Here is a 111,347-nt window from a genome sequence, read left to right on the forward strand (position 1 = left end):
CGGTGCGCGAGGTGAACGCGAGCACCATGGCGCCGACCGCCGCGGTGATCAGCAGCGCCGACGTCAGCTCGAACGGGAACAGGTAGTCGGTGAACAGCGCCTCGCCGAGGTTGGCGACGTTGCCGCCGTTCTGCGTGTTCTGCGCGGCCAGGCCGACCGGCTGCACGTCGGTCAGCGCGCGGGCGACCGAGGCGACCACGATGCCGGCGAAGCCGACGCCGATGACCGCCGCGGCGAGCCGCTGGCCGCGCAGCACCTCGACCACCGAGTCGGAGCTGTCCCGGCCGACCAGCATCAGCACGAACAGGAACAGCATCATGATCGCGCCGGTGTAGACGATGATCTGCACGAAGCCGAGGAACGGCGCCTGCTGGACCATGTAGAGCACGCCCAGGCTGAGCATGGTGAGCACCAGCCACAGCGCGGAGTGCACGGCGTTGCGCGCGAACAGCATGCCCAGCGCGCCGGCGAGGGCGAGCGGGCCGAGGATCCAGAACGCGACCGCCTCACCGGTGGTGACGGCGTCGACCACGCGCTGGACCTCGTCGGGCTGCTGCGCCAGGAGCATGAGGCTCACTTCAACGCCTCCTCGGGGCCCGTCTCGACGAGCGAGCCTTCCGGCACACCGGCCTTGCGCGCGAGCGTGGGGCCGTTGACGTAGTAGTCCTGCTCGTTCTCGCCGAGCCGCATGGGGTGCGGCGGCTGCTCCATGCCGGCGAGCAGCGGCGCGAGCAGGTCCTCCTTGGTGAAGATCAGCTTCTGCCGGTTGTCGTCGGCCAGCTCGTACTCGTTGGTCATGGTGAGCGACCGCGTCGGGCACGCCTCGATGCACAGGCCGCAGCCGATGCACCGCAGGTAGTTGATCTGGTAGTCCTTGCCGTAGCGCTCACCGGGCGAGTAGCGCTCGTCCTCGGTGTTGTCGCCACCCTCGACGAAGATCGCGTCCGCCGGGCAGGCCCACGCGCACAGCTCGCAGCCCACGCACTTCTCCAGCCCGTCCGGGTGCCGGTTGAGCTGGTGGCGGCCGTGGAACCGCGGCGCGGTGACCTTCTTGACCTCGGGGTACTCCTCGGTGACGACCTTCTTGAACATCGTGCCGAAGGTGACGCCGAAGCCCTTGACGGGATCAAACACGCCCATCGCTGGCCTCCTTGTGTGAAGCTGCGGGTACCGCTGCCGGTTCCTGCGTCTGGTTCTCGGCGCCGGGCAGCTCGGCCACCTGCACCTGGCGGCGCGGCGGCGCCTTGGGCACCTTCAGGTCGAGCGGCGGCACCGGGAAGCCGCCGCCGGTGACCGGCACGGCGTCGGGGTCGTGCGGTTCCCGCTTGTCCGGCAGCAGGAACGCGATCAGCAGCACCACCGCGAGGAACGCGCCGATCACGATCAGCGCCGTGCTGGTGTCCAGACCGCCCGCGGTCTCCCACTCCTGGCGCAGGTAGCGGGCGAACGCCACCGCGACGAACCAGACCAGCGCGATCGGGACCAGGAACTTCCAGCCCAGCCGCATGAACTGGTCGTAGCGCAGGCGGGGCAGCGTGCCGCGCAGCCAGATGAACAGGAACAGGAAGGCCAGCGTCTTGAGCACGAACCAGAGCAGGCCGAACCAGCCGCTGTTGAGCAGGTGGTCGTCGCCGACGAACGGGAACCGCCAGCCGCCCAGGAACAGGGTGGTGGCCAGCGCCGAGACGGTCACCATGTTGACGTACTCGGCGAGGAAGAACAGCGCGAACTTCAGCGAGCTGTACTCGGTGTGGAAGCCGCCGACCAGCTCCGACTCGGCCTCGGGGAGGTCGAACGGCGCGCGGTTGGTCTCGCCGACCATCGAGCAGACGTAGATCAGGAAGCTGACCGGCAGCAGGTAGAAGTACCAGCCGCTGGTCTGCGCGTCGACGATGTCGGACGTGGACAGCGAGTGCGAGTGCATGACGACCGCGACGATCGACAGGCCCATCGCGATCTCGTAGGAGATCACCTGCGCGGCCGAGCGCAGCGCGCCCAGCAGCGGGTAGGGCGAGCCGGACGCCCAGCCCGACAGCACGATGCCGTACACGCCGAGCGAAGAGCAGGCCAGCACCACCAGCACGCCGACCGGCAGGTCGACCAGCTGCAGCGCGGTGCGCTCGCCGAAGATCGAGACCTCACCGCCGATCGGGATGACCGAGAAGGCGACGAACGCGGGGATCGTGGAGATCACCGGCGCCAGGAAGAACACCCACTTGTCGGCCAGGACCGGGCGGATGTCCTCCTTGAACGCGAGCTTGAGACCGTCGGCGAGCGACTGCAGCCACCCGCCGGGGCCGACCCGGTTCGGACCCGGGCGCTGCTGCATCCGGGCCACCACCTTGCGCTCCCAGTTGATCATGAACAGCGTCATGACCACCAGGAACGCGAAGATGGCGACGACCTTGACGATGATCAGCCAGAGCGGATCATCGGCCAGGAGTTCTGCGGTGCTCATGCCATGCCTCCGCTAGAGACGGCCACCACTGAGCCGTGGCCGGCGACGAGGTTGCGCCGCACGGTGACCGCGCCCGAGTTGCCGGGCAGCCACACGACGCCGTCGGGCAGGTCGGCCGCCTCGACCGGCAGCACCACCTCGCCCCGATCGGTGGAGACGGTGATCTCGCCACCGAGTTCGACACCCAGGTGCGCGGCGGTGGCGGCGGACAGCTTGGCCACCACCGGGCGCGCGGTGCCCGCCAGGTTCGGCTCGTCGTCCTGCAACGAGCCGTTGTCCAACAGCCTGCGCCACGTCGCCAGCACGGCCTGGCCTGCCTTCGGCTGCGTGAGCAGCGGCGCCGGGACGGTGGGCGCGGACGCCGACACCGTCGCCGAACCCAGCCTGGCCAGGTCGGCCGCCGCGGCGGCCGGGGTCTGGGTGAACAGGTCCGCGTCCATCTCCACGGCCAGCGTGTCGAGCACCCGGCCGTCCGGCAGCGCGCCGGTGCCCTCCAGCGTGGTGACGAAGGGCCGCGGGCGACCCTCCCAGTTCAGGTAGCTGCCCGCCTTCTCCACCGCGGGCGCGACCGGGAGCACCACGTCGGCGTGCGCGGTGACCGCGCTGTGCCGCAGCTCCAGGCTGACCACGAAACCGGTGAAGTCCAGGGCACGCTCGGCCAGCGCCGGGTCCGGCAGGTCGAACGGGTCGACACCGCCGACCACCAGCGCGTCCAGCGCACCGCTCGCGGCGGCGGTGAGGATGCCCGTGGTGTCGCGACCCGCCTGCGCGGGCAGCGCGCCGGCCTCCAGGCCCCACGCCCGCTCGACCTCGGCCCGTGCCGCGTCGTCGCTCACCAGGCGACCGCCCGGCAGCAACGTCGGCAGCAGACCGGCCTCCAGCGCACCCCGTTCACCGGCGCGGCGCGGGATCCAGGCGACCTTGGCGCCGGTCCGCTCGGCCAGCGCGGCGACCGCGGAGAACAGGCCCGGCACCTCGGCGGCGCGTTCGCCGACCAGGATCACAGAACCCGGCTTCGCCAGCTCCTCGACCACGTCGGCCGCGTGCTCGGGCAGCGCGTTGAGCGCCGACGGCTCCTGGCCGGGCACGCACGCGAGCAGCACGCCGTTCGTCTTCTCCACCGCGGGCGTCGTGAACTGGCCCAGGTGGTAGACCTTCGTCCGGTTCTTGCGGGCCGCCTTGCGCAGCCGCAGGAACACGATCGGCGACTCCTCCTCCGGCTCGAACGCGACCAGCAGCGCGGCGGGCGCGGACTCGATGCCCGCGTACGTCACGCCGCCGTTGTCCGGGTTCGTGCCGAGGATGGCGCTGGTCAGGAACTCCAGCTCCTCCGCCGAGTGGGCGCGGGCGCGGAAGTCGACGTCGTTGGTGCGCAGCGCGATCCGGGCGAACTTCGAGTACGCGTAGGCGTCTTCGACGGTGAGCCGGCCACCGGCCAGCACGCCGACGCCCTTGCCGTCCCGCGCCTTCGCCAGGCCCTCGGCGGCGTACTGCAGCGCCTCGGTCCAGGACGACTCGCGCAGCTCGCCACTGGCCTTGTCGCGCACCAGCGGGCGGCGGATCCGGTCACCGGCGGTCGCGTAGGTGAACGCGAAGCGGCCCTTGTCGCAGGTCCACTCCTCGTTGACCTGCGCGTCGTCGCCCGCCAGCCGGCGCTGCACCTTGCCGCGCCGCCAGTCGGTGCGGGTGGCGCAGCCCGACGAGCAGTGCTCGCACACGCCGGGCGTGGACACCAGGTCGAACGGCCGGGCGCGGAACCGGTACGCGGCGCTGGTCAGCGCGCCCACCGGGCAGATCTGGATGGTGTTGCCGGAGAAGTACGACTGGAACGGCTTCTCCTGCGCCACGCCGATCTGCTGCTGCGAACCGCGTTCCAGCAGCTCGATGAACGGGTCGCCGGCGATCTGCGCGGAGAACCGGGTGCAACGCTGGCACAGCACGCACCGCTCGCGGTCCAGCAGCACCTGCGTCGAGATCGGGATCGGCTTCGGGAACGTCCGCTTGTGCTCGTGGAACCGGGAGTCCGCGCGGCCGTGCGCCAGGGCCTGGTTCTGCAGCGGGCACTCGCCGCCCTTGTCGCAGATCGGGCAGTCCAGCGGGTGGTTGATGAGCAGCAGCTCCATCACGCCCTGCTGCGCCTTGTCCGCCACCGGCGAGGTCAGCTGGGTCTTGACGACCATGCCGTCGGCGACCGTCATGGTGCAGGAGGCCTGCGGCTTCGGCATCGGCCGGCCGCCCATCTCCACCTCGACCAGGCACTGCCGGCAGGCGCCCGCGGGCTCCAGCAGCGGGTGGTCGCAGAAGCGCGGCACGACGATGCCCAGCCGTTCCGCGGTGCGGATCAGCAGCTCGCCCTTGGGCGCGACGACCTCCATGCCGTCGATGACGAGCTTCACGTGACCCTCGGGGACCACGAGCTCGGCTTTCTGTTCCGGCGCGATCGTCATGCGCTAGCTCCAGCCAGGACCTGTGAGTTCTGGTCGCACAGAGCCAGGAACTCGTGCTTGAAGTACTTGATGCCGCTGGTGATCGGGCTGACCGCGCCGTCACCGAGGGCGCAGAACGAGCGGCCCAGGATGTTGTCGCAGACGTCCAGCAGCGTGTCGATGTCGGACGCCGTGCCCTCGCCGCGCACCATCCGCTGCAGGATCTGCACGAGCCAGTAGGTGCCTTCACGGCACGGCGTGCACTTGCCGCACGACTCGTGCTTGTAGAACTCGGTCCACTTCATGACCGCCCACGGCACGGACACCGTCTCGTTGAAGATCTGCAGCGCGGTGGTGCCCAGCATCGAACCGGCCTCGGCCGCGCCCTCGAAGTCCAGCGGCACGTCCAGGTGGTCGGCGGTGAACAGCGGGGTGGACGAGCCGCCCGGCGTCCAGAACTTCAGCGGGATGCCGTCCTTCATGCCGCCCGCCAGGTCCAGCAGCTCGCGCAGCGTGATGCCCATCGGGGCCTCGTACTGGCCGGGCCGCTCGACGTGGCCGGACAGCGAGAAGATCTTCGGGCCCGGCGAGCGCTCGCGGCCCATGGTGCGGAACCAGTCCGCGCCGCCGTTGACGATGTAGGGCACGCTGGCGATCGTCTCGACGTTGTTCACCACGGTCGGCGAGGCGTACAGGCCCGCGGTCGCCGGGAACGGCGGCTTGAGCCGGGGCTGGCCGCGCTTGCCCTCCAGCGAGTCCAGCAGCGCCGTCTCCTCGCCGCAGATGTAGGCGCCCGCGCCCGCGTGCACGACCACGTCGAGGTCGAAGCCCGAGCCGAGGATGTCCTTGCCCAGGTAGCCCGCCTCGTACGCCTCGCGCACGGCCGCGTGCAGCCGGCGGATCACGTGCAGCACCTCACCGCGCACGTAGATCGCGGCGAAGTTCGCCCGGATCGCGTACGAGGTGATGACGATGCCCTCGATCAGCGAGTGCGGGTCCGCCATCATCAGCGGGATGTCCTTGCAGGTGCCCGGCTCGCCCTCGTCGGCGTTGATGACGAGGTAGTGCGGCTTGCCGTCGTTCTGCGGGATGAAGCCCCACTTCATGCCCGTGGGGAAACCCGCGCCGCCGCGACCGCGCAGCCCGGAGTCCTTGCACTGCTGGATCAGCTGGTCCGGGTGGGCCTTGAGCGCCTTGCGCAGCGCCGTGTACCCCTCCAGCTGCTCGTAGGTCTTCAGCGTCCACGAGCGCGGTGACAGCCAGCGCTTGGTGAGGACGGGAGTCAAGGTGTCGACCATGTCAGCTCCCCTACCTACTTCTTCTCCGGCAGCGGCGGGAACTCCGCGTTGTCCGGCATGGCCGGCGCGGTCCAGCCGCGTTCCGCGGCGATCTTGGCCCCGCGCACCGTCTCCGGCGCGGCCGACGGGCCGTCCAGGTCCGCGTCCCGGCCTTCGAAGAACCCGGCCAGCTGCAGCTCGGCCTGGCGGAAGTCGGTCAGCGGCGCGCCCCGCGTCGGGTGGGGCTTCTCCCCCGCCTGCAGGGACTTCACCAGGTCCAGCGCGCCGTCGGGCGTCTGGTTGTCGAAGTACTCGTAGTCGACCTGCAGCACCGGGCCGAGGTCGCAGGCCGCCAGGCACTCGGCGTGCTCCAGCGTGATCGAGCCCGGCGTGCCCGGCTCGCCCGCGGTCTCCTCGTGGCCGACGCCCAGGTGGTCCTTGAGCTTGGCGTAAATCGCGTCACCGCCGAGCGCCGCGCACAGCGTGTTCGTGCACACGCTCACCAGGTGCTCGCCGCACGGGCGGCGCTTGTACATGGTGTAGAACGTCGCGACCGCACTGACCTCGGCGTTGGTCAGGTCGAGCTGGTCGGCGCAGAACGTGATGCCCGCCTGGCTGACGTAGCCCTCGACCGACTGCACCAGGTGCAGCATCGGCAGCAGCGCCGACCTGGCCTGCGGGTAGCGCGCGATGATCGCCTGCGCCCGGTCCACCGTCGACTGGTCGAACACGCTCGTGTCGGCCGTGTTCTCGACGACCAGCCGCTGCGTCTCGGCGGGGTCCAGCGCGGACGCCTCGTAGACCTCTTCGGAAGTGCTCATCGGTCACAACCACCCATCACCGGGTCGATAGAGGCCACCGACGCGATGACGTCGGCGACCATGCCGCCCTCGCACATCGCGGGCATCGACTGGAGGTTCACGAAGCTGGGTTCGCGCACGTGCACGCGCATCGGCCGGGTGCCGCCGTCGGAGACGATGTGGTAGCCCAGCTCGCCGCGCGGCGACTCGATCGGCACGTACACCTGGCCCGGCGGCACCGCGAAGCCCTCGGTCACCAGCTTGAAGTGGTGGATCAGGGACTCCATGGACTGGCCCATGATCTTGCGGACGTGCTCCAGGGAGTTGCCCATGCCGTCCGCGCCGATGGTCAGCTGCGCGGGCCACGCGATCTTGGCGTCCTCCACCATGACCGGGCCGGGCGTGAGGTTGTCCACGGCCTGCCGCACGATCTTGAGCGACTGGTGGATCTCCTCCAGCCGCAGCAGGTAGCGGGCGTAGGAGTCGGCGGCGTTCGACGTGGGCACGTCGAACTCGTAGTTCTCGTAACCGCTGTAGGGCTCGACCTTGCGCAGGTCCCACGGCAGGCCCGCGGAACGCAGGATCGGGCCGGTGATGCCCAGCGCGAGGCACGCGTCCACCGGCAGGTAGCCGACGCCCGCGAGCCGGTTGCGCCAGATCGGCTGGCCGGACAGGAGCTTGTCGTAGTCCGGCAGCCGGGAGTCCATCACCTTGATGAAGTCCTTGATCTTCTGCTCGGCGCCCTGGGGCAGGTCCTGCGCCAGGCCGCCGGGCCGGATGAACGCGTGGTTCATCCGCAGACCGGTCAGGAACTCCAGCAGGTGCAGGACCTCTTCGCGCTCGCGGAAGCCCGCGGTCATGCCGGTCAGCGCGCCCAGCTCCATGCCGCCGGTGGCCAGCGCCACCAGGTGCGAGCTGATCCGGTTGAGCTCCATGAGGAGCACGCGGATCGTCTGCGCGCGCTGCGGCACGGTGACGCCGAGCAGCTTCTCGACCGCCATGCAGTACGCGGCCTCGTTGTGCAGCGGGGCCAGGTAGTCCATGCGCGTCACGAACGTGACGCCCTGGGTCCAGTTGCGGTACTCGACGTTCTTCTCGATGCCGGTGTGCAGGTAGCCGATGACGCTGCGGGCCTGGGTGACCGTCTCGCCCTCCAGCTCCAGCACCAGGCGCAGCACGCCGTGCGTGGAGGGGTGCTGCGGGCCCAGGTTCATGACGATGCGCTCGTCGCCCGCGGCCTCGGCCAGCACCTCGTCCCAGTCGCCGCCGGTCACCGTGTAGACGGTGCCCTCGGTCGTCTCGCGCGAACCCGCGTACGCGTCGGGGTTCGACGTGGTCCGGGTGGCGTCGTGGGAGTCGCTGTCGCGGCCCGGGGCGCTGGTGTCGGTGCCCGTGGTCACGTCGGAAATACGCTCGGTCATGAGTAGGACCGCCTCTGGTCTGGCGGGGGGATCTCCGCGCCCTTGTACTCCACCGGGATGCCGCCGAGCGGGTAGTCCTTGCGCTGCGGGTGGCCGTCCCAGTCGTCCGGCATGAGGATCCGGGTGAGCCCCGGGTGGCCGTCGTAGACGATGCCGAACATGTCCCAGGCCTCGCGCTCCTGCCAGTCCGCGGTCGGGTAGACCGAGACGATGCTGGGGATGTGCGCGTCGTCCACGTCGACCGCGACCTCCAGCCGGATGCGCCGGCGATAGGTCATCGACGTCAGGTGGTAGACCGAGTGCAGCCGCTGCGGCGCGTCCGGGCCGTAGTCCACACCGGACACCGAGCTGCACAGCTCGAAGCGCAGCGCCGGGTCGTCGCGCAGGATGCGCGCCACGTCGACCAGCCGCTCGCGGCGCAGGAAGAACGTGATCTCGCCGCGGTCCACGGTGATCTGCTGGACGGTGTCGGCGGGCAGGCCGCGCTCGCGGATCGCGGCCAGCAGCTCGTCGGCGACCTCGTCGAACCAGCCGCCGTAGGGCCGCTCGGACGGCGCGGCGACGTGGGCGGGCAGCCGCAGGCCGCCGAAGCCGGAGGTGTCGCCGGTGCCGGAGATGCCGAACATGCCCTGCCGCGCCTTGCCCGCGACGACGCCGCCGCGCGCGAGGTACTCCTCGTGCTCGGCCTCGTTCATGCTCGCCGAACTCAGCGCCTCGCCGTTGTCGGGAGTGCCGGCACCGGGGGTCTTCTCGACCTCTTTGTTCTCGTCAGCCATCCCGCTCACTTCTTCGCAAAGCGCTGGGAGGACGGGATCAGGTCCGTGGTGCGGCCCGACTCGGCCAGCGCCGCGGCCCGGGTCACACCCAGCGGCTCGTCCATGATCTTCGCGTGGATCTTGAGGATCGCGTCGATCAGCATCTCCGGCCGCGGCGGGCAGCCCGGCAGGTACATGTCGACCGGCACGACGTGGTCCACGCCCTGCACGACCGCGTAGTTGTTGAACATGCCACCGCTGGAGGCGCACACGCCCATGGCGAGCACCCAGCGCGGTTCGGGCATCTGGTCGTAGATCTGCCGCAGCACCGGCGCCATCTTGTTGGTCACCCGGCCCGCGACGATCATCAGGTCCGCCTGGCGCGGCGAGGCGCGGAAGACCTCCATGCCGAACCGCGCGAGGTCGTAGCGCGGGCCGCCGGTGGTCATCATCTCGATCGCGCAGCAGGCCAAGCCGAAGGTGGCGGGCCACAGCGAGGACTTGCGGGTCCAGTTGACCAGCTTCTCCACGCTGGCGAGCAGGATGCCGTTCGGGAGCTTCTCTTCGAGACCCACTTCGATCTTCCCCCTCAGTTCCAGTCGAGGCCGCCGCGACGCCACACGTAGGCGTACGCGAAGCCGACCGTCGCGACGAACAGTGCGATCTCCACCAGGCCGAACAGGCCGAGGCGGTCCGCGGAGACCGCGAACGGGTAGAGGAACACCATTTCGATGTCGAACAGGATGAACAGCATCGCCGTCAGGTAGTAGGCGACCGGCATGCGGCCACCGCCCACCACGGGCTGCGGGGACGGCTCGATGCCGCACTCGTACGCGTCGAGCTTCGCGCGGTTGTATCGACGGGGACCGATGTACGGCGCGGCCGTCACCGAGAACAGCGCGAAGGCCCCGGCGAGGACGAACATCAATACGAGGGGGAGGTAAGGGTCCAGCACTCTCCGTCGTCCTTTCCTCGCGTCGCGGTGGTGGTGCACCGCCGACCGTTGCGCACCCTAAAGGGTGTTCTTGCGGCCTCCGGAGGTTAGGCGCGCCTAACAATCCGCAGGTCGCTTGTGAAACACTTCACAAGGCATCTCAGCCGGTTGTGAACTGATTCACAAGACCTGAGGGTCAGTGTAGAACGTCACACAGAGGCGTGACAGGCACCCCTACCATAGGCCCTGACCTGCACTTTCTCGGTGCAGATCAACAGTCGGGCAACCCATCCGTGAACGGGACCACACCGGAAACGAAACAGCACCGCCCCGGAGGACGGTGCTGCGTCGGTCAGCGGAGGGCGGTTAGGCCGTTGGGGCGAGTTTCGTGGCGGCGGTGATGATGCGGTCGAACGAGTCGCCGTCCTTGGGGTCGTAAAGGCCTGCCAGCAGCTTCAGGACCAGCTTCATCAGGGTCTTGCGTGGCAGCCCGTACTTGGTCGCGGTGCGCATGATCGTCGGGTTGCCGATGAGCTTGCTGAAGACGTTGCCGAGCCGGTAGTAGCTGCCCAGGGCCTGTTCGATGCGCACCGGGTAGCCGTGCAGCGCGCGTTCCCGGCTCGCGCCCTGGCGGGCCAGGGCCTGCACGACGGACTCGGCCGCGATCCGGGCCGACTCCATGGCGTAACCGATGCCCTCGCCGTTGAACGGGTTGACCATGCCGCCCGCGTCGCCGACCAGCAGCAGGCCGTCGCGGTAGTGGGGCTTGCGGTTCAGGCCCATCGGCAGGGCCGCGCCGCCGATCTTGCCGGTGGCGTTCTCCTCGCGGAAACCCCACTCTTCGGGGGTGCCGTCCAGCCAGCTCTTGAGCAGCGCGCGGTAGTCGGTGGTGCCGTAGGCCTTGGAGGTGCTCAGGATGCCGAGGCCGACGTTCACGGTTCCGTCGCCCATGCCGAAGATCCAGCCGTAGCCGGGCAGCAGCACGTCGTTGGCGCGGTCCCACAGCTCCAGGTGCGACTCCAGGTAGTCGTCCTTGGTGCGGGGGCTGGCGTAGTAGCGGCGGACCGCGACGCCCATCGGCTTGGCGTCGTCCTTCTGGATGCCGACGCTGAGGGCGAGGCGGGCGCTGACGCCGTCGCAGGCCAGCACGAGCGGTGCGCGGTAGGTGACCGGGGTCTTGTCCGGGCCCTGCTTGGCCTCGACGCCGACCACGCGGCCCTTCTCCACCAGCGCGCCCGTGACGGTGGTCTGCTGGTGCATCCGGGCGCCCGCCGCGACCGCGGTGTTGGCCAGCATCTCGTCGAAGTCCTGCCGCGGGCGCACCAGGCCGTAGGGCGGGAACGTGGCCAGCTCGGGCCAGTCGAGCTCCAGCGTGACGCCGCCACCGACCACGCGCAGGCCGCGGTTGTGCAGCCAGCCGGCTTCCTCGCGGGTGTCGATGCCCAGGTCGATCAGCTGCTTGACGCCGCGCGGGGTCAGGCCGTCGCCGCACACCTTCTCGCGGGGGAAGGTGCTCTTCTCCAGCAGCACCACGTCCAGGCCCGCGCGTGCCAGGTAGGTGGCGGCGGTGGAGCCCGCGGGCCCCGCACCGACCACGATCACCTCGGCGTCCTCGCCTGCCTTGCGGCGGCTGGGAGTTGTCATCCCCGCTCCTTGTGCCCGTGTTCACAAAGTCCGGCGCGAGTCTACTTGCGCGTTCCTGAGGAGTTTTCGGGCTTGAGGGGTTTCGGCGGGGCTTCCGGGGCTTTGAGGGCCGGCGCTACGCGGGCTTGGTGCCGCGGTGCAGCGCGACCATGCCGCCGGTGAGGTTCATCCAGGCGACGTCCTCCCAGCCCGCGCGGGCCACGATCTCGCCGAGGGCGCGCTGGTCGGGCCAGGTGCGCATGGACTCGGCGAGGTAGGAGTACGCCTCCGGGTTGGAGGACACGAACCGGGCGATCACCGGCAGGATCCGCAGCAGGTACCGCATGTAGACGAAGCGGAACGGGCGGAAGGTGGGCGTGGAGACCTCGCACACCACCAGCCGTCCGCCGGGCTTGACCACGCGGGCCATCTCGCGCAGGGCGGCCTCGGTGTCGTTGAAGTTGCGGATGCCGAAGGAGACCGTGACGGCGTCGAACGAGTTGTCCGCGAACGGCAGGCGCAGGGCGTCGGCGGCGACCTTCGGCACCGGCCGGTGCGCGCCGCCGAGGAGCATGCCGAGCGAGAAGTCGGCCGCCACGCACCACGCGCCCGACGCCGCGTACTCGACCGTGGAGACCGCCGTGCCCGCGGCGAGGTCGAGCACCTTCTCGCCGGGCTTGGCGTCCAGCACCCGCCTGCTCCACTCCCGCCAGCGCCGGTCGAACCCGAGGGTCATCACGGAGTTCGTCCGGTCGTAGCCCTTGGCCACGCCGTCGAACATCTCGGCGACCTCGCGGGGGTTCTTGTCCAGACCTGCACGCGCCATGCCGGAAGCCTAAGTGACGCCCCCACCCCCCGGCACTCCGTCCCGCCTCCGCGAGAGTCCAACGCTCAGCTCGCGCGTGTCCTACACCCAGAACGCGCGTGTCCTACGTTCAGGCACCCCGAGTTGAACGCTCAGGACGGGCGGGCGGTGTTCTGAGCGTTGAATTCGGGTGTTCTGAACGTAGGACACGCGTGACGTGAACGTAGGACACGCGTGGGCTGGGGGTTGGATTCTCGCGGGGTCAGGTGGCGCGGAGGGCGGTCAGCATGCCGGTGACGGCGGCGTGCCAGGGGTACTGCTCGGCGCGGGCGCGGGCCGCTGAGCGGCGGGTCGGTTCCGGGTGGTCCAGCAAGGTGGTGACGGCGCCGGCGAAGGCCGGGGCGTGGTCGGGGACGGCGGCGCCGCAGCCGGGGCGGACGATCTCGCGCAGGGCAGACGAGGCGGAGACCACCACGGGGGTGCCGGAGGCCAGGGCCTCCAGTGCCGCCAGGCCGAAGGTCTCGTGCGGGCCGGGAGCCAGCGAGACGTCGGCGGTGGCCAGGAGGTCGGCCACGTCGGTGCGCTGGTTGACGAAGCCCAGGAACGTGACGGGCAGCCCGGCCGCACGGCGTTCCAACGCCTCACGCCGTGGCCCGTCGCCCGCGATCACCAGCCGGACGTTGTGCCCGGCGGCGTGCAGCTCGGCCGCCGTGTCGACGCTGCGCTCCACGTGCTTCTCCGGTGACAACCGCCCGCAGTGCACGAGCAGCGCGTCGGCGCCCCGCGCCAGGTCCGCCCGCAACGACGGGTCGTGCCGGGTCGGCGTGAACGTGCTCAGGTCCACGCCCAGCGGCACGCGGGCCACGTTGCGCGCCCCGATCCGGTCGAACTCCTCCCGCGCGAACTCCGTCGTGCACACCACCGTGTCGTAGGACGCCGCCATCCGCGCGTTCGCCCAGTCCGCGCCGCGCCGGGCCAGCGCCGGCGGCAGCAGGAACTGCTCCAGCAGCCGGTCCAGCCGCTCGTGCGAGATCACCACGCTGGGCACGCCGCGCTCCGCCGCCCACCGACCCATCCCGCGCAGCGTGAGCCGGTCCGACACCTCCAGCCGGTCGGGCGCGAGGTGGTCCAGCAACGCCCGCACGCGCCACGGGTCCACCGCCCGGTACCCGCCCGTGCCGGGGATGCGCGGCGCGGGCAGCGTGATGCGCCGCACCCCCGGCGACAGCTGCTCGTCCCCGTGCGCGTGACCGGGGACGACGAGGGTGACCTCATGCCCGTTGGCCGCGTAACCGCCGCCGAGGTGGTGCAGCGCCGTGCGCAGGCCACCCGAACGCGGGCCGTAGAAGTTGGCCAGCTGCACGATCCTCATGCGGCGCGCCGCTCCGGCACGTCCAGCACGGCCGCGTAGTGGCCGAGCAACTCGTCGCACACCGCCGACCACGTGCGCCCGCGCACCCAACGCCGCGCCGCCTGCCCGAACTGGCGACGGCGCAGCGGGTCGCCCAGCTCCACCACGGCCCGCCTGAGCTGCGCGTCGTCCGAGAACAGGTACCCGGTGTTGGGTTGCACGAGGTCACGCGGCCCGCCCGCGTCCGGCGCGACCACCGGCACACCGCTGGCCAACGACTCCTGCACGGCCTGGCAGAACGTCTCGTGCGGCCCCGTGTGCACGAACACGTCCAAGCTCGCGTAGGCCGTCGCCAAATCCGTGCCGCTCTTGAACCCGAGGAACGCCGCACCGGGCAGGTCCCGCCGCAGCTGCGCCTCCTCCGGCCCCTCGCCCACGACGACCAGCCGCACCCCGGGCAGGTCGGCGAGAGCACCCAGCCGGTCGACCCGCTTCTCCGGCGACAACCGGCCGACGTACCCGACGAGCAACTCGCCGTTCGGCGCGAGCGACGCGCGCAACGCGTCGTCCCGCCGGGAGGGGTGGAACAGCTCGACGTCCACGCCCCGCCCCCACCGGTGCACGCGCGGCACGCCGTGCTCCTGGAGCGCTTCGACCGCCCACGTCGACGGCGCGAGCGTGCGGTCGGCCTGGGCGTGCAGCCGGCGCGTCCACCGCCAGGCGGCGCGGGCGGTGAGGCCGAGCCCGTAGTGACCGGCGAACCCGGCGATGTCGGTCTGGTAGACCGCGACCGTCGGGATGCCCAACCGACGCGCCGCCGACAGGCCCCGTGCGCCCATCACGAACGGGCTCGCCAGGTGCACGACGTCCGGCCGGAAGTCGGCCAACGCGGTCAGCACCTTCCGCGTGGGCACGCCGACGGGCAGCGAGGAGAACCGCGGCAGGTCCACCGCCGGGACGCGCACGACCGGTGTGCCGAGGTGGTGGTCCTCGCCGGCGCCGGGCGCCACGACCAGCGCCTGGTGGCCGTGCGCCGTCAGGTGTTCCAGGACCCTCAGAACGGAGTTGGTGACCCCGTTGACCTGGGGCAGGAAGCTCTCGGTAACGATCGCTACGCGCACGCCGATCACCATGCGGTGCGAAGGACACGGCGGCGTGACACCTCTGCGAACGCCCGCCGAACTCCTCGCGTCGCGGTTGACGTTGGCCCTGGGTTCACCTGGAGTACGCGGCGCGGTCACTCTGTGCGGTGACACTAGGTCGGCATGACCGTCTTGTCGTCCCGACCCGCGCAGCCCGTCGATCCCGGCCTGGTGTCGATCGCGCTGGAGATAGCGGGCCGACTCGCCAACGACGCGTCCGACGTGATCATGGCGACGGCCGGTCGCGGTGCGCGACCCGATGACGAGGCCTCGCCGTTCGACTGGGTCACCGACACCGACCGGACGTTGGAGCGGCACACCCGGCGGGTGCTGACGGCCGAGTTCCCGGACATCCCGGTGTTCTGCGAGGACACCGACATCGACGTGGCGAGCGACGCGGAGTTCCGCTGGGTCGTCGACCCGGTCGACGGGACCGCGAACTACGTCGCCGGCGTGCCGTGGTGCGCGTACAGCCTGGCGCTGGTCGACCGGTGGGGGCCGGTCGTCGGCGTGGTCGCGGACCCCTACCGGGCCCAGATCTACGCCGCCGCGCGGGGCCGTGGCATGCGGGCGAACGGCACGCCGGTGCGGCTGGGTGACCAGGCGGTGAGCTCGATCGTGTGCACGGAGATGACCCGCACCGGACCGTGGCCGGGCATGGGCGAGTTCATCTCCCGCGCCGCGGTGGCCGGCACGGGCGTGCGGGTGCTGGGCTCGAAGGCGCTGGCCGTGGCCCAAGTGGCCCTCGGTCACGCCGCCGCGGCCGTGCTCGACAGCTACCACGAGTGGGACGTGGCCGGCGCGGTGGCCCTGGCGGTCGAATCGGGTGCCGCCGTGCTGGACCGAAGAGGCGAAGACGCCGCGCTGCCGGTGGACGGCCTGCTCGTCGCCATGCCGGAGGTGGCGGAGGAAGTCCTGGCCTGGTGGCAGTCCTCGACCTCCCGTTAGGTCGGTTGGCGGGTTTCGCGCTGCTCTGGGGGCTCTCGGCTAACTACCGCCCAGGTGTGGCAGTTGTTGTTCCAGGACTTCCAGGTCCGTGCGGACCGCGTCGAGGGTCGTCTGGTTCAGCAGGCGCAGGGCCGCTCGGCCCACCTCGTCCTCGAACGACGTGAAGTCGCGGACCGCGGCGGCGAGGCGGTCGGTCACCGGGTGGTGTCGGTCGGCGTCCAAGGCGCGGCCCAGGTCGGCCAGGCGGCGGACGTCCGGCAGTTCGGCGGCGAACCGGTCGGCGATGCGCTCCAGCCACTCGCGCGCCGGTGACGCGGGCACGGTGGCGACGGCCGCGTGCACCCGGCGCACGGCCAGTTCGCAGCGGCCCACCATCGCCGACCAGCGGTCGTTCAGTGGAGGCGGAGGCGGAGGGAGAGGCATCGGCATGGGCGGGAGTGGTGCGATCGCCGGGCGGCGTCGGCGGACGGCACCGACGACCAGGCCGATCAAGGTGCCGGGGATGCCGCCCATCACCACGCCGACCATGCCGGACGCGATGAAGGTCGCGGCCCACATCGGGTCGCCGTCGTCGTCCGAGGACGGCAGCGCCAAGCCGAACAAGATCAGGGTCGTCATCAGCGCCGTGCCGATGAGCAGCCCCCACAGCGCCGACCGTCCCATGGCACCCAATATGCCAGGTCAGGCGTCGTAATCCACGGTAACCGCAGGTGTCGTGGCGAACGACTGGCACGTCAGCACGAACCCGGCCTCCACCTCGCGCGGCTCCAGCGCGTAGTTCCGCCGCATCTCCACCTCACCGGAGGTGACCAGCGCACGGCACGTGCCGCACACCCCGCCCTTGCACGCGAACGGCAGGTCGGCGCGCACCCGTTGGGCCGCGTCGAGGATCGGCACGTCCGCCGGCAGCGGCACCTCCGTGCTCCGGCCGTCCAGGACCACGGTCGCGGTGGCCGCCGCGACGGAGGACTCCGCACGGCGCGGTGGGGGCGGCGGCTCGTCCACGTAGAACAGCTCGTGGTGCACGGCAGCAGGATCGACGCCCAGGGACGCCAGCACGTCCTCCGCGTCACGCACCATCCCGTACGGCCCGCACAGCCACCACGCGTCCACGTCCGCCCACGGCACGACGGTCGAGAACAACGCCCGCAGCTTCGCCGCGTCCAGCCGCCCGGTGAACAGCTCGACGTCCCGCGGCTCCCGCGACAGCACGTGCACGAGCTGGAACCGCGCCGGGTACCGGTCCTTCAGGTCGGCCAGCTCCTCGGCGAACATCACCGTGTCCGCACGCCGGTTCCCGTACAGCATCGTCACCCGCGCCCCGCCGGCCAGCACGGACGCGGCGATCGACAGCGCGGGCGTGATGCCCGACCCGGCGACCACCAGGCCGTGGTGCGACCCGGCGGACGGCGTGAAGTTGCCCAGCGGCGGCAGCACCTCCAGCACGTCACCGCGCTGCACCCGGTCCACCAGCCACGTGGAGAACAGCCCGCCGTCCACCCGCCGCACCCCGATCCGCAGCGGGCCGCCGGCGGGCGCGCAGATCGAGTACGATCGCCGCTCGTCGCCGTTGCGCAGGGTCAGGTACTGCCCCGGCGCGAACGCGAAGTCCGCGGCCAGCGACGGCGGCACCTCGAACGTCACCGCTGCGGCGTCCGAGCACAGGCGCTCGACCGACGCGACGGTCAGCTTGTGGAACACCGGCCGCGCCATCAGATCTCCTTCACGTGCTCGAACGGCTCGGCGCAGTCCGCGCACCGGCGCAACGCCTTGCACGCCGTCGACCCGAACCGCGACACCTCCGACGTGCGCGGCGACCCGCACCGCGGGCACGGCACCCGCTGCGACGGCGGGGTCAGGTTCAACGGCACGGGACCGACCGCGCGCGGACCCAGCCGGGACGGCGGCGCGATGCCCGCCTCGCGCAGCTTGCGCAACCCGTCCTCGCTGATCCAGTCGGTGGTCCACGCGGGCGACAGCGACAGCCGCACGTCCACCTCCGCGTACCCGGCCGCGTGCAGCGATCGCCGCAGGTCGGCGGCCATCTCGTCGAGCGCCGGGCACCCCGAGTAGGTGGGTGTGATCGTCACCGACACCCGCCCGTCGGACTCGGTCACGTCCCGCAGCACGCCGAGGTCGGCCAGCGTCAGCACCGGCAGTTCGGGGTCGCGGACGCGCGCGGCGACTTCCAGGGCGCTGGTCACCACGTCGCCCCCGGCAACGACCGGTGCAGGTGCTGCATCTCCGCCAGCAGGTAGCCGAACGCCTCGGTGTGCACGCCGTCGCGCCCCGCCAGCCCGTTCACGCGCGCCGCGGGCACGTCCGCGGGCCTGGTCAGCCCGGCCGCCGCCAGCACCGCGTCCAGCACACCGTCCACTTCGGACCGCAGCTCGGCCGGGTCGACCGCGACACCGGCCAGCCGCAGCTCCACGGCGTGCGCGGTGAACAGCTCGGCCAGGAACGGCCACACCCGCTCCAGCCCCGCCTGCACCCGCCGGTGCGACTCCTCGGTGCCGTCACCGAGCCGCACGACCCACTGCGCCGCGTGGTCGCGGTGGTAGGCCAGCTCCTTCAGGCCCTTCGCCGCCACCGCCGCCAGCACCGGGTCGGCGCTCGCCCGCAGCCGCGAGTACTGCGCGAGCTTCCACGACGAGAACACCAGCAGGCGGGCCATGGTGGTGCCGAAGTCACCGCCCGCGAACGGGCCGCACTCGATCTCCGCCAGGTGCACGTTGCGGAAGTCGCGCTCGTCGCGCAGGTAGGCCAACGCGTCCTCGTCCCGGCCCGCGCCCTCGACCTCGCCGGCGCGGGTCAGCAGCATCCGGGCCTGGCCGAGCAGGTCGAGCGCGATGTTGGCCAGCGCGACGTCCTCCTCCAGCTCCGGCGCGCGGGAACACCACTCGGCCAGCCGCTGCGACATGACCAGTGCGTCGTCGCCGAGCATCAGGCAGTACGCGGTCAGGTCGGCGCGGTCGACGTCGGGCACCTCGCGGTCCACCCCGGCCAGCGCCTCGGAGAACCCGGTGCCGAACGCCCAGTGCGCGTCCTCGTGCCCGTCGATCAGGGCTTCGTAAGCGTTGTCGAAGCTCATAGGTGCGGCACGTCCTCGGGGATCTCGTAGAACGTCGGGTGCCGGTAGACCTTGTCCCCGCTGGGCTCGAAGAACGGGTCCTTCTCGTCCGGCGACGACGCGGTGATCGCCGCTGCGGGCACCACCCAGATCGACACGCCCTCGTTGCGCCGGGTGTAGACGTCACGCGCGTTGCGGACGGCCATCTCGGCGTCCGGCGCGTGCAGCGACCCGACGTGCACGTGGTTCAACCCGCGCTTGCCGCGCACGAACACTTCCCACAGGGGCCACGACGCACTCATGCCACACCCTCCCGAGCCACGTGCTTCGCAGCGTGCGCCGCGGCGGCAGCACGCACCCACTCGCCGTCCTCGTGCGCCTTGCGCCGGTGCGCGACGCGCTGCGCGTTCGTCGGCCCGTTTCCGCCGACGACCTGCCAGAACTCGTCCCAGTCCGGCCGGCCGAAGTCGTGGTGCCCGCGCTCGGGGTTCCACTTCAGCTCCGGGTCGGGCAGCGTCACGCCCAGCTTCTCCGCCTGCGGCACGGTCATGTCCACGAACTTCTGCCGCAGCTCGTCGTTGGTGTTGCGCTTGATCCGCCACTTCATCGACTGCTCGGTGTTGGACGACTCGGCGTCCGGCGGGCCGAACATCATCAGCGACGGCCACCACCAGCGGTTCACCGACTCCTGCACCATGGCGCGCTGGGCGTCGGTGCCGGACATCATCGTCAGCAGCAGCTCGTAGCCCTGCCGCTGGTGGAAGGACTCCTCCTTGCAGATCCGAATCATCGCCCGCGCGTACGGCCCGTAGGACGTGCGGCACAGCGGCACCTGGTTGCAGATCGCGGCGCCGTCCACGAGCCAGCCGATCACGCCGACGTCGGCGTAGGACAGCGTCGGGTAGTTGAAGATCGAGGAGTACTTCTGCCTGCCCGAGATCAGCTTCTCGGTCAGCTCGCCCCGGTCCGCGCCCAGCGTCTCGGTCGCGGCGTACAGGTACAGCCCGTGCCCGGCCTCGTCCTGGACCTTGGCCAGCAGGATCGCCTTGCGGCGCAGCGACGGCGCGCGGCTGATCCAGTTGCCCTCGGGCTGCATGCCGATGATCTCGGAGTGCGCGTGCTGCGCGATCTGCCGGATCAACGTCTTCCGGTAGCCGTCGGGCATCCAGTCACGCGGCTCGACGCGCTGCTCGGCCGCGACGGTGCGCTCGAACTGAGCCTCCAGGTCCATGCCCCGATGTTACACCTGGAGACCGATTTACGGCAGAACTGTCACAACCCGCTGGACCTGCTCCTGCTGAGCCTGATCCTGCTGGGCAAGCCCTTCCGCACGAGCCACACCAGCGGCACCAGCACTGCCCACACGGCGAGCAGGAAGGTGCCGATCGGCAGCAACGCGAGCACGGCCGTGCGCCCGGCGACCCGGGCCACCTCCGGGTCGGCCGTGTCGTACTCGATGCGCACGAGCTGACCGGGCTCCAGCCCTTCCGGGTACAGCAGGCCCTGCGACGGGCTGTGCACGGCGCCGTCGGGCGTGGCGAAGCGCACCACCGTGCGCTGGAACGAGACGGACACCACCTCGGCGGTCGCCTTGCCCAGCCGCTCCTCGATCATCAGGTCGTCGCGCCAGCACGCCGCGAGCAGGATCACGCCGATCAGCGTCACCACCGCGCCGAACACCACCAACGACCGGCTGACCAGGAGCCGAGCCCTCGGGAGGGCACCTGTCCGCACTGCGTCGTCCGCCACAGCTGAGGAGTCTAGGACGGCCTCCGCTCCGGATCTCAGCGACGAGTCCATACCCTCGACGCCGTGACCTCAGCTCCTGCCTCGCGGACCCGTCAACGGCTGCGCGCGCACACCAGGCGCGTCATGGGCGACAACCTGCTGGGCAGGCTCCCCGCGCCGACCGGTGCGCTGAGCTGGGTGCGGGACGGGACGGGCCTGGTCGGGTGGGGTGAGGCGGCCCGGTTCGAGGTGTCGGGCCCGGACCGGTTCGCCGCCGCCGACCGCTGGTGGCGCGAGTTCACCGAGGACCTCGAAGTCGAGGACGAGGTCGGCGTGCCGGGCACGGGACCGGTGGCGTTCGTCAGCATGGCGTTCTCCGACCGGCCCGGCCGCTCGGTGCTCGTGGTGCCGGAGGTGGTGATGGGCCGGCGCAACGGGCACGCCTGGCTGACCACGATCGGCGACAGCGGCAAGCGCCGGGTCGAGCCGGTGCGCAAGCCGGCGGAGGTCCGCTACAGCGACGGGCAGGTGTCCGTCACCGGGTACCGGGAGGCGGTGCGCGCGGCGGTCGAGCGGATGCGCGACGGCGAGCTGGACAAGGTCGTGCTCGCACACGACCTGCTGGCGGTCGCGGACACCGACATCGACCACCGGTTCGTGCTCCAGGGCTTGGCCCGCCGGTACCCCGAGTGCTGGGTGTACGCCGTGGACGGCCTGATCGGCGCCACGCCCGAACTGCTGCTGCGCCGCAGCGGGTCCGTGGTCGACTCACGGGTGCTCGCGGGCACCACGTGGCCGCACGACGGGATGTCCGACGACGAGCTGGCCGCCGCACTGCTGTCGTCGGGCAAGAACCGCGACGAGCACGAGTACGCGGTGACGTCGCTGGTGGAGACCCTGCGGCCGTTCTGCGACACGATGTCGGTCGACGGGCCGTCGGTGCTGCGGCTGCCGAACGTCTCGCACCTGTCCAGCGACGTCATCGGCACGCTCAGCGGCACGCCGTCGTTGCTGGCGCTCGGCGAGGCCCTGCACCCCACGGCGGCCGTCGGCGGCACGCCCCGCGCGGACGCCATCGCCATGATCGAGGAACTGGAGGGCATGGACCGGGGCCGCTACGCCGGACCGGTCGGCTGGATCGACGGCAACGGCGACGGGGAGCTGGGCATCGCACTGCGCTGCGCCCAGGTCGACGGCCGCACCGCCCGCCTGTTCGCCGGCTGTGGACTGGTCGCCGAATCCGACCCGGACTCCGAGGTCCACGAGGCGCACGCCAAGATGCTGCCCTTTCGGGAAGCCCTCGAAGGCGCGTGACCTCTCCCCACGACCGTCACCACGTAACGCGGACGGTGATCGACCAGACATTGTCGGTGCTGCCGAGTACGTTCTGGTGATCACGTGTTCGATAAGGGGTGTGGATGACGTCGGCCAACGTTCCGGGGTGGCTGCTCACCGCAGTCGCCGATTTCGGTGAGGCGTGCAAGGCGAAACTGGCCGGACCGGGTGAACGCGAGGCCGCGATCCGCGCACCGATCGAGGCTCTGCTGAGAGTCACCGGCGAGCGATTCGGCCTGCGGGTGGTGCCGCACGACGAGGTACACGATGCCGAACGCCGGGTCCGGCCCGACTACGCGATCGGCGTCAACGGCGCGATCACCGGCTATGTCGAGGTCAAAGCGCCTGGCCATACCGTCGACCCGGCAACCTTCCGAGGTCATGACCTCGTCCAATGGGAACGCCAGCGGGACCTGCCGAACCTGATCTACACCAACGGCACGGAATGGCGGCGGTGGCACGACGGCGAACCGGTGGGCGAACCGGTGACGCTGACCGGCGGCCCGCTGGAGTCCGCCGGCAGCAAGCTCGCGGTGGGCAACGGTGACTTCGAACTGCTGCTGCGTGGGTTCCTGCAGTGGAGGCCCGCGCCGATCACCTCGATCCCCGCGCTGGTGAAGGCGATCCCGCCGCTGACCCGACTGTTGAAGAACGAGGTACTGGACCAGCTCGCCCTGGAGCGCGAGAAGATTCGCGGAGGCGCGCCGGAGCGACTTCAACCGTTCCACGGCCTGGCGACCGACTGGCGGCGACTGCTCTTCCCCCAGGCGCCGGACGACGATTTCGCGGATGGCTACGCACAGACCGTGACGTTCGCCCTCCTGCTCGCCCGGACAGAGGGCATCGACCTGCACGAGACGACCCTGCACGAGATCGGTCGCCGTCTGGGAGGTGAAGGCCACTCGCTGATGGGTCGGGCGTTGCAACTGCTCACCGATGTCGTGGCCGCCGATTTCAAGGTCACGCTGGATTTACTGGTCCGCTTGGTGGGCGTGGTCGACTGGGAGCGGATCCGCGAGCGCAAACTCGACAACTACCTGCACTTGTACGAGTACTTCCTTGAGGTGTACGACCCGGACGCACGGCAACGGTCTGGCTCCTACTACACGCCTCACCAGGTGGTGGAGGAGATGGTCCGCCTCACGGAGGACGTGCTGCGCACCCGCCTGGGCAAGACGAAAGGCTTCGCCGATCAAGGTGTGCGCACCGTCGACCCGGCGATGGGCACCGGGACCTACCTGCACACCATCGTGGAACGGGTCGCCGAGCAGGCGCGAGAGGCTGCCTCGGCGGACGGCCAGGGAGCAGTCCCCGGGGCTCAGCGCTACGCCGTCGAGTCGCTCGCGCGGCAGATCACCGGCTTCGAGATGCAGATGGGCCCGTACGCGGTAGCCGAACTGCGGCTGACCGACCTGCTGCGCAAGTACGGCACCCAACCGCCGGCGGACGGCCTGCCGTTGTTCGTCACCAACACCCTGGACGACCCCCACGCACAGGTCGAACAGCTCGGCGCCGGCCTAGGCACGATCTCCGAGTCACGCATCCAGGCGAACCTGGTCAAGGCCCACGTGCCGGTCACCGTGGTGATCGGCAACCCGCCCTACCGCGAGCGGGCGAAGGACGACGGTGGCTGGATCGAGAAGGGCGACGAGAGCGGATCGAAGAAGAGCGGCAAGAGGCCGAACGAACTGGACCGGTTCCGCGCGCCCGGCAACGGGCTGGCCGAGTACGTCCTCAAGAACCTCTACATCTACTTCTGGCGTTGGGCCACGTGGAAGGTGTTCGATGCGCACGGCCCCGAAAGTCCGGGGATCGTCTGCTTCATCACGACCAGTGGCTACCTGCGTGGTCCAGGATTCAAGGGGATGCGCGAATATTTGCGCCGCAACACTTCCGAGGGCTGGATCATCAACGTCAGCCCGGAGGGTCAACGCCCCGACGTGCCCACCCGAATCTTCCCCGGTGTGCAGCAGCCGCTCGCCATCGGCATTTTCGTCCGTGCCGTCGACAACGACACCAACACGCCCTCCCGCATCCGGTACACCACCATCTCCGGACGACGCCAGGACAAGTACCGCGCTCTGGCTGCGCTCGACCTTGACGGCGAGGGCTGGCGAGACGCCCGCACCGGGTGGCAGGAGGGGTTCACTCCCGCCGCCGAAGGCGCGTGGGACGACTGGCCCTCGATGGACGACCTGATGCCCTGGACCGCACCGGGCGTGAAGCCCAACCGGACCTGGGTCTACGCGCCGCACCCCAGCATCCTCGAAGCCCGCTGGCAACGCCTGGTCAACGAGAACGACCTGGAAACCAAACGCACCCTGTTCAAGGAAAGCGAGTCAGCGAGCCTCGACTTGAAGAAGCCACCTTTGCCAGGAACAGACACTTCCTCTCGCACCGAACCCTTCGCGCGAGAACGCGGAACACTGCCGACATCGGCCCGCGTGGGTTATAGATCCTTCGACAGGCAATGGATCATCCCCGACAACAGGCTGATCCATCGTCCATCACCACCGCTGTGGGCCGCTCGGGTACCAGGTCAGGTGTTCGTGATCGAACAGCATTCCAAAATCATCAGCACCGGGCCAGGACTGCTGTTCACCTCACTGATCCCGGACATGGACCACTTCAACAATCGGGGTGGGCGGGCGTTGCCCATGCTGCACCCGGACGGGTCGGGCAATCTGGCTCGCGGCTTGGCCAAGGGGTTGTCGGAGGTGCTTGACCTCGACACCCGCATCACGGTCGAAGACTTGGTGGCCTACATCGCGGCGGTGGTGGCGCACCCCGGCTTCACCACGCGGTTCGCCGACGAGCTGACCACGCCGGGCATCCGGGTGCCCATCACGCTGGAGCCGGACCTGTGGCGCGAGGCGGTGGAACTGGGCAAGCAGGTCGTCTGGCTACATACCTACGGCGAGGTGTTCGCCGATCCGGACCAAGGCCGTCCGCAGGGCAACGTCCGATACCCGGCCGGCGACGAGCGACAGCCGTTGTCGCTCAAGCCGATCACCGCCATGCCGACGACGCGCACGTATGACGAAGACCGGCAGGAGGGCGCGCTGGGTGACGGCGTGTGGGGACCGGTGCGACCGGAAGTCTGGAACTACGAGGTCGGCGGACGCCCGGTGGTGAAGTCCTGGTTCGACTACCGCAAGGCCACTCCGGGCGGCAAGAAGACCAGTCCGCTGGACGAGATGCACGTGGATCAGTGGCCCACGGAGTGGACACGGGAGTTCGTGGACCTGTTGACGGTGCTCACGCGGCTGACCGAACTGGAGCCCGCGCAGGACGACCTCCTCGATCGCATTCTGGCGGGCAGGCTCGCCTCCAGGACCTACCTCGGCGACATCGGCACCACCTGGCCCGCACCGAAGGAAACCCCACAGGGCAGGAAGGATCGCCTGCCCCACTACCCGGCCAGCCTGGACCACTTCGACAGCGAGTGAGACGGGGTGGCGTGGTCGACAGGCCACCCCACCCCGCTGTCGCTACCGGTTCTTCACACCCGCGAGGAAGCCCGACCACGCCGCCGAACCCACCCACAACGTCCCGCCGGCTGGGTTCTTGGAATCGCGGACACCGACACCGTGGTCGGCGGTGATGCGGCACTCCACGCACGCGTCGTTGGCGCCCGCGCTGCGGCTGCTCTTGAACCAACCGGTGTCACGCAGGGAATTCGACATGGCTAGTCCTCCTGTAGCTTCCGGCGGATCAACTTCATGGTATCGGCGTGATCACGGGCCAGTACCTGGAGTTTCCTGAAGGCGCGCAAGAGTTTCGCCGTGTCGCTCGCGTCATCGAAGTAGGTGGACGGCCCGTACACGGTCGGGGTGAACGCGACTGTGGGCGCGGTGCCGTCGAAGTCCAGCACGATCACCCCGGCGCTGGGCACCGGGTTGCTCAGGCCGCCTGACCGCAACACCTGCATGGTGATGTCCGGATACTGCTTGGCCAGGTAGAGGAGGTGTTCGAGCTGTTCCCGCTGGACGTCCGCACCACCCTCGCCGCAATCCAGTGCGACTTCGGTGAACACGAATTCCAGCTTCTTCGGTGGGTCCGTCTCCAAGCTCGTGATCTGCCTCTGGCGGCGGAAGATGTAGCGGCTCTCGATCTCGTCCTCTGACGGCTCCCAGAACACGCCGTCGCACGACGCGATCACCGCACGGATGTAACCGGGAGATTGGAGAAGGCCGGGCACCACTCCGGGCTCGTACCAGCAGATCGCCGTGGCGTCCGCTTCCATGTCGGCGAGCCGTTGGAACGAGCCGGGGAGCGTGTCGGTGTACGGCTGCACGTCCTTCGCGCTGCGCCGTAGCCGTTTGCGCGCCCGCGCCCCGAGTTCGAGGACGGTCTCGCGTTCGGCGCCGTGCACGTCGAGGAAGTCGAGGGCCTGCGCGAGCTGATCGGTGGTGAGCGTGGCGGTGCCGTCCTCGACCTTGCTGATCCGCGAATCGCTCACCCCGGTGATCGCGGCGACCTCGGCCTGGGAAGCGCTGCGCAGGGTGCGGTAACGCCTCAGCGACAGGCCGAGCTGCCGCCGCTCCAACGTCTGACGAGCACGCATGACCCCGGCCTCCGATGAGGATCTACCCGATCGAGCGAGTGCCTAAGGGGAACTTTCCCCCTAGCATCTCGCTCACACGGATAGTAACGGATGGCAACGGACAGTAAGACCGGGAGGTGCCCGTGATCAGTGCGAGCGGTACCGACGTCGAGGCGTGGGTGAAGGTCGATGACGATTGCGACATCGTCTGCGAGTTGGACGCGGAGGAAGGGGAGGCCCAGTTCAAGTTCGGCGGCAAGCGTTCCTTCGCCCTGGAGCTGATCTTCACCCAGCGGGGCCTGGAGAACCTGAGCCGGATGAGCACGGAAGCGTTGCGCAGGTTGCGCTCGGGCGAGGCTTGAAAGGTGGACGCACGCGGGGCCGCCCCCGGGTCGAGGGCGGCCCCGCGTGTGACGTTCGACTTGCTCAGTGCTGGTGACCCGCGAGCAGCTCCCGCGTCTCGTGGATCTTCTTGAACGACTTCGGCTCGGTCACGGTCGCCGCACGCGCCGTGAAACCCGCCGCGCCCGGTGCGACGGCCGGCTTGCCCGGCGTGAACAGCCAGGTCTGGAACAGCTCGTCCAGTTGCTTGCCGGACAGCTTCTCCGCGAACGCGATGAACTCGTCCGTCGACGCGTTGCCGTTGCGCTTGGCGGCGGGCCACTCCTGCAGCAGCCGGAAGAACACCTCGTCGCCGATCTCGCCGCGCAACGCGTGCACGGTCAGCGCACCCCGGTCGTAAACGGCGCCGTGGAACTGGTTGGCCGCGCCCGGGTTGCCGGGCAGCACCTGCCAGAACGGGCTGTCGGCCGGGTACAGGCCGTAGACGTAGTCCGAGTTCTCCTGGGCGGTGCCCTCGCCGACGTGCTCGGACCACAGCCACTCCGCGTAGCTCGCGAAGCCCTCGTTCAGCCAGATGTCCTGCCAGCCCTGCACCGATACGGAATCACCGAACCACTGGTGCGCGACCTCGTGCGCCACCACGTAGGTGTTCGAGCCGCGCCGGAAGAACGCGGTGTCGTAGGTCGACCGGGTCTGGTTCTCCAGGGCGAAGCCGATGCCCGGCGTCGCCACGCCGCCCTGCGCCTCGAACGGGTAGGGCCCGAACTGGGACTCCAGGAACTCCGTCACCTCGGGCGTGCGCTCGATGCTGGCCACGGCCGCGCCGTAGTCCGCGCCGAGCCGCTCCGAGTAGGCGTTGAGCACCGGCTGGCCGTTCGGCGCGGTCGACTGGCGGATCTCGAACTGGCCGATCGCGACGAACGCCAGGTACGTCGCCATGGGCTGCGCGCTGCGGTAGCGCCAGCGGGTCCAGCCGTTGATCTGCTGGACCGTGCCGCCGAACGTGCCGTTGGAGATCACCTCGACGCCGGTCGGCACGGCCACCGAGATGTCGAACTTCGCCTTGTCGGTCGGGTGGTTGTTGCTCGGGAACCACCACGGCGCGATGTCGGGCTGGTCGATCGCCAGCGCGCCGTCCGGGGTCCGCTTCCAGGACGTGTAGCCGTCCACCGCGTAGGTCGAGGGCACGTCGGAGTAGGTGACGACGACCGTCACGTCGGAACCCTTGCGCAGCGTGCCGCGCGGGTCGACCACGAGTTCGCCGCCGGACTGCGTGAACGCGGCGACCTTGTTGTTGACCCGGACCGAGCTGACCTTCAGCAGGAAGTCGAGGTTGAACCGGCTCAAATCCTGGGTGGTCTTGGCCAGGATCGTGGTGGTGCCGGACAGGTTGTCGGTGGCCGGCTGGTAGTTGAGCCTGATGTCGTAGTGGGCGACGTCGTACCCGCCGTTGCCCGCGTTCGGGTAGTACGGGTCGCCGATGCCCGGCGCTCCGGGCTGGGCCGCCGTCGCCGTGCCGGCGAGCAGGAGCACGGACGCCGCGGCGGCGGTACCGAGGGTCAGCTTCGCTCTCAGGGACATGCGGCGAAGCTAGTCTCGGCCCACGGCGGGCTGTACCCCCGTGAGTAGGATTCGCCTAGTGGAATGACGTCGAGACGGCGGCTTTCAACCGGGCGTGCAGATCGCGCAGTTCGCGCCGTTCCGCCCGGATCTCCACCACGCGGATTCCGCTCGGCAGTTCCAGCGCCTGCCGCAACTCCCCCGGCGTGCGCGCTTCGGTGTGCGGCACGTGGTGCGCCGCGCACAGCGCCTTCAGGTCCACGCCGTGCGGCGTGCCGAAAACGCGCTCGAAAGTCTGCTCGTGCTCCTTCGCGCCCTGCTCCAGCAACGCGAAGATGCCGCCGCCGTCGTCGTTGAGCACGACGACCGTCAGGTCGGGTCGCGGCTCACCTGGGCCGATGAGCAGGCCGTTCGCGTCGTGCAAGAACGTCAGGTCGCCGATCAGCGCGTAGGTCGGGCCCTCGGTCAACGCGATCCCCGCGGCGGTGGAGATGCTGCCGTCGATGCCCGCCACGCCCCGGTTGGCGTAGGTGCGCACGTCGCGGCGCGGCGCGGCGACCAGGTCGACGTCGCGCACCGGGTTGGACGAGCCGAGGAACAGGTTCGCGCCCGGCGGCAGTGCGGCGACCAGGTCACGGGCCACGTGCAGGCCGGTCGGCCACGGCTGCTTCGCCAGCAGGTCGTCCACCACGTCGGCGACCGCCTTGTCCGCGTGCTGCCAGGCGGTGAGCCAGTCGTCGTCCACGTCGTGCTCGCCCAGCACCAGGTCGGTGGACGTGTGCGTGGCGGTGAACTGCGGGTCCGGCCAGTCGAGCTCGTCGGACAGCACGTGCACGACCGGGGTCTGCGCGATGAGCTTGAGCACACCCCGGGAGAGCGTGGCGCGGCCGACGACCACCAGCGACCGCGGCTTGAGGTGCTCGGGCAGGTCGCCCGCGTTGAGCAGCAGCGCGCCGTGGCGCAGGCCGTGCCCGGTCGGCTCCGCGATCACCGGCCAGCCCGCGCGTTCGGCCAGGTCGGAGAGGTCGTGGTCGGTGTCGCCGACGATCACCAGGGTGCGCGGGCCGAGGTGGTCGGCGGCGTGCGTCGAGGTGGTCGTGCGGTGGGCCGTGCGGGTCCACGGCATGTCGAACGGGCGGCCGTCCAGGCTCTCGGGCCAGTCGTCGGGCCGGCCGTCGGGCACCAGCGGCTCGCGGAACGGCACGTTGACGTGCACCGGGCCGTGCTCGCGGGCGGTGGCGACGGCGCGGCACACCAGGGAGCGCCACAGGCCGTTCTGGTTGTCCCGGCGCTCGGCGATGGGGAACTGGAGGGTGTCCGTGCCGAAGATGCGCTGCTGGTCCACGGTCTGGCTGGCACCGGTGCGGTAAAGCTCGACCGGGCGGTCGGCGGTGACCGCGATCACCGGCACGCCCGAGTGCCCGGCCTCCAGCATCGCCGGGTGCAGGTTCGCCACGGCGGTGCCGGACGTGCAGGTGACGGCGGTGACCTCACCGCTGCCCTTGGCCAGGCCGAGGGCGAGGAAACCGGCGGTGCGCTCGTCCACGCGGACGTGCAGGGTGAGGCGTCCGGCCGCCGCCGCCTCGGACAGGGCGAACGACAGCGGGGCGTTGCGCGATCCGGGGCTCAGCACGACGTGCCGGACGTCGTTGCGGATCAGCTCGTCGACGAGCACCCTGGCCTGCGCGGTGGACGGGTTCACCCCGACATTGTCGCTCAGCCCGCGACCAGGTGATTCCACGCGCTGAGCCGGACCGGTCCCGCTCTCAGCCGCCGCACGGGCCTATTGTCCCTAGCCGTGGCAGATCAGGACGTTTCCGAGCTGTTCGACCCCACCCGCTGGAAGCGGGTCGAGGGGTTCGACTTCACCGACATCACCTACCACCGCGCGGTCGACCAGGGCACGGTGCGCATCGCGTTCAACCGGCCCGAGGTGCGCAACGCGTTCCGGCCGCACACGGTCGACGAGCTGTACCGCGCGCTGGACCACGCCCGGATGAGCTCGGACGTCGGCTGCGTCCTGCTCACCGGCAACGGCCCGTCGCCGCGCGACGGCGGCTGGGCCTTCTGCTCGGGCGGCGACCAGCGCATCCGCGGGCGCAGCGGCTACCAGTACGCGTCGGGTGAGACGGCGGACACCGTCGACCCGGCACGGGCGGGCAGGCTGCACATCCTGGAGTGCCAGCGGCTGATCCGGTTCATGCCGAAGGTCGTGATCGCGGTCGTCCCGGGGTGGGCGGCCGGCGGCGGGCACAGCCTGCACGTGGTGTGCGACCTCACGCTCGCCAGCGCCGAGCACGCGAGGTTCAAGCAGACCGACGCCGACGTCGGCAGCTTCGACGGCGGCTACGGCTCGGCGTACCTGGCCCGGCAGGTCGGCCAGAAGTTCGCCCGCGAGATCTTCTTCCTCGGCCGCGCCTACACCGCCGAGGACATGCACAAGATGGGCGCGGTGAACGCGGTCGTGCCGCACGCCGAGCTGGAGTCGACGGCGCTGGAGTGGGCCAGGGAGATCAACGGCAAGTCGCCGACCGCGCAGCGGATGCTGAAGTACGCGTTCAACCTGATCGACGACGGCCTGGTCGGGCAGCAGATCTTCGCGGGCGAGACCACGCGCCTGGCGTACATGACCGACGAGGCCGTGGAAGGCCGGGACGCCTTCCTGGAGAAGCGCCCGCCGAACTGGTCCGACTACCCCTACTACTACTGATCATGATCACCCTCGACCAGGTGCGCGCCGCGTTGAGCGGCGAAGGGTTGGTGTCGGCCCAGGACGGCGACCACGCGCCGTTGCGGGGCTGGGAGACCGCGGCCGCGCTCGCGGTCACGACGTCGGGCTCCACGGGCGAGCCGAAGACCGTGCTGCTCGGCGCGGACGCGCTCACCACGTCCGCCGAGCTGACCCACGCCCGCCTCGGCGGGCCCGGCACGTGGCTGCTCGCCCTGCCGACCACGCACATCGCGGGCATCCAGGTGCTGGTGCGATCGGTCGTGGCGGGCACCGAGCCCGGTGTGATGGACCTCGCCCCCGGTTTCCGCGCGTCCGACTTCGCGGTGGCAGCCCGTCCGGTGCTGGCCAAGCCCGGTCCGCACTACACCGCGCTGGTACCGACGCAGCTGGCCCGTCTGGTCGCCACCGAAGGCCCGGGGCTGGCGGCGGTGCGGCAGTTCGACGCCGTGCTGATCGGCGGTGCCGCCACTCCGCCCGCCGTGCTGGAACGGGCGCGGATGCTCGGGGTGCGGGTCGTCACCACGTACGGCATGAGCGAGACGTCCGGCGGGTGCGTCTACGACGGGCTGCCGCTGGCCGGCGTGCGCGTGCGGCTGGCCGACGGCCGGATCGAGGTCGGTGGGCCCGTGCTGGCGCTGGGCTACCGGGGCGGCGAGCCGTTCGGCGAGTGGTTCCGCACCGGTGACCTGGGGCGCATCCGGGCCGACGGGACGCTGGAGGTGCTGGGGCGTGCCGACGACGTGATCATCAGCGGTGGCGAGAACATCGCGCCCTCCCGGGTCGAACGCGCGCTGACGGCGCAGCCCGGCGTGCGGGAGGCGTGCGTGGTGGGGCTGGCCGATCCGGAGTGGGGTCAACTGGTGGCCGCGGCCGTCGTGCCCGAAGATCCTGGTGACCCGCCCGACGCGGACGAGCTGTGCGCGGCGGTCGGCGAGGTGGTGGGGCGGTTCGCCATGCCGAAGCGGGTCGTTTTCGTGACGGAACTGCCCCTGCGCGGACCGGGCAAGGTGGATCGGAAGGCGGTCGCTAGCTCGTTTGGGTGAGTTTCTGTCTTGTTAGCAACCTTGTTGGTTGACAGCTAACCACGCCAGGCGATTGGCTCGGCAGCGCCGAGACGCGTGCGGCCCTGCCGCGGTCACCTCCGCACCGCCGCGTCCGGACGAGGAGTGCTGCGATGACCAGGCGCTACCTGATACCGCTCGCCGTCGCCACCGTCCTGACCGCCGGTCTGGTGGCGCCCGCCGCCGCCGAGGGTGACCGCGAGTGGACGGCCGACCTCACCACCGTGGACGCCGACGACAACGGCGTCACCTCGCACCACGGCACGATCCGGCTCGACCGTGCCGCACCGACGCCCGCCAGCGCGCGGGCCGCCATCCGCACCGGGTTCCTGCAGCTCGAACCGCGCACGTTCGACGCGCCGGTCAACGCCGTCGCCGCGACCGTGAAGAGCGCCGTCCCGGCAGGCGCCGAAGTCGCCGTCGACGTGCGCGGCGCGCTGGGCGACGAGCAGTGGACCGAGTGGGTCGAGGCGCGGCCCGACGCGCCCGCCGTGCTGCCGACCTCGGTCACCACCGTGCAGGTCCGGTTGGCGATGACGGCGGAGCAGGCCTCGCCCGAGGTGAGCCGGCTCGACCTGCGGGCGTTCACCGCGCCCGCCGCGTCGGACGTCGGCGCGCAGGCCGCGGGCCGGTCCTACCGGATCTTCGCGACCCGCGAGGGCCTGGTCGGCGGCACCACCGCGAACGGGCACGTGATCGTCGCCCGCGACCACTTCGTCGCCCTGCCGTCGCGGCGCGGCCTGTCCGCCAAGGGCACCGGCACGTACAGCGTGCGGGTGTGCGCGTCCAACGGCCGGTGCGAGTGGGCTCCGGTGTGGGACGTCGGCCCGTGGAACACCAAGGACGACTACTGGAACCCGTCGGCCACCCGGGAGATGTGGAAGGACCTGCCGCAGGGCAAGCCGGAGGCGCAGGCCGCGTACCAGGACGGCTACAACGGCGGCAAGGACCAGTTCGGCCGCACCGTGGCCAACCCGGCGGGCATCGACCTGGCCGACGGCACGTTCTGGGACGGCCTGAAGCTGACCGACAACGCCTGGGTCACCGTGACCTACCAGTGGACCGGGTCGGGCCCGGCCGGCTTCGTCCGGACCTCGGGCGGCCCGCTGAACGTGCGCAGCGGGGCGACGTCGACCGCATCCCAGGTCGGCCTGGCCGCGAACTACGCGCAGGTGCGGGTCGAGTGCCAGGTCACCGGCCAGTCGGTGACGGGCTCGCAGGGCACGTCGAACATCTGGTACCGGATCGCGGCGGGCAAGTACGTCGCGCGGGCGTACGTGTCCGGCGTGTCGGGCGCCACCGCCTGCTGATCACGCGGCCACCCGGGAGCGGGTCCCCGTGCCCCATGTCGGAGGATGTCCGACATGGCCACAGTCGCCCAGTGGGTATCGGGGACCCGCCCCCGCACGCTGCCGAACTCGATCGCGCCGGTGCTGGTCGGCGCGGGCGCCGCGCACCACATCGACGGCTTCACCCTCGTCTGGGCCGTCCTGGCGCTCGTGGTGTCGGTGGCGCTGCAGGTCGGCGTGAACTACGCCAACGACTACTCCGACGGCATCCGCGGCACGGACACCAACCGGGTGGGCCCGTTCCGGCTCGTCGGCTCGGGTGCGGCCAACCCGAAGGCGGTGCGCACGGCGGCGTTCGCGGCGTTGGGCGTGGCCGCGGTGGCGGGCTTGGTGCTGGTGGTGCTGTCCGGCCGGTACTGGATGGTGGCGTTCGGCGCGGTGTGCATCGGGGCGGCGTGGTTCTACACCGGTGGCCGCAAGCCGTACGGGTACGCGGGACTGGGCGAGCTGGCGGTGTTCGTGTTCTTCGGGCCGGCGGCGGTGCTCGGCACGCTGTACGTGCTGACCGGTGAGGTCACCGGCATCGGCATCGGTGGCGCGGTCGCGATGGGCACGTTCTCGACCGGCGTGATGATCGCGAACAGCCTGCGCGACATCCCGACCGACGTCCGGGCGGGCAAGCGGACCCTGGCCTCGACCCTGGGCGACCGCGACTCGCGGCGGCTGTACCTGGCCCTGGTCACGATCCCGTTCCTGATCACGCTGGTGATCGGCCTGCGCGTGCCGTTGGCGCTCATCGGTTTCCTGGCGCTGCCGCTGGTGGTCCTCGGCGCGCGGCGGGTGCTGAACGGCAGCAAGGGCCGCGACCTGATCCCCGTGCTGCGTGACACGGGCCTGGCGATGCTGGTGTGGGGCATCGCCGTGCCGGTCGCGCTGGTGCTGGGCTGAGGCTGCCTACCAGGCGTCCTCGGTGAACGAGATCGGCTCGTCGTCGTCGCGCGGCGCGGGCTTCGGCGGGTCGACGCGTGGTTCCTCGCCGCGGCACAGGGCGGACAGGGCTTCGCGGTCCGCTTCCAGGGCCGCCTTCACGCCGCGGTCGTCGGCGGCTTCGCCCATGAGGACTTGGCGCCAGCTCAGGTAGCCGCCCGCGATCCGGCGCTGCAACGCCTGCAGTTCCGGCGACGCCGCGTTCGACTTCGCGTACTGCATCACCCGCCGCACGTCGTCGGCAGACGGCTCGCGCTGCGGGTAGCGCAGCTTCGCCGCCTCGCGCATCGCCTTGTCGGCGTCGGCGACCGACCTGGCCAGCACGTCCTCCGCCGTGAGCACCTCCGCCGTCCGCCACGCGCTCACCGCACACCCCTTCCCACGCGCCGATCCCCGCTGCGACGCACCGCGGGCGCCGCGCGTTCCCATGAAATCAGGATTCACCGACCCCACATACCGGTCGAGCGGAACCTCTTCAGCGTGGCCAGGTGCGGCGCCAGGTCCATGCCCTGCGCGGCCACCCACTCGTCGTCGTAGTACGTGTGCCCGTAACGCTCTCCGCCGTCGCACAGCAACGTCACCACGCTCCCGCGCAGCCGCGACGCCCGCATCTCCGCGATCAACTGGAACGCGCCCCACAGGTTCGTGCCGGTCGACCCGCCGACCCGCCGACCCAGCACGTCCTCGACGTGCCGGATCGTGGCCACCGACGCCGCGTCCGGCACCTTGTACATCCGGTCGATCACGTCGGGGATGAACGACGGCTCCACCCGCGGCCGGCCGATGCCCTCGATGCGCGAGCCCCGCGTGCCGGTCAACGACGGGTCCCGGTCGCACCACGCGTCGAAGAACACCGAGTGCTCCGGGTCGACCACGGCCAGCCGGGTGTGCAGCTTGCGGTAGTGGATGTAGCGGCCGATGGTGGCGCTCGTGCCGCCGGTGCCCGCGCCGACCACGACCCACTCCGGCTCGGGCGCCGCCTCCAGCGCCATCTGCTGGAACACCGACTCGGCGATGTTGTTGTTGCCGCGCCAGTCCGTGGCCCGCTCGGCGTGCGTGAACTGGTCCATGAAGTGCCCGCCCAGCTCCGCCGCCAGCCGCCGCGACTCGTCGTAGATCGCGCCCGGCTCGTCCACGAAGTGGCACTGCCCGCCCTGGCGCTCGATCAGCGCCACCTTCTCCTGGCTGGTCGACCGGGGCATCACCGCGATGAACGGCAACCCCAGCAGCCGCGCGAAGTACGCCTCCGACACGGCGGTCGAGCCGGACGACGCCTCGATCACCGGTGTGCCGCCGACGACCCAGCCGTTGCAGATGGCGTACAGGAACAGCGATCGCGCGAGCCGGTGCTTGAGCGAGCCGGTGGGGTGGGTGGACTCGTCCTTCAAGTACAGGTCGATGCCCCACTCCGGTGGGAGCGGGAAGTGCAGCAGGTGCGTGTCGGCGCTGCGGTTGGCGTCCGCTTCGATGATGCGGACGGCCTCGCACACCCATTCCCGGGTCCGGGAACTGCATCGGTCTACCGAAGAGGTCACGCCGGCACGATAACTTCTGCGACGTGAACTCACTTCTGAGCGGCTCATTCCGCGGCAGCCTCCTCGCCGGCGCCGTCGGCGACGCGCTCGGCGGTTCGATCGAGTTCGACCGGATCGACCGCATCCGGGGCCGGTTCGGGCCTGCGGGCCTCACCGACTACGCGCCCGCCTACGGCAGGCTCGGCGCGATCACCGACGACACCCAGATGACCCTGTTCACCTTGGAGGGCCTGCTGTTGGCCCGCAAGCGCGGCAGCGACCCCGTGCACGAGGTGCGCGTGGCGTACGCGCGGTGGCTGCGCACGCAGGGCGGACCGGAGGTCACACCGGACGGGTGGCTGCTGGACGTGCCCGAGCTGCACGACCAGCGCGCGCCCGGCAACACGTGCCTGACCGCGTTGCGCTCGGGCGTGCCGGGCACGGTGGACGCCCCGATCAACGACTCCAAGGGCTGCGGCGCGGTGATGCGGGCGGCACCGGTGGCGTTGTGGTCCGACGACGTGCGCGAGGTGTTCGACCTGGCCGCCGCGACCGGCGCGCTGACCCACGGCCACCCCAGCGGCTACCTGTCCGCGGGGGTGCTGGCCGTGCTGGTGCAGCAGGTGCTGGCGGGCGTGGCGCTGCCCGCCGCGATCGAGGTGGCCCGCGCCGAGCTGATCCGGTGGGACGGGCACGAGGAGCAGCTGGCCCTACTCGACCTCGCCGTGGAGCTGGGGGTGGGCGGTGTGCGGCCGACGCCCGAGGTGATCGAGACGACGTTGGGCGGCGGGTGGGTGGGCGAGGAGGCGCTGGCGATCGCGGTGCTGACCGCGTTGGCCGCCCGCGACCTCGCGGACGGCCTGCTGCTCGCGGTCAACCACTCCGGGGACAGCGACTCGACCGGTGCGCTGTGCGGCAACCTGCTGGGCGCGCGGGACGGTGTCGAGGCCATCCCGGAGCACTGGCTGGAGACGCTGGAGCTGCGGGACGTGGTGGAGCGCCTCGCCGACGACGCGGTGGCCGCGTTCGAGCGGTGACCGGACGGGCCGCCGCCCGTCCGGTGACGATCAGCGGGAACGCCTCACGAACTGGGGGAGGCGCTGCAAGGCGTACGGGTAGGGCAACGGCCGGCTGCTGGCCTCGGTCAGGCGCCGCACGTGGGCGTCGTCGAGTGACCAGCCGGTGGCACCGAGGTTGTCCCGGAGCTGGGCCGGCGTCCGGACCCCGATGATCGGGCTGGTCACCCCGGGCTGTTCGAGCAGCCAACGCAGGGCGACCTGGGACGGTGTCCTCCCGACCTCGGCGGCGACGGCCGAGACCGCCTCCACGACCTGCCAGGTGACCTCGGTCGCCTCGTCCTCCACCGACAGCCGACGATCGCCGAGCCTGGTGCCTGCCGGGGCCTCGGTCATCTCCCGGGTGTACTTGCCGGTCAGCCAACCGCCGCCGAGCGGGCTCCACGGGATCAGGCCGAGGCCCTCGTTGCGGCAGATCGGCAGCAGTTCGAGTTCCGCGTCGCGGTCGAGCAGGTTGTAGAGCGGTTGCAGGCTGACGAACGGCTCCCACCCGTGCTGCCGGGCGAGGTCGATCGACTTCTGCAACTGCCACCCGGTGTAGTTGCTGGCACCGACGAAGCGCACCTTGCCGCTGGTGACCAGCCGGTCGAGGGTGGACAGCGTCTCCTCGATCGGTGTGGCGTCGTCGAAGACGTGGATCTGGTACAGGTCGATGTAGTCGGTGCCGAGCCGCTTGAGGCTCGCCTCGACGGCCCGCACCAGGTGCTTGCGGCCGGCGCCGTTCACCGGTGCGCCGGCGGCCATCTCCCCGTACGCCTTGGTCGCGATGACCAGGTCGTCGCGGTCCTGCGACTTCAGCCAGTTGCCGATGATCCGCTCGGAACCGCCGTACTGGTACGCGTCGGCGGTGTCGATGAAGGTGCCGCCGGCGGCGGTGAACTCGTCGAGGACCCGGTGGACGGTCGGCTCGTCGGTCTGGTCGCCGAAGGTCATGGTGCCGAGCGCGAGTTCGCTGACCTCGAGCCCGGTGTTCCCGAGGAATCGTCGTTGCATGGCTCGAACAGTAGGCACGGTCGCGGCCGGGGACCGTGCCAATTCGGGGCGAAGATCCCGTGCCGATCCGCCGCTCGGAGCAGGCACCTGGACTGCCCCGCGGCCTACGGGACCGTTACCTGGAGCAGTGGCGTGCCGACGTCGAGGTGCGCGGGAACTGGGCCTCAACCCGCTCGGCGTGGCGTTCGGCGCGGCCCGCATCGCGAAGCGCGAGCGCAGGCCCGTGCTGCTGCCGATCGGCCCGCTGGCACTGGCCCTGCGGCTGCGCGAGAGCACGAACATCGGCGCCGTGCTGGCCGTGATGGTGCTGGCGAACCTCGGCGGGGCGATCCTGCTGGTGCTGTAGCCGGGCTAGGCGGCGTCGCCGCGCAACTGGGCGCGCAGCTTCTCGCGCTCGGCACGCCGCACGGCCTGCTTCTCCTCCAGGCCCTGCGCGACCCGCGTGCGCAACCCGCTGAACACGAACAGCGACAGCGGCAGCGCCACCACCACGCCCACGGCGAGGGCGACCAGCAGCGGCACGTTCACGAGCACGAGCAGCGCGGTGACCGCGGCGACCATGCCGAGGCGCGCGCCGACGTAGAGCGTCACATCACGACCCAGGTGCACGTCAACCAGGTTACGCGTCGTCCGCGGGGCCGGCCGCCGCGGTGTTCGGACGGCCCTCGAACCGGGTGGACAGCACGACCGTGGTGCGCGTGCGCGCGACGCCCTGGATGCGCCGCAGCCGGCCGAGCGAGCGCTCCAGGTCGTCCACCGTGGCGACCCGCACCTTCACGATGAACGACTCGTCGCCCGCCACCCGGTAGCACGACTCGACCTCGACCAGCTCGGCCAGTGCGACGGCCAGCTCGTCGTCGTCCGCGGTGTCGGTGGGGTGGATGCTGACCAGCGCGGTCACGCCGAGGCCGACGGCGCTCGGGTCGACCACGGCGTGGTAGCCGACGATGACGCCGGTGGCTTCGAGCTTGCCGACCCGCTCGTGCACGGCGGAGGCCGAGAGGCCCACCTTGCGGCCCAGGTCGGCGTAGGTGGCCCGGCCGTTCTCCCGCAGGGCGGCGATGATCTGGCGATCAAGAGCGTCCACCGGTCACAGGGTAGGCCCACGGGCCTGCCCGGAAGAAAGGCGGGATGTCCGAACCGCGCGCTTCGTCCCTTACTACCTCTTTACCATCACCCAAGCGTTCGAGTACCCGATGGGTGGGGTGCCACCATGCGTCCGGTACGTCTGTTCACCATCGGGGAGGATGCCGTGACAGTGACGCAGGGACACCAGGGGGAACGCCTGCTGACGCCGGGCGAGGTCGCGAACCTGTTCCGGGTCGACCCGAAAACGGTCACCCGCTGGGCCACCGCGGGCCGGATCGGCTCGATCCGCACGCCGGGCGGCCACCGCAGGTTCCGCGAGTCCGAGGTGCAGCAGCTGTTGTCCCAGCTGACCACGGAGGCGACCGAACCCGTCCGGCACTGACGACGCGCACCTCCACGACACGGGTAATCTCGTGGCAAAGGAGGTGGCGACCATGCTCTACCTGCTCGCGGTGATCGGTGCGCTCACCATCGCCGTGCTGCTGTGGCGTGCGTTCGGGCCGGACCGGGTCGATACCGCCCCCAGTCGTCGTGTCGTGGCACCGGACGACGACCCCGACTTCCTGCGCAAGCTCGGTGAGCAGCGCAAGAAGAAGCCGGACGACGAGGAGTGACGCCAACGGAGGGGCCTCAGCCCGAGGCCCCCTCGTCCTGACCGCCGTCCCCGGTCGTCCGGGTCAGTTGTTCGGGAAGTCGTCGGCCACCGTGGCGGCGAGTTCCAGCAGCGCCAGCCGGGTGTCCGGGGCGAGCTTGTCCAGCTCGATCTCCGCGCCCTCTTCCAGGTGCGTGTCGAACGGGATGCGCACCACGGCGCGGCAGCGCTGGGCGAAGTGCGCGGCCAGCTTGTCCAGGTCGACCTTGCCCGAACCCGGCCGCACCGAGTTGATCACCGCGACGGACTTCGCGACCAGGTCGCGGTAGCCGTGGGCGTCGAGCCAGTCCAGCGTCGCCGCCGAGGTCTGCGCGCCGTCCACCGAGCCGGACGAGACCAGCACCAGCGAGTCGGCCTGGTCGAGCACGCCCTTCATGGCCGAGTGCATCAAACCGGTGCCGCAGTCGGTGAGCACGATGTTGTAGAACAGCTCCAGCAGCGAGACCGTGCGCAGGTAGTCCTGGTCGCTGAACGCCTCCGACACGGCCGGGTCCTGCTCGGACGCCAGCACTTCGAGGCGGCTGGGCGACTGCGAGGTGTACGCGCGCACGTCGCTGTACCGGGTGATCTTCGAGGCGTCGCGCAGCAGGTGCCGCACGGTCGCCGTGGTCTCCCTGGGCACCTTCAGCGCCAGCGTGCCGCGGTCGGGGTTGGCATCGACGGCGATGACCCGGTCGCCGCGCAGCGAGGAGAACGTCGAGCCGAGCGTGGTCGTCGTCGTGGTCTTGCCGACGCCGCCCTTGAGGCTCAGCATCGCGATCTTGTAGCAACCGCGCAGCGGCTGGTTGATCCGCGCGATCAGCTCGCGCCGGCGCAGGTCGGCCGGGCTCTCGCCGAGGTTCACCAGGCCGCCGGTCATCGAGTGCAGGGTCTTGCGCCAGCCCGACTGCGGTGGCCGCTTCGCGCGCTTGATCAGCTGCTGCGAGGAGACCTCGTTGGCGTTGGCCCGCTGGGCCTGCTGCGCCGGCTGGGGCTGGACGCTCTGCGGGAAGTTGTTGGGGAAACCGCCCTGGTACTGGTGCGGTCCCGACTGGCCCGGGTTGGGATAGGGACCGGACTGGCCGCCCGAGACCTGGTAGGCGCCCGACTGCCCGCCGGACACCTGGTACCCACCTGACTGACCACCGGACACCTGGTACCCGCCCGACTGCCCGCCCGAGACCTGGTACCCGCCCGAGTGGCCACCGGAGACCTGGTACGGCCCGGAGTGCTGGCCCGACTGCGCCGGGAACCCGCCCGACGGCGGTCCCGTCACGGGGCCGGACTGCGACGGGTCGAGGTAGACCGTCTGGGGGTCGACGTAGTGGGCTCCCGATCCCGGCTCGACCTGGTAGCCGCCCGACTGGTTCGGGTTGGGCTGCTGCCCTTCCGCTCCGGCCGGCTGCTGCCACGACGGCTCAGGATTCTCGTAGCGACCGGTCACCGCTGGGGTCCTCCCTGAGCAAGCGGATCGAGACCTCCCCGACCCCACGCGTCCGACGGTAGTCGGCGATCAGTGGTTCCACGACACTGGGTGCGCGCCGGCCGACGGAATCTCCGGCAGGTCGGCGGGCACCGCGTACCCGGTGGTCTACGGGATCAGCCGACCCCGGCGTACGAGTGCAACCCAGTCGTTACGAGGTTGATGAAGAACAGGTTGAACACGGTCAGCGCGAAGCCGAGCGAGTTGATCCAGGCGGCGGGCCTGCCGCGCCACCCGGCGGTCGCCCGCGCGTGCAGGTAGGCCGCGAACACCACCCACGAGACGAACGCCACGGTCTCCTTGGGGTCCCAGCCCCAGAACCGGCCCCACGCCGCCTCGGCCCAGATCGCGCCGCAGATGATGCCGATGGTGAACAGCGGGAACGCGAACACCGTGCTGCGGTAGGCGAGCCGGTCCAGCACGTCGGCGTCGGGCAGCTTGGTGAACCGGGCCCGGCCCGAGGTCTTCAGCAGGTACAGCACGCTGGCCACGCCGGGCACCAGCAGCACGCCGCTGGACACCGAGATCACCGACACGTGCACCACGAGCCAGTAGGACTGCAGCGCGGGTTGCACGGGCGCGGCGTCGGAGTAGAGCACCGTGCCGCCGAGGAACATCAGGATCACGATCGGCACGAGCACGAAGCCGCCGAGCTTGCGCACGTCGAACGTGCGCGAGAGCACGAGCCACGTGACGACGGCGGCGAGCGTGAGCAGCGAGCCGTACTCGTACATGTTGCCCCACGGCGCGCGTTCGGTCGCGAGACCGCGCAGCACCAGCGAAGCCGCCTGCAGCAGCGCGCCGAGCACGGTGAGCGCCGCGCCCATGCGACCGAGGCGTTCGGCGTGGGACCGCCGTTCCGGCTGGGCGACCAGGCCGGGCGTCCACGTGCCGTCGGCCTGCTTGCCGCCCGCCGCGACCACACCGGCCAGCTCCCGTGCCTTGGCGGGCCGGGCGAACGCGGCCTCGCACAGGTACAGCACGGCGGCGAAGAAGTAGATCGCCACGGCCGCGCCGTAGGTCCAGTCGCTGTAGGTCGCCAGGGTCGCGTTGACCGGCATCAGCTGTCCTCCTTGTCAGCGCGATCGGTCTTGTCAACGCGATCGGTGATCTTGGCGCCGTCGGCGAGCAGGTCGCGGGACATGGCCAGATCGCGGGCGAGCACGGTGAACTCCTCGCCGTACCCGGCCTGGTCGGTGCGCGCGAGGCCGCCGACCTCGACCACGGTACGCCCGTCCTCCCCCGGCGTCGCCCGCACCCACACGCGGCGGCGCTTGATGCTCAGCGAGACGGCCAGACCCAGGATGACCAGCACCGAGAACAGCAGCACCCACACCTGCGTGGGGTCGTGCGACACCTGCAGCGACACCCAGTCGCGCACGCCGTCGAAGCGGATCACGGTGCCGTCGTCCAGGGTGAGCTGCTCGCCCTGCTCGAGGTTCTGCCGGGCGACCTTGGTGAGCTTGCCGTCCTGCACCATCTTCTGGTCGATGGAGAAGATGGACTGGCCGCGGCCGGAGTCGGTGCCGAGGTCGCCGCGGTAGACGTCGATCGCGACCGCCGGGTCGTTCGCGGCGGGGAACGCGGAGTCCAGCAGCTCGCCCTGGAACACGGCGGTCGGCGCGAGCAGGCCGGTGATCGCGAGCTGGCTCTTGCGGCGCTGCTCGGCGTCGGGCACGTTCGGCGGGTCGAACTTGGTGGCGCCCTCGGAGGCGAGCGTGATCTGGTTGACCGGGCGCCACTGGGTCGCGCCGGTGCGGGTCTCGCCGTTGGGGAAGGTGACCGTGAACAGCGGCGTGTAGCCGTGGCCGAGGAGGTAGAGGCGGTCTCCCGCGGTGCGCAGCGGGCTGTTCACCTGCAGCGGGTACGGCCGCCAAGTGCCGGTCTCCAGGTCCGCGCCGGACTGGTAGTGGATGGCCGCGTGGAAGCTCTCCGCCTGGCCGTTGTGCAGGAACGTGGCGTCGAAGTCGTCCACCCGCACGCAGAACTGGTTGAGCTGCGTGCCGTCCACGCGCAGCCCGGGGCGGAACGTGTCGTAGTTGTAGACGCCCGAGTTGCAGAACTGACCGCCGTTGGCCTGCACGATGACCTGGCCCTCGTAGCCGAACATCTTGCCCAGCGCGAACGCGATCAGCAGGCCGAGCAGGGAGAAGTGGAAGACCAGGTTGCCGGTCTCGCGCAGGAAGCCGCGTTCGGCGCTGATCGTGCGGGCGCCGTCCGGCTCGTCGCGGGTGACCGTGCGCCAGCCCTTCAGCCGGCGTTCGGCCCGCTCGATGACGGCCTGGGGTGACGCGGTCGTGCCGGCCGACGCGTGGTGCGGCATGCGGGCCAGGTTGCGCGGCGTGAGCACCGGCTTGGCCCGCATCTGCTTGAAGTACTCCCAGGTGCGCGGGAGCAGGCAGCCGATCAGGGACACGAACAGCAGCACGTAGATCGCGGAGAACCAGAAGCTCGCGTAGACGTCGTAGAACTGCAACCGGTCCAGGAACCGGCCCCACCAGCCGTTGTCGGCGATGTACTCGTCGACCTTGAACGAGTTCAGCGAGCGCTGCGGCAGCAACGCGCCCGGCATCGCGCCAAGGGCGAGCAGGAACAGCAGGGTCAGCGCGGTGCGCATGGCCGTCAGGCCGCGCCATGTGTTGCGCAGGAAGGCGAGGGCGGTGCGCACTACAACGGCAGCTTCAGGTCGTTGACCACGGCGTCCCGCAGCCAGAACACGAAATCGCCCCACAGCCCGGTGACGAGCGCCACTCCGACCGCCATCAGCAGCACCCCGCCGAACACCTGCACCTGCCGGACGTGCGACCGCAGCCACCCGGTCGTCCGCACGGCCCACCGCGCGCCCATCGCGATCAGGATGAACGGCAGCCCGAGCCCGAGGCAGTAGGCGAGCACCAGGACCGCGCCGCGGGCGGTGACCGAGCCGACCTCCGTGCTGCGGGTCAGCGCCAGCACGCCCATCAGCGTCGGCCCGATGCACGGCGTCCAGCCGAGGGCGAACACCCCGCCGAGCAGCGGCGCGCCGAACAGCCCGGCCTTGGGCGTCCGGTGCACGCGGACGTCGCGCTGGAGGGCGGGGACGAGGCCGATGAACACCAGGCCCATGGCGATGGTGATCACGCCGCCGATGCGCTGCAGCAGGTCGCCCTGGAACCAGAACAGGTCGGTCAGCCCGAGCACGACGAACGACGTCAGGGCGAACACGACCGTGAAGCCGAGCACGAACAGCAGGGCGGCACCGGCGACCCGCCAGCGGCCGGTCTTGGCGGCTTCCCCGTCGGCCACGGCCGGTGCTTCCGCGCCGACCAGGCCCGCCAGGTAGGCGAGGTAGCCGGGGACCAGCGGGACCACGCACGGCGAGGCGAACGAGATCGCCCCGGCCAGCACCGCCACCCCGGTCGCGAGCAGGATCGGGCCGGAGGTGGCCAGATCGGTCGGGTTCACGTCGTTCAGAGTAAGTAGCTGCTACTTGACGGTGCGCACCGGCATCCCTTATGGGCGACCCAGGTCACAGGCAGACGGTGGTCCGGTTGGTGCCGCAGAGACATCGCCTTACCCGTCTCAGTGAATGTTTAAACGCGACCATCAACCCTTGTGGGTCAGCAGGCAACTCCATAGCGTGACGACATGCGTGCTCACCGGCTTGTCCTGCCCGTGCTGGCCGTCGCCTTCGCCGTCGTCGCCGCTCCCCTGCCCGGCGGCGCCGCGGAGGCGGGCGGACCGGACGTGCCGGGCGCGTCGGGCGTGGAGTGGGTCGAGGTCTTCTCCCCGGACGGCACGATCTCGCGCACGCCGGTGCCGGTCGCGGTCGAGACCAGGGCCGCGCCGGGGGAGGTGGCGGCCGACGTGGTGGCCATCCAGGAGACCGGCGCGCCCGACCAGCGGTTCGACCTGGTCTTCGTCGGCGACGGCTACACCTCGGCCGAGCTCGCCGCCTTCCACGACCACGTGGTGGGCAAGTGGGCGGAGCTCGCCGCCGTGGAGCCGTTCAAGTCCTACCGCCAGTACTTCAACGTGTGGCAGGTCAACGTCGTGTCGAACGAGTCCGGCGTGGACCACGACCCGACCCTGGGCACGGACCGCGACACCGCGTTGGACATGGGCTTCTGGTGCCAGGGCCGCGACACCCAGACCGAGCGGCTGCTGTGCGTGAACCAGACCAAGGCGACCCAGTTCGCCGCGCTCGCGCCGCAGGCCGACCAGATCATCGCGCTCGGCAACACGGCCAAGTACGGCGGCGCGGGCGGTGGCGTGGCGACCGCCGCGGGCGCGAACGACCAGGCCGGGCAGATCGCCGTGCACGAGCTGGGCCACTCGATCGGCAAGTTGGCCGACGAGTACGACTACCCGTACGACCGGTACAGCGGCACGGAGCCGACCGAGGTCAACGTGACCGCGGACCCGACCGGGGCGAAGTGGTCGGCCTACCTGGGCCTGCCGTCACCGGACGGTGGCGTGGTCGGCGCGTTCGAGGGTGCCCGGTACCACAAGTACGGCCTGTACCGGCCCACCGAGGACTCGATCATGCGCACGCTGGGCCGGGAGTTCAACCTGGTCGGCCGCGACGCGATGATCGAGGCGTTCAAGGCCAAGGTGCCCGAGCTGCGGTGACCGCTACTCCGCGGCCAGCTCCTTGACCAGCGGCAGCAGGTCGGACGCGATCACGCCACCGAGGAACGCCGCCGCGACGCGGTGCTGCTTGTCCAGCACGAACGTGGACGGCACGGTGTTGGGTGGCAGCCCGCGGAACGACAGCATCGCGCGGCCGGACTCGTCGTAGATCGACGGGTAGGTCAGCTGCCGGTTGGTCATGAAGTCCCGGGGCGCCTCGACCGAGTTCTCCTTGACGTCCACGCCCAGCACCTGCACGCCCAGCGGCCCGGTCTCGTCCTGCACCTTCTGCAGCTCAGGAGCCTCCGTGCGGCACGGCGGGCACCAGGCGCCCCAGATGTTGACGACGACGACCTTCCCCGCGTAGTCCTCCAGCGAGATCGTCCTGCCGTCCTCCATCAGGCTGGGACCGGTCAGGCCCTTGATGCCCTTGCGCTCGTCGCCCTCGTAGCGCAGCTTCGTCTCGCCGTTGGGCGCGACGAGCTGGAACTCCGAGCCGGCCACCACCGCGTCGTCACCGGACGTGCAGCCCGTGAGCAGCAGGAACGCCGCCGTGAGGCCGCCGAGCAAGGACCGTGCCCTCATGCCCCGGTCACCCTCGGGTTCGTCGCGCCGACCGGTTCGGTGTAGACGACCCGCACCAGCTGCTCGCCCTCGAACACGAGGCTGGTCAACGACGCCAGCGAGCACTCGCGGCGCCGCGGGTCGTGCCACATCCGCTTGCCCTCCAGGAACCGGCGCAGCGTCCAAATTGGCAGCTGGTGCGACACGCACACCGCCTCGTGGCCCTCGGCCACCGACCGTGCCCGCTGCACCGCGCCCAGCATCCGGTGCGCGATCGCCAGGTACGGCTCGCCCCACGACGGCCGGAACGGGTTGACCAGCTTGGGCCAGTGCTTCGGCGAGCGCAGCGCGCCGTCGCCGACGGCCACCTTCAGGCCCTCGAACTTGTTGTCCGCCTCGATCAGCCGCTCGTCGGTGTCGAGTTCGAGCCGGTGCGAGTCGGCGATCGGCGACGCGGTCTGCTGCGCCCGGTCCAGCGGCGAGGCCACGACGTGCGCGATGTCGTGGTCGGCCAGGTGCTCGGCCACGGTCAGCGCCTGCTTCTGGCCGCGTTCGGACAGCTTGAAGCCCGGCAGGCGGCCGTAGAGGATGCCGGTCGGGTTGTGCACCTCACCGTGCCGCAGCAGGTGGACGACTGTTCGGCTCACTTGGTCGCCTCCGCGGCGGCGGCGGCACGGGCGGCGTGCGGCAGGGCGTCGGCGATGACCTCGAAGTCGGCGTCGGTCATGGCCGCGTTGACGAACCACGCCTCGAAGGCGCTCGGCGGCGCGTACACGCCGCGTTCGAGCAGGGCGTGGAAGAACGGCGGGAAGCGCCACGTCTGCGCGGCCTGGGCACCCGCGTAGTCGGTGACGTCGGTGTCGGTGAAGAACACGCTGACCAGGTTGCCGGCGAACTGGACGCGGTGCGCGACGCCCGCCTCGGTGAGCGCGGTGGTGAACAGCGCGCCCAGGCGGGTGGCGTTGGCGTCCAGGGTGCGGTAGACGTCGTCGGTGGCCGCGCGCAGCGTGGCCAGGCCGGCGGCGACCGCGACCGGGTTACCGGACAGCGTGCCCGCCTGGTAGACCGGGCCGGACGGGGCGAGCTTGCCCATCACGTCCGACCGGCCGCCGAACGCCGCCGCGGGCAGGCCGCCGGACATGACCTTGCCGAACGTGTAGAGGTCGCCTTCGACGTTCTCCAGGCCGTACCAGCCGGCGCGGGAGACGCGGAAGCCGGTCATGACCTCGTCCATGACCAGCAGTGCGCCGTTGTCCCGGCAGAGCTGCTTGAGCTCGGCGTTGTGCCGGGGCGCGATCGCGCCCATGTTGCCCGCCGCGGCCTCGGTGATCACGCAGGCGATCTCGTCGGGGTTCTCGGCGAACGCCAGCTTGACGGCCTCGATGTCGTTGTAGGGCAGGACCAGGGTGTCGGCGGCCTGCGCGCCGGTGACGCCGGGTGACGTGGGCAGGCCGAGGGTGGCGACCCCGGAGCCCGCCTGGGCGAGCAGCGCGTCCACGTGGCCGTGGTAGCAGCCGGCGAACTTGACGACCTTGCGACGCCCGGTGAAGCCGCGGGCCAGCCGGATCGCGCTCATGGTGGCCTCGGTGCCGGAGTTCACCAGGCGGACCTGGTGCACCGGGGCGACCCGGTCGATGATCTCCTCGGCCAGCTCGACCTCGCCCTCGGTGGGCGTGCCGAACGACAGGCCGTGCACGGCGGCCTCGCGGACGGCGTGCACCACGTCCGGGTGGGCGTGGCCCAGGATCATCGGGCCCCACGACGACACCAGGTCGACGTACCGGTTGCCGTCGGCGTCCCACAGGTGCGGGCCCTCGCCGCGCACCATGAACCTGGGCGTGCCGCCGACCGAGTGGAAAGCCCGTACCGGTGAGTTCACGCCGCCGGGGATCACCGCCGCCGCGCGCTCGAACAGTGCCTGGGATCGCGTCGCTGTCACGTCGTCCAGTCTCACACGTCTGGTTCGTCGACCTGCTTGCGACCACGGGTGCGCACGGCGAGCACGGTCTGGCGCAGCGCGTCGAGCAGCAGCACGCCCGCGATCGTGACCAGGGCCACGGAGGCGCCGATCCAGTTGCCCTTGAACCGGGTGGACTCCAGCGGCGGGTGGTCGGGCACGGGATAGCTGTAGTGCAGGACACCCCGGTTCCAGCACCACACTGCGGCGGGCACCAGCAGCGCGATCAGCACGACTTCGCCGATCGCGATGAGCGCGCGTTTCGGCTGGTGGAGCGTTGGCGTGTCGGGGCCGGGCTCGGGTTCCGGCACGGTCTCGGTCTCGACGGTGGCCGCAGTCACGTCGGTCAGCTTCTCACGCCCGCCCCGGTGGTCACCGTCACGTCGCACTGTGTCCGCCACCTCGCGTGGTCAGCAGCTTCACGATCGCGGCGCGGAGCGCGTCGGCGTCGCGCGCCCAGCCCATCACCACCGTGCCGTCGGTCAGCCGGATGGGCACCGCTTCCGTGCCACGCGGCAGCGACCAGCCGCCGCCGAGCACCTGCACGCCCGCTCGCGGTTCCACCCCGTCGACCGCCTCGACGTCGCCGATGCGCAGCTCGTCGCGGCCCTGGTGGAGGGCGACGGGCGTGAGGCGGACGGCGTAGAGGCGACGGCGGCCCTGCACCCAGAGGGCGGTGGGCAGGAGGAGCACGACCGCGACGAACAGCCACAGCAGGGGGCGGACGGCGCCGGTGAGCGCTTCGACGGCGAACCCGAGGACGGCGAACACCGGGCCCCACAGCAGCGGCCACCAGGACGTGCCGGGTTCGGCGTACAAGGTCGGCTGGTCCACGGTCGCGCTAGCCCTGGTTGCCGGAGAAGTACTGCCGCGTGCCGGGCAGGAAGCTGAACACCGACGCGGCGGCCGGCAGCACGAGCCGCAGCACGATGACCACCCAGTCGAGCGTGCTGGTGTCGCCGTCCCTGGCGGCGACGATGGCGGCGGCCAGCGCGAGGACGCCGATGACCAACGCGCCACCGCACAGGCCGAGCCTGGCGTGGTAGTTGCCGCCGAACAGCAGGACCGCGCCCCAGACCAGCGCGATGGCCAGGCAGGCGCTGGCGAACAACGCCATGATCGGGCCGAACCCGGCGACGACCTGCTCGCCCGACGCGATCGTGCGGGTGAGGGAGCCGAGCGGCCACGACAGCGCCGTCAGGATCCACAGGACGAACGAGATGACGACGGCGTTGGGCCGGACCAGGGCGGCGTTGTACTGGTCGACCTCGCGCATCCGGCCCGGGTACGGGGACTGGTAGTGGGGTTGGGGACCGGCCTGCGGGTACTCGACGGGCCGCATGGGCTGCCCGTACGGGTCGGGGTTGAACGGCGGCTGCGTCATCTCGGCGCCAACCGCGTGTAGGTGTTCGACGCGGGCAGGTACATCGCCACGAACCCGAGCGCGCAGGCGCCCAGGAACACCCACGACCAGGCCACGCCCACCAGCCAGTGCACGTGCGGCATGCCGTCGGCGGCGGAGACGAGCATCGCGACGAGCCCGAAGGCGGCGGACGGCAGGGCCAGCACGGTGAGCGTGATGCGCGCCCAGTTCCGGCCCGCGCGCAGCTTGGCGGCGGCGATCAGGAACGGCACCGACAGCACCGCGAAGAGGATCGCGAACGGGATCGGCGTGAACCACGCGACCAGCTCCGCCTCGCCCCTGCTCATCGGGTCGGGCTGGGCCTCCGAGTCGCGCACGAGGTCGTCGGCCAGGCCGTCCATCCCGGTGTAGAACAGGCCGGGCAGCACCAGCACGACCAGCGCCGCCGCCGCGATCCAGCACCACGACGCGACGGTGGCGGTGACCGGGCGGCGGGGCGCGAAGTCGTGCTGGTCGACGGGCGGCATCGGCGCGGGCAGCTGGAACCCGGGCGGCAGCGGCGCGTCCGCCCGGTCCTGTCCCGGCAGGTCTACCTGGTGGAACGGCGAGGCGAACGGGTCCGGTTCGGGCATGGGCTTCTCCGCGGGGTTCAGTGCTGCTTCACCCACTGTGCCGTACCGGGCAGCCACGTGAACGCCAAACCGACACCGATCAGCAGCAGCGTCACGAGCTCGGTCGCGCCGGCACCCGGCAGCACGATCCACAGCACGTGCAGCACGGCCACCGCGGTGAGCACACCGCGTGCCCACCGCCTGCCCTGCCGCAACAGCCACCCGAACAGGCCGTAGCCGAACGCGAAGAACACGGCGACCACGGTCAGCTGGGTCAGCAGGCGCGGCACCTCGGCCGGGTCGTCGTTCGCGCGGAGGGCGGCCTCCTCCAGCCGCGCACGGCTCAGCCACAGGACGACGTTCTGGAACACCAGGAACACGCCCAGGGCGAACCACACCGCGACCGCGCCGCGCACCACCGCGGGCGGCTGCCCGGTCATCCGGCTCGTTTGGCCGAGTCGAAGTAGGCCTTCGAGGCGGGCAGGTACAGCGTGACCACGGCGGCGGCCACGACCAGCACGATGACCAGGCCGACCAGCGAGAACCCGACCAGGTGGTACAGGAACACCAGCACGCCGATCACGGTCAGGGTGACCCGCGCCCAGTTGCGGCCCGCGCGTGCCTTCATCGCGAAGAGCACCATGAGCGCGGCCAGCACCACGCCGATGATCACGCTGCCCACCAGGACCAGGTTGACCGCGGCCTCGAGCTGCTCCGGCGTGACCTCCGGCGTCGAAGCCGCGGTCTTGCGCGCCTCTTCGAGGGCGGCTTCGCGCTGGGTCAGCACCAGCGCGGACGACACGACGAGCAGGATCGCGCTCGCGAGCCAGAGGAAGAACGACAGGCGGACTTCCTTCGGCTCCGGCAAGGCGGGCCGGTCCTGCCCGCCGTACCCGCCCAGCTCCGACGCGCTCAGCGGCGGTGGCGCCGGGGCGTAGGGCTGCTGAGGCGGGGGCGGCGCCGAGGGGTAGGGCTGCTCCGGCGGCCGGTTGTCAGGGTCCTGTGGGGTCGTCACGCCTGCAAACGCTATGGCCTGGTCAAGGTCGTTGTCCACCGCGACGGGCCGTGGCTGCAGACCTGTGACTTGCGGCCTCGGCGCGGGTGGTGGTCATCGCGGTGCGGGGCCCGGGACCGCCGGAGGGCGTGGTTTGAAGTAGCCCGAGACGGAGGTCTGGTACATCAGCGCCACGGCGGCACCGTCGATCAGCATCGTGACCACGCCGAACGCCAGGTCGACGCCGTTGACCGGCAGGCCGGACGCCGCCGTGAAGCCGGTGGCGGCGGAGAGGAGCCGCAGCACGCCGAGGAAGATCCCGGCGCCGGCGACCACGGTGAGCACGACCCGTGCCCAGTTCCGGCCGCCGGCCATCCGGTTGGCGAGCAGCGTGTAGACCAGGACCATGCCGACGGCGATCACCAGGCCGAACACGATCCCGCCGGTCGCGGCGGCGTCCAGGTCGTCCTGGCTGAGCGTCGGCTGCCGCAGGCGCAGCTCGCGGATCAGCATCTCGCGGTCGGCCAGCTGCACGATGAAGCGGACCATGCCGACCACGGCGCTGAGGATGAACAGCCACCGGGCGATGTCGATCAGCTTGGGCGGGGTCGGTCTCGGTGGCCTGGTGCGGGCGGACCGGGAGGACCGGGAGGACGGGGTGGGGTCGGGCGTGGTCATCCGCGGTCCAACCAGCCGGCGGCCTCGACCGCCCAGTAGGTGAGCACGACGTCCGCGCCGGCCCGGCGGATCGAGGTCAGCATCTCCAGCACGGTCCGCTCGCGCTCGATCCAGCCGTTGCGGGCGGCGGCCTCGACCATCGCGTACTCGCCGGAGATCTGGTAGGCCGCGACCGGCACGTCGGAGATCTCCGCGACGGCCTTGACGATGTCGAGGTAGGGCAGGGCGGGCTTGACCATGACCATGTCGGCGCCCTCGGCCAGGTCGAGCGTGACCTCGCGGAGCGCTTCGCGGGCGTTGGCCGGGTCCTGCTGGTAGGTCTTGCGGTCGCCTTGGAGCTGCGACTCGACCGCGTCGCGGAACGGGCCATAGAGGGCGGACGCGTACTTGGCGCTGTAGGCGAGGATGCCGGTGTCGGTGTGGCCGGCTTCGTCCAGCGCGGTGCGGATGAACCCGATCTGGCCGTCCATCATGCCGCTCGGGCCGACGACGTGGGCACCTGCCTCGGCCTGGGCGACGGCCATCTCGCCGTAGATCTCGAGGGTGGCGTCGTTGTCGACGGTGCCCTCGGGGGTCAGGACGCCGCAGTGGCCGTGGTCGGTGAACTCGTCCAGGCAGCAGTCGGACATCAGGACGGTCGAGTCGCCGAGCTCGTGGCGCAGGTCGCGCAGGGCGGCGTTGAGGATGCCGTCGAGGTCGGTCGCGCCGGAGCCGACCGCGTCGCGCTCGGCCGGGACACCGAACAGCATGATCCCGCCCACGCCCGCCTGGACCGCTTCGACGGCGGCTTTGCGCAGCGACTCGCGGGTGTGCTGGAAGACGCCCGGCATGCTCTGGATCTCGGCCGGGGAGTCCAGGCCTTCCTTGACGAACATGGGGAGGATCAGCTGGCGCGGGCGCACGGTGGTTTCACCGACCAGGCGACGCATGGCCGGGGTGGTGCGCAGGCGGCGGGGGCGGTGGGCTGGGAACACTGCGGGTACTCCCTGGGCGGTGGGTCGAGCCCGGCTCGGATTGTCGGTGCCCTGTGGTTCGGTATGTGCAAGGGGTGCTGCGAGCTGGGGTACGCCTGTTTTGCTGTCGGCTCAAGTCCGGCTTGTGTCGGTTCAAGTCCGGCTTGTGTCGGTTCAAGTCCGGCTTGTGTCGGTTCAAGTCCGGCTCGATTTGACATGGGGCCCTTACGAGTGCCCCAGGCAGGCCGTAGCCGGCAGGCTCGGCGGGGAAAAGCGTCCCGCCAAGCCTGCCGGCTCCGACCAGCCTAAGGCACTCGAACCCATGTCAAATCGGGCCTCGGTGTGACCGTTCCGGGTCCATTGTGGTCCCGGTCGGGTCCAGTCCCGGGCCCCGGCCCCGTGAGGGCGGTTGGTCAGGACCTGCGCAGGCGCTTGGTCTTGCGCGGGGGTGGGAGGGCGCCTTCGGCTCGCAGTCGGGCGGCGTGCTGGGCCAGGGCGTCGACGAGGGCCGGGACGTTGGCGTCTTCCGGTTGGACGTCGACGCGGAGGCCGAACTCGCGGGCCGTTTCGGCGGTCTGCGGACCGATGCACGCGACCAGGGTGCGGGCGTGCGGCTTGCCCGCGATGCCCACCAGGTTGCGGACCGTGGACGACGAGGTGAAGCAGACGGCGTCGAAGCCGCCCGACTTGATCATCTCGCGGGTGTCCGCGGGCGGTGGGGCGGCGCGGACGGTGCGGTAGGCGGTGACGTCGTCGATCTCCCAACCGCGTTCGCGCAGGCCCGCCGCCAGGGTTTCGGTGGCGATGTCGGCGCGCGGGAGCAGGACGCGGTCCACCGGGTCCAGGATGTCGTCGTACGGCGGGAAGTCCGCGAGGAGGCCCTCGGAGGACTGCTCACCGGACGGCACCAGCTCGGGGATGATGCCGAAGCTGCGGACCTTGGCGGCGGTCGACTCGCCGACGCAGGCGATCTTGACGCCGGAGAAGGCGCGGGCGTCCAGGCCGAACTCGCGGAACTTCTCCCAGACCGCGCGGACGGCGTTGGTCGAGGTGAAGACGACCCACTGGTAGCGGCCGTCGACCAGGCCCTTCACCGAGCGCTCCATCTGCGCGGGGCTGCGCGGTGGCTCGACGGAGATGGTCGGGACCTCGACCGGGATCGCGCCGTGGGAGTGGAGGCGGTCGCTCATCGCGCCCGCCTGCTCCTTGGTGCGCGGGACCAGGACGCGCCAGCCGTAGAGGGCGCGCGACTCCCACCAGGAGAGCTTGGTGCGGCCGGCGACGGCTTGGCCGACGGTGACGACCAGCGGGCCGCCCAGGTCGCCCGCGTCGGCGGCCAGGGAGGCGAGCGTGGTGTCGACGGTGCGCTGGCCGAAGCCGGTGCCGTCACAGGTCACCGCGACCGGCGTCTGCGGGGCCACGCCGTTCTCCACCAGGGAGGACGCGGCCTCGGCGAGGTGGCCGCCCGTGGCGTGGAGCACGAGCGTGCCGGGCGCGGCGGCCAGGCCGGACCAGTCGGTCACGCCCCGGACGTCGGCCTCGGTGTGCACGGCGCCCAGCGCGACACCCGCGTAGGCGGGCACGGCGGTGCCGGCGGGGACGCCGGGCACCACGTCGAAGGCGATCGTGGTCTTGGAGACCGCGTGGGCCTCCTTGACGACGGAATCGAGGGTCAGCGGGTCACCGGCTACCAGGCGGACCACGGCGTGGCCGTTCTTCGCCTCGGCGACCAGGTCCTTCGCGACGTCGGCGGGATCGCCCACGGCGGGTCGCACCTCGACGCCGTCGGGTACCAGCGCCACCACCTCGGCCGGGACGTCCGGGTCCGTGACCACGAGCTCCGCCTTGTGGAGCAGGTCGCGGGCCCGGACCGTGAGCAGCCCGGTGTCGCCCGGACCTGAGCCGACGAACGCGACTCGGCCGGGGGTCTTGCGTGCGCGGGTCATCAGGGCACTCCCCATCAACTACGCCCCGCCGGCGACGCGGTGGCGTGGCCGGAGAGGTCGAGCAACTCGGCGGCCAGCGCGCGGCCGAGTTCCTCTGCTGCGGTCAAGTCACCGGTGGCGGACGCACGGAGGAGGTCGCCGTCCTCCGTCGCCATGACCCCGCGCAGGGACAGGCGGAGCACGACTCGCGTCGACCCGTCCGCGTCTTCTGCGTCCATGAGGTCTTCCACCACATCGGCCAGTGCGCCGACCGGCGCGCTGCAGCCTGCTTCGAGCGCGGCCAACAGGGCACGCTCGGCAGCGACAGCGGCCCTGCTGGCCGAGTCGTCCAGAGTGGACTGGAGGAGGTGTTCGGTGTCGACGTCGTCGACCCGGCACTCCACTGCGAGGGCGCCCTGAGCGGGCGCGGGGAGCATCTGGATGGGCTCCAAGGTCTCGGTGATCTCGGCGGTGCGGCCGAGGCGGGCGATGCCGGCGCGGGCCAGCACGACGGCGTCCAGCTCGCCGTCGGCGACCTTGCGGATGCGGCTGTCGACGTTGCCCCTCAGCGGGACGACCTCGATGCCGAGGCCGAGCGCGTCGAGCTGGGCGGCACGGCGGGGTGAGCCGGTGCCCACCTTCGCGCCGGTGGGCAGCTCGCCCAGGGTCAGGCCGTCACGGGCGACGAGCGCGTCCCGCGGGTCCTCGCGGGGCGGGACGGCGGCCAGCGACAGGCGCGGGTCGCGCGCCGTGGGCAGGTCCTTGTAGGAGTGCACGGCGACGTCGATCTCGCCGTTCGCGAGCGCGTCGCGCAGCGCCGAGGTGAACACCCCGATGCCGATCTCGGCGATGGGTGCGGACGAGCGGTCACCGGGCGTGGAGATCGTGACGATCTCCACGGTCGCGCCCGCCTCGCGCAGCGCGTCGGCCACGTGGCCGGTCTGCGCGAGCGCGAGGGCGCTGCCGCGGGTGCCGATCCTCAGGGTGCGGTTCACCGCTTCTCACCTTTGGGTTGCGTCGAATGGGGGGTGCTGACGGCGGACGGCGCCTGCGGGTCGAGCCCGAACAGCTCGCGCAGCGCCTCGGCGTACCCGGCCCCACCAGGCGCCGCGGCCAGCTCCTTCACCCGCACGGTGGGGGTGTGCAGGAGCTTGTCCACCACCCGGCGCACGGTCTTGGCCAGCTCGTCGCGCACCGCGCCGGGAAGCTCGGGCAGCCGCGAGTCCAGGCGCAGCAGCTCGGCGTCCACGACCTCGGCGGCGCGCTTGCGCAGTGCCGTCACGGTGGGCGTGACCCCGGCCGAGCGCTGCCCGGCCAGGTAGGCGCGGACCTCCTCGGCCACGATCTCCGCCGCGCGCAGCGTGCCCTGCCCGGTCGGGGCGTCGGACAGCCGGCGCTGCAGGGTCTCCAGGTCGACCACGCGGACGCCGTCGAGCAGCGTCGCGGCCGGGTCGACGTCCTTGGGCAGGCCGAGGTCGCAGACGACCAGCGGCCGGTCCGGTGCGCGGTCGCCGATGTGCTCGGCGCCGACGACCGTGCCGACCGAGCCGGTGCAGGCGAACAGCACGTCCGCCTTCGCGACCTCGTCGGTCAGGGTGTCCAGGCCGGTGGACGTGGCGCGGACGCCGTCCGCGCGCAGGGCCGTGGCCAGGCGTTCGCCGTTGGCGGCCGTGCGGTTGGCGATGACGACCTCGCCGATGCCGGCGCGGCGCAGGTGGGCGGCGGCCAGGCCGCCCATGGAGCCCGCGCCCACGATGAGGGCCTTGCGGCCTTCGAGGGTGCCGAGCGCGGCGGCGGCGTCGGCGAGGGCTTCGGAGACGACGGACGCGCCGGCGTGGTCGATGTCGGTCTCGGTGTGCACGCGCTTGCCGACCCGCAGGGCGTGCTGGACCAGCTCGTGCAGCGTGCGGCCGACCACGCCCTGGTCGTCGGCGGCGTTGTAGGCGTTGCGCAGCTGGCCGAGGATCTGGGCCTCGCCGACCACCATCGAGTCCAGGCCGCCCGCCACCGAGAACAGGTGTTCGACGGCGGCGGCGGAGTAGTGCACGTAGAGGTGCTCGAACAGGTCGGCGGGCTCCGCTCCGGCCTGGCGGGCGAGCACCTCCACGACCTCGTTCATGCCGCCGTGGAACGTCTCGACGACCGCGTAGACCTCGACCCGGTTGCAGGTCGACAGCAGCACGGCCTCGGACACGCTCGGCGCCGTCAGCAGCTGGTCGAGGACCTTGCCGCGGTCGGCGTCGGCGACCGCGACGCGCTCCAGCACGGGAACCGGCGTGGTCCGGTGCGAAAGACCGACGACGAGCACGCTCATGCGCACACCACCGACCGGCTCACTACCCGCACGATCACGGGCGAATCACCACCCCGTCCACACCGATGCCGTTGACCACGTCACCGGCGGCCTCGTCAGCCCGTCGCGCGACGTGGAACGACAGGATCTGCATTTCGACCGCCAGGTCGACCTTGCGCACTTCGACGTAGTCCGGCACTTGGAGCACGACGGGTGCGAAGTTCAGGATGCACTGGACTCCGGCGGATACCAAACGGTCGCAGACGGCCTGAGCTGCCTGTGGGGGTGTCGCGATGACCCCGATCGAGACCTCGCGTTCCGCGCAGACGGTCGTGATGTCGTCGATGTGGTTGACCGGTATGCCGCCTACCGGCACTCCCGTGAGGTCGGGGTCGATGTCGAACAGCGCGGCGACCGGGAATCCCCGGCTGGGAAAGCCGCCGTAATTGGCCAGCGCGTGACCAAGATTACCGATCCCGACGACCGCCACCGAGTGCTTGCGGGTGAGGCCGAGGATGCGCTCGATGTGGCTGACGAGCACCTCGACGTCGTAGCCGACGCCACGCGTGCCGTACGAGCCGATGTAGGACAGGTCCTTGCGGAGCTTCGCCGAGTTGACCCCGGCCGCACCCGCCAGTTCCTCGCTGGAGATGGTCGTCACGCCCTGCTCGACCATGCCCGAGAGGACGCGGAGGTAGACCGCGAGCCGCGCCACCGCCGCCTCGGGGATCGCGCGTGCCCGCTCCCGGACGTCGGCGGGCGCTTCGGTACCGGTCTCCCCTGGGCGGGTCACGACACCGTCACCCTCGCCCCGCTGAGCCGCCACGCTGGAACTCCTCGACATCCGTCGCACTGACCCGCCGGGTACCGCCACCAGCGGAGTGATGCGACCACCGTACCGCTTGTGAACGCTTGCACAAAGTTGGCGACCGGACCGCGGACCCCCTGCGCCCCCGTGGGGTGAATTCCGCACCAGCACCTGTTCGGGTGATCTATCCCACGGTGAAGAAGACGCTGTGCCAGCCCGTCGCCCCGTCCGGCAGGGGTGCGACGCGGGCCTGCGGCTGGGTGAACCCGGCCCGGTCCGTGGCACGTACCTCGATGGTGTGACCTCCGGCCGGCAGGTCGAGCTCGACCCGCCACATGCGCCACGCCGAACCGTTCACCTCGGCGCCCAGGGTCGCGGTCCGCCACGGGCCGTTGTCGGCCCGGACCTCCACCCGGCCGATGCCGATGGGCTGGGCCCAGGCCACGCCGGTGGCGACGACCCGGCCGGAGACCGTGGACCCGCGTTCCGGGCGGTCGATCCGGGACATCACCTTGACCGGCGCCTCCCGCGCCCACGCGCGGTCGATCCAGTAGCCGCGCTTCGCCTCGAACGTGGTCAGCTCCAGGTCGACCACCGACTTCGTGGCCGAGACGTACCCGTACAGGCCGGGCACGACCAGGCGGGCCGGGAACCCGTGCTCCAGCGGCAGCGGCTCGCCGTTCATGCCGAGCGCGATGAGGGCGCCGCGGTCGGGTTCCAGGACGACGTCGACCGGCGAACCGGCCGTCCAGCCGTCTGCGCTGGTGGAGAACAGCTGGTCGGCGCCGTCCCGGACGCCGGCTTCCAGCAGGACGTCGCGCAGCGGCACGCCGACGAAGTTGGCGGTGGAGATGTAGGGGCCGCCGACCTCGTTCGAGACGCAGACCATGGTGACCGTGCGTTCGACCAGGTCACGGCGGCGCAGGTCGTCGTAGCGGAGGACGAGCTCGCGGTCGACCAGGCCGTGCACCCGCAGCTCCCAGTCCTCGGCGCGGACGCGCGGCACGCTCAGCGCCGTGTCGATCCGGTAGAAGTCCGCGTTCGGCGTGATGAAGGTGGGCGTGCCCTCGGCGGCGAAGTCCGCGCCCGGCGGGATCGGCGGTGCGGGCGAGGCGGGCTTGAGCTCGCCGACGGCACGTCGTGACGCCTCGACGTCCACCCGGCCGCCCGCGAACTGGCCGACCAGGGCGGCGAGACCCGTGGCGGCCGAGGTGATCAGGAACGCGCGGCGGCCGGCCGCGGGCTCGGTGGGGTTGGTGGTCGCGGCGTGCAGCCACCGGAAGACGGCGACGCCGGTGACCAGGGCCGCGATCGGGGCGAGGACGCCGAGTTGGCCCAGGTCGGGCCGGTACAGCACGGCGGCGACGCCGACGAGGCCCAGGACGACGGCCGGCACCGTGCCGGGCAGCGGCGTGCGGCGGGACAGCAGGCCCGCGGCGACGGCCACGCCCAGCAGGACGGCGGCCATGCCGAGCAGCAGCACGAGCTTGTCGTGGGTGCCGAACGCGCGGACCGCGAAGTCCTTCAGCGAGCTCGGCGCCAGGTCGATCGCGGTGTTGCCCACAGCCACGAACGGTGACGCCGACGGCCCGACCACGCCCGCGACGAGGTGCCCGGCCGCGAGGGCGGCGGCCACGCCGAGGAGTCCCACGAGGGCGGCGGTCAGGCGTGTCATGGGTCAATTCGACACCCGCGGCGCCCCTCGTGGCCGATTCCGTAAGCGGCCGGTAATCGTCAGCGCAGGGCGGCGCGCAGGCGGTCCTCCTCCACCGCCCAGTAGCCGTGCTCCTCGCCGTCGACCAGGATCACCGGCACCCGGTCGCCGTACTCGGCGCGCAGCTCGCGGTCGTCGTCGACGTCCTGCACGTCCCACGGCACGCCCAGCTCGCCGCAGATCCGTTCCAAGTCGGCTTTGGCCTGCTCACAGGCGTGGCAGTCGACCCGGCTCATCAAGGTGACGTGGTGGCTCACGGTGTTCAGGCTAGGGGTAGGCGCAGCCGGGCCCGCGCGAGCTTGCCGGTCGGCGAGTGCGGGAGCGCGGTGGCGAACTCGACCACGGTCGGGACCTTGAACTTCGCCAGCCGCCCGGCGCAGTGGTCCAGCACCGCGTCCTCGGTCAGCTCGGCGCCCTCGGCGGGCACCACGACGACCTTCACCGACTCGCCGGTCCGCTCGTCCGGCACGCCGACCGCCGCCGCCTCCGCCACGCCGTCCAGCTCGGCCAGCACCTGCTCGACCTCGTGCGGGTAGACGTTGAACCCGTTGACGATGATCAGGTCGCCCGCCCGGTCGACCAGGTGCAGGTCGCCGTCGGCGTCCAGGTAGCCGACGTCACCGGTGCGGAACCAGCCCTCGGCGTCCGGGCCGTGCGCGCCGTCCGGCCAGTAGCCGCTGAACAGGTTGTCGCCCTTGGCCGCGACCAGGCCGGTGCCCGGCTCGTCCTCGTCCTGGTCCAGCGGCCTGCCGTCGGTGTCGACCAGCCGGACCTGCACGCCGGGCAGCGCGCGCCCGACCGAACCGGCCTTGGGCGCCCCGCCGGCCAGGGTCGTGGTCAGCACGGGGCCGGTCTCGGTCAGCCCGTAGCCCTCGTAGACGGGCAGGCCGGTCGCGTCGCGCATGGCGTCCAGCAGGCCGGGCGCCAGTGGCGCGGCGCCGGAGGTGAACAGGCGGACCGTGGCGAGGTCCGCGCGGAGCCGTTCGACGGGCTGGGCCAGGATCGCCGCGTACATCGGCGGCACGCCGACCAGCGTGGTCACCCGGTGCTCGCGGATCGCGGCCAACGCCTGGTCCGGGTCGAACCGCTCCAGCAGCACGGCCGTCGCGCCCGCACCCGCCACCTGCAGCAGCCCGGGGCCGAGGCCGTAGACGTGGAACAGCGGCAGCGCGAGCAGCACCCGGTCGCCCGCCGTCACCGGGGCGGGGCGCAGGGACGCGCACTGCTCGACGTTGGCCAGCAGCGCCCGGTGCGACAGCATCGCGCCACGCGGCGAGCCGGACGTGCCGGAGGTGTAGCCGAGCACGGCCAGGTCCTCGCCCGAGCCGATGGCGGTGAACTCCTCGCCCGGCGCCATGGTCGGCGGGGGCAGCACGTCGACGTTCACCCCTCCGGAGTCGCCGATGAGCAGCTTCGCGCCGCTGTCGGCGACCAGGCGCTCCAGCTCGAGCCTCGGCTGGCCCGGTCCGGCGGGCACCAGCACGCCACCCGCGCGCAGCACCCCGAACACGGCGACGCAGAACTCCGGGCCGGTGGGCAGCCGCACGACGACCCGGTCACCGGGTGCCACGCCCGCCGCGGCCAGCCGGTGCGCCTCGCCGTCCACGGCGGCGTCGAGCTCGGCCCAGGTGCAGCTGTTCCGGGCTTCGCCGGAGGTCGTGACATCCACCAGCGCGACGTGCTTGGGTCCACGGTGCGCGGAGGCGCGAACCAGGTCGGCGATGTTGCTTGCGGGAGCGGTCAACGTGACCTCCTGGTGAACCACAGCGGACCTCTGCGCAGTCTGTCACGCGCGGGCGGCGTCACGCAGTGCCTCCGTCCGGGTCTCAGACTCGACACCAGTTGCCGCTACCTACTACGGAGTAACAACACGTATGCTGCCGGCACGGCGACTCTGTGGAGGTGCCGCGAGCCGATGACCGCACGGGCACGCGAGAACTCCGTCCGAACCATCCGGACGTTCCGGTCGAGGTGGAGCGCGGGAGGGCAGTCCAGCACGATCGAGAGCGTGGAGAGCAACGCGGCCGATGAGCCGTGGAACCTGGTCCGCGCCGCTCAGGGCGGCGACACGGACGCGTTCGGCGCGCTGTACGACCGGTACGTCGACGTGGTCTACCGGTACGTGCTCTTCCGGGTGAGCGACCGCACGCTGGCCGAGGACGTCACCAGCGAGACGTTCCTCCGCGCGCTGCGCAGCATCGGGTCCATCAGCTACCAGGGCCGCGACGTCGGCGCCTGGTTCGTCACGATCGCGCGAAACATCGTGTTCGACCACGTGAAGTCCAGCCGCTACCGGCTGGAGGTCACGACGGCCGAGCTGGCGGACAACCGCGAGGTCACCGACGGTCCCGAGCAGGAAGTGCTGACCGACGCGACGAACGCCGAACTGCTCCGCTGTGTCGCCCAACTAGGTGACGACCAGCGGGAATGCATCACCCTGCGCTTCATCCAGGGGTTGTCCGTGGCCGAGACGGCCGCGAGGATGGGCCGCAACGAGGGCGCGATCAAGGCCCTGCAGCACCGAGCGGTGCGCCGGTTGGCCCAGCTGCTGCCGACCTGGTTGCGGTGATCACCGTCGCACCACTCGTCGCTCGCGTAACCCCGGAACCTCCCGGTTCGTTGTTCGGGGCAGGATCGACTGGACAGTGCGGGATGGTTGGCCGAGCGGGATGGCAGGCAGAAAGATCACGCCGCTGTGGCGTCACAGGCAGCGCGAGCAGTTCGCTCGTGCGGTCGACGCGCGTCCCGGGTCGGAGCCGGAAGTCGAGGGCGACGAGTTCGCCGACGAGTTGGCCGTGGTCGCCCTGCTGCGGAAAGCCGCAGTCACGGCGGGACCCGACGAGGAAGCCAAGGCGCGGATGCGGGCCAGGGTCCTCGGCGCCGCACCGGCACCGCCCACGAAGCTCGACCAGCCGGTGCGGGAGCGCCGCACCGGGGCGCGCGGCCGATTAGTGGTGGCCCTCGCCGCGGCGCTGTGCCTGTTGTTCTCGCTGGCCGGGATGAGCCTGCTGCTCAGCCGGGACGCGTTGCCGGGCGACGCGCTGTACGGCGTCAAGCGCACCGCCGAGTCCGCCTCGCTCGGCCTGACCTTCGACGAGGAGTCGAAGGGCTACAAGCGGCTGGAGTTCGCCGCCGCGCGCGTCGCCGAGATCGAGACGATGGTCGACCGGTACCGGGAGTCCGGCGGCGGGCCCCTCGGTGGCTACCTGACCGCGTTGACCGACTTCGACGCCGACGCGGAGGCCGGTTCCCGCGTGCTGGCCGCCCTCGGCTCGAACTCGGACCAGCGCGCCCTGGAGGAGCTGCGCGACTGGGCCGAGGCGCAGACGACCCGGCTGACCGAGCTGCGCGTGTCCCTGCCGCCCGAGGCCGCCGACCGGGCGGGCACGTCGCTGGACCTGCTCGCCCGGATCGCCGAACGCGCGTCCGCGCTGCGCGCCAGGGCCGACTGCGGGTCCGTGACGTCCGGGCAGGTCGACCAGGTCGGCCCGCTGCCCGCCGAGGACGACTGCGCGGTGGCACCCGTCGACCCCGGCACGTCGCCGCCGGGAATGCCGTCCGTGCCGCCGTCCACGACCGCCGTCGCGCCCACCACGTCCGGCGAGGCGCCCGGTGCGACCGGCACCGGTACGCCGAGCGGTGTGCCGGGCAGCGGCAAGCCGTCGACCACGGTCCCGCCGACCACCACGACACCCGGCGGCCCGCTGCTGCCGCTGCCCACGTTGACGCTCCCGTCGCTGCCGCTGCCCGGCCTCGGCGGCTGATCGCTACCCTGTCCCCATCGGACCGCGGGAGGCGCTGACGTGGTGAAAAGGCGTGTGGTGGAGGGCTCGGCGGAACGGGAGCGGCGTGCCGCGCTGGCCGGGGCGGCCTCGGCCGAGGCCGCGCTCACGATCGCGCCGTCCGGGAGCGCGCCCACCGACCTCACCGCCGCCGCCTTCTTCGACGTCGACAACACCATGATGATGGGTGCGTCGATCTTCCACTTCGCCCGCGGGCTCGCCGCGCGCAAGTACTTCAAGAACTCCGACCTGGCCGGTTTCGCCTGGCAGCAGCTCAAGTTCCGGGTCGGTGGCCGGGAGGACCCGCAGAGCGTCGCGGCGTCGCGGGAGCAGGCACTGTCGTTCGTGGCCGGGCGGTCCGTGGCGGAACTGGTGTCGCTCGGCGAGGAGATCTACGACGAGCTGATGGCCGACCGGATCTGGGCGGGCACGCAGGCACTGGCGCAGATGCACCTGGACGCCGGCCAGCGGGTGTGGCTGGTCACCGCGACTCCGGTGGAACTGGCGCAGATCATCGCGCGGAGGCTCGGCCTGACCGGTGCGCTGGGCACCGTGTCGGAGAGCGAGGACGGCATCTACACCGGTCGGCTGGTCGGCGACCTGCTGCACGGCCGGGCGAAGGCGCACGCGGTCCGGGCGTTGGCCGCGAAGGAAGGCCTGGACCTGCGGCGCTGCACGGCCTACTCGGACTCGGTGAACGACGTGCCGATGCTGTCGGTCGTCGGCACGGCGGTCGCGGTGAACCCGGATTCCGGTCTGCGCGAGACGGCGCGCAAGCGCGGCTGGGAGATCCGCGACTTCCGCACCGGGCGGAAGGCGGCGAAGATCGGCGTGCCGTCGGTGCTGGGCGCGGGGGCGCTGGCCGGCGCCGTAGCGGCCACCCTGGCCTACCGACGCCGCGACCGCTGATCAGCCCTGAGCACGGGGCGAGGCACCCGAGTCGATGCGGCTACCTCGCCCCGCGAATCGTCAGCCGCGCTTGACAGTCGCGAGGAACGACCCGAACGCGTTCGGCGAAAAGGCCAGCGTCGGCCCGTCCGTGTTCTTGCTGTCCCGCACAGCGGTCCCCGTGATCGAGACCCGCAACTCCACACAGTTGGTGTTCGACGGGCTGCGGCTGCTCTTGCGCCAACCCTGGTTCTCAGTCATGTCAGTGCGTCCCTTACCTCTCGGATGAGCGCTACGGAATCGGACTCCGACAGCGCTACGCCGGCGGCATCGGCCCAGATGACCGCCAGCGCGTCCACGTCGTCGAGCATCTTCAGGCCAACGGGCAGGGCATCCGCGTACCCGGTGGCGGGCTCGTCCGGATCGGCGAACCGCAAGATCTGGATCGACATGCCTTCACCGCCGTAGCCGCCCACGGAGAACGGGATCACGCGGAGCGACACGTTGTCGGCCGAAGCCGCATCCACCAGCGCGTCCAGTTGATCCACCATGACATCGCGCCCGCCCACCACACGCCGGATCACAGCCTCATCGATCAGCGCCCGCAGCGTCAACGGATTAGCACGCGTCAGCAGCCTTTGACGCTCGGCGCGCTCAGCCAACGTCCGCTCCATCCACCCTTCGCCAGGTGTCAGGCGGTGTTGAGCCTCGACCATCGCGGCCGAATAGCGTGGCCGTTGCAGCAACCCCGGAAGCACGTAGCCGTCCAGCGTTTCTTCGCACTCGGCATCCACTTCGTCCACACGGAACTGCCGGTAGACCGGCTGCAACCCCTCGATGTGCCCGAGCGAGGACACGTCGACGTCGGCGACGTCCCAGAAGGCTTGGGCGTCACGGATCACCTCCGCGGGCGCGCCCCAAGCGGTCAGCATGGCGAGCACGTTGCCCCACCGCCCGCGATGCGTACCGGCCAGCAACCGGGACACCGTCTGCCGCGAGCACCGCGCCACCTCCGCGGTCTGCTCGATCGTGAGCGGGCTCGCCTCGAACCACGGTTTGACGTGGCGCGCGAGCTTCCGCTTACCCCTGGTAGTGCCCTGCATGATCCCCACCCTACGACCCCGGCCGTCTGCTCCCGCACGGTGCGCCGACTCAGGCGTTCGACAGCTTTCACCCATGCGGTGCCGTGCGAATGAACCTTCCACAGGATACTCTTTCAGCGCTGGCACGGCCGCCCATGAACCTTCCACCGGACCCGACGGGTTCCACCTCTCACCGGTGCGAAGGCAGGCCCAGGGTTCCGCGCCGGTGCGACGACCGGGTCGGGGTGACTGCCCCAGCCACCCCGACCCGGTCCCAACCAGAGGCTCGACGGGAGTGAGGTCGAGGTGGAGAGCAAATTGCCTCGTGTAGGCGAACTGAGGTACGTCCGGCTGTACGGCGAAGTGCAGGAGATCGTCGTCTCCGTTTTCGATGAACGGCTTGTCCGGGAACTCGGCGGGACGATCTCGGCGCGGCTCACGACCGGTCCTGACCGGGGCGTCTACCGGAACTTCTCCCCTGACGAGCTGAAGACGTCACCAGGTGCCTTCGCGCAGGACCGGCACTGATCAGCAGAAGGAGAGTTGTCCACCCATGGTTTCGCAGCCCGCGGACGCGGTCGAGCAGTCGTCGTACATCCGGATCCTGTCCGAGGCGGAGTTCAAGGAGTCCATCACCGAGGACGGCGACTACGAAGTCAGCTTCGGCCGCGTGGCGACGGTGGCTCTGACCCCCGACGCGGCGGAGAAGTTGTACTGGATGCTCAGCGCGAGGATTCCGGCACTTCGCGCGGCGGCCGCACGCATCTGATCCGGAGGAAGGGAGCGGAGTCCGCTCGGACGATGAGCCGAGCGGGCTTCGCCACGCGAAGCCCCGAAGTCAGCCCAGGAACACGTTCCGCCGCTGGGTGAGCAGCCGGTACAGGGTCTGCTGGATGGTCTCCCGCACCTGGTCGGTCAGGTTGAACACCAGCATCGGGTCGTCCGCCGCGTGCTCGCCGTAGCCATCGGTCCGGATCGGTTCGCCGAACTCGATGTACCACTTCGACGGCAGCGGGATGGCGCCGAGCGGGCCCAGGAACGGGAAGAACGGCGTCACCGGGAAGTAGGGGAAGCCGAACAGCCTGGCCAGTGCCTTGATGTCGCCGATCTTCGGGTAGATCTCCTCGGCACCCACGATCGAGCAGGGGATGATCGGCACGCCGGTGTTCAGCGCCGCCGACACGAACCCGCCCCGACCGAACCGCTGCAGCTTGTACCGGTCCTTGAACGGCTTGCCGATGCCCTTGAAGCCCTCCGGCCACACGCCGACCAGCTCACCGGACCTGAGCAGCCGTTCCGCGTCCGGGTTGCACGCCAGCGTCTGCCCCGACTTGCGCGCCAACGCGCCGAGCACCGGGGTCTTGAACACCAGGTCCGCACCCAGCATCCGCAGGTGGCGGCGTTTCGGGTGCTCGGACCGGACCGCCATCGCGGTCATCGTCGCGTCCAGCGGCAGGGTGCCGGAGTGGTTGGCGACGATCAGCGCGCCGCCCTCGCCGGGCACGTTGTGCAGGCCGATCGTCTCGACCCGGAACCACTTCTCGTACAGCGGCTTGAGCGGTGGCATCAGGACGTGGTCGGTCAGGTCCGGGTCGAAGCCGAACTCGTCCACCTCGTAGTCGCCCCGCAGGCGCCTGCGGGCGAACGCCAGCAGTTCCGCCAAGCGCTGCTCCCAGCCCTCCGGCTCGACCGCGTCCTGGGCCTCCGGTGCCTCTTCCGGGGCCTCCGCCACGGCCGGCTCGGGCACGGGAACCGGCCCGAGGGCACCGGCCGTGCCGCGCCGTCGCCGAGCGGCCTCCCGGTCGGCACCGTGCAGCGGGATCACCCGTGCCTCTTCCACGTGTCCACCTCCTCGCCCTCGATCGGAACCCGCTAGCGGAGCCTGGCGGCCAGGTCGAGCACACCGCGCTCGACGGACGCCACCAGACCCGGGTCGATGAGCGGACGCAGCGCGCGCCCGCTCACGTAGTCGTCGAACGCCTGCTGGGTGGTCCACCTCGGCGTGAAGCCGAACTCCTCCTTCAGCAGGGTCGTGTCCACCACCCGGCCCCAGTTCAGGAACCTCATCTGGTCCGGGGAGAAGTCCACCAGCCGCGCGCCCCGGAAGAACCGGCCCATCGTCGGCACCGCCGCGCTCGGCACGGGCAGGCTGATCCGGCCGGCCCGGCGGATGGCCTGCGACAGCATCAGCACCCCGTCGCCGCCCACGTTGTAGACACCGGGCAGGTCGTGCAGCGCCGCGCGTTCCAGCACCGCCAACGCGTCCTCCGAGTGCAGCAACTGCACCCTGGCGTCGTAGCCCATCACCGTCGGCACGACGGGCAGGGCGAAGTACCTGGTCAGGACCGTGTCGATGCGCGGGCCGATGAAGTTGGTGAACCGCAGCGCGGTCACGTCCACGTCCGGCCTGCGGCGCGCGAACCCGCGCACGTACCCCTCGACCTCGACCGCGTCCTTGGCGTACCCGCTGGACGGCAGGTCCTTCGGCCCCATGTCCTCGGTGAACACGGCCGGGTCGCGGGAGCTCGACCCGTAGACCGCGCTGGTCGACTTGACCACGAGCTTGCGCACGTGCGGCGACTTCTGGCACGCGGCCAGCAGCTGCATCGTGCCGATGACGTTCATCTCCTTCATCACGGTCCGCCCGGACGGGCCGGCCGGGTTCGCCGTCACCGACGCGTGCACGACCGTGTCGACGTGCGCGGTGGAGATGACCTTCGCGATGAGGGGGTTGCGGATGTCGGCGCGCACGAACTCGGCGCGACCCATGCGGCGCAGCAGGTCCCGTGACGGCGGTTCGGTGTCCACGCCGAGCACGCGGTCGATGTCCGGGTTCGCCGCGAAGCGCGCGGCGAGGTGACCGCCGAGGTAACGGCTGCAGCCGGTGACGAGAACGACCTTGGGCGCCATGCGACTCCCTGTGCGGGTGGTGCGACCCGACGATGCTATCCGGGATCCCGCAGTGGGATCGGCCGTGGAACGCCGTCTTGACGCAGGTCACCGAGGCTTTACCGGTGAATCACCCGGATGGCGGGACGGCCCACCCGGGCTGCAACGAAGACACCGCCAGTCCCGCGACCGAGGGTCGGGGACTGGCGGTGCCAGTGCCGCGACCGGCAACCTTCACCGCGTCTTCCGGCGCTCAGCAGGGCGCCTCGCGGCACCGGCCCCACGCCCCCATCCGACCAGGATGAGGACGTGGGGCCGGCACCACGATCCACCCGTCTGACCGGCGGAACACGGGGCAAAGGCTGCCGGTCACGGCACTGGAACCCGCAGGGGCTACTTGCCGCGCTTCCTGCGCTGGACCCGCGTCTTGCGCAGCAGCTTGCGGTGCTTCTTCTTCGACATGCGCTTGCGGCGCTTCTTGATGACCGAGCCCATGCGGGTTCCTTCACTACTAGACGTTGGTGGTCTCCACGCGCCGGTGGAGACACCCGTCAAGTGGGCGCGCCGACACCAGGCACGAACGGCCTATGAGTTTACCCGGCTGCCCGCGCGCGCTCTCACCCGGCGTCGAAGTAGGCGTTGCGCAGGTACTCGTGCACCGCCTTCTCCGGCACCCTGAACGACTTGCCCACGCGCACCGCCGTCAGCTCACCGGAGTGGACCAGGCGGTACACCGTCATCTTCGACACGCGCATCATCAGCGCGACCTCGGCGACCGTCATGAATCTGACTTGACCGAGCGACTTCTCCTCCGCAGGCATGGATCACCGCGTCCTTCGACACGCGTCGTGCCGTCGGCTTCCCCACCGACGGTTCGACACGCACGTGCTGCCTTGAGGGTAACGGGACGGGTGGGACTGGTGCGACGGCCAATGGCGGTATCAGTCCGCCTCGTGGGCGCGTCCCAGTTCCACCGAACGGTCGCGTGCCGCTTCCAGGGCCGCCAGCATCGCCGCGCGCACGCCGTGCCGCTCCAGCTCGCGGATGGCCATGATGGTGGTGCCGGCGGGCGACGTGACGGCCTCGCGCAGGATCGTCGGGTGCTGCCCGCCCTCGCTGAGCATGGTGGCCGCGCCGACCGCCGACTGGATGATCAAGCTGCTGGCCAGGTCGCGCGGGATGCCGAGCAGGATGCCCGCGTCGATCATGGCCTCGACCAGGTAGAAGAAGTACGCCGGGCCGGAGCCGGACAGCGCGGTGACGGCGTCCTGCTGGTTCTCCGGGACGCGGGCCACCTTGCCGACCGTGGTGAGCAGCTCCTCGACCAGGTTCAGGTGCTCGTCGGTGGCGTACTTGCCCGCCGAGATGGCGCTCATCGCCTCGCCGACGAGCATCGGGGTGTTCGGCATGACCCGGACCACGGGGGTGTTGTCGGGCAGCCTGCGCTCGTACAGGGACGTCGGCAGGCCCGCGCACAGCGACACCACGAGCGTGCCGGGCTTGAGCACGGGCGCCAGCTCGTCCAGCAGCGGTTCGATGTCCTGCGGCTTGACCGCGACCACGAGGACGTCGGCCCGCTGGGCGGCGCCGGGCACGTCCAGGCCCTCCACCCCGTACCGCTCGGTCAGCGCGGCGGCCCGTTCCGGGTGCTTCTCGGTGAACAGCAGCTCGTCGGCCTTGCGCCCGCCCTGCAACAGCCCCGACAGCAGCGCTTCACCGATCTTGCCGGCACCCAACACGGCGATGGTCGTCATGCGCCAAGCGTGCCACGGTGGCGCAACGGCAATACCGCAGGTCCCCGGGTCAGGTGGCCGGTGTCAGCGCCAGCTGCCGCGCCTGGCACACCAGCCGCCCCGCCGAGTCGATCACCACGGCGTCCTCGTCGAACCACTGCCCGTGCACCGCGCTGCACGACACCCGCACGCGCAGCCACCCCGGTGCCGGGTTCGCCCGCAGCAACGCCGTCAGCTGCACCGTCGGCGACCACCCGAACCGGCCCAGGTTGAACGTCACCGGCATCGAGACGTCCCCGGCGATCAGCGCGAAGTACGGGTCCGGCCGCTCGCCCAGCGGACGGGCCCACAGCCGCAGCACCAGCGGGTCGCCCACCCGCCCGGTGAGGAAGCCGGCGCCTTCCTGGTCCAGCCGCACGTCGCACACCGCGCCGAGCTTGTACACACCGCCGGAGCCCATGGACGCCAGGTCGATCGCGTCCGCGGGCGGCGCGGCGGGCATGTCGGGCAGGTCCGCGTAGTCCGGCGCGGCGATGGGCATCCGCCCGACCGTCACCACCGACTCCACGCAGCTGCGCCCCCGCTGCTCCAGCTTCGTGGCCACCACGGTCGCCGTCCGACCCGCCTTGCGCACCTCGGTCCGCACCAGCACCGGTCCCACCTCGGGCGCGCGCAGGAACTGCGTGCTCACCGCCAGCGGCGCCAGGTCGTCGGCACCGGGCACGGCCGACCGCGCGCTGTCCACCGCCGCCCGTGCGACCAGGGCCAGCAGGAACCCGCCGTGCGGCTTGGGACCGATCGTCCACTCGGCGGGCAGGGACGCGGTGTACGTGCCGTCGCCCAGGGGGCGGACCGCACTGGCTACCGAGAAGGACACGAGGCTCCTCACGAGCGGCTGACCAGCGAACGCAGGAAGAACGCGACGTTGGCCGGTCGTTCGGCGAGCCGGCGCATCAGGTACCCGTACCACTGGCCGCCGAACGGCACGTAGACGCGCACGACGTGCCCTTCCGCCGCGAGGTGCCGCTGTTCGCCGGTCCGGACGCCGTAGAGCATCTGGAACTCGAAGTCCTCGACCGACCTGCCGTACCAGCGGGCGCGTTCGGAGACGATCTCGACCAGCTGCGGGTCGTGGGTGGCGAACATCGGGTAACCGGAGCCGGCCAGCAGGACGTTGGCGCAGCGCACGTAGTTGAGGTCGACCTCGTGCGGGTCGACGTGGGCCACCGACGGCGGTTCGGCGTAGGCGCCCTTGCACAGCCGGACGCGCGTGTCGGCGAGTTCCCGCACGTCGTCGAGGGTGCGGCGCAGGTACGCCTGGAGCACGGCGCCCACCGACGGCCAGTGGCGGCGCAGTTCGGCGAGCACGCGCAGGGTCGCGTCGGTGGTGGTGTGGTCCTCCATGTCGAGCGTGACCGTGGTGCCCGCCTGCTCGGCCGCCGCGCAGACGCGGGAGGCGTTGTCCAGCGCGAGCGTCTCGCCCAGGCCGAGGCCGACGGCGGACAGCTTCACGCTGACCTCGGCGTCCGCGGCGAGGCCGACGTCGTGCAGCCGGTCGAGCAGCTCCAGGTACGCGCGCACGGTGCGTTCGGCGGTGGCCCGGTCGGTGGTGTTCTCGCCCAGGTGGTCGAGGGTGACGCGGAGGCCGTCGCCGATCAGCCGGCCGGCGGCGTCGATCGCGTCGGCGGTGGTCTCGCCCGCCACGAACCGGCGCACCACGTCACGGCTGACGGGTGCGGTCGCGACGACCCGGCGCACCGCGTCGTTGCCCGCGGCGGCGAGGATCAACGTGCGCAACGGGTTCACGATCAAGACCCTAGCCGCTGACCGGCGGCGAAGCCGCTGCGAGTTGGCCCGCCGTCGACCTGAGCGTTGAATTCGGGTGTTCTGAACGTAGGACACGCGTGCGCTGAACGTAGGACACGCGCGTGCTGAGCGTTGGACTCTCGCGGTTCAGAGGTGCAGGCGGGCGAAGAGGAGCGATTCGGAGAGCAGCTCGGCGCGTTCGGCGGGGGTGCGGGCGCGGCGGGTGTTGACCTCCAGCACGACCTGGCCGGTGAAGTCCGTGCGGGTCAGGTGGGACAGCAGCTCGCCGCACGGCTGGGTGCCGCGGCCGGGCACCAGGTGCTCGTCCTTGGGCAGCCCGGAACCGTCGGCCAGGTGCACGTGGGTCAGCCCGTCGCCCATGCGCTTGGCCAGCTCCATCGTGTCCTGGTGCGCGGCGGAGGCGTGCGACAGGTCCAGCGTGTAGTTCCGGTGGCCCACGTCGGTCGGGTCGATCGACGGCCGGAACGCCGTGACCTGCACCGATCGCCCCCGCCCCAGCGGACGCCGCACCGGGAACATGTTCTCCACCGCGATCGCCACGCCGCTGGCGTCCTCCAGCGACGCGACCAGGTCGGCGAACCCGTCCGCGTACCGCCGCTGCCACACGAACGGCGGGTGCAGCACGACCGTGCGCGCACCCAGGTCGGAAGCCGCCTGGACGCTGCGCCGCAGCCGCTCGACCGGGTCGGGCGACCACACCCGCTGGCTGATCAGCAGGCACGGCGCGTGCACCGCGAGCACCGGCACCGCATACCGCTTGGACAGCCGTTCGACCGCCTTCACGTCCTGGCTCACGGGGTCGGCCCACACCATGACCTCGACGCCGTCGTATCCCAGCTCGGCCGCCGCCTCGAACGCGGCACCCGCGGGCTGCGGCCACACGGCCGCGGTGGACAGGCCGACCGGGATCAAGAGTTCACCAGCAGCATCGCCGCGGGCGACACCGTCACGATCAGTCCGACCAGCACGGCCAGCACGGTGGTCTGCAGGTCGTCGGCCCGGCGGATCTTGCGGACCATCATCACCAGGCCGACGGTCACCGCCAGGGCCACCACCAGCGCCGCGGGCGCGGCCGTGCGCCACAGGAAGTTGAAGCCGAGCCACAGCGCCGCGCCACCGATCACGCCCGCCGCGAGCTGCCCGATCATGAGCAGCCACTCCTTGCCGGCCGAGCGGTCGGCGGGGCGCTCGTCCTCGGAGTCGTCCAGGTCGGCCAGCCCGGCGGGCCCGTCGTCGTCCGGCTCGCGGCGCTGGAAGCCCCGGCTCGGGTAGTCGTCGTCTTCCTCGTCCAGGTCGACGTACGGGTGGAACGCGGTGCTCTCCTGCTCGACGACCTCTTCCGGCTCGTCGTCGCCGAACCAGTCCTCGGCGGTCTGGTCGGGCAGCGGTTGCGGCAGCCTCGGCGGCGCGGGCGGCACGATCAGCACCGATTCGGTCGGCAGCGACTCCAGCGGCACGTTCGGCGTGAGCTTGTCGGCGATGCGCGGCATCACCTCGGTCACCGGCTCGCGAGCGGGCGGGCTCGCCACCGGCGGCTTCACCACCGGCGGCGCGCCGGGAGGCGGCCCGGGACGCACCAGGTTCGAGCGCGACGGCTCGGGCTTGACCGGCGGTTTCGGCAGGGTGGACCGGGACGGCTCGCCCTGGTAGTCGGCCACGATCGGCGGCACGACCCTGGTCTCCTCGGCCGGGTCCACCTCGGGCGCGCGTCTGCGCCCCGTTTCGGCCTTCTTCGGCGGCTCCAACCGGGACACGGGTGGTTCGAGCCGCGAGACCGGCGGCTCTAGCCGGGACACCGGCGGCGGAGGTGGCTGGTAGGCCGTGCGCTCGGCCTCGACCGGACGTTTCCGCTGGGGCAACGGCGCGGGTGGGGGCGCGGCGGGCGGCTCGGGCTCGTCCCGCAGGGCGCGCAGCCTGCCGCTGTCGGAGTTGACCCGGTCGATGATGGCCTGCGGAGCGGTGTCCGAGGACTCTTCGGCCCGGCGCCGTCGCCGACGCGGCGTCACCTCGCCGGAGCCCCCGCCGTACTGGGCGAGCAACTCCGCGACGGTGCGCTGGGTCTGCTCCGACTCGCTCTCTCGACTCATCAACTCCACCGTGCCCCGTGGCGGCCAGTCCGTCCAGTGTCACCCGTCCGGCGGGTGCGGTCCGGCGGGGTGTCCAGGTCCGAACCATTAGTGTGGTCCAGCCGACGCAGGATGACACCTTCCCGCAGCGCCCAGGGGCAAATCTCCAGCTCGTCCAGTGACAGGGCTCGCATCGTGGCCTCCGCCACCAGGGCACCCGCCACGAGCTGGTGGGCGCGGCTGGTGCTCACCCCTTCGAGCTCGGCCAGGTCGGCCGCGGACATCCGGGAGATGAACGCGATGAGCTGCCGCAGGCCCGCGTCGGTGAGCACGCGCCGCGCCCGCGGACCGGCCGACGACGGCGCCGCGCCGGTCAGCCTGGCCAGCGTGCGGAACGTCTTCGAGGTCGCCACCACGCGGTCGGGGACACCCACCCGGCGGATCTTCTTCGCCACCGGCGCCAGCTGCTCGGCCAGCCACTCGGTGGTCTCGCGCACCTCGGCCCGGGTCGGCGGGTCGTGGCGGAACCGGGTCCGGGTCAGCCTGCCCGCGCCCAACGGCACCGAGAACGCCTCCTCCGGCTCCTCGTCCACGCCGACGGCCAGCTCCAGCGACCCGCCGCCGATGTCCAGGCACAGCAGCCTGCCCGCCGACCAGCCGTACCAGCGGCGCACCGCGAGGAACGTGTACCGCGCCTCGTCCTCGCCGGTCAGCACCTGCAGGTCGACCCCGGTCTCGGCGCGCACCCGGTCCAGCACCTCGGCCGAGTTGCCCGCCTCGCGCACCGCGGACGTGGCGAACGCCATCAGGTCCTCGCAGCCCAGCCGCTCCGCCGCCGCCTTGGACGCGGCGACGGTGCGCACCAGCTGGTCGGCGCCCGCACGCCCGAGCAGCCCGGAGCCGTCCAGCTGCTCCGCGAGGCGCAGCACGGACTTCTCCGAGCTCATCGGCGTCGGGTGGGCACCACGATGAGCGTCCACCACCAAGAGGTGGACGGTGTTGGACCCGACATCAAGCACCCCTAGGCGCACGCGGTGCACCGTACCTGGTCGGGATGATCAGGATTCGAACTTGTATCCCAGTCCGCGCACGGTGACCAGGTGGCGCGGCGCCGACGGGTCGGGCTCGATCTTCGACCGCAGCCGCTTGACGTGCACGTCCAGGGTCTTGGTGTCACCGACGTAGTCCGCGCCCCACACCCGGTCGATCAGTTGGCCACGGGTCAAGACCCGGCCCACGTTGCGCAGCAAGTACTCCAGAAGGTCGAATTCCTTGAGCGGCAGGCTGACCTCGGTGCCGTCGACGGTCACCACGTGCCGCTCGACGTCCATCCGGACCGACCCCGCCTCCAGGACCTGCGGCAGCAGCTCCTCGGACTCGCCGCCGCGGCGCAGCACCGCGCGGATCCGGGCGATCAGCTCGCGGGCCGAGTACGGCTTGGTGACGTAGTCGTCCGCGCCCAGCTCCAGGCCGACGACCTTGTCGATCTCGCTGTCCCGCGCCGTGACCATGATCACCGGCACGGCGGAGCGCGCGCGCAGCTGCTTGCACACGTCCGTGCCGCTCATCCCGGGCAGCATGAGGTCGAGCAGCACGATGTCGGCGCCGTTGCGGTCGAACTCCTCCAGCGCCTCCTGGCCGGTGGCCGCGAGCGCAGCGGTGAAGCCCTCCTTGCGCAGCAGGAAGGCGAGCGGATCGGCGAAGGACTCCTCGTCCTCCACGATGAGCACCCTGGTCACAGCTCTCCTCCGTGGTTGCTGCCCGCGCCGCTCGGCACGGGGCTCGCCAGCTCCTGTGTTGGCAGGTCCTGGGTCGGCTCGTCCTGGTCGGGATGGGCCGGGATGCGCAGCGTGAACGTGGAGCCGGTGCCCGGCAGGCTCCACAGCTTCACCTCGCCGCCGTGGTTGTTGGCGACGTGCTTGACGATGGCCAGGCCGAGCCCGGTGCCGCCGGTGGCGCGGGAACGGGCCTTGTCGACCCGGTAGAAGCGCTCGAACACGCGGGTCTGCTGGTCCTCGGCGATGCCGATGCCGCGGTCGGTGACGGCGATCTCCACGAAACCGTCAACGAGCTTGCGGCTGACCGACACCGGGCTGCCCGGCGGCGAGTACGCGACCGCGTTGTCGAGCAGGTTGCTCAACGCGGTGACCAGCAGCGTCCGGTCGCCCTCGACCTCGAGGCCGCTGGGCTCGTCGGTGGTGATCTCGATGTTGGCGGACTCGGCGGCCAGCTTGGAGCGGCTCATCGCCTCGTCGACGACCACGTCGACCTCGACCCGGCTCAGCTCCGGCAGCTTCTCCGCGCCCTGGAGCCGCGACAGCGCGATCAGCTCGGTGACCAGCGTGCCCAGCCGGGTGGCCTCCTGCATGATCTTGGCGCTGAACCGGCGGACCTCCTCCTGGTCGTCCGCCGCGTCCAGCACCGCCTCGGCCAGCAGCGCGAGCGCGCCGACCGGTGTCTTCAGCTCGTGGCTGACGTTGGCCACGAAGTCGCGCCGGGTCGCCTCCAGGCGCACCGACTCGGACTCGTCGGAGGCGTCCACCACGACGAAGCCCTCGGTGAGCACCTTGACGGTGGCGTGCACGGCCTGCGGCTGGCGGCCCTTGATGACCTCCAGCGACGACAGGTCCACCGCCACCACGCCCCCGTTGCGGCGGGCCATCTCGGCGGCCCGTCTGGCCCGGTCGTCCACCCGGTTGTTGCGCACCACGCCCAGCTCCTCGGCACGGGCGTTGTGCAGCACGACGTCACCGAAACCGTTGAGCACGGCGATGCCGTCGGGGGACGAGTGGACGACCCTGGCCATGAGCTCGGCGACGGTGAGGCCACGGGGGCGCGTGTCGCGGACGCGCGCGGTGGCCCGTCCGACGAGAAACGCGGTGCCGCCGATCAGCAGAGCGCCGATCGACAGGACGAGGTAACCCGTTGCGGTCACAAGCGCATCGTAAGCAGGTCAGGCGGGGTACGGCCTAGAGCTCACGCCTGGTTCGTGACTCCTACGACACCGTCCGGGTCCGAAGTTCTCCCCGGAGTCGACCGCCGTTCACCCAATCGTGTCCAATTGAGCCAGGTCGTGTTCGGACAGGTGCAGATCCGCGGACGCCAGGTTCTCCTCCAGGTGACGCGTGGAGGACGTGCCGGGGATGAGGAGCACGTTCGGGGCGCGGTGCAGCAGCCACGCGAGGGCCACCTGGCGGTCGGTCGCGCCGTGCCGCGCGGCGACCTCGCCGAGGACGCCGTGCCGCAGCGGCGTGAACCCGCCGAGCGGGAAGAACGGCACGTAGGCGATGCCCTCGGCGGTGGTGCGGTCGAGCATCCCGTCGTCACGGCGCTCGGTGACGTTGTAGAGGTTCTGCACGCACACCACCGGCGCGATCCGCAGCGCCTGGTCCAGGTGGTGCTCGCGGACGTTGCTCAGGCCGAGGTCGCGGATCAGGCCCTGCTCGCGCAGCTCGGCGAGCACGGTGAACGGCTCCTCGACCGACTCCGGGTCGGTCTCGCCGCCGATGCGGAGGTTGACCACGTCCAGCCGTTCCAGGCCCAGCCGGCGCAGGTTGTCGTGCACGGCGTCACGCAGCTGCTGCGGCTCCCGGGCGGCCACCCAGTCACCGTCCGAGGTGCGCCGGTAGCCGACCTTGGTGACGATGGTCAGGTTCTCCGGGTAGGGGTGCAGCGCGGCCTTGATCAGCTCGTTGACCACGTACGGGCCGTAGAAGTCGCTGGTGTCGATGTGGTCGACGCCCAGCTCGCGCGGCACATGGCCGACCACGGCGCGGACGTGCGGGTCAGCGCGCACGACGTGAACGAGACGATCGTGCTGGACGGCCGGGTGGTGATCCTGGCCGGCGACGAGTCGCGCGGCGCGCGCAGCTATAGCGTGATCACGCAGCCCGAGGTGGTGCACGGGATCACGTCGCTGTTCGAGGCGGCGTGGCGGGCGGGCAGCGCGCTGGCCGTGCACGAGGCGGACATGGCCGAGCTGCGGCAGTTCGTGCCCGGGGTGCTGGACGCGCTGAACCGGGGCTGGACGGACGAGACGGCGGCACGCGCACTGGGTGTGTCCCTGCGCACGTACCGCCGTCGCGTGGCGGAGCTGATGACCGCCCTGGGTGCCTCGTCCCGGTTCCAGGCCGGTGCGCGGGCCCGTGAGCTGGGCCTGGTCTGACTACCTACCCTGGTTGGCCACGGCCTTGATGGCGTCGGCCGCCGCGTCCGGGTCGAGGTACTCGCCGCCCGGCTTGATCGGCTTGAGCTCCTCGTCCAGGTCGTAGCGCAGCGGGATGCCGGTGGGGATGTTCAGGCCCGCGATCGCCTCGTCCGAGATGCCGTCGAGGTGCTTGACCAGGGCGCGCAGCGAGTTGCCGTGCGCGGCGACGAGCACGGTCTTGCCCCTGCGCAGGTCCGGCACGATCGCGGACTCCCAGTACGGGATCATCCGCTTGACCACGTCCAGCAGGCACTCGGTGAGCGGCAGGTCGGGGCCGAGGTCGGCGTAGCGGGGGTCGCTGTCCTGGCTGAACTCCGTGCCGGGCTCGATCGGCGGCGGCGGGGTGTCGTAGGAACGGCGCCAGAGCATGAACTGCTCCTCGCCGAACTCCTCCAGCGTCTGCTTCTTGTTCTTGCCCTGCAGCGCGCCGTAGTGGCGCTCGTTGAGCCGCCAGTCCCGGCGGACCGGGATCCAGTGCCGGTCGGCCGCGTCGAGCGCGAGGTTGGCGGTGCCGATGGCCCGCCGCAGCAGCGACGTGTGCACCACCTCGGGCAGCACGCCCGCTTCACGCAGCAGCACGCCGCCGCGCTTCGCCTCGTTCACACCCTTCTCCGAGAGGGGGACGTCCACCCAACCGGTGAACAGGTTCTCCGCGTTCCAGACGCTCTCGCCGTGGCGGAGCAGCACCAGGGTTCCGACAGCCATGGGCGTCAGCCTGCCAGATGGACGGGCCCGGCTCACGCCGGTGGTGGGTGTGATCTTGATCGGTGCAGCGACCGGGCCGGGGTCGGGCCTCGGACGGGCCCGACCCGAAGCCTGATCAGCCGCCGAGGCCACCGAGCGCGCCGCCACCCAGACCGCCGGTGAGACCACTGGTCGCCTGGCCGAGCAAGCCGCCGACGACCTTCTGTACGGCGGCCAGCGGGCTGATGCGCGGGACGTTGTCCATGGCGGAGGTGGTCGCGTTGGCCGCCGGAGCGGCGAGCAAGATGACGGCGGTGGCGCCGGCCGCGACGGCCAGCCTTCCGAGGATGCGCATGCGCGTGTTCTCCGATGTGTGGGTTCCGATTCGCACCCGACATGGTTGTGGAGCGTGATCGGTCCGGCTCGGTGAGTAGCCGGTGTCAACACGATCGTGGGACAACCCGGACGCGGAAAACCCCCGGCGGCGTGGTCGCCACCGGGGGTTTCACCGGGCTCGCGTCAGGCGGACGCTTCGCGGGCGCGGAGGTCCTTGCGCAGGATCTTGCCCGAGGCCGACTTCGGGATGGCCTCGATGAACTCCACGACCCGCACCTTCTTGTGCGGTGCCACCTGGGAGGCCACGAACTCCATCACGCCGGACTCGTCCAGCGCCGTGCCCGGCTGGCGGACGACGAAGGCCTTCGGCACCTCCTCGCCCTCCTCGTCGCGCACGCCCACGACGGCCGCGTCGGCGATCTCCGGGTGGGTCAGCAGCAGCGCTTCGAGCTCGGCCGGCGGGACCTGGTAGCCCTTGTACTTGATCAGTTCCTTGACCCGGTCCACGATGCTGACCAGGCCGTTCTCATCGATCACGGCGACGTCGCCGGTGTGCAGCCAGCCCTCGTCGTCGAGCGTGGCGGCGGTGGCGTCGGGGTTGTTCAGGTAGCCCTTCATGACGTTCGGGCCGCGGCACCAGAGCTCGCCGCGCTCGCCGACGCCGACGTCCTCGCCGGTGGCCGGGTCAACGAAGCGGCACTCCATGTTCGGCGCGATGACGCCCACCGTGCCGACGGAGATGTCGTCGCGGCCGTCCGGGATCGCGTGGCTGACCGGGCTCATCTCGGTCATCCCGTAGCCCTGCGAGACGCGGCAGCCCAGGCGCTTGGCCACGGCCGCGGCCAGGTCGACGTCCAGCGGCGCGGCGCCGGAGAAGATCGTGTCGATGCCGGACAGGTCGTACTGGTCGACCAGCAAGTGCTTGGCCAGCGCCACGGCGACCGGCGGGGCGATGTAGACGCGGTCGGTGCGGTGGTCTTGGATCACCCGGAGGAACTCGGGCAGGTCGAACTTCGGCAGCGTCACCACCGTCGCGCCGACGTGCAGGCCGTTGTTCATCAGCACCTGCATGCCGTAGATGTGGAAGAACGGCAGCACGGCGAGGATCTTCGTGTTCGCGCCGACCTTGAGCAGCGGCCCGCACTGGGCGATGTTCGCCACCAGGTTGCGGTGGGTCAGCATCACGCCCTTGGCCCGGCCGGTCGTCCCGGACGAGTACGGCAGCACGGCCACGTCCCGCGCCGGGTCGATCGACACCTCCGGCACCGGCTCGTCGTTCGCCAGCAACGACGACAGGCTGGGGTAGCCCTCGGCGGCGTCCAGCACGACCACGTCCGAGATGCCCGCCTTCTCGGCGCCCGGCGCGGCGTTGGGCAGCAGCACCGACACCGTGAACAGCATCTTCGCGCCCGCGTCCGCCAGCTGGTGCGCGACCTCGTCCGCCGTGTACAGGGCGTTGATGGTGGTCGCGGTGGCGCCCGCGCGCAGGATGCCGTGGAACACGACCGCGTAGTACGGGGTGTTCGGGCTGAGGATGCCGACCACGTCGCCCTTGCCGATACCCCGAGCGGCCAGCGCGGCGGCCAGGCGGTCGACCGCCCCGGCCAGTTGGCGGTACGTCAGGGACGCGCCCGAGGTGCCGTCGACCAGGGCGACCCGGTCGGCGCGCTCGCCGAGGTCGGCGAACAGCAACTCGTGCAGCGTGACGTCCGGGACCGCGACATCGGGGAACGGACTGCGGAAGACCATGCGGCTGCCTCATTCATCCAGGGGGCCGGGATCCAGCCATCGTGAGGTCCAGCCACAGCACCGGTCAAGGCACTCGCTCGTGACGCTACAGCGTTACTTAACTCGGCTAAGAACACACGAATGGACTAGCGCCGCCCCTTGTGGTGATCACCGGCCATCTGCCAAGTTGGCAAGGCCTCGCGGGTCGGCTCCCACGCACTCCGATCGACCGGCGTGGCACCACCGCGGTTTGCCATCCCCCCGTCGAACCGCGGCCCGCTTGGACCTCCGGGCTCCCCCCGCCCCGGGTCCGATCGCAGCGGGGAACGACGCGGGGCGGCTTGAACTTGCGACTCCCCCTCTCTCCCAAGCCGCCCCGCGCTCCCGCACGATGTTGCTCTCAGTAGAGTTTCCGCTCCGGAACCCGACTCAACCGGGTGTCACGGCGTGCTCGACGACGCGACCGCGACGGCCTTCCGGCGCCGCCGCCACCACAGGTAGCCGAACGTCGGCAGCCCCAGCACCACCGCGAACGGCAACACGCCGCCCAGCACCACCAGCAGCCAGCCGAACGCCTTCAGCAGGGCGTTCCAGCCACCGGCGAAGGCCTCCAGGAACTCGTTCTCCTCCGGCACCACCACCGGCTCGCCGGTCGCCGTGATCACCACGGTCAGCGTCGACAGGGCGACCTGGCCCTTCAGCGTCTCGTACCGGCGCTGCAACGACTCCAGCTCGGACTGCCGCCTGGTCAGCTCGGCCTCGATGTCGGTGATCTCGGCCGTGGTCGTGGCGCGGTCCAGCAGCCCGCGCACCCGCTCGACGCTGGCCCGCTGGTTCGCCAGCCGGACCTCGACGTCCACGATCTGCTCGGTGACGTCCTCGGTCTGCAGTTCCCGCTTGCCGACCTCGACGCCTTCCAGCTTCGAAACCGAATCCATCACCCGGTCCAGCCGGTCACCGGGCACCATCAGCGTCACAGAGGCCCGGTTGGGCTGGGTCCTCTCCTGCGCCGGGTAACCGCCCTCCGCCAGGACCAGGTCCTTGACCTGCGACAACACCGCGTCGGAGTCCGGCGCGCGCAGCTCGACCGTGGCCTTGCGGACGAGCTGCCGGTTCTGCTGCGCCGACGTGCCCGCCTGCTGCGCCTCACCCGTCCCGGACTGCTGCTCCTGCTTCGGCGTGCCGCCACCGCGCTGCGCGTTGTCCTGCGCCGGCGCGGGCGCCACCGCCGGTGCGTCCGCCGACGACCCCGACGTGTTGTTCGCGCCACACCCCGCCAGCGCCAGCGCCGCGAAGGCGGCCACCACCAGCCCCACCCGTCTGCCCATGTGACCCTCCCTGGTTTCCGGTCACCGGTGGGACGGGGCGCGGGTTCACCCCCGTTGCCCGCGCGTGATCACGATTCGGACACCAGGTGCCGGAACGCCTGGAGGTTGGCCAGCGACTCGCCGCGCGAGACCCGCCAGTCCCACTCCCGCTGGATGGCGCCGGCGAACCCCAGCTCCAGCAACGCGTTGAAGTCGCCGTCCGCGGCCTCCACCACCTGCCCGAGCACCCGGTCCAGCTCGTCGGGCGTCACGGCGTGCAACGCGATCCGGCCGACCAGGTAGATGTCACCGGTCGTGTCGATCGTGTAGTGCACGCCGTACAGCCTGGCGTTGCGCCGCAACAGGAACCGGTAGACGTCCTCGTGCGCCTCGTCGGGCTTGCGGCACACGAACGCCTCCACCACCAGCGCGTGCCTGCCGACCACCAGCCAGCAGTTCGTCTGCAGCTTCTTCGTGCCGGGCAGGGTCACGAAGAAGCGGCCCGGTTCCTTGCGCTCGTAGCGCAGCTCGCGGTCGTCCAACGTCGACCGGATGACGTCGTCCAGGCTCAAGCGAAGACCTCCTCGCGGAACACATCACGTGCCTCGGCGTACCCCGCGAGCAGTGAATCAGTCGTCCGGTCCCACGAGAACCGGCGGGCGTGGCCCACCGCGTTGCCGGCCAGCTCCTCCCGGAACGCGGGGTTCAGCGCGATGGTCGACAGCACCCGCGCCCACGTCCCGGCGTCGTGACCGTCCACCAGCGCCCCGGACAACCCGTCGCGCACCGCGACCGGCAACCCGCCGACCGCCGCCGCGACCACCGGCGTGCCGCACGCCTGCGCCTCCAGCGCCACCAGCCCGAACGACTCGTTGTAACTCGGCACGGCCACCACGTCGGCCGCCCGGTAGACCCGCGCCAACGCCTCACCGCCCTGCGGCGGCAGGAACCGCACCACGTCGGAGATCCGCAGCTCGGCCGCCAACCGCACCAGCTCGTCCGGCGTCCTCATCCCCGACCCCGACGGCCCGCCGACGACCAGCACCACCAACCGCGACCTCAACCCGGGTTCACGCGCCACCATCTCCGCCGCCGCACGCAGCAGCACGTCGGGCGCCTTCAACGGCTGGATGCGCCCCACGAACGCCAGCACGATCGCGTCCGACCGCAACCCCAGCGCCGCCCGCGCGCCGTCCCGATCACCCGGCGCGAACCGCTCCAGGTCCACCCCTGGCGGCACGACCAGCACCTTCGCCGGGTCCGCGTCGTACAGCTTGACCAGCTCGGCCGCCTCGACGTCGGTGTTGGCCACGAGCCGGTCCGCCACCGCGACGACCTGCTCCTCGCCGATCACCCGCATCCGCGGCTCCGGCGTGTCGTCGGCCGCCAGCGCCAGGTTCTTCACCTTGGCCAACGTGTGCGCCGTGTGCACCAGCGGCACCGCCCACCGCTCCCGCGCCAGCCACCCGACCTGACCCGACAACCAGTAGTGCGAGTGCACGACGTCGTAGTGCCCCGGCTCGTGCCGCGCCTCGGCCCGCAGCACACCCGCCGTGAAGGCGCACAGCTGACCGGGCAGCTCTTCCTTGCCCAGCCCCTCGAACGGCCCCGCGACCACGTGCCGCACCTTGACCCCGGGCGCGAGCTCGGCGACCGGCGGCAGGTCGGAGGACGTGGCCCGGGTGAAGATCTCCACCGCGATGCCCCGCTGCGCCATCCGCGTGGCCGTCTGCACGATGTAGACGTTCATGCCACCGGCATCACCCGTGCCGGGCTGCTCCAACGGCGAGGTGTGCACCGACAGCACCGCGACCCGCTTCACCGCGCGACCCCCGCGACGAACCCGGCCAGGTCGGCGGCGAAACGCTCGGGACGTTCCAGGAACGGCGCGTGTGCGGTTCCGTCGTAGCGGCGCAAGTCGGCTCCGGGGATCAGGGCCGCCGCGTACTCCCCGGCGGCCGGGTCGACCACCTCGTCGGCGGTGCCGTGCACCACCAGTGTCGGCTTGTCGACCGACTTCAGCACAGCGGCACTGCCCACGTCCCGCCGGAACATCTCCCGCCGGACCCTCGGCGGCACCCGCAACGCCGTCCCCAACAGCCGCTGCACCACCTCACCACCGAGCCCCGACGCCTGATCACGACAGAACCGCGCCATCGCGGGCACCGCCACCTCCGGGTCCTCCGACAACGCTCCGGGCAACGCCGCCCGCATCACCGGCCCGGTCACCCCGCCATCCCGATCCCGCCCGACCTCCGTGATGGCACCGACCAGCACCAACCCGGCAACCCCCGCCGTGCCGTGCACCCGCAGGTAGTCCGCGATCACCAACCCGCCGTACGACCACCCGACCACCACCGCCGGCCGTCCCACGTGATCGAGCACGGCCTTCAGATCGGCCGCCCAACAAGCCGAATCGCGATACCCGCCTTCGACGACCTCCGAGTCCCCATGACCACGCAGGTTCAGCGCGTAGGTGCGCAACGACGGCAACGACGGCCACACCTCCCCGGACTGCGCCCACCCGTGCACCAGCACGACCGCGGGGGCGTCAGCCGGACCCGACTCGCGGACCGCCAACCGGACGCCCTCGGCGTCGAGGAGAGTGTTCTGCACGACCTAGCACAACGCCCGGATCAACCCATCACTTCCCGAAGCAAGTGATTTTGCGCCCTCCACCACACCCAAGTCCCGCTCGTGAACCCTTGGTCGGGTCCGGCGCGGTAAGGGCTCGGTGGGTAGGTCCGGCTCGATTTGACATGGGGCCCCTTACGGGTACTCCAGGCAGGCCAAAGCCGGGCAGGCCTGGCGGATAAAGCGCCCGCCAAGCCTGCCCGGCTTCGACCAGCCTAAAGCACCCGAACCCCATGTAAAATCGGGCCTCTGCGGGCTGGTTCCGGGTCCGTTGTGGTCCCGCTAGTCGAGCTTTCTCACCCTCACAGGGCCGACATGGTCTGCCACTGCGACCACGGGATCTGCCAGTCGTACCAGTCGAACTGCGCCGGCAGCGTCATGCTCGCCCCGGTCACCTCCACCGGATCACCGACCAGCGCGGTGTCGTAGTACGCCTTGGCGTCGGCCTCCAGCAGGTTCACGCACCCGTGCGACGTGTTGGCCTTGCCGATGTTCGCCGCGTTGTCGTTGTTCTCGTGGATGAACTCACCGTGGTTCGAGAACCGCACGGCCCACTTCTTGACCACGTTGGTGTACCCGTACTGCGGGTTGTCGAAGCTCCACGAGTCGAACTTCTGCATGACCACGAACGTGCCGTTCGGCGTGTTCAGGTCCGGGTTGTCGTCCTTGCCGAACGACGCCGGGTACGTGGCGACCGTCTGCCCGTCCCGCTGCACCACCATCTGGTGCGTCGGCGTGTCGATCTTCACGACCTGGTTCCGACCGATGGTGAAGTCGCTGGTCACGTCCGCGCGCCCGTACGCACCGCCGCCGTAGTGCACCCCGTACAGCTTGGCCTCGACGTGGATCTGCGTGTTCGCGGGCCAGTACTTCTCCGGCCGGTAGTGCACCTCGCGCGAGTTCAGCCATCCCCAGCTGCCCTGCACGCCCGCCGAGTTCGTCACGGTCAGCGCCTTCTCCACCGTCGCCCGGTCCGCGACGTCGGCGTCGAACTCGACCTTGATCGGCACGGCGACGCCCATCGTCTGGTTGTCACCGGGGAACAGCGTGGCGCGCACCTGCGCGGCCGGGTTCAGCGTGGTGAACCCGCCCTTCAGGTCGACCGGCCGCCCGTCCGTCCCGGTCGCCCGGCCCGCGTACTGGTAGGCCTTGCCGAACCCGAGCGGTTCCGTGCTGGTCCACGACTTCTTGTCGTCGGCGAGCTTGCCGGCGACCGCCTTGCCCTCGGGGTTGGTGACCGTGACCTGGTCGATGGCGCCCTCGGCGACGGTGACCTGCACCGGCACGTTCACCGGCACGTCGGTCGCACCGTCCGCGGGCGCGGTGGTGAACTTGGCCACCGGCGGGTTGTCGCCGCCGACCGGCTTGGCCGTGCCCTGCTCCACCTTCGCCGAGCAGCCTGCCACCAGGGACAGGCCGAGCAGCAGAGCCGCCACTGTCCTGTGCACGTTACGACGCACGTTACGACCTCCTGATCGAAGGACGTCCCACACGGCTCCCGGTGCGAGTGATCCGCATCACATTCACTTACCGCACCTAAGATCGCCGGTGTGAACCGTCCTATCGCAGTCGTGACCGGAGCCAGCGCGGGAATCGGTGAGGCCACCGCCCGCAGGCTCGCCGCCGAGGGCTTCCACGTGGTGCTCGGCGCCCGGCGGGTCGACCGCCTCAAGGTTATCGCGGACGAGATCGGGGGCACCGCGGTCGAGCTGGACGTCACCTCCGCCCCATCCGTCGAGTCCTTCCTCGACGCCGTCCCCGCGGCGAACGTGCTGGTCAACAACGCCGGTGGCGCGCGCGGCCTGGCCACCGTCGCCGAGGCCGACGAGGAGCACTGGCGGTGGATGTGGGAGACGAACGTGCTGGGCACGCTGCGCGTCACCAAGGGCCTGCTGCCGAAGCTGATCGCCTCCGGTGACGGGCACGTCGTCAGCGTCACGTCCATCGCCGCCTTCGAGGCCTACGACAACGGCTCCGGCTACACCTCCGCCAAGCACGCCCAATCGGCCCTGCACCGCACGCTGCGCGGCGAGCTGCTCGGCCAACCGGTCCGGGTGACCGAGATCCTGCCCGGCATGGTCGAGACCGACTTCTCCGTCAACCGGTTCGACGGCGACGCCGACCGCGCGGCCGCCGTCTACCAGGGCGTGACGCCGCTGACCGCGGACGACGTGGCGGACGTGATCGCGTTCGCGGTCACCAGGCCGCCGCACGTCAACCTCGACCAGATCGTGCTCAAGCCCCGCGCGCAGGCGTCGGCGACCCGGGTGCACCGGTCGTCGTGATCAGGTCCACGTCCAGTTGATCGAGCACCGGACCGATGGGGTTGGCGAACCCCCGGTCCGGGCTCCCGCCGCAGTACAGCCCGACGACCCGGTTCGCGTCGTCCAGCAGCACCGCGCCCGAGTCGCCGTGGTCGGCGAACCCGGGCGTCTCGATCCGGATCTGGTCGTGCAGCGTCCGCACGCCCAGCCCGACGCCGAAGTCCAGCGTGATCGCCGCGTCGGTGGACGCCACCACGCCCTCCGTGACCGCCGTCGTCCGGCCGCGCTTGCGCACCCGGTCGCCCACCCGCGCCTCGGCCCGGCCCGTGATCGGGCCCAGCCCCACCACCTCGGGACGCGCGCGCGGTGTCGTCAGCATGATCGCGGCCGCGTCCACCCGACCGGACAGCGCGGCCCGCGCCAGCGCGCCGACCCGGTCGCGCACCGGGTGGCCGCCGTCGATGCGGGACGGGTGCACCATCGGGTCGCCGACCGCCCACGCGTCGTCCACGCACGCCACGTGGAACGACGTCAACGCCATCACCATGTGCCTGCGCCGCGGCGTGACCAGCGCGCCCAGCGTGCCCGCCACCACGTAGTCGTCCACCTCCGCGACGTCGGGCGGCACCAGCCGGATCGCCCGGCTCGGCCCGATCCCGATGCCGCCGGCCAGCGACTCGTGCCGCTCCGCCCCGCCCACGTCCTCCGGCGACGCGATGGTGTGGTGCGGCCAGAACGTGTCCTCGACCACGTCGGTCGGCACGCCGAGCACGTCCGGCGGGATGGCGAACTGGGCGGCGGGCCCCTTGTGGCGGACGAACACGACGATCGCCAGCTCACCGGTCCCCCGGCCGCCGACGGTCTTCTCGCCGAGGTCGACACCCACCACGCCGGGCCGGCTCAGGAAATCGTCCTCAACCAGCTTCTTGATCGGCCTGACGGCCGCGCGATCGTCGTCGGGGTAGGCCATGACGACCTCCAACGGGTGCCTCTACCTCCATGAAACGCGTGGAGTGAGGATTCGTCACACCGCGTCACCCGTTCGGCCGTTCAGCCCGTCCGGTGCGACGGTCCGTCTCGGCCCGCCGTCACCCCAGTTCGCACCCCACCAGCACCGGTTCCGGGTGCAGCTCCACCCCGAACGCCGCCCGCACGCCGTCGCGCACCTCGCGCGCCAGGTCCAGCAGGTCCTCCGTCGAGGCACCGCCCCGGTTGGTCAACGCCAGCGTGTGCTTGCCCGACAACGCCACCCGCCCGCCGGGACCCCGGTACCCGCGGCCGAACCCGGCGCGTTCGATCAGCCACGCCGCCGACAGCTTCGCGAACCCGACCCCCGCCGGGTACGTCGGCACCTCCACGTGCGGCCCCAGCCGTTCCGCGATCCGGATCAGCACCCCGGCCAACGTCGAGTCGTCCAGCAGCGGGTTGGTGAAGAACGAGCCCGCGCTCCACGTGTCGTGGTCCGTCGCGTCGAGCACCATGCCCTTGCCGCGCCGCAGTTCCAGCACCGCCTTGCGGGCCGCGTCGGCGGGCACCCGGTCGCCCGGCGCGACACCGAGCACCCTGGCCAGCTCGCCGTACCGGATAGGCGCGGACTGCCCGCCCGCGGTCAGCGCGAACCGCGCCCGCAGCACCACCGCGTGGTCGGTGCCCTTCAGCACGCTGGTCCGGTACGCCAGCCCCAACCCTTCGGCCGGCACCTGGTGCACCCGGCCCGTGCGCCGGTCCAGCAGGTCCACCGAGGTCAGCACCTGCGACACCTCGACGCCGTACGCGCCGACGTTCTGCACCGGCGTCGCACCGACCAGGCCGGGGATCCCGGACAGGCACTCCAGCCCGCCGAGCCCCTGCGCCACGGCCTCCGCGACGACCGAGTCCCAGTCCTCGCCCGCCTCCACGGTCAGCTGCACGAGACCGTCGCCCAGCGGGTCGAGCCGGCGGCCGGACGTGCCGACGGCCACCACCGTCCCGGGGAACCCGGCGTCCGAGACCACCAGGTTCGAACCGCCGCCGAGCAGCAACAACGGCTCGCCGTCGGCGTCCAACGCGCGCACGGTCTCGACCAGCTCGGCGGCTGTGGCGGCACGCGTGAACCTCGTCGCGGGGCCACCGAGCCGCAGCGTGGTGCACTCGGCCAGCGGCACACGGACACTGGAGGGCGGGGTGGTCACGACCGAGAACGGTAGCCTCCGCGACATGGCACGCCGCATCGAGCACCGAACCACGTCCCGCTGGCCCGCGCGGGACGTGTACGCAGCGCTGGTGGACCAGACGTACCTGCGCGACCGGCTCGCCGAGCTGGGTGGCACGAACCCGGAGCTGGTCGCCTTCACCACCACCGACCAGTCCACGTCCTACCAGCTCAAGCAGGGCGTGCCCGCGGACAAGCTGCCGTCGGTGGCCCGCGGCCTGCTCGGCGGCGACCTCGTCATCGACCGCGCCGAGTCGTGGACCGAGGCCGGGTACGCGGGCACGGTCGAGGTGACGCTGAACGGCGTCCCGGGCAGGCTGGACGGCACGATCACGCTCGCCGACACCGCGGCCGGTGGGAGCGAACTCACCCTCACGGGCCAGGTCAAGGTGGGCATCCCGCTCATGGGCGGCAAGCTGGAGGCGTTGATCGCCGAACAGGTCGCCCTGCTGCTCGACAAGGAATCCGAGTTCACCGCCGAATGGCTCGCACGCCGCGCCTAGCCGCGGGCCGGGCGCGTGCGCTCGGCCTGCCCACCAGGGGCACCACCAACCCGAACCGCCTGCGCCGGGTCGACCGGTGGGTCGCGCACACCTACCGCGACCTGCTGTCCGCGCCGCAACCGCTGGTGGTCGACCTCGGCTACGGCTCATCCCCGATCACCACCGTCGAGATGGCGGCACGGCTGCGCGCCGTGAACCCGGACGTGCGCGTCCTCGGCCTGGAACTCGACGCCGACCGCGTCGCGGCGGGCAAGGAGGTCGCCGACCCACCGCTGCTGGACTTCCGGCGCGGCGGGTTCGAGCTGGCCGGTGCCCGTCCGCTGCTGCTGCGCGCGTTCAACGTGCTGCGCCAGTACACCGAGGAGCAGGCCGCCGAGGCCTGGGGCACCATGGTCGGCCGGCTCACGCCCGGCGGTGTGCTGGTCGAGGGGACGTGCGACGAGATCGGCCGCCGGTGCTGCTGGGTCGCGCTGACCGCCGAGGGGCCGCGAACGTTCACGCTCTCGTGCCTGCCCGCCGACCTGGAGACCCCCGGTGACCTGGCCGAACGGCTGCCGAAGGCGTTGATCCACCACAACGTGCCCGGTGAGCGGGTGCACGCCCTGCTCAGCGAGCTGGACGCGTGCTGGGCGACGTGCGCGCCGTTCGCGCCCTACGGCCCGCGGGCCCGGTGGGTGGAGTCCGTGCGGCTGCTGGCCGAGCGCGGCTGGCCGGTGCTCGACGACCGGAAGCGGTGGCGGCTCGGTGAAGTCACCCTGCCCTGGGACGTGGTGAGTCCCTAGGGTGTGCGGAGTGGACCACGCGGACTTCGTGCAGCAGTTGAGGACCCAGTACGCCGCCCTGCGGGACGCGGCGGTGGTCGCCGGGCCGGACGCGGCGGTGCCGACGTGCCCCGGGTGGGCGGTGCGGGACCTCGTCGACCACGTGGCAGGCGTCCACTCCTGGGCGTTGCGTGCACTGCACACGCCGCCGGACGGTGAGCGACCCCGCTTCGACGACCGACCCACGGACTGGGACGAACTGCTCGACTGGTGGGACAAGAAGGTCACCGACCTGGCCGATACGCTGGCCTACACCACGTCGAACACGCCCGCGTGGTCGTTCATCGGGCCCAAGACCTTCGCCTTCTGGTCACGGCGTCAGGCGCACGAGACCGCGATCCACCGGCTGGACGCCGAGCACGCCCGGCACGGCGCGGACGTGCCGTCGCTGCTGTTCGACGTCGAGTTCGCGGCCGACGGGGTGGACGAGTTCCTGACCCGGATGGTGGTGCGCGCCGCCCAGCGCAAACCGGTCGAGCGGGCGGGCCGGGTGCTGTTCCACGCCGCCGACGCGGGCCGTGCCTGGGAGGTCCGGCTCACGCCCGGGCAGCCGCCCGAGGTCGGTCCGATCACCGATTCGGCGACCGACGAGGACGCCACCGTGGCGGGCACCGCCGACGCGCTGTACCGGGCCGCGTGGAACCGGCCGAGCGGTGCCATCACATCAGGTGACAGGTCTCTGCTGGACGGGCTGCCGCGACCGTAGATACTTCCGGTCGTGCCTCTGCCTGAACGACGCTACGTGATCACCTTCGGCTGCCCCGACCGGACCGGCATCGTGGCGCGGATCTCCTCGTTCCTGGCCGAGCACGGCGGCTGGATCGTCGAGGCCGCGTACCACACCGACCCGGCCACCAACTGGTTCTTCACCCGCCAGGAGGTGCGCGCGGACTCGCTGCCGTTCGACGCCGACGAGCTGCGGACCCGGTTCGCCGAGGTGGCCCGCGAGCTGGGCGCGCACCCCGGCTCGTGGCGGGTGACCGACTCCGGTGAGCGCAGGCGGGTGGTGATCCTGGTCTCCAAGGAGGGCCACTGCCTGTACGACCTGCTGGGCCGGGTGGCGTCGCACGAGCTGGACGTCGACGTGTCCGCGGTCATCGGCAACCACGCCGACCTGGCCGGGATCACCAGGGCGCACGGCATCCCGTTCCACCACGTGCCGTTCCCGGTGAACGACCCGGAGGGCAAGGCGGCGGCGTTCGCGCAGCTGCGGCAGCTCGTGGACGGCCACCGGCCGCACGCGGTGGTGCTGGCGCGGTTCATGCAGATCCTGCCCGCGGAGCTGTGCGCGGACTGGGCCGGGCGGGCGCTGAACATCCACCACAGCTTCCTGCCGTCGTTCGTGGGCGCGCGGCCGTACCACCAGGCGCACAGCCGGGGCGTGAAGCTGGTCGGTGCGACGTGCCACTACGTGACCGCGGACCTCGACCAGGGTCCGATCATCGAGCAGGACGTGATCCGGGTGGACCACACCGACTCGATCAACGACATGGTGCGCAAGGGCCGTGACATCGAGAAGGTCGTGTTGGCGCGCGGTCTGCGGTGGCACCTGGAGGACCGCGTCCTGGTGCACGGCAACCAGACCGTCATCTTCTGAGCGTTGAACTCACCCCTCCCGAGCGTTGGACTCTCGCGAGAGTCCAACGCTCAGGCCGCGTGAGTCGTACGTTCAGGCACCGAGAGTTCAACACTCGGCCGTAGGCTGCGCCGGTGCGCACCGAGTACACCGACCTCGACCGGGTCCGCGCGGCGGACGACCTGCGGCACGCCGTGCTCGTCGGGCTCGACCTGAGCGACGTGGACCTGCGCGTGCCGATGGACGGCGCGCTGTTCCTCGGCTGCACGCTCTCGCCGCTCGGCCAACGGCGCGCGGCGGCGGCCGGTGCGCTGGTGTTCCCGGCCATCCCGGACCTGCCCTACGACGTGTACCGGTCGCGGCTCTACACGCCGGCCGAGCTGTTCGCCGGGTTCGACCCGGACGACCCGCTCACCTACGCCGACACCCCGGACGCCTTAATCTACCAGCACAGCCGCGCCCAGGGCCACAACCCGGACCCGCTGCACGCGCTCGCCGAACGCCTGCACGACCACGCGATCACCGAGGCGCTGGCCGACGTCCTGCCCGAACGGCCGGTCGCCGTGATGGGCGGGCACGCGCTGGGCCGTGACACGGACGGCTACCGCCGGGCCGTGGGGCTGGGCGCCGCGCTCGGCGAGGCCGGGTTCACCGTGCTGACCGGCGGCGGTCCGGGCGTGATGGAGGCCGTGCCGCTGGGCGTGCGGATCGGCGTGGACGAGCCGACGCTGAAGGACCTGGCGAAAGCCCCGAAGTTCGGCGCCGACGCGGAGTCCGTCGGCCGCTGGATCGCCGCGTGCCCGACCGACCTGCCCACCACCGACCGGCCGCGCACGATCGGCATCCCGACCTGGTTCTACGGTCACGAGCCGCCGAACCCGGCCTGTGAGCTGCACGCCAAGTACTTCGCCAACTCAGTGCGCGAGGAGGGCCTGCTCACCGTCGCCACCGGCGGCATCATCTACACGCCGGGCAGCGCGGGCACCGTGCAGGAGGTCTTCCAGGACTACTGCCAGAACCACTACGGCTCGGTCGGCCCGGCCGCGCCGATGGTGTTCCTGGGCCGGGCGTTCTGGCTGGACGAGGTGCCTGCCGCGCCGCTGGTGCAACGGCTGGCGCGCGGCCGTGACGCCGAGCGCTGGATCCTGGTCACCGACGACGCCGACGAGGCCGTCAGCTTCCTGCGGGAGTACGCGGCGTGACCACCCGCTCGACCACCTCGGCCGCGTCCAGGCACACGTCCTCGCGGTAGGCCCGCCCGATCAGCTGCACCCTGCCGGCACTGGCCGACGGACTCACCACGCACGTGCTCATCGGACACCTCACCCACGACCAGGCGCGGGAAGTGCTCGACGACCACCTAGCGGGTCAAGCCCTCCACGACCTCGGCACCCGGTAGCTTCGCCAGCACCTCGCCGGGCACCAGCAGCTTGCTACCCCGGATACCGCTGCCGATCACCAGTTCCGGCGCCGCCGCGACCTCCGGCGACAGCAGCACGGGCCAGTCCTCGGGCAGGCCGATCGGCGTGATGCCACCGTACTCCATGCCGCTGAGCGAGACCGCGTCGTCCATCGGTGCGAAGGACGCCTTGCGCGCGTCCAGCCGCCGCCGCACGACACCGTTCACGTCGGCGCGCGTGGTCGCCAGCACGACGCAAGCCGCGTACCGCACGGTCTCGCCACGCTTGCCCGCGACGACGACGCAGTTCGCCGACGCCTCCAACGGCGAGCCGTAGTGCGCGCAGAACTCGGCCGTGTCCGCCAACGTGGGGTCGATCTCCGCGACCGCGAGCCGGGCACCGTCTGCCATCGACCGGAGCGCGGCGGCGACGGGGTCGGCCACCAGGTCGAGCCGGTCGAGCGCGGGCACGGGGGTCAGGGTTCCTGCGATGGTCCACACACCGACCATCCTGCCGGCCACGCTTGACGTTGACGTTACGTCAACCCCTAACGTGGTCGGCACAGGGAGGGAGCGAGGTCATGGCCTGGTCGATCGCACAGGTCGCGCGGATGTCGAAGGTGTCCTCGCGGACGCTGCGGCACTACGACGCGATCGGCCTGCTCGAACCGGCATGGATCGGGGCCAACGGCTACCGCTACTACGAGCGGGAGCAGGTGCTCCGGCTGCAGCGGATCCTGCTGCTGCGCGACCTGGGACTCGGCCTCGACACGGTGGCCGAGGTGCTGGACGGGCGGCACCGGGAAGTCGACGTGCTGCGCAACCACGCGCGGTGGCTGGCCGCCGAGCAGGACCGGCTGGCCGCGCTGGCCAGGACCGTCTCCCGCACGATCGAGGAACTGGAAGGGGGTGACGAAGTGAAGATGGAAGAGCTGTTCGACGGTTTCGACGCCGACCGCCAGGCCCGCTACGAGGCGGAACTGGTGGAGCGCTACGGCGAGGGCGCGCAGGAGCACATCGACGAGGGCAAGCGCCGGCTGAAGAGCTGGACCAAGGCCGACGCCGACGCGTACCTGGCCGAGTGGCAGGCGATCGTCCAGGCGTACGCCGACGTGTTCCGCGCCGGTGTCGCGGCCGACGCGCCGCGAACGCTGGAGGTGACCGACCGGCACCACACCTGGCTGTCCAAGAGCTGGACGCCGAACCGGGAGTCCTACACCGGTCTGGGTGCGCTCTACGCCGACGCGCCGGAGTTCCGCGCCCAGCTGGACGAGCACGCCGAGGGCCTGGCCGGGTACGTCCGCGACGCCATCGCGGCCTACGCCGCGGCGCGCCTGTAAGACGTCCACGGGGAGGTGCACATCCCCGTGGACCGGTCGCTCAGAGCTCGTTGAGCCCGAAGGCCTTGAGCGCCTCGCGGTTGAACGCGGGCAGGTCGTCCGGCTTGCGGCTGGTCACCAAAGTCCAGCCGGCCATGGTGCAGACCCGGACCTCCTCGTCCGCCCAGTCGCCGCCCGCGTTGCGGATGTCGGTGGCCAGGCTCGGGAACGAGGTCAGCATCTTGCCCCGCACCACGTCCGCCTCGACCAGCAGCCACGGCCCGTGGCAGATCGACGCGACCGGCTTGCCCGCGGCCACGTGCTGCTTGACGAACTTCACCGCGTCGCGGTCCATCCGCAGGAAGTCGGCGTTGGCCACGCCGCCGGGGATGACCACGGCGTCGTAGTCCATGGGGTCGGCGTGCGCGAACGGCACGTCCACGTCGAACGTGTCGGCCGGGGTCAGGTGGTCGTACCCCTGCACCTGTCCGAGCTTGGGCGCGAGCAGCCTCGGCACCGCACCGGCCTTCTCCACGTGCTGCCAGGGATCGGTCAACTCGACCTGTTCGATGCCCTCCGTGTCGACCAGGAAGGCGATCTTCTTCTGTTCGGCCATGCTCTTCGGCTACCCGCGCAGGAAGTCGAGCAACCACCCGCGGACGTCCGCGCGGTGGGTCGTCCACGACGGCACGAGCTCCAGCCTGCCGTTCGGGAACGCGGCGGCCACCTGCTTGGCCACGTCCTCGGGGTGCAGCGGGTCTTCGGTCGCCCCGATCACCAGCACCGGCGCGGTGACCCGGGCCAGCACCGCCCGGCCGGTGACCGCGACCTGGCCGGGCAGCTCGGCCAGCGCGCCGTCGAGCCGGGCGAACGCCCGCCGCCGTTCCGCCTGGTAGTCCGGCGGCCCGCCGACGGCGGTGATCGCCTCTTCCCGGCCGAGCAGCCGCCGGGGCTCGTCCAGCACCGCGGGCAGCAGCAGGACGACCCGCTCGAACGCGTCGGGTTCGTCGGCGAGCAGGGCCAGCAGCGCACCCGCCGTCAACGAGACGCCGACGGCCCGGTTCGCACCGGTCTCCCGTGCGGCGGCACGCAGGTCGACGGCTATGCGCCGGTAGTTCCAGTAACCCTCGGGCGCGTCCGGCGCGTCGCCGTGGGAGGGGAGGGTGACCACCACTTTCGTGCCCGGCAGGCCGGACGTGGGCAGGCGGGCCTCACCGGGTGTCGCGCCCAGGCCGTGGCCGACGAGCGTGACGGGCGCGCCGGAGCCGAAGCTCCGGTGCGTCACCACCGCGGGCCGCGCTGGACCTCGATCAGCCGGGGCCGGACGTCGACCACGTACACCGTGACCGCGACCAGCCCGGCGAGCCAGAACATGCCGCCGGCGGAGAACGGGTGGAACAGCAGCAGCGCGAACGCGCCACCGCCGGTGATGCCGAGCCACGCGGGCTTGGTCATGCGCTCGGCCGCGGTGTAGGCGTCGGCCCGCTGCGAGAGCGCGTGCGCGAACGCGAACACGCCCGTGACCAGCGCGGCGTAGTAGGCCGCGAACATGACCCAGAGGTCCAGGTAGACGGGACTGAAGTCTGGGAACGGTGGCAACACACCCCCAGACTACGTGCGCGACGCGGTCGCGGTACAGACGGAACGGGGCGCCCCTGGTGGGACGCCCCGTCACGGTCGCATCACTTGGCGCTGTCGGTCGGCTTCTTCGCCGAGGTGGAGCGGGTGCCCGTGGTCTTCGCCGTGCCCGCGGGCTTCGCCGCGGTGACCGGCTTCGTCGCGGTGACCGGCTTGGTGGCGGCGGGCTTGCGCGGCGCGGCCTTGCGGGCGGTGCCGCGCACCTCGGCGGCCACGTCACCGCCGACCTCGACCACGGTCTCGGCCAGCTTCTCGCTCGCGTCGTCCAGGTCGTCGGCGACCTTCTCGCCGACCGCGCGGGTGCGGCGGGAGACCTTGCCGAGCACGTCGTCGGCCAGCACGCGGGCGTCCGAGGCCGCGGCCTCGGTGCGCTTCTGCGCGGTCTCGACGGCCTCCTCGACCTGGTGCAGCGCCTTCTGCAGGCCCGGCTGGGTCTTCAGCTTCTCCAGCGCCTCCTCGCCGTGCTGGGCGAGGAACTGGTAGAGGTTCAGCGCGGACTGCGTGTAGGCGTCCACGACCTTGCGCAGCTCGGCCGGGTCCAGCTTGTCGCGCAGGTCCTTGCGCAGTTCGCCCTGCTCGGCCGCGACCTTCGCCGACTCGGCGCGCTCGCGGGCCTTGTTCAGCGCCTCGATGACGGCCTTGGCGGCCAGGTCACCGGCGCCCAGGGCGGCGAGCAGCGGGGTGCGGGCGGCGGCGACTGCCTGCTCGCCCGCCTTGCGCAGTTCCTCGGTGGTGGGCAGGTTCGGCATGGAGATCACTCCTCCGGCTTGGTCTTCTCAATGGCGGTGTTCTCCGCCTTGGCGGTTATCTGATTGCCGGCTCCGCCGACTGTTGTCTGATTGCCGGCTCCGCCGGCGGTGTTCTCCCGCCGGAACGACTCGTAGACGTCGAGCAACACCTGTTTCTGCCGCTCGGTCAGGTCGGGGGCGGTGACGATGGCGTCCGCGAGAGCACCGCCCTCGCGCTGCTCCAGGATCCCGGCCTCGACGTACAGCGCCTCAGCCGAGATCCTCAACCCTTTCGCGATCTGCTGCAGGATTTCCGCGCTCGGCTTGCGCAGGCCGCGTTCGATCTGGCTCAGGTACGGGTTGGAGACCCCGGCGAGCTTGGCCAGCTGCCGCAACGAGATCTTCGCGGTGTTGCGCTGCTGGCGGATGTACTCGCCGATGTCGCGGCCGAGATCGGCCACCGCCTCGTCGATGGACTTGTCCAACTTCGCGGCACCTCCTCGTTCCGCAATTGACGGTACGCGGGGGTGCTAGCTACTGCAAGCGCTCTGCTAGCGATTCGGACGTGTGCTCGCCCACAGGGCTACGGTGGACCTCGTGGACGTTGCGGCGAACCTGCGAGCGCGGCTGGTCGACGCGCTGCTGGCCGCCGACGTGCTGCGCGACCGGCGCTGGGCGGACGCGTTTCGCCAGGTCCCGCGGCACGCGTTCCTGCCGGGGTTCTTCGCCCAACAGCCCGACGGCTCGTGGGAGCCGGTGACCGCCGAGCACCCGGACCACCTCGCGCTGGTCTACCGCGACGAGGTCTGCGTGACGCAGTTGGACGGCGATGACCACGCGTGGGAGCAAGCACTCGCCACTGGCGCCGTGACCGGGGTACCCACGAGTTCGTCGAGCATGCCGACGATCATGGCGATCATGCTGGAGGCCTTGGCCGTCGCGCCGGGCGACCGGGTGCTGGAGATCGGCACCGGCACCGGCTACAACGCCGCGCTGCTCTGCCACGCCCTCGGCGACGAGAGGGTGACCTCGATCGACGTCGACCCCGGCGTGCTGGTGCGCGCCGAGGCGCGGTTGGCCGCCGTGGGCTACCACCCGACGTGCGTGACGGGCGACGGCGAGCAGGGCTACGCGCCGAGGGCTCCGTACGACCGCGTCCTCGGCACGTGCGCGGTGTCCCGCATCCCCACGGCGTGGCTGGAGCAGACCGCGCCCGGCGGGCTGATCGTGACGACGTTCAACCGGGCCATCGGCGCCGGTCTGGTGCGGCTGACCGTGCGGGACGGGCAGGCGACCGGCCGCGTGCTGCTGGAGGACGGTCGGTTCATGCCGTTGCGCGCGCACCGGCAGGCGTGGGCGGACGAGGCGTTGCTGGAGGCGCTGACCGCGGCGCCGACGACGTCCCGCACGACGCTGTTGTCCTCGCGCAGCGTGCTGGACCCGGCCAGCGCGTTCGAGTTCTTCGCGGGCCTGGCGCTGGCCGAGGTGGCGGTGGCGGCCGACCCGATCCGGCTCGTGCACCCCGACGGCTCGTGGGTGCGCCACCGCGGTGCCGTGGTCGACCAGGGTGGTCCCCGCGCGCTGTGGGACGTCGCCGAGGCCGCCCACCGGCAGTGGCGGGCGCTGGGCAAACCGCGCCGCCACCAGTTCACCTTCACCGCGACGCCGACCGGGCAGCACTTCGCCCTGGACGACACCTCGCTGACCTGGCCACTCCCGTGAGTCGTACCTCCACGCCCCGCGTGTCCTACGTTCAGAACGACCGTGTCCTACGTTCAGAACCCCCGAGTTGAACGCTCGGAACGCGTTCAGTCGAGCAGTTCCTCCAGGAAGCTGCGCTTGCGGCGCGGCGGGTAGCGCGGGTCGTAGTACCCGGGCGGGTACACCGGCGGTGGCGGCGCGACGGGCTGCGTGCCGGGTGGCGGCTGGTACGGCGGCGGCGGGCCGACGGGCTGGGTGCCGGGCGGCGGCTGGTACGGCGGAGGCGGACCCGTGACGGGCTCGGGCGCAACGGGGGCGGGCGGCTGCTCACCGTCCACCGGCACGGCGCCGTCAGCCGGCAGCGTCCCCTCGACCGGCATGACCGCGGTCGGGTCGGCGGCAGGCACCGGAACGGGCACCGACACGGGCACCGACACGGGCACGGGAACGGACACCGGCACGCCCTCCGGCCGGTACGGCTGCGCGTAATGCGCCCGCTCGGCGGCGATGATCTGCTCGAGCTCGCCGCCGTCCAGGAACACGCCCTTGCAGTTCTCGCACTGCTCGATGTGCACGGAACCACGGCTGATGGTCCGCATGAGGTCCTGGCATTTCGGACAGATCACGCCATCGAGGGTACGCAAACGACACGGGGGTGACCGCGTCACCACCATCCGTGATCGGTCCGTCATGATGCGGAGGTGTCCAGATTCCGCCAGCGGGCCGTGCTCACCGTGTGCGTGCTGGCCGCCGTGCTCGCCGCGGCCGGCCTGTTCGTCACCGACTACGGCATCGACCCCGACCTGTGGCTGACCGGTCTCGCCCTCGGCTTCCTGGCGCTGCTCGCCGCGCTCGACCCGTGGCTGCACCGCAGGCGCGCCGCGGGCCTCGCCACCGACGACAACCTCGACGCCGCCGCGAGCGCCCTGGCCCGCGCCCTGCACGCGCAGTGGAACGAGGAATGCCACGCCCGCGGCCTGCACGACCACGTCCTGGACCTGCACTGGAGCGCCACGCGAGGCGAACCCGGGCACAGCGACGCGGTCGTCCGCGCGTTCCAGCGCAACCCGCGCATGGTGTTCCTCGGCGAACCCGGCGCGGGCAAGAGCACGACCGCGATGCTGCTCACGATCGGCCTGCTCGACCGCCTCGTGGACGGCCCGGTGCCGTTCTTGCTGCCGCTGTCCACGTGGAACCCGGAGGTGGAGGACGTCCGCACCTGGATGACCCGCCGGCTGTACGAGGACCACCCGGCGCTGCGCAACACCGAGCTGTACGGCAGCTACGCCGGTGACCTGCTGGTCGAGCAGCGCCGGATCTTCCCGGTGCTCGACGGCCTGGACCAGATCCCGGCCGAACGGCGGGCCGACGCGCTCGACCGCATCAACCGCGCGTTCCCGGGCTCGCACCCGCTCGTGCTGACCTGCCGCACGGACGAGTTCGCCGAAGCGTCGATCGAGGTGCCGAACGCGCAGGTCGTGGAACTGCAGCCGGTGGACCTGGAGGAGGTCGCGGGCTACCTGCGCTCGGTGTCGGACCCGGTGACGGCGGCCCGCTGGGAACCGGTCTTCCTGCACCTGCGCGACGAGCCGGACGGACGGCTGGCCGACGCGCTGTCCACGCCGCTCGCGGTGTGGCTGGCGGGCGTGGTCTACGGGTACGGCGAGCCGAGCGAGCTGCTGGACCGGGGCCGGTTCCCCGACCGGGTCGCCATCGAGAACCACCTGGCGGACCTGCTGGTCAGCGGCGCGTTCGGTGACCGGGGCGTGGCGCACCAGGCGCGGGCGAGCCAGGTCTGGCCGCGGGACAAGGCGGCGCGCTGGCTGGCGTTCCTGGCCACCGAGATGCGCCGCCGGGGCGTGCGCGAGCTGGGCTGGTGGGAGCTGCGCCGCTCGGTCGGCAGCACGTGGCTGGCGCTGCTCGGCGCGCTGACGCTCGGGCTGATCGGCGGCTTCGGCGTGACCTGGCTGATGGCCTACGCGAGCACGCCGAAGCTGGCGCCGATCACCGGCCTGGCCGCCGGTGTCGCGGTGGCGGTCGCCGCGCTGTACGCGTCCGGGCACCGCGTGGTGAAGCCCCGGCTCGGGGTGTGGCGCAGCCTCGTCGTGGTCAGCGGCGTGCTCGGCACGGCGGCGGGCCTGGTGTTCGGCGCCCTGTACGGGCTGTCCGCGGGCCTGGTCGTCGGCCTGGGCATCGCGGTGGCGGTCGCGCTGCGGTTCGGGTTCGCGAACAACGCCGAGCTGAGCCACCCGTCCAGTCCGAAGTGGACGATGGCACGGGACCGGGTCGCGGTGTGGACCGGGTCGCTGGTGCTGGCCGTGGTGTTCGGCGCGGCGGCCGGGCTGGTGTTCGGGCCGACCCAGTCGGGCATGGTCGGGCTCGGCCTGGTGTGCGGGCTCATGCTCGGCTTCACGCTGTCCGTGCTGCACCTGCGCTGGTGGTGGTTCACCGTGGCGCGGATCTGGCTGGCGGCGCGCGGCAAGCTGCCGTGGGAGCTGATGGTGTTCCTGGACGACGCGCGCAAGCTGGGCGTGCTGCGGCAGGCGGGCGCCGCCTACCAGTTCCGGCACGCGCTGGTGCAGGACCGGCTGGCGGGCGACCGCCCGTCCCAGGTCAGGTCAGACGCCGAGCTTGCGTAGCCGCGAGATAGCCTCGTCCAGCACCTCGTCGCGCTTGCAGAACGCGAACCGCACGAGGTGCCGCCACTGGTCGGGGTGGTCGGTGAACACCTGCACCGGCACGCCCGCCACACCGATCCGCTCGGGCAGCTCGCGGCACAGCTGCGCGCCGTCGGTGAAGCCGAGCGGCCGCACGTCCGCGGTGACGAAGTAGGTGCCCTCGCTCGGTCGCACCGCGAACCCGGCGTCGGCCAGGCCGTCGGACAGCCGCGACCGCTTGTCCTGCAACGACGCGCGCAGGCCCTCGACCCACTCCAGCTCGTGCCGCAGCGCGTGCGCGACGGCGGGCTGGAACGGCGCGCCGCCCACGAAGGTCAGGAACTGCTTGGCCGCCCGCACCGCGCCGATCAGCTCCGCCGGGCCGCACGCCCAGCCGATCTTCCAGCCCGTGCAGTTGAACGACTTGCCCGCGCCGGAGATCGTCACGGTCCGCTCGGCCATGCCGGGGAACGTGGCCAGCGGCACGTGCGCGAGGCCGTCGAACACCAGGTGCTCGTACACCTCGTCGGTGATCGCCACGAGGTCGTGCTCGACGCACAGCGCGGCGACGGCGGACAGCTCCACGTAGTTGAGCACCGTGCCGGTCGGGTTGTGCGGCGAGTTGAGCAGCAACGCCCTGGTGCGCGGGCCGATGGCGGCGCGCAGCGCGTCGACGTCCAGCCCGAGCCTGCCCGTGCCCGGCTCCTCGACCAGCCCCACCGTGCGGCGGGTCGCCCCGGCCAGCGCCACGGACGCCGCGTACGAGTCGTAGTAGGGCTCGATGAGCACGACCTCGTCACCGGGCTCGACCAGGGCCAGCAACGTGGCCGCGATGGCCTCGGTGGCGCCGACGGTCACCAGGACCTCGGTGTCGGGGTCGTAGTGCGTGCCGTAGCGGGCGCGGTGCTCGACGATCGCCTGGCGCAGCTCCGGCATGCCCGGCCCCGGCGGGTACTGGTTCAGCCCGGCGTCGATGGAGGCCTTGGCGACCTCCAGCATCCCGGCCGGGCCGTCGGTGTCCGGGAAGCCCTGCCCGAGGTTCACCGCCCCCGTCCGCGTGGCCAACGCCGTCATCTCGGCGAAGATCGTCGAGGTGAACGGCCTCATCCTGGGGACTAGCGCTGGTACCCGCACAACGCCGAATCTTCACGGACAATGGCGGCGTGGAGCAACTGACCCCCGCTGACCAGCTCAAGCGCCAGGGCCTGCGGCGGATGAAACTCGTGGCCACCGGGTTCTTCCTGGCCGCCACCGCGATCTTCCTGGTCGCGCTGCTGTTCGAGGACGGCGGCCCGGCGTGGGTCGGGTACGTCCGCGCGGCGGCCGAGGCGGGCATGGTCGGCGCGCTGGCCGACTGGTTCGCGGTGACCGCGCTGTTCCGCAGGCCGCTCGGCCTGCCGATCCCGCACACGGCGATCATCCCGACCCGCAAGGACAGCTTCGGCGACGCGCTGGGGTCGTTCGTCGGGACGAACTTCCTGTCCGAGGCGGTGGTGCGGGACAAGCTGCGCCGGGCGGGCATCGGGCGGCGGCTCGGCGAGTGGGTCGCCCAGCCCGAGCATGCCGAACGGGTGACGTCCGAGCTGGCCAACGTGGTCAAGGGCGCGGTGACCGTGCTGCGTGACGACGATGTGCAGGCCGTGGTCGAGCACGCGCTGGTGCGGCGGTTGGTCGACCAGCCGTGGGGCCCGCCGCTGGGCAAGCTGCTCGGCCAGGTGCTCACCGACGGCGCGCACCACAAGCTCGTGGACCTGGTGTGCGACCGAGCGTACGACTGGGTGCGGGACAACTACGAGAAGGTCATGGGCGTGGTGTCGGACCGGGCGCCGTCGTGGTCGCCGAAGTTCGTCGACTCGCTGCTCGGCGACAAGGTCTACACCGAGCTGCTGAACTTCGCGTGGGCGGTGAAGACCGACGTCAACCACCCGATGCGGCTGGCGGTGGACCAGTTCCTGATCGAGTTCGCGGGTGACCTGCGCACCGATCCGGCGACCATGCAGCGCGCCGACCAGGTCAAGCAGCAGATCGTGGACCACCCGGATGTGCAGCGGCTGATCGGGTCGGCGTGGGGCACGGCGAAGAAGATGCTGCTGGACGCGGCCGAGGACCCGTCGTCGGAGCTGCGCAAGCGGGTGCGCGAGGGGTTGATGACGTTCGGCCGCCGGATGGTGGACGACGAGTCGTTGCGCGCGAAGGTCGACGGGTGGCTCGAGGGCGCGGCGGGGTACGTGGTGACCAACTACCGCGACGAGATCACCACGCTGATCACCGACACGGTCGAGCGCTGGGACGCCGAGGAGACCTCGCGCAAGATCGAGCTGCAGGTCGGTCGGGACCTGCAGTTCATCCGCATCAACGGCACGGTCGTGGGCGCGCTCGCGGGCCTGGTGATCTACACCGTCGCCCAGCTGGTGACGTGACCCGAGCGTTGAACTCGGGGTACCTGAACGTAGGACACGCTAGTCCCGAACGTAGGACACGCGCGTTCTGGACGTAGGACACGCGCGGCGTGAACGTACGACTCTCGCGTGAGTCGAACGTCCGGGTCCCGCGTGTCGAACGTTCGGGTACCCCGGGTTCCGCGGTCAGGTCACGCTCAGCGCGCGCCGTTCCCGCCAGTTGCGCGCCTTCTCCCGGTTGCCGCACGTCTGCATCGAGCACCAGGTGCGCGAGCGGTTGCGCGAGCGGTCGAAGAACGCCCACCGGCAGTCGTCCGCCTGGCAGATCTTGAACCGCTCCCACGACCCGAGCACGGCCAGCCGTGCCGCCGCGCCCAGCACCGCGCCGAGCGCGTCGGTGCTGGACATGGTGGGCACGCCGTGGCTGAGGTCGACGCGGATCAAGCCCGCGGCGGGGGTCGGATCGGGTCCGTCGTACCGTTCACCCAGCGAGGCGCGCAGCGCGGCGCGGACGGCGCGGACCTCGTCCGGGTCACCCGCCCGGCCCAGGCCGCGTTCGGTGACCCACGCGCGCCAAGCGGCGGCGCTGTCCAAGACGTCCGTGCCGAGTTCGAGGTCTCGGGTGTTCAGGAAAGCGAGCAGCAGCTCCACATCGTGTTCCGCATCGCCGGCTCGACCCTGCGTGAAAGCCGCGTGGTCCCAGCCGGCCGCCAGACCAGTCACCCCTCCACTGTAGGCGTCGAAGAGTCCCGATGTGGCGAAGTAACCGTCGAACAACCTTTATCGGTTACTCCGAGTGCCTGTTCGGACCAGTGGCCCCACTGCGCCGATCAGGCTATGAACCGTGTGTATACCTCGTGTGTATAGTCGGGGTCATGTCGATCGGACACACCCTGCTGGGCCTGCTCGAAAAGGGCCCGCGGCACGGATACGACCTGAAGAAGGCCTACGACGAGCGCTTCGGCCAGGACCGGCCGCTGCACTACGGGCAGGTCTACACGACGCTCTCCCGCCTGCTGCGCAACGGCTTGGTGGAAGAGGCGGGCGTCGAGGCGGGCGAAGGTCCGGAGCGCAAGCGGTACGCGATCACGGACGCGGGTGTGACGGACGTGGAGCACTGGCTCGGCACGCCGGAGAAGCCCGAGCCCTACCTGCAGAACACGCTCTACGCGAAGGTCGTGCTGGCCCTGCTGTCCGGTCGCAGCGCGGACGAGGTGCTCGACGTCCAGCGCACCGCCCACCTGACCACGATGCGCGAGCTGACCAAGCGCAAGGCCGGCGGCGACCTCGCCGACCAGCTGATCTGCGACCACGCCCTGTTCCACCTGGAAGCCGACCTGCGCTGGCTGGAGCTCACCGCCGCGCGCCTCGGCCAGCTCAAGACGGCGGTGACCCGATGACCGGCGACCAGACCAACGGCGACCAGACCAACGGCGCGCAGCCGGCGCGACCGCTGCTGGAAGCCGTGGACCTGCACAAGTCGTTCGGCCCGACGCCCGCGTTGGACGGTGCGGGCCTGGGCGTGCGCGCGGGCGAGGTGGTGGCCGTGATGGGCCCCTCCGGCTCCGGCAAGTCCACCCTGCTGCACTGCCTGGCGGGCATCCTCACGCCCGACAAGGGCACGGTCCGCTACCGCGACGTGGAGCTCAGCGCGATGGGCGACGGCCCGCGCAGCGAGTTGCGGCGCACCGAGTTCGGTTTCGTGTTCCAGTTCGGCCAGCTGGTGCCCGAGCTGAGCTGCCTGGAGAACGTGGCGCTGCCCCTGCGGCTCGGCTCGGTCAAGCGCAAGCAGGCCGAGTCCCGGGCCCGCGAGTGGCTGGAGCGGCTGGAAGTCGCCGACGTCGCGGACAAGCGCCCCGGCGAGACGTCCGGCGGTCAGGGCCAGCGGGTGGCCGTCGCACGAGCCCTGGTCACCGGACCGCGGGTGGTGTTCGCCGACGAGCCCACGGGCGCGCTCGACTCGCTCAACGGCGAGCGCGTGATGCAGTTGCTGGTCACCGCGGCGAAGGAGACCAACGCGGCGGTGGTGCTGGTGACGCACGAGCCGCGGGTGGCGGCGTACTCCGACCGCGAGGTCGTGGTGCGCGACGGCCGGTCCCGCGAGATGGAGCCGGTCACGTGAGGCGGTGGGTCGCCGACCTCGCGCTGGGCGTCCGGCTGGCGCTGGGCGGTGGGCGCACGTCGTGGGTGCGGCTGGCGTTGACCGGCGCGGGCATCGGCATCGGGGTGGCCGTGCTGTTCGCGGCGGCGTCGATGACGAACGTGCTGGCCGAACGCGCCGAGCGGGAGGCCGCGGCCTCTCCGGTCACCAGCGAGTCGGCGTCGGGTGACGTGCTGTACTCGCAGTTCTGGAACACCGAGTACCGCGGCGAGTCGATCGTCGGCCGGTTCGTCAAGGCGGGCGGGCCGGGCGCGCCGGTGCCGCCGGGTGCGTCGAGGGTGCCCGGCGACGGCGAGATGTTGGCGTCGCCCGCGTTGGCGGAACTCCTGGCCGCACCGGAAGGCGAACTGCTGCGGGAACGGTTCCCGCAGCGGATCGTCGGCACGATCGGCCAAGCCGGCCTGAACGCGCCGAACGACCTGATGTTCTACATCGGTGACGCGAGCGTGTCCGAGGACGGCGCCGACGCGATCACCGGTTACGGCGGCGAGGCGCAGGAACGCACGCTCGACCCGATGCTGACCCTGCTGGTGATCGTCGGCGTGGTCGCGCTGCTGTTCCCGGTGCTGGTGTTCGTCGGCATCAGCACCCGGTTGGCGGGCGCCGAACGGGACCGGCGGCTGGCGGCGTTGCGGCTGGTCGGCGCGGGCGCGCAACGGGTGCGCCGGATCGCGGCCGGTGAGGCGCTGCTCGGCGCGGTGGTCGGCCTGGCCGTCGGCGCGGTGGGGTTCTTCACCGCACGGCAGTTCGTGGAGTCCATCCAGCTGCTGGGGTTGAGCGTGTTCGTCAGCGACCTCACGCCGACGCCCGCGATGGCGGTGCTGATCGTGGTGCTGGTGCCGGTGATGGCGGTGGTGACGTCGGTGGTCGCGATGCGCCGCACGGTGGTCGAGCCGCTGGGCGTGGTGCGCCGGACCAAGCCGGTGCGCCGGGTGCTCTGGTGGCGAGTGGTGCCGATCGTGCTCGGCGCCGTGCTGCTGCTCACCCAGGCGGGCGGGTTCGGCGGCACGGAGATCATCGGGTCCACCGAGATCGTGATCACCGGGGTCATCCTGCTGCTGCTGGGCATCCCGGTGCTGCTGCCGTGGGTCGTCGAACGGGCGGTGGGCCGGTTGCGCGGCGGCGCGCCGTCGTGGCAGTTGGCGATCCGCAGGCTGCAGTTGGAGAGCGGCACGGCGGCGCGCGTGGTCGGCGGCGTGGCCGTGGTCCTGGCCGGCGGGATCGCCCTGCAGTCGGTGCTGGCGAGCACGCAGAGCGCGGTCGTCGTCCGGATGGCACCGGACGCGGACCGGGGCCGGATCGTGGTCAGCGTGGCCGACTCGACGCCCGAGGTGACCGAGCAGGTCGTCGGCCTGGTGTCGAAGGCGGACGGCGTGACGCAAGCGCACCCGCTGCGCAGCCTGTCGTTCAGGACGGGCCCGCGGGACTACCACTCGGCGACGGTCGGCACCTGCGAGGCGCTGCGGGCGCAGGCCGAACTGCCGAGCTGCCGCGACGGCGACGCGTTCTACCTCGAGAACCCGGCCGCCATGCACAGCTCCGAGTTCACGAAGGTCCAGGCGGGCCAACAGGTTTCGATGTTCGCCGACGAGCAGGAGCAGGAGCCGAGTCTGAAGTGGACGGTGCCCGCGTTCACCGACGTCCGGGTGCCCGAGGGCATGACCAGCCACCGGTCGGGCCTGCTGCTCACGCCGGCGGTGGTCGAGGACCTGCCGGCGGCCGGCAACACCAGCGTGCACGTGGTGGTCGACCGGGACCGACCTGATGTCGGCGAACACGTCCGCAACGCCGTGGCGCCGTTGACGTGGCGCACCGTCGTCTCGTACTTCGGCGAAGTCGACCCGTCCCAACGGGTGCAGGAGTTCGAGAGCATCCGGCAGGCACTGCTGGCGGGCTCGCTGATCACGCTGGTGCTGGCCGGTGCCAGCCTGCTGGTGCTGGCGCTGGAACAGGTCCGCGAACGCAGGCGCCCGCTGGCCGTGCTGGCGGCGAGCGGTGTGCCGCGCGGCGCGCTCGGCCGGTCCCTGCTCTGGCAGAACGCCGTGCCGCTGCTCCTGGCGATGGTGGTGGCCATCGGCGTCGGCGGTGCCCTGGCCGTCCTGCTGCTCAGGATCATCTCCCGGCCGATCGTGCTGGACTGGCCCGGGATCGCGGTGCTCAGCGGTGCCGCCGCACTGATGGTGGTGATCGTGACCCTGCTGTCGCTGCCGTCGCTGCGGCGGGCCACCGGGGCCCTCGGGCTGCGTTCCGAGTAGACCGGGGCGGGCGTCGCCGCCCCGAGCCGGGGGCGGCGACGCCAACCATTTGGCACGCCGAAGCCACGTTCCACCGGTCCGAGACGTCTGAACAGATGTGACCCCACTTCCACACCACACCGACCACGTCGCCCGCCCGGGCGGCCGGAGCGCGCCGGGCGTGCTCCGATGAGGTGGGCCGCCGACCTGGTCCTCGGCATCCGGCTGGCTGTCGGGGGCAGCCGGACGTCCTGGGCCAGGTTGGCGCTCACCGCCGCCGGCGTGGGCCTCGGCGTCACGGTCCTGCTGCTGGCCGCCTCGATCGGCCCCGCGCGTGAGGCGAAGTCCCACCGCGTCCAGGCCGCGTCGCTCGACCCCACGTCGGCGGGCGCCACGCTCAAAGCCCGCCACGTCAGCGTTTCCTGGCAGGGGCGCCTCATCACCGGGGTGGAACTGGCCGCCACCGCACCCGACGCGCCCGCGCCGCCCGGCGTCGGCCGCATCCCCGGTCCGGGCGAGCTGGTCGTCTCACCCGAACTGCTCGACCTGATGCGCACCGAGGACTCCGTCCGCGCCCGCTTCCCGGAGAGCGTCATCGGCGTGATCGCCGACGCGGGACTGCCCAGGCCCAAGTCGCTGATCTTCTACGCAGGCCTGCCCGACGCGCACCACGACAGCGCCTACCGGGCCGCCGGGTTCGGCAGCGACCTGCCACCGGCCACCCTGTTACCGATCTACCGGCTGCTGATGGTCGCCGCGATCAGCGCGCTGCTCGTGCCGCTGGGCATGTTCGTCCTGGTCGCCACGCGCCTCGGCGCGACCGGCCGGGAACAACGGCTGGCCGCGATCCGGCTGGTCGGCGTGTCCCGCACCCAGCTGCGCTGGATCGCCAGCGGCGAGACGTTGACCGGGGCGGTGCTCGGGCTGTTCGTCGGCGTGGCGCTGTTCTTCGCGGCCCGGCCGCTGGCCCGGTTCATCGAGGTCGAGGGCGTCGGCTTCTTCCCGACGGACCTGCTGCCCGACCCGCTGCTCGGCGCCCTGATCGCGTTGGGGGTGCCGGTGGTGGCCGTCGTGTCGGCGCTGCTGGCCCTGCGCACGGAGGACGTCGGTCCGCTCGGCCTGTCCCGGGCCGTCGAACTGCCCCGGTACCGGGCGTGGTGGCGGTTCGGGCTCATCGGCGCGGGCGCGGCGCTGATCGTGGTGATCTCCGCGATCGGCGGCTACTGGCAGGTGATGGCCGACGCGCGCCTGGCCGTCGGGCTCGGCATCGGCATCGCGCTCGTCCTCGCGGGCACGGGCGCGGTGCTGCCGTGGCTGGTCGGCCAGGTCGCCCACCGCGTCGAACCGGAAGGCGTCGCGCCGCTGCTCGCCCTGCGCACCCTGCGCTTCGACGCGGGCGCGCCACGCGTGCTGTCCGGGGTCGTGGTGGTGCTGACGGGCTCGCTGACGCTGCAGGTCCTGCTCGGCGTGGCGGCCCAGTTCACCGCCGCGCCACCGTCCGACACACCCGACCGCTGGGTGCTCGACCTGCCCCGGCACACCCCCGTGCGGACCTTGGAGGAGGCGATCGCCCTGGTCGGCGGCGTGCGGCAGGTCAGCGAGGTCCGCGTGCACGCCTCCCGGGCCACCCGGATCACCAGCACCGATTGCGTCGAGATCACCGAACGCCTCGACGTCACCGACTGCACCAACGGCTCCGCCTACCTGGTGGGTCCGGGACCGGCGCCGGGCACCGAGCTGACCGTCAACGGGCACGAGTGGGTCGTGCCGCCGTACCGGACGGTGACCGGCGAGTTGCACGGGCTGGTGGTCGCGGGAGGCGGTGATCCGGTGCTGGCCTCCTTGCCGCCCACCGAACTGGTCGTGCGGGGCGACCCGGACGAGTCGTTCGGCGACCGCCTGCTGGCCGCCACCGGCCGGGCCGACCGCGGCGTCACGCTGCGCCGGCAGTTCGAGGTCGGTCAGGTCGAGCTGTTCGCGTCCCTGCGCAGCGGTGTCATCGGCGGATCGGTGCTGCTCACGCTGCTGGCCGTGATCGGGCTCGCGGCGGCGGCCGTGGACCAGGTCCACGAACGCCGTCGCCCCACCGCGGTGCTGGCCGCGAACGGCGTGCCGCCGAGGGTGCTCGCGGTGTCCGCGCTGTGGCAGTCGGCGATCCCGACGGCGCTCGGCATCGCGCTGGCCATCCCGGTCGGCCTCGGCACGGCGTGGCTCGTCGCGCCCGCCGGGCGGTTCCGGGTCGACTGGACCGAGATCGCCACCACGGTCGCCGCGGCGGCGGTCGTCGTGCTCGTGGTGTCGCTGTGCACGCTGCCCGCGCTGCGCTCGGCGATCCGCCCGGCGGTGCTGAGAACGGAGTAGCGACGCACGGCCGCGAGCGGCGGTTCCCCCGACCACACCATCGTGCGGCAGCGGTATCCCCAGGTCAGACCCGTTGCTCTCAAGGAACATGCAAGATCGGAACAACACAGAGCTGCTCAGCCTCGCCGGCCGCGGTGACGCCGCCGCGTGGCACGAGATCGTCCGCCGGTACGTGCGCCTGGTCTGGGCGGTGCCGCGTTCGCACCGGCTGAGCCCGGACGACGCGGCCGACGTCTGCCAGGCCACGTGGCTGGCGCTGGCCGAGAACCTGTCCCGGATCCGGCGGCCCGATCGGCTGGGCGCGTGGCTGGTCACCACGACCCGGCGCGAGACGCTGACCGTGCTCCGGCTGCGCGGCCGGGAGGTGCCGCTGGAGGTGTGGGAGG

The 111,347-nt window shown here is 71.5% G+C and carries 121 protein-coding genes (2 of these 121 cut by a window edge); 34 read left to right on the top strand and 87 right to left on the bottom strand.

What is annotated here, in order from left to right; translation table 11 throughout:
- The 14 genes from A6A25_RS02175 to A6A25_RS02240 all read right to left on the bottom strand — a co-directional run.
- Positions 1 to 568, bottom strand: partial view of an NADH-quinone oxidoreductase subunit J gene (locus A6A25_RS02175; protein WP_073886366.1) — the 5' portion only. It extends 266 nt beyond the left edge of the window; 568 of the gene's 834 nt are visible here — the first part of the coding sequence; the start codon lies at positions 566 to 568; its stop codon lies off the left edge, out of view.
- Between the two features lie 5 nt (positions 569 to 573).
- On the bottom strand, positions 574 to 1,140 hold the full coding sequence (gene nuoI, locus A6A25_RS02180; RefSeq protein ID WP_073885987.1) for an NADH-quinone oxidoreductase subunit NuoI: 567 nt from the start codon (positions 1,138 to 1,140) through the stop codon (positions 574 to 576).
- Positions 1,127 to 2,458: an NADH-quinone oxidoreductase subunit NuoH gene (nuoH, locus tag A6A25_RS02185; RefSeq protein ID WP_073885988.1), complete on the bottom strand. Its 1,332-nt coding sequence runs from the start codon at positions 2,456 to 2,458 to the stop codon at positions 1,127 to 1,129. Before nuoH ends, nuoI begins: the two co-directional genes overlap by 14 nt.
- The gene (locus A6A25_RS02190; RefSeq protein ID WP_073885989.1) at positions 2,455 to 4,905 is read right to left on the bottom strand and encodes an NADH-quinone oxidoreductase subunit G; all 2,451 of its coding nucleotides are present in this window, start codon (positions 4,903 to 4,905) and stop codon (positions 2,455 to 2,457) included. The genes nuoH and A6A25_RS02190 overlap by 4 nt, the downstream gene beginning before the upstream one ends.
- Positions 4,902 to 6,182: an NADH-quinone oxidoreductase subunit NuoF gene (gene nuoF / locus A6A25_RS02195; RefSeq protein ID WP_073885990.1), complete on the bottom strand. Its 1,281-nt coding sequence runs from the start codon at positions 6,180 to 6,182 to the stop codon at positions 4,902 to 4,904. Before nuoF ends, A6A25_RS02190 begins: the two co-directional genes overlap by 4 nt.
- Before the next feature lie 14 nt (positions 6,183 to 6,196).
- Positions 6,197 to 6,982, bottom strand: a complete 786-nt coding sequence (gene nuoE, locus A6A25_RS02200; protein ID WP_083667817.1) for an NADH-quinone oxidoreductase subunit NuoE — start codon at positions 6,980 to 6,982, stop codon at positions 6,197 to 6,199.
- Positions 6,979 to 8,382, bottom strand: a complete 1,404-nt coding sequence (locus A6A25_RS02205) for an NADH-quinone oxidoreductase subunit D (RefSeq protein WP_073885991.1) — start codon at positions 8,380 to 8,382, stop codon at positions 6,979 to 6,981. The genes nuoE and A6A25_RS02205 overlap by 4 nt, the downstream gene beginning before the upstream one ends.
- The gene (locus A6A25_RS02210) at positions 8,379 to 9,158 is read right to left on the bottom strand and encodes an NADH-quinone oxidoreductase subunit C (protein WP_083667894.1); all 780 of its coding nucleotides are present in this window, start codon (positions 9,156 to 9,158) and stop codon (positions 8,379 to 8,381) included. The genes A6A25_RS02205 and A6A25_RS02210 overlap by 4 nt, the downstream gene beginning before the upstream one ends.
- Positions 9,159 to 9,163: 5 nt before the next feature.
- Positions 9,164 to 9,712, bottom strand: coding sequence for a NuoB/complex I 20 kDa subunit family protein (locus A6A25_RS02215; RefSeq protein ID WP_073885992.1), 549 nt, complete (start codon positions 9,710 to 9,712; stop codon positions 9,164 to 9,166).
- Positions 9,713 to 9,726: 14 nt separating this feature from the next.
- A complete protein-coding gene (locus A6A25_RS02220) occupies positions 9,727 to 10,092 on the bottom strand; it encodes an NADH-quinone oxidoreductase subunit A (RefSeq protein WP_053715312.1) in 366 nt (121 codons plus the stop codon).
- 345 nt (positions 10,093 to 10,437) lie between these two features.
- Positions 10,438 to 11,715, bottom strand: a complete 1,278-nt coding sequence (locus A6A25_RS02225; protein WP_073885993.1) for a geranylgeranyl reductase family protein — start codon at positions 11,713 to 11,715, stop codon at positions 10,438 to 10,440.
- 115 nt (positions 11,716 to 11,830) lie between these two features.
- On the bottom strand, positions 11,831 to 12,520 hold the full coding sequence (locus A6A25_RS02230) for a demethylmenaquinone methyltransferase (protein ID WP_073885994.1): 690 nt from the start codon (positions 12,518 to 12,520) through the stop codon (positions 11,831 to 11,833).
- Positions 12,521 to 12,761: 241 nt separating this feature from the next.
- On the bottom strand, positions 12,762 to 13,871 hold the full coding sequence (locus A6A25_RS02235; RefSeq protein WP_073885995.1) for a glycosyltransferase family 4 protein: 1,110 nt from the start codon (positions 13,869 to 13,871) through the stop codon (positions 12,762 to 12,764).
- Positions 13,868 to 14,971 carry a glycosyltransferase family 4 protein gene (locus tag A6A25_RS02240; RefSeq protein ID WP_198932552.1) on the bottom strand — a complete coding sequence of 368 codons (1,104 nt, stop codon included), beginning with the start codon at positions 14,969 to 14,971 and terminating at the stop codon, positions 13,868 to 13,870. The genes A6A25_RS02235 and A6A25_RS02240 overlap by 4 nt, the downstream gene beginning before the upstream one ends.
- 144 nt (positions 14,972 to 15,115) lie before the next feature.
- Between A6A25_RS02240 and A6A25_RS02245 the strand changes: the two genes are divergently transcribed.
- Entirely contained in the window at positions 15,116 to 15,940 is an 825-nt protein-coding gene (locus tag A6A25_RS02245) for an inositol monophosphatase family protein (protein ID WP_073885996.1), read from the top strand.
- 39 nt (positions 15,941 to 15,979) lie between these two features.
- Here the strand turns inward: A6A25_RS02245 and A6A25_RS02250 are convergent, their stop codons facing one another.
- From A6A25_RS02250 to A6A25_RS02280, 7 genes are read right to left on the bottom strand one after another with little or no spacing between them, the layout of a single operon-like run.
- Entirely contained in the window at positions 15,980 to 16,603 is a 624-nt protein-coding gene (locus tag A6A25_RS02250) for a hypothetical protein (protein WP_073885997.1), read from the bottom strand.
- 18 nt (positions 16,604 to 16,621) lie between these two features.
- Complete coding sequence (gene paaE, locus A6A25_RS02255) at positions 16,622 to 17,653, bottom strand: 1,2-phenylacetyl-CoA epoxidase subunit PaaE (RefSeq protein WP_073885998.1); 1,032 nt, start codon at positions 17,651 to 17,653, stop codon at positions 16,622 to 16,624.
- Positions 17,653 to 18,144, bottom strand: coding sequence for a 1,2-phenylacetyl-CoA epoxidase subunit PaaD (gene paaD / locus A6A25_RS02260; RefSeq protein WP_073886370.1), 492 nt, complete (start codon positions 18,142 to 18,144; stop codon positions 17,653 to 17,655). The genes paaE and paaD overlap by 1 nt, the downstream gene beginning before the upstream one ends.
- Positions 18,141 to 19,031 (bottom strand): 1,2-phenylacetyl-CoA epoxidase subunit PaaC, encoded by an 891-nt coding sequence (gene paaC / locus A6A25_RS02265; RefSeq protein WP_073885999.1) that lies wholly within the window; start codon positions 19,029 to 19,031, stop codon positions 18,141 to 18,143. Before paaC ends, paaD begins: the two co-directional genes overlap by 4 nt.
- The gene (gene paaB, locus A6A25_RS02270) at positions 19,028 to 19,312 is read right to left on the bottom strand and encodes a 1,2-phenylacetyl-CoA epoxidase subunit PaaB (protein ID WP_073886000.1); all 285 of its coding nucleotides are present in this window, start codon (positions 19,310 to 19,312) and stop codon (positions 19,028 to 19,030) included. Before paaB ends, paaC begins: the two co-directional genes overlap by 4 nt.
- On the bottom strand, positions 19,309 to 20,241 hold the full coding sequence (paaA, locus tag A6A25_RS02275) for a 1,2-phenylacetyl-CoA epoxidase subunit PaaA (protein ID WP_073886001.1): 933 nt from the start codon (positions 20,239 to 20,241) through the stop codon (positions 19,309 to 19,311). Before paaA ends, paaB begins: the two co-directional genes overlap by 4 nt.
- Positions 20,242 to 20,282: 41 nt before the next feature.
- Positions 20,283 to 20,759 carry a DUF3592 domain-containing protein gene (locus A6A25_RS02280; protein WP_338013188.1) on the bottom strand — a complete coding sequence of 159 codons (477 nt, stop codon included), beginning with the start codon at positions 20,757 to 20,759 and terminating at the stop codon, positions 20,283 to 20,285.
- A gap of 63 nt (positions 20,760 to 20,822) precedes the next feature.
- On the opposite strand from A6A25_RS02280, the gene A6A25_RS02285 reads away from it, so the two are divergent.
- Together A6A25_RS02285 and A6A25_RS02290 are read left to right on the top strand one after the other, a co-directional pair.
- Positions 20,823 to 22,052, top strand: a complete 1,230-nt coding sequence (locus A6A25_RS02285; protein ID WP_083667821.1) for an isochorismate synthase — start codon at positions 20,823 to 20,825, stop codon at positions 22,050 to 22,052.
- A 266-nt stretch (positions 22,053 to 22,318) separates the two neighbouring features.
- Positions 22,319 to 25,522, top strand: coding sequence for a type ISP restriction/modification enzyme (locus A6A25_RS02290; RefSeq protein WP_158073674.1), 3,204 nt, complete (start codon positions 22,319 to 22,321; stop codon positions 25,520 to 25,522).
- A gap of 42 nt (positions 25,523 to 25,564) precedes the next feature.
- Here A6A25_RS02290 and A6A25_RS02295 read toward each other — a convergent pair whose 3' ends face one another.
- Entirely contained in the window at positions 25,565 to 25,759 is a 195-nt protein-coding gene (locus A6A25_RS02295; protein WP_073886003.1) for a DUF397 domain-containing protein, read from the bottom strand.
- A 2-nt stretch (positions 25,760 to 25,761) separates the two neighbouring features.
- Complete coding sequence (locus tag A6A25_RS02300; RefSeq protein ID WP_073886004.1) at positions 25,762 to 26,640, bottom strand: helix-turn-helix domain-containing protein; 879 nt, start codon at positions 26,638 to 26,640, stop codon at positions 25,762 to 25,764.
- A 122-nt stretch (positions 26,641 to 26,762) separates the two neighbouring features.
- On the opposite strand from A6A25_RS02300, the gene A6A25_RS02305 reads away from it, so the two are divergent.
- Positions 26,763 to 26,981, top strand: a complete 219-nt coding sequence (locus A6A25_RS02305) for a hypothetical protein (RefSeq protein WP_073886005.1) — start codon at positions 26,763 to 26,765, stop codon at positions 26,979 to 26,981.
- Positions 26,982 to 27,045: 64 nt separating this feature from the next.
- On the opposite strand, the gene A6A25_RS02310 is transcribed toward A6A25_RS02305, so the two are convergent.
- Both A6A25_RS02310 and menD read right to left on the bottom strand, forming a co-directional pair.
- Entirely contained in the window at positions 27,046 to 28,542 is a 1,497-nt protein-coding gene (locus A6A25_RS02310; protein ID WP_073886006.1) for a M1 family metallopeptidase, read from the bottom strand.
- Between the two features lie 55 nt (positions 28,543 to 28,597).
- Complete coding sequence (gene menD / locus A6A25_RS02315) at positions 28,598 to 30,223, bottom strand: 2-succinyl-5-enolpyruvyl-6-hydroxy-3-cyclohexene-1-carboxylic-acid synthase (RefSeq protein ID WP_073886007.1); 1,626 nt, start codon at positions 30,221 to 30,223, stop codon at positions 28,598 to 28,600.
- A gap of 96 nt (positions 30,224 to 30,319) precedes the next feature.
- Between menD and A6A25_RS02320 the strand changes: the two genes are divergently transcribed.
- The 4 genes from A6A25_RS02320 (at position 30,320) to A6A25_RS02335 (ending at position 34,550) form a co-directional block, all read left to right on the top strand.
- Positions 30,320 to 31,231, top strand: a complete 912-nt coding sequence (locus A6A25_RS02320; RefSeq protein WP_073886008.1) for a 1,4-dihydroxy-2-naphthoyl-CoA synthase — start codon at positions 30,320 to 30,322, stop codon at positions 31,229 to 31,231.
- A gap of 2 nt (positions 31,232 to 31,233) precedes the next feature.
- Positions 31,234 to 32,295 carry an o-succinylbenzoate--CoA ligase gene (gene menE, locus A6A25_RS02325; protein ID WP_073886009.1) on the top strand — a complete coding sequence of 354 codons (1,062 nt, stop codon included), beginning with the start codon at positions 31,234 to 31,236 and terminating at the stop codon, positions 32,293 to 32,295.
- 131 nt (positions 32,296 to 32,426) lie between these two features.
- Positions 32,427 to 33,623 carry a hypothetical protein gene (locus A6A25_RS02330; protein WP_073886010.1) on the top strand — a complete coding sequence of 399 codons (1,197 nt, stop codon included), beginning with the start codon at positions 32,427 to 32,429 and terminating at the stop codon, positions 33,621 to 33,623.
- Positions 33,624 to 33,677: 54 nt separating this feature from the next.
- A complete protein-coding gene (locus A6A25_RS02335) occupies positions 33,678 to 34,550 on the top strand; it encodes a 1,4-dihydroxy-2-naphthoate polyprenyltransferase (RefSeq protein WP_073886011.1) in 873 nt (290 codons plus the stop codon).
- Between the two features lie 6 nt (positions 34,551 to 34,556).
- Here the strand turns inward: A6A25_RS02335 and A6A25_RS02340 are convergent, their stop codons facing one another.
- Positions 34,557 to 34,955 carry a hypothetical protein gene (locus A6A25_RS02340; protein ID WP_073886012.1) on the bottom strand — a complete coding sequence of 133 codons (399 nt, stop codon included), beginning with the start codon at positions 34,953 to 34,955 and terminating at the stop codon, positions 34,557 to 34,559.
- 74 nt (positions 34,956 to 35,029) lie between these two features.
- Positions 35,030 to 36,172 (bottom strand): PLP-dependent cysteine synthase family protein, encoded by a 1,143-nt coding sequence (locus A6A25_RS02345; RefSeq protein WP_073886013.1) that lies wholly within the window; start codon positions 36,170 to 36,172, stop codon positions 35,030 to 35,032.
- On the opposite strand from A6A25_RS02345, the gene A6A25_RS02350 reads away from it, so the two are divergent.
- On the top strand, positions 36,148 to 37,140 hold the full coding sequence (locus A6A25_RS02350) for an ADP-ribosylglycohydrolase family protein (RefSeq protein ID WP_073886014.1): 993 nt from the start codon (positions 36,148 to 36,150) through the stop codon (positions 37,138 to 37,140). The genes A6A25_RS02345 and A6A25_RS02350 overlap by 25 nt on opposite strands.
- Before the next feature lie 30 nt (positions 37,141 to 37,170).
- On the opposite strand, the gene A6A25_RS02355 is transcribed toward A6A25_RS02350, so the two are convergent.
- Positions 37,171 to 38,172: an aldo/keto reductase gene (locus tag A6A25_RS02355; RefSeq protein ID WP_073886015.1), complete on the bottom strand. Its 1,002-nt coding sequence runs from the start codon at positions 38,170 to 38,172 to the stop codon at positions 37,171 to 37,173.
- 127 nt (positions 38,173 to 38,299) lie between these two features.
- On the opposite strand from A6A25_RS02355, the gene A6A25_RS42735 reads away from it, so the two are divergent.
- Positions 38,300 to 38,518, top strand: coding sequence for a hypothetical protein (locus A6A25_RS42735; RefSeq protein ID WP_143192917.1), 219 nt, complete (start codon positions 38,300 to 38,302; stop codon positions 38,516 to 38,518).
- A gap of 5 nt (positions 38,519 to 38,523) precedes the next feature.
- Here the strand turns inward: A6A25_RS42735 and A6A25_RS02360 are convergent, their stop codons facing one another.
- Positions 38,524 to 38,781, bottom strand: a complete 258-nt coding sequence (locus A6A25_RS02360) for a DUF4229 domain-containing protein (RefSeq protein ID WP_274534280.1) — start codon at positions 38,779 to 38,781, stop codon at positions 38,524 to 38,526.
- A gap of 10 nt (positions 38,782 to 38,791) precedes the next feature.
- Positions 38,792 to 39,259 (bottom strand): Lrp/AsnC family transcriptional regulator, encoded by a 468-nt coding sequence (locus A6A25_RS02365; RefSeq protein WP_073886017.1) that lies wholly within the window; start codon positions 39,257 to 39,259, stop codon positions 38,792 to 38,794.
- Positions 39,260 to 39,424: 165 nt separating this feature from the next.
- On the opposite strand from A6A25_RS02365, the gene A6A25_RS02370 reads away from it, so the two are divergent.
- Both A6A25_RS02370 and A6A25_RS02375 read left to right on the top strand, forming a co-directional pair.
- The gene (locus A6A25_RS02370; protein WP_241828460.1) at positions 39,425 to 39,643 is read left to right on the top strand and encodes a BldC family transcriptional regulator; all 219 of its coding nucleotides are present in this window, start codon (positions 39,425 to 39,427) and stop codon (positions 39,641 to 39,643) included.
- 52 nt (positions 39,644 to 39,695) lie between these two features.
- Positions 39,696 to 39,875 (top strand): hypothetical protein, encoded by a 180-nt coding sequence (locus A6A25_RS02375; RefSeq protein ID WP_073886373.1) that lies wholly within the window; start codon positions 39,696 to 39,698, stop codon positions 39,873 to 39,875.
- A gap of 63 nt (positions 39,876 to 39,938) precedes the next feature.
- On the opposite strand, the gene A6A25_RS02380 is transcribed toward A6A25_RS02375, so the two are convergent.
- From A6A25_RS02380 to A6A25_RS02395, 4 genes are all read right to left on the bottom strand, one after another.
- Positions 39,939 to 41,336 (bottom strand): AAA family ATPase, encoded by a 1,398-nt coding sequence (locus A6A25_RS02380; RefSeq protein WP_073886018.1) that lies wholly within the window; start codon positions 41,334 to 41,336, stop codon positions 39,939 to 39,941.
- Between the two features lie 155 nt (positions 41,337 to 41,491).
- Complete coding sequence (gene ccsB / locus A6A25_RS02385; RefSeq protein WP_073886019.1) at positions 41,492 to 42,436, bottom strand: c-type cytochrome biogenesis protein CcsB; 945 nt, start codon at positions 42,434 to 42,436, stop codon at positions 41,492 to 41,494.
- Positions 42,436 to 43,992 carry a cytochrome c biogenesis protein ResB gene (gene resB, locus A6A25_RS02390; protein WP_083667898.1) on the bottom strand — a complete coding sequence of 519 codons (1,557 nt, stop codon included), beginning with the start codon at positions 43,990 to 43,992 and terminating at the stop codon, positions 42,436 to 42,438. Before resB ends, ccsB begins: the two co-directional genes overlap by 1 nt.
- 50 nt (positions 43,993 to 44,042) lie before the next feature.
- Complete coding sequence (locus A6A25_RS02395) at positions 44,043 to 44,828, bottom strand: cytochrome c biogenesis CcdA family protein (RefSeq protein WP_073886020.1); 786 nt, start codon at positions 44,826 to 44,828, stop codon at positions 44,043 to 44,045.
- Between the two features lie 174 nt (positions 44,829 to 45,002).
- Between A6A25_RS02395 and A6A25_RS02400 the strand changes: the two genes are divergently transcribed.
- Positions 45,003 to 45,986, top strand: a complete 984-nt coding sequence (locus A6A25_RS02400) for a M64 family metallopeptidase (RefSeq protein WP_073886021.1) — start codon at positions 45,003 to 45,005, stop codon at positions 45,984 to 45,986.
- Positions 45,987 to 45,989: 3 nt separating this feature from the next.
- Here the strand turns inward: A6A25_RS02400 and A6A25_RS02405 are convergent, their stop codons facing one another.
- The 18 genes from A6A25_RS02405 to A6A25_RS02490 form a co-directional block, all read right to left on the bottom strand.
- Positions 45,990 to 46,571 (bottom strand): TlpA disulfide reductase family protein, encoded by a 582-nt coding sequence (locus A6A25_RS02405; protein ID WP_073886022.1) that lies wholly within the window; start codon positions 46,569 to 46,571, stop codon positions 45,990 to 45,992.
- Positions 46,568 to 47,197 (bottom strand): histidine phosphatase family protein, encoded by a 630-nt coding sequence (locus A6A25_RS02410; RefSeq protein WP_073886023.1) that lies wholly within the window; start codon positions 47,195 to 47,197, stop codon positions 46,568 to 46,570. Before A6A25_RS02410 ends, A6A25_RS02405 begins: the two co-directional genes overlap by 4 nt.
- Positions 47,194 to 48,489 (bottom strand): glutamate-1-semialdehyde 2,1-aminomutase, encoded by a 1,296-nt coding sequence (gene hemL, locus A6A25_RS02415; protein WP_073886374.1) that lies wholly within the window; start codon positions 48,487 to 48,489, stop codon positions 47,194 to 47,196. Before hemL ends, A6A25_RS02410 begins: the two co-directional genes overlap by 4 nt.
- 11 nt (positions 48,490 to 48,500) lie before the next feature.
- On the bottom strand, positions 48,501 to 48,896 hold the full coding sequence (locus A6A25_RS02420) for a hypothetical protein (RefSeq protein ID WP_083667823.1): 396 nt from the start codon (positions 48,894 to 48,896) through the stop codon (positions 48,501 to 48,503).
- Positions 48,886 to 49,341 (bottom strand): hypothetical protein, encoded by a 456-nt coding sequence (locus A6A25_RS02425; RefSeq protein WP_073886024.1) that lies wholly within the window; start codon positions 49,339 to 49,341, stop codon positions 48,886 to 48,888. Before A6A25_RS02425 ends, A6A25_RS02420 begins: the two co-directional genes overlap by 11 nt.
- Positions 49,342 to 49,348: 7 nt before the next feature.
- Positions 49,349 to 49,891: a hypothetical protein gene (locus A6A25_RS02430; protein ID WP_073886025.1), complete on the bottom strand. Its 543-nt coding sequence runs from the start codon at positions 49,889 to 49,891 to the stop codon at positions 49,349 to 49,351.
- Positions 49,888 to 50,502, bottom strand: a complete 615-nt coding sequence (locus A6A25_RS02435; RefSeq protein ID WP_073886026.1) for a hypothetical protein — start codon at positions 50,500 to 50,502, stop codon at positions 49,888 to 49,890. The genes A6A25_RS02430 and A6A25_RS02435 overlap by 4 nt, the downstream gene beginning before the upstream one ends.
- 17 nt (positions 50,503 to 50,519) lie before the next feature.
- Positions 50,520 to 50,921 (bottom strand): hypothetical protein, encoded by a 402-nt coding sequence (locus A6A25_RS02440; protein ID WP_073886027.1) that lies wholly within the window; start codon positions 50,919 to 50,921, stop codon positions 50,520 to 50,522.
- The gene (locus A6A25_RS02445; RefSeq protein WP_073886028.1) at positions 50,918 to 51,496 is read right to left on the bottom strand and encodes a hypothetical protein; all 579 of its coding nucleotides are present in this window, start codon (positions 51,494 to 51,496) and stop codon (positions 50,918 to 50,920) included. The genes A6A25_RS02440 and A6A25_RS02445 overlap by 4 nt, the downstream gene beginning before the upstream one ends.
- A 93-nt stretch (positions 51,497 to 51,589) precedes the next feature.
- Positions 51,590 to 52,153: a hypothetical protein gene (locus tag A6A25_RS02450; RefSeq protein WP_073886029.1), complete on the bottom strand. Its 564-nt coding sequence runs from the start codon at positions 52,151 to 52,153 to the stop codon at positions 51,590 to 51,592.
- Positions 52,150 to 53,127 (bottom strand): porphobilinogen synthase, encoded by a 978-nt coding sequence (gene hemB / locus A6A25_RS02455; RefSeq protein ID WP_073886030.1) that lies wholly within the window; start codon positions 53,125 to 53,127, stop codon positions 52,150 to 52,152. The genes A6A25_RS02450 and hemB overlap by 4 nt, the downstream gene beginning before the upstream one ends.
- A 392-nt stretch (positions 53,128 to 53,519) precedes the next feature.
- Positions 53,520 to 55,052, bottom strand: coding sequence for a uroporphyrinogen-III synthase (locus A6A25_RS02460; protein WP_073886031.1), 1,533 nt, complete (start codon positions 55,050 to 55,052; stop codon positions 53,520 to 53,522).
- Between the two features lie 14 nt (positions 55,053 to 55,066).
- Positions 55,067 to 56,026, bottom strand: coding sequence for a hydroxymethylbilane synthase (gene hemC, locus A6A25_RS02465; RefSeq protein WP_073886032.1), 960 nt, complete (start codon positions 56,024 to 56,026; stop codon positions 55,067 to 55,069).
- Positions 56,023 to 57,345: a glutamyl-tRNA reductase gene (locus A6A25_RS02470; RefSeq protein ID WP_073886033.1), complete on the bottom strand. Its 1,323-nt coding sequence runs from the start codon at positions 57,343 to 57,345 to the stop codon at positions 56,023 to 56,025. The genes hemC and A6A25_RS02470 overlap by 4 nt, the downstream gene beginning before the upstream one ends.
- A gap of 34 nt (positions 57,346 to 57,379) precedes the next feature.
- Positions 57,380 to 58,150 (bottom strand): redox-sensing transcriptional repressor Rex, encoded by a 771-nt coding sequence (locus A6A25_RS02475; RefSeq protein WP_141980186.1) that lies wholly within the window; start codon positions 58,148 to 58,150, stop codon positions 57,380 to 57,382.
- 166 nt (positions 58,151 to 58,316) lie between these two features.
- Positions 58,317 to 59,807, bottom strand: coding sequence for a molybdopterin-dependent oxidoreductase (locus A6A25_RS02480; protein WP_073886035.1), 1,491 nt, complete (start codon positions 59,805 to 59,807; stop codon positions 58,317 to 58,319).
- A gap of 59 nt (positions 59,808 to 59,866) precedes the next feature.
- The gene (locus tag A6A25_RS02485; RefSeq protein WP_198932553.1) at positions 59,867 to 60,103 is read right to left on the bottom strand and encodes a glutaredoxin family protein; all 237 of its coding nucleotides are present in this window, start codon (positions 60,101 to 60,103) and stop codon (positions 59,867 to 59,869) included.
- A gap of 5 nt (positions 60,104 to 60,108) precedes the next feature.
- Complete coding sequence (locus A6A25_RS02490; protein WP_073886376.1) at positions 60,109 to 61,590, bottom strand: AMP-binding protein; 1,482 nt, start codon at positions 61,588 to 61,590, stop codon at positions 60,109 to 60,111.
- A 171-nt stretch (positions 61,591 to 61,761) separates the two neighbouring features.
- Here A6A25_RS02490 and A6A25_RS02495 point away from each other — a divergent pair, with 171 nt between their 5' ends.
- The 3 genes from A6A25_RS02495 (at position 61,762) to A6A25_RS02505 (ending at position 64,537) form a co-directional block, all read left to right on the top strand.
- Positions 61,762 to 62,415, top strand: a complete 654-nt coding sequence (locus A6A25_RS02495; RefSeq protein WP_083667825.1) for a sigma-70 family RNA polymerase sigma factor — start codon at positions 61,762 to 61,764, stop codon at positions 62,413 to 62,415.
- 100 nt (positions 62,416 to 62,515) lie between these two features.
- Complete coding sequence (locus A6A25_RS02500; RefSeq protein WP_073886037.1) at positions 62,516 to 63,610, top strand: DUF5667 domain-containing protein; 1,095 nt, start codon at positions 62,516 to 62,518, stop codon at positions 63,608 to 63,610.
- A 39-nt stretch (positions 63,611 to 63,649) separates the two neighbouring features.
- A complete protein-coding gene (locus A6A25_RS02505) occupies positions 63,650 to 64,537 on the top strand; it encodes an HAD family hydrolase (protein WP_073886038.1) in 888 nt (295 codons plus the stop codon).
- A gap of 60 nt (positions 64,538 to 64,597) precedes the next feature.
- On the opposite strand, the gene A6A25_RS02510 is transcribed toward A6A25_RS02505, so the two are convergent.
- Positions 64,598 to 64,777: a DUF397 domain-containing protein gene (locus tag A6A25_RS02510; RefSeq protein WP_073886039.1), complete on the bottom strand. Its 180-nt coding sequence runs from the start codon at positions 64,775 to 64,777 to the stop codon at positions 64,598 to 64,600.
- Positions 64,774 to 65,619 (bottom strand): DUF5753 domain-containing protein, encoded by an 846-nt coding sequence (locus A6A25_RS02515; RefSeq protein WP_143192918.1) that lies wholly within the window; start codon positions 65,617 to 65,619, stop codon positions 64,774 to 64,776. Before A6A25_RS02515 ends, A6A25_RS02510 begins: the two co-directional genes overlap by 4 nt.
- 297 nt (positions 65,620 to 65,916) lie before the next feature.
- On the opposite strand from A6A25_RS02515, the gene A6A25_RS02520 reads away from it, so the two are divergent.
- Both A6A25_RS02520 and A6A25_RS02525 read left to right on the top strand, forming a co-directional pair.
- A complete protein-coding gene (locus A6A25_RS02520) occupies positions 65,917 to 66,126 on the top strand; it encodes a hypothetical protein (protein WP_143192919.1) in 210 nt (69 codons plus the stop codon).
- A 25-nt stretch (positions 66,127 to 66,151) separates the two neighbouring features.
- Positions 66,152 to 66,367 carry a hypothetical protein gene (locus tag A6A25_RS02525; RefSeq protein ID WP_073886042.1) on the top strand — a complete coding sequence of 72 codons (216 nt, stop codon included), beginning with the start codon at positions 66,152 to 66,154 and terminating at the stop codon, positions 66,365 to 66,367.
- 69 nt (positions 66,368 to 66,436) lie between these two features.
- On the opposite strand, the gene A6A25_RS02530 is transcribed toward A6A25_RS02525, so the two are convergent.
- From A6A25_RS02530 to A6A25_RS02590, 13 genes are all read right to left on the bottom strand, one after another.
- On the bottom strand, positions 66,437 to 67,438 hold the full coding sequence (locus A6A25_RS02530; protein ID WP_073886043.1) for a lysophospholipid acyltransferase family protein: 1,002 nt from the start codon (positions 67,436 to 67,438) through the stop codon (positions 66,437 to 66,439).
- 32 nt (positions 67,439 to 67,470) lie between these two features.
- Positions 67,471 to 68,508, bottom strand: a complete 1,038-nt coding sequence (locus A6A25_RS02535) for an NAD-dependent epimerase/dehydratase family protein (RefSeq protein ID WP_073886044.1) — start codon at positions 68,506 to 68,508, stop codon at positions 67,471 to 67,473.
- A 372-nt stretch (positions 68,509 to 68,880) separates the two neighbouring features.
- On the bottom strand, positions 68,881 to 68,982 hold the full coding sequence (locus A6A25_RS02540) for a 30S ribosomal protein bS22 (RefSeq protein ID WP_015105422.1): 102 nt from the start codon (positions 68,980 to 68,982) through the stop codon (positions 68,881 to 68,883).
- 122 nt (positions 68,983 to 69,104) lie between these two features.
- Positions 69,105 to 69,308: a helix-turn-helix domain-containing protein gene (locus A6A25_RS02545; protein WP_053722699.1), complete on the bottom strand. Its 204-nt coding sequence runs from the start codon at positions 69,306 to 69,308 to the stop codon at positions 69,105 to 69,107.
- A 120-nt stretch (positions 69,309 to 69,428) separates the two neighbouring features.
- Positions 69,429 to 70,241: a pyrroline-5-carboxylate reductase gene (gene proC / locus A6A25_RS02550; protein ID WP_073886045.1), complete on the bottom strand. Its 813-nt coding sequence runs from the start codon at positions 70,239 to 70,241 to the stop codon at positions 69,429 to 69,431.
- A 49-nt stretch (positions 70,242 to 70,290) separates the two neighbouring features.
- Positions 70,291 to 71,097, bottom strand: coding sequence for a thioesterase family protein (locus tag A6A25_RS02555; RefSeq protein WP_083667827.1), 807 nt, complete (start codon positions 71,095 to 71,097; stop codon positions 70,291 to 70,293).
- A gap of 8 nt (positions 71,098 to 71,105) precedes the next feature.
- Positions 71,106 to 72,026 carry a proline dehydrogenase family protein gene (locus tag A6A25_RS02560; protein WP_073886378.1) on the bottom strand — a complete coding sequence of 307 codons (921 nt, stop codon included), beginning with the start codon at positions 72,024 to 72,026 and terminating at the stop codon, positions 71,106 to 71,108.
- 147 nt (positions 72,027 to 72,173) lie between these two features.
- Positions 72,174 to 72,959 carry a sugar phosphate isomerase/epimerase family protein gene (locus tag A6A25_RS02565; RefSeq protein WP_073886047.1) on the bottom strand — a complete coding sequence of 262 codons (786 nt, stop codon included), beginning with the start codon at positions 72,957 to 72,959 and terminating at the stop codon, positions 72,174 to 72,176.
- On the bottom strand, positions 72,956 to 74,134 hold the full coding sequence (locus tag A6A25_RS02570; protein ID WP_073886048.1) for a hypothetical protein: 1,179 nt from the start codon (positions 74,132 to 74,134) through the stop codon (positions 72,956 to 72,958). Before A6A25_RS02570 ends, A6A25_RS02565 begins: the two co-directional genes overlap by 4 nt.
- A complete protein-coding gene (locus A6A25_RS02575; RefSeq protein WP_073886379.1) occupies positions 74,134 to 75,144 on the bottom strand; it encodes a Ppx/GppA phosphatase family protein in 1,011 nt (336 codons plus the stop codon). The genes A6A25_RS02570 and A6A25_RS02575 overlap by 1 nt, the downstream gene beginning before the upstream one ends.
- A gap of 27 nt (positions 75,145 to 75,171) precedes the next feature.
- Positions 75,172 to 75,852 (bottom strand): response regulator transcription factor, encoded by a 681-nt coding sequence (locus tag A6A25_RS02580; protein WP_073886049.1) that lies wholly within the window; start codon positions 75,850 to 75,852, stop codon positions 75,172 to 75,174.
- Positions 75,849 to 77,048: a sensor histidine kinase gene (locus A6A25_RS02585; RefSeq protein ID WP_073886050.1), complete on the bottom strand. Its 1,200-nt coding sequence runs from the start codon at positions 77,046 to 77,048 to the stop codon at positions 75,849 to 75,851. Before A6A25_RS02585 ends, A6A25_RS02580 begins: the two co-directional genes overlap by 4 nt.
- A 108-nt stretch (positions 77,049 to 77,156) precedes the next feature.
- On the bottom strand, positions 77,157 to 78,002 hold the full coding sequence (locus tag A6A25_RS02590; protein ID WP_083667899.1) for an oxidoreductase: 846 nt from the start codon (positions 78,000 to 78,002) through the stop codon (positions 77,157 to 77,159).
- Here A6A25_RS02590 and A6A25_RS02595 point away from each other — a divergent pair.
- Positions 77,991 to 78,278 carry a helix-turn-helix domain-containing protein gene (locus A6A25_RS02595; protein ID WP_083667829.1) on the top strand — a complete coding sequence of 96 codons (288 nt, stop codon included), beginning with the start codon at positions 77,991 to 77,993 and terminating at the stop codon, positions 78,276 to 78,278. The two genes, A6A25_RS02590 and A6A25_RS02595, sit on opposite strands and share 12 nt — an antisense overlap.
- Here A6A25_RS02595 and A6A25_RS02600 read toward each other — a convergent pair whose 3' ends face one another.
- The 8 genes from A6A25_RS02600 to A6A25_RS02635 form a co-directional block, all read right to left on the bottom strand.
- Positions 78,279 to 79,025, bottom strand: a complete 747-nt coding sequence (locus tag A6A25_RS02600) for a phosphoglyceromutase (protein WP_073886051.1) — start codon at positions 79,023 to 79,025, stop codon at positions 78,279 to 78,281.
- Positions 79,026 to 79,140: 115 nt separating this feature from the next.
- The gene (locus A6A25_RS02605) at positions 79,141 to 79,359 is read right to left on the bottom strand and encodes a hypothetical protein (RefSeq protein ID WP_073886052.1); all 219 of its coding nucleotides are present in this window, start codon (positions 79,357 to 79,359) and stop codon (positions 79,141 to 79,143) included.
- Positions 79,360 to 79,523: 164 nt separating this feature from the next.
- Positions 79,524 to 81,089 (bottom strand): 4-coumarate--CoA ligase family protein, encoded by a 1,566-nt coding sequence (locus A6A25_RS02610; RefSeq protein WP_073886053.1) that lies wholly within the window; start codon positions 81,087 to 81,089, stop codon positions 79,524 to 79,526.
- Between the two features lie 419 nt (positions 81,090 to 81,508).
- Positions 81,509 to 82,396, bottom strand: coding sequence for a DUF4349 domain-containing protein (locus A6A25_RS02615; protein WP_073886054.1), 888 nt, complete (start codon positions 82,394 to 82,396; stop codon positions 81,509 to 81,511).
- A 68-nt stretch (positions 82,397 to 82,464) separates the two neighbouring features.
- Entirely contained in the window at positions 82,465 to 82,947 is a 483-nt protein-coding gene (locus A6A25_RS02620; RefSeq protein ID WP_073886055.1) for a YbjN domain-containing protein, read from the bottom strand.
- Positions 82,944 to 84,197, bottom strand: a complete 1,254-nt coding sequence (gene mshA, locus A6A25_RS02625; RefSeq protein ID WP_073886056.1) for a D-inositol-3-phosphate glycosyltransferase — start codon at positions 84,195 to 84,197, stop codon at positions 82,944 to 82,946. The genes A6A25_RS02620 and mshA overlap by 4 nt, the downstream gene beginning before the upstream one ends.
- Positions 84,194 to 84,991, bottom strand: coding sequence for an alpha/beta fold hydrolase (locus tag A6A25_RS02630; protein ID WP_073886057.1), 798 nt, complete (start codon positions 84,989 to 84,991; stop codon positions 84,194 to 84,196). Before A6A25_RS02630 ends, mshA begins: the two co-directional genes overlap by 4 nt.
- A gap of 320 nt (positions 84,992 to 85,311) precedes the next feature.
- Entirely contained in the window at positions 85,312 to 86,457 is a 1,146-nt protein-coding gene (locus A6A25_RS02635; protein ID WP_083667831.1) for a L,D-transpeptidase, read from the bottom strand.
- A 102-nt stretch (positions 86,458 to 86,559) separates the two neighbouring features.
- Here A6A25_RS02635 and A6A25_RS02640 point away from each other — a divergent pair, with 102 nt between their 5' ends.
- On the top strand, positions 86,560 to 87,294 hold the full coding sequence (locus tag A6A25_RS02640; RefSeq protein ID WP_073886059.1) for an SDR family NAD(P)-dependent oxidoreductase: 735 nt from the start codon (positions 86,560 to 86,562) through the stop codon (positions 87,292 to 87,294).
- Here A6A25_RS02640 and A6A25_RS02645 read toward each other — a convergent pair.
- Together A6A25_RS02645 and A6A25_RS02650 are read right to left on the bottom strand one after the other, a co-directional pair.
- The gene (locus A6A25_RS02645) at positions 87,245 to 88,243 is read right to left on the bottom strand and encodes a hypothetical protein (protein ID WP_073886380.1); all 999 of its coding nucleotides are present in this window, start codon (positions 88,241 to 88,243) and stop codon (positions 87,245 to 87,247) included. The genes A6A25_RS02640 and A6A25_RS02645 overlap by 50 nt on opposite strands.
- A 118-nt stretch (positions 88,244 to 88,361) precedes the next feature.
- Positions 88,362 to 89,471, bottom strand: a complete 1,110-nt coding sequence (locus tag A6A25_RS02650) for a UDP-N-acetylmuramate dehydrogenase (RefSeq protein WP_073886382.1) — start codon at positions 89,469 to 89,471, stop codon at positions 88,362 to 88,364.
- Here A6A25_RS02650 and A6A25_RS02655 point away from each other — a divergent pair.
- The 5 genes from A6A25_RS02655 to A6A25_RS02675 all read left to right on the top strand — a co-directional run bounded on the left by A6A25_RS02655 (position 89,470) and on the right by A6A25_RS02675 (position 93,566).
- Positions 89,470 to 89,967 (top strand): DUF2505 domain-containing protein, encoded by a 498-nt coding sequence (locus A6A25_RS02655; RefSeq protein WP_073886060.1) that lies wholly within the window; start codon positions 89,470 to 89,472, stop codon positions 89,965 to 89,967. The two genes, A6A25_RS02650 and A6A25_RS02655, sit on opposite strands and share 2 nt — an antisense overlap.
- Positions 89,946 to 90,749 carry an SAM-dependent methyltransferase gene (locus A6A25_RS02660; protein ID WP_073886061.1) on the top strand — a complete coding sequence of 268 codons (804 nt, stop codon included), beginning with the start codon at positions 89,946 to 89,948 and terminating at the stop codon, positions 90,747 to 90,749. The genes A6A25_RS02655 and A6A25_RS02660 overlap by 22 nt, the downstream gene beginning before the upstream one ends.
- A gap of 10 nt (positions 90,750 to 90,759) precedes the next feature.
- Positions 90,760 to 91,494 carry a maleylpyruvate isomerase family mycothiol-dependent enzyme gene (locus A6A25_RS02665; protein ID WP_083667833.1) on the top strand — a complete coding sequence of 245 codons (735 nt, stop codon included), beginning with the start codon at positions 90,760 to 90,762 and terminating at the stop codon, positions 91,492 to 91,494.
- Between the two features lie 12 nt (positions 91,495 to 91,506).
- A complete protein-coding gene (gene purU, locus A6A25_RS02670) occupies positions 91,507 to 92,385 on the top strand; it encodes a formyltetrahydrofolate deformylase (protein WP_073886062.1) in 879 nt (292 codons plus the stop codon).
- 113 nt (positions 92,386 to 92,498) lie between these two features.
- Positions 92,499 to 93,566, top strand: coding sequence for an LOG family protein (locus tag A6A25_RS02675; protein WP_073886063.1), 1,068 nt, complete (start codon positions 92,499 to 92,501; stop codon positions 93,564 to 93,566).
- On the opposite strand, the gene A6A25_RS43810 is transcribed toward A6A25_RS02675, so the two are convergent.
- Both A6A25_RS43810 and A6A25_RS02680 read right to left on the bottom strand, forming a co-directional pair.
- A complete protein-coding gene (locus tag A6A25_RS43810) occupies positions 93,538 to 93,678 on the bottom strand; it encodes a hypothetical protein (RefSeq protein WP_158073675.1) in 141 nt (46 codons plus the stop codon). The two genes, A6A25_RS02675 and A6A25_RS43810, sit on opposite strands and share 29 nt — an antisense overlap.
- Positions 93,679 to 93,724: 46 nt before the next feature.
- Positions 93,725 to 94,273, bottom strand: coding sequence for a YbaK/EbsC family protein (locus tag A6A25_RS02680; protein WP_073886383.1), 549 nt, complete (start codon positions 94,271 to 94,273; stop codon positions 93,725 to 93,727).
- 71 nt (positions 94,274 to 94,344) lie between these two features.
- Here A6A25_RS02680 and A6A25_RS02685 point away from each other — a divergent pair, with 71 nt between their 5' ends.
- Positions 94,345 to 95,103, top strand: coding sequence for a MerR family transcriptional regulator (locus A6A25_RS02685; RefSeq protein ID WP_073886064.1), 759 nt, complete (start codon positions 94,345 to 94,347; stop codon positions 95,101 to 95,103).
- Between the two features lie 40 nt (positions 95,104 to 95,143).
- Here A6A25_RS02685 and A6A25_RS02690 read toward each other — a convergent pair whose 3' ends face one another.
- From A6A25_RS02690 to A6A25_RS02710, 5 genes are all read right to left on the bottom strand, one after another.
- Positions 95,144 to 95,698, bottom strand: a complete 555-nt coding sequence (locus tag A6A25_RS02690) for a type 1 glutamine amidotransferase domain-containing protein (protein ID WP_073886065.1) — start codon at positions 95,696 to 95,698, stop codon at positions 95,144 to 95,146.
- Between the two features lie 9 nt (positions 95,699 to 95,707).
- Positions 95,708 to 96,367, bottom strand: a complete 660-nt coding sequence (locus A6A25_RS02695; protein WP_083667905.1) for an alpha/beta fold hydrolase — start codon at positions 96,365 to 96,367, stop codon at positions 95,708 to 95,710.
- Entirely contained in the window at positions 96,364 to 96,648 is a 285-nt protein-coding gene (locus A6A25_RS02700; protein ID WP_274534283.1) for a DUF2516 family protein, read from the bottom strand. Before A6A25_RS02700 ends, A6A25_RS02695 begins: the two co-directional genes overlap by 4 nt.
- 116 nt (positions 96,649 to 96,764) lie before the next feature.
- Positions 96,765 to 97,469 (bottom strand): hypothetical protein, encoded by a 705-nt coding sequence (locus tag A6A25_RS02705; protein ID WP_073886386.1) that lies wholly within the window; start codon positions 97,467 to 97,469, stop codon positions 96,765 to 96,767.
- Between the two features lie 5 nt (positions 97,470 to 97,474).
- Positions 97,475 to 97,933 carry a helix-turn-helix domain-containing protein gene (locus tag A6A25_RS02710; RefSeq protein ID WP_241828462.1) on the bottom strand — a complete coding sequence of 153 codons (459 nt, stop codon included), beginning with the start codon at positions 97,931 to 97,933 and terminating at the stop codon, positions 97,475 to 97,477.
- Between the two features lie 112 nt (positions 97,934 to 98,045).
- Between A6A25_RS02710 and tgmC the strand changes: the two genes are divergently transcribed.
- On the top strand, positions 98,046 to 99,170 hold the full coding sequence (gene tgmC, locus A6A25_RS02715; protein ID WP_073886387.1) for an ATP-grasp peptide maturase system methyltransferase: 1,125 nt from the start codon (positions 98,046 to 98,048) through the stop codon (positions 99,168 to 99,170).
- Positions 99,171 to 99,256: 86 nt separating this feature from the next.
- Here tgmC and A6A25_RS02720 read toward each other — a convergent pair whose 3' ends face one another.
- On the bottom strand, positions 99,257 to 99,775 hold the full coding sequence (locus tag A6A25_RS02720; RefSeq protein WP_073886068.1) for a TFIIB-type zinc ribbon-containing protein: 519 nt from the start codon (positions 99,773 to 99,775) through the stop codon (positions 99,257 to 99,259).
- Between the two features lie 75 nt (positions 99,776 to 99,850).
- Between A6A25_RS02720 and A6A25_RS02725 the strand changes: the two genes are divergently transcribed.
- Entirely contained in the window at positions 99,851 to 101,788 is a 1,938-nt protein-coding gene (locus tag A6A25_RS02725; protein WP_241828463.1) for an NACHT domain-containing protein, read from the top strand.
- Here the strand turns inward: A6A25_RS02725 and A6A25_RS02730 are convergent.
- A complete protein-coding gene (locus A6A25_RS02730) occupies positions 101,768 to 102,940 on the bottom strand; it encodes a pyridoxal phosphate-dependent aminotransferase (RefSeq protein ID WP_073886069.1) in 1,173 nt (390 codons plus the stop codon). The genes A6A25_RS02725 and A6A25_RS02730 overlap by 21 nt on opposite strands.
- A 29-nt stretch (positions 102,941 to 102,969) precedes the next feature.
- On the opposite strand from A6A25_RS02730, the gene A6A25_RS02735 reads away from it, so the two are divergent.
- Entirely contained in the window at positions 102,970 to 104,226 is a 1,257-nt protein-coding gene (locus tag A6A25_RS02735; protein WP_073886070.1) for a DUF445 domain-containing protein, read from the top strand.
- 165 nt (positions 104,227 to 104,391) lie between these two features.
- On the opposite strand, the gene A6A25_RS02740 is transcribed toward A6A25_RS02735, so the two are convergent.
- Entirely contained in the window at positions 104,392 to 104,928 is a 537-nt protein-coding gene (locus A6A25_RS02740) for a CGNR zinc finger domain-containing protein (RefSeq protein WP_083667837.1), read from the bottom strand.
- A 152-nt stretch (positions 104,929 to 105,080) separates the two neighbouring features.
- Between A6A25_RS02740 and A6A25_RS02745 the strand changes: the two genes are divergently transcribed.
- From A6A25_RS02745 to A6A25_RS02765, 5 genes are all read left to right on the top strand, one after another.
- Entirely contained in the window at positions 105,081 to 105,605 is a 525-nt protein-coding gene (locus A6A25_RS02745) for a PadR family transcriptional regulator (RefSeq protein ID WP_073886072.1), read from the top strand.
- Positions 105,602 to 106,327 (top strand): ABC transporter ATP-binding protein, encoded by a 726-nt coding sequence (locus A6A25_RS02750; RefSeq protein ID WP_073886073.1) that lies wholly within the window; start codon positions 105,602 to 105,604, stop codon positions 106,325 to 106,327. The genes A6A25_RS02745 and A6A25_RS02750 overlap by 4 nt, the downstream gene beginning before the upstream one ends.
- Positions 106,324 to 108,621 carry an FtsX-like permease family protein gene (locus tag A6A25_RS02755; RefSeq protein WP_073886074.1) on the top strand — a complete coding sequence of 766 codons (2,298 nt, stop codon included), beginning with the start codon at positions 106,324 to 106,326 and terminating at the stop codon, positions 108,619 to 108,621. The genes A6A25_RS02750 and A6A25_RS02755 overlap by 4 nt, the downstream gene beginning before the upstream one ends.
- A 168-nt stretch (positions 108,622 to 108,789) precedes the next feature.
- Positions 108,790 to 110,961, top strand: coding sequence for an ABC transporter permease (locus A6A25_RS02760; protein ID WP_073886075.1), 2,172 nt, complete (start codon positions 108,790 to 108,792; stop codon positions 110,959 to 110,961).
- Positions 110,962 to 111,049: 88 nt separating this feature from the next.
- Positions 111,050 to 111,347, top strand: partial view of an RNA polymerase sigma factor gene (locus tag A6A25_RS02765; protein ID WP_073886076.1) — the 5' portion only. Its footprint extends 242 nt past the window's final position; the window shows 298 of its 540 coding nt (coding positions 1–298); its start codon is at positions 111,050 to 111,052; its stop codon lies off the right edge, out of view.

It is taken from the genome of Saccharothrix sp. CB00851 (assembly GCF_001905065.1).
Classification (GTDB): Bacteria; Actinomycetota; Actinomycetes; order Mycobacteriales; family Pseudonocardiaceae; genus Actinosynnema.

Excerpts from the sequence above, each read along its gene's own strand:
- nuoI (WP_073885987.1), bottom strand. The coding sequence starts at position 1,140 with ATGGGCGTGTTTGATCCCGTCAAGGGCTTCGGCGTCACCTTCGGCACG.
- nuoH (WP_073885988.1), bottom strand. The coding sequence starts at position 2,458 with ATGAGCACCGCAGAACTCCTGGCCGATGATCCGCTCTGGCTGATCATC.
- A6A25_RS02190 (WP_073885989.1), bottom strand. The coding sequence starts at position 4,905 with ATGACGATCGCGCCGGAACAGAAAGCCGAGCTCGTGGTCCCCGAGGGT.
- nuoF (WP_073885990.1), bottom strand. The coding sequence starts at position 6,182 with ATGGTCGACACCTTGACTCCCGTCCTCACCAAGCGCTGGCTGTCACCG.
- nuoE (WP_083667817.1), bottom strand. The coding sequence starts at position 6,982 with ATGAGCACTTCCGAAGAGGTCTACGAGGCGTCCGCGCTGGACCCCGCC.
- A6A25_RS02205 (WP_073885991.1), bottom strand. The coding sequence starts at position 8,382 with ATGACCGAGCGTATTTCCGACGTGACCACGGGCACCGACACCAGCGCC.
- A6A25_RS02210 (WP_083667894.1), bottom strand. The coding sequence starts at position 9,158 with ATGGCTGACGAGAACAAAGAGGTCGAGAAGACCCCCGGTGCCGGCACT.
- A6A25_RS02225 (WP_073885993.1), bottom strand. The coding sequence starts at position 11,715 with ATGACAACTCCCAGCCGCCGCAAGGCAGGCGAGGACGCCGAGGTGATC.
- A6A25_RS02230 (WP_073885994.1), bottom strand. The coding sequence starts at position 12,520 with ATGGCGCGTGCAGGTCTGGACAAGAACCCCCGCGAGGTCGCCGAGATG.
- A6A25_RS02235 (WP_073885995.1), bottom strand. The coding sequence starts at position 13,871 with ATGAGGATCGTGCAGCTGGCCAACTTCTACGGCCCGCGTTCGGGTGGC.
- A6A25_RS02245 (WP_073885996.1), top strand. The coding sequence starts at position 15,116 with ATGACCGTCTTGTCGTCCCGACCCGCGCAGCCCGTCGATCCCGGCCTG.
- A6A25_RS02250 (WP_073885997.1), bottom strand. The coding sequence starts at position 16,603 with ATGGGACGGTCGGCGCTGTGGGGGCTGCTCATCGGCACGGCGCTGATG.
- paaE (WP_073885998.1), bottom strand. The coding sequence starts at position 17,653 with ATGGCGCGGCCGGTGTTCCACAAGCTGACCGTCGCGTCGGTCGAGCGC.
- paaC (WP_073885999.1), bottom strand. The coding sequence starts at position 19,031 with ATGAGCTTCGACAACGCTTACGAAGCCCTGATCGACGGGCACGAGGAC.
- paaB (WP_073886000.1), bottom strand. The coding sequence starts at position 19,312 with ATGAGTGCGTCGTGGCCCCTGTGGGAAGTGTTCGTGCGCGGCAAGCGC.
- paaA (WP_073886001.1), bottom strand. The coding sequence starts at position 20,241 with ATGGACCTGGAGGCTCAGTTCGAGCGCACCGTCGCGGCCGAGCAGCGC.
- A6A25_RS02295 (WP_073886003.1), bottom strand. The coding sequence starts at position 25,759 with ATGTCGAATTCCCTGCGTGACACCGGTTGGTTCAAGAGCAGCCGCAGC.
- A6A25_RS02300 (WP_073886004.1), bottom strand. The coding sequence starts at position 26,640 with ATGCGTGCTCGTCAGACGTTGGAGCGGCGGCAGCTCGGCCTGTCGCTG.
- A6A25_RS02310 (WP_073886006.1), bottom strand. The coding sequence starts at position 28,542 with ATGTCCCTGAGAGCGAAGCTGACCCTCGGTACCGCCGCCGCGGCGTCC.
- menE (WP_073886009.1), top strand. The coding sequence starts at position 31,234 with ATGATCACCCTCGACCAGGTGCGCGCCGCGTTGAGCGGCGAAGGGTTG.
- A6A25_RS02330 (WP_073886010.1), top strand. The coding sequence starts at position 32,427 with ATGACCAGGCGCTACCTGATACCGCTCGCCGTCGCCACCGTCCTGACC.
- A6A25_RS02335 (WP_073886011.1), top strand. The coding sequence starts at position 33,678 with ATGGCCACAGTCGCCCAGTGGGTATCGGGGACCCGCCCCCGCACGCTG.
- A6A25_RS02345 (WP_073886013.1), bottom strand. The coding sequence starts at position 36,172 with ATGAGCCGCTCAGAAGTGAGTTCACGTCGCAGAAGTTATCGTGCCGGC.
- A6A25_RS02355 (WP_073886015.1), bottom strand. The coding sequence starts at position 38,172 with ATGCAACGACGATTCCTCGGGAACACCGGGCTCGAGGTCAGCGAACTC.
- A6A25_RS02375 (WP_073886373.1), top strand. The coding sequence starts at position 39,696 with ATGCTCTACCTGCTCGCGGTGATCGGTGCGCTCACCATCGCCGTGCTG.
- ccsB (WP_073886019.1), bottom strand. The coding sequence starts at position 42,436 with ATGCCGGTCAACGCGACCCTGGCGACCTACAGCGACTGGACCTACGGC.
- resB (WP_083667898.1), bottom strand. The coding sequence starts at position 43,992 with ATGCGCACCGCGCTGACCCTGCTGTTCCTGCTCGCCCTTGGCGCGATG.
- A6A25_RS02400 (WP_073886021.1), top strand. The coding sequence starts at position 45,003 with ATGCGTGCTCACCGGCTTGTCCTGCCCGTGCTGGCCGTCGCCTTCGCC.
- A6A25_RS02405 (WP_073886022.1), bottom strand. The coding sequence starts at position 46,571 with ATGAGGGCACGGTCCTTGCTCGGCGGCCTCACGGCGGCGTTCCTGCTG.
- A6A25_RS02430 (WP_073886025.1), bottom strand. The coding sequence starts at position 49,891 with ATGACGCAGCCGCCGTTCAACCCCGACCCGTACGGGCAGCCCATGCGG.
- A6A25_RS02435 (WP_073886026.1), bottom strand. The coding sequence starts at position 50,502 with ATGCCCGAACCGGACCCGTTCGCCTCGCCGTTCCACCAGGTAGACCTG.
- A6A25_RS02440 (WP_073886027.1), bottom strand. The coding sequence starts at position 50,921 with ATGACCGGGCAGCCGCCCGCGGTGGTGCGCGGCGCGGTCGCGGTGTGG.
- A6A25_RS02450 (WP_073886029.1), bottom strand. The coding sequence starts at position 52,153 with ATGACCACGCCCGACCCCACCCCGTCCTCCCGGTCCTCCCGGTCCGCC.
- A6A25_RS02460 (WP_073886031.1), bottom strand. The coding sequence starts at position 55,052 with ATGACCCGCGCACGCAAGACCCCCGGCCGAGTCGCGTTCGTCGGCTCA.
- A6A25_RS02470 (WP_073886033.1), bottom strand. The coding sequence starts at position 57,345 with ATGAGCGTGCTCGTCGTCGGTCTTTCGCACCGGACCACGCCGGTTCCC.
- A6A25_RS02480 (WP_073886035.1), bottom strand. The coding sequence starts at position 59,807 with ATGACACGCCTGACCGCCGCCCTCGTGGGACTCCTCGGCGTGGCCGCC.
- A6A25_RS02495 (WP_083667825.1), top strand. The coding sequence starts at position 61,762 with ATGACCGCACGGGCACGCGAGAACTCCGTCCGAACCATCCGGACGTTC.
- A6A25_RS02500 (WP_073886037.1), top strand. The coding sequence starts at position 62,516 with ATGGCAGGCAGAAAGATCACGCCGCTGTGGCGTCACAGGCAGCGCGAG.
- A6A25_RS02510 (WP_073886039.1), bottom strand. The coding sequence starts at position 64,777 with ATGACTGAGAACCAGGGTTGGCGCAAGAGCAGCCGCAGCCCGTCGAAC.
- A6A25_RS02515 (WP_143192918.1), bottom strand. The coding sequence starts at position 65,619 with ATGCAGGGCACTACCAGGGGTAAGCGGAAGCTCGCGCGCCACGTCAAA.
- A6A25_RS02525 (WP_073886042.1), top strand. The coding sequence starts at position 66,152 with ATGGTTTCGCAGCCCGCGGACGCGGTCGAGCAGTCGTCGTACATCCGG.
- A6A25_RS02535 (WP_073886044.1), bottom strand. The coding sequence starts at position 68,508 with ATGGCGCCCAAGGTCGTTCTCGTCACCGGCTGCAGCCGTTACCTCGGC.
- A6A25_RS02540 (WP_015105422.1), bottom strand. The coding sequence starts at position 68,982 with ATGGGCTCGGTCATCAAGAAGCGCCGCAAGCGCATGTCGAAGAAGAAG.
- A6A25_RS02545 (WP_053722699.1), bottom strand. The coding sequence starts at position 69,308 with ATGCCTGCGGAGGAGAAGTCGCTCGGTCAAGTCAGATTCATGACGGTC.
- proC (WP_073886045.1), bottom strand. The coding sequence starts at position 70,241 with ATGACGACCATCGCCGTGTTGGGTGCCGGCAAGATCGGTGAAGCGCTG.
- A6A25_RS02570 (WP_073886048.1), bottom strand. The coding sequence starts at position 74,134 with ATGAGTCGAGAGAGCGAGTCGGAGCAGACCCAGCGCACCGTCGCGGAG.
- A6A25_RS02600 (WP_073886051.1), bottom strand. The coding sequence starts at position 79,025 with ATGGCTGTCGGAACCCTGGTGCTGCTCCGCCACGGCGAGAGCGTCTGG.
- A6A25_RS02605 (WP_073886052.1), bottom strand. The coding sequence starts at position 79,359 with ATGCGCATCCTCGGAAGGCTGGCCGTCGCGGCCGGCGCCACCGCCGTC.
- A6A25_RS02610 (WP_073886053.1), bottom strand. The coding sequence starts at position 81,089 with ATGGTCTTCCGCAGTCCGTTCCCCGATGTCGCGGTCCCGGACGTCACG.
- A6A25_RS02615 (WP_073886054.1), bottom strand. The coding sequence starts at position 82,396 with ATGGGCAGACGGGTGGGGCTGGTGGTGGCCGCCTTCGCGGCGCTGGCG.
- A6A25_RS02645 (WP_073886380.1), bottom strand. The coding sequence starts at position 88,243 with ATGGCCTACCCCGACGACGATCGCGCGGCCGTCAGGCCGATCAAGAAG.
- A6A25_RS02655 (WP_073886060.1), top strand. The coding sequence starts at position 89,470 with ATGGCACGCCGCATCGAGCACCGAACCACGTCCCGCTGGCCCGCGCGG.
- A6A25_RS02650 (WP_073886382.1), bottom strand. The coding sequence starts at position 89,471 with ATGTCGCGGAGGCTACCGTTCTCGGTCGTGACCACCCCGCCCTCCAGT.
- A6A25_RS02660 (WP_073886061.1), top strand. The coding sequence starts at position 89,946 with ATGGCTCGCACGCCGCGCCTAGCCGCGGGCCGGGCGCGTGCGCTCGGC.
- A6A25_RS43810 (WP_158073675.1), bottom strand. The coding sequence starts at position 93,678 with ATGAGCACGTGCGTGGTGAGTCCGTCGGCCAGTGCCGGCAGGGTGCAG.
- A6A25_RS02680 (WP_073886383.1), bottom strand. The coding sequence starts at position 94,273 with ATGGTCGGTGTGTGGACCATCGCAGGAACCCTGACCCCCGTGCCCGCG.
- A6A25_RS02685 (WP_073886064.1), top strand. The coding sequence starts at position 94,345 with ATGGCCTGGTCGATCGCACAGGTCGCGCGGATGTCGAAGGTGTCCTCG.
- A6A25_RS02690 (WP_073886065.1), bottom strand. The coding sequence starts at position 95,698 with ATGGCCGAACAGAAGAAGATCGCCTTCCTGGTCGACACGGAGGGCATC.
- A6A25_RS02705 (WP_073886386.1), bottom strand. The coding sequence starts at position 97,469 with ATGCCGAACCTGCCCACCACCGAGGAACTGCGCAAGGCGGGCGAGCAG.
- A6A25_RS02745 (WP_073886072.1), top strand. The coding sequence starts at position 105,081 with ATGTCGATCGGACACACCCTGCTGGGCCTGCTCGAAAAGGGCCCGCGG.
- A6A25_RS02750 (WP_073886073.1), top strand. The coding sequence starts at position 105,602 with ATGACCGGCGACCAGACCAACGGCGACCAGACCAACGGCGCGCAGCCG.
- A6A25_RS02760 (WP_073886075.1), top strand. The coding sequence starts at position 108,790 with ATGAGGTGGGCCGCCGACCTGGTCCTCGGCATCCGGCTGGCTGTCGGG.